The sequence below is a fragment of the Methanobrevibacter gottschalkii DSM 11977 genome (genome assembly GCF_003814835.1).
Taxonomy (GTDB): domain Archaea; phylum Methanobacteriota; class Methanobacteria; order Methanobacteriales; family Methanobacteriaceae; genus Methanocatella; species Methanocatella gottschalkii.
This window is the reverse complement of record NZ_RKRG01000003.1, coordinates 230,686-342,212: the sequence shown is the minus strand read 5'-3', so window position 1 is coordinate 342,212 and position 111,527 is coordinate 230,686. Positions and strand designations below refer to the sequence as shown.

Below are 111,527 nucleotides of genomic sequence, written 5' to 3'. Positions count from 1 at the left end.
ATCAGAATCATCATCAAACTCATCCAAATCAGAATCATCATCAAACTCATCCAAATCAGAATCATCATCAAACTCATCCAAATCAGAATCATCATCAAACTCATCCAAATCAGAATCATCATTTAAATCATCCAAATCAGAATCATCATTTAAATCATCCAAATCAGAATCAACTTCATCCAAATCAGAATCAACTTCATCCAAATCAGAATCAACTTCATCCAAATCAGATTCTTCACTAAATTTTGAATCATCAATGTTTTCTGATGCGAAAGCAACATTAGTACAAGCTATAAGAATCACAAAGAAAACAAATATGGAAAATATACTTTTTGCATTCATAAAATCACATCTTTAATATGTAATAATCAGATTATATGTATAATTTATATAAACATCATATATAATTATATCTGATTTTATAAGTATTAAAGAATAATTGATTAGAATACTTTTAAATAGAATAATGAATAGATTTTAGGTTAATGTCTTTTAATATTATTTCTATTTCATTAATTGCCGTTGCTCTTGCAATGGATGCATTTAGTGTATCTATGACAAAAGGTTTTACACAAAAAAATCTATCAAAGTCACAGATTTTATATTACGGTTTATTTTTTGGTGGTTTTCAAGCTTTGATGCCCGTTTTAGGATACTTCTGCGGTAATGCTATTGCATCAATTGTTGAAACCTTAGCATCAATTATTGGTTTTATCTTACTTTTAGGCATTGGATTAAATATGATTCGTGAAAGTTTATCATCAGATGATGAGGAGATTACTGATGTCTTTTCATTTAAAGAAGTAACATTACTTGCAATTGCAACAAGTATTGATGCATTTGCTGTGGGAATTGCAATTGCACTTTTAAAAGATCCGATTTTAATCTCATCAATAATTATTGGTGCAGTTGCATTCATATTCAGTGTTTCTGGAATATTTATTGGTAAAAAGATTGGTCATTTTGTTGGAGATAAATTTCAAATTCTTGGTGGCGTAATTCTCATACTAATTGGTATTAAAATTCTTTTAGGATTTTAAACCAACATTTTCATTTTTTATAAAACTATAACATTTCATAAACTCCATTATTGTTATATATTTTTATAATTTATAGTTTTTCAAATTCACTTTTTATTAATATTATCAAATTTTAAGTAAGTTACAAATAGTCTTGTTTTATGAAATTCATGAATAATGGGGAAAACCATTAAGTTTGAATAGTTACATATAGATGGAAGCATTATAATTTAGTACTTTTAAAAGTTTTATTAATCGTCATGAAATTTCTGAAAATCAATAAAATAAATTATTTTTATAAAATTTAATAAATTTTATTAATTTTTGAAAGCATATACATTTATATGAGTTAAAACAAATGAAATTATAATTATTAAGTTCAATTCATTTAAATAAAGCAATATTAATGAAAAAATAAGATATTTAGACATATTATCGAAAAATAACTTCATAGAATCATTATCTTTACTATGAATTCTGTTAGTGAAATATTTAATATGTCGGAAATGTATTTCCTTATAAAATACATAAATATATATTAATACATAATTATATAGATATACAATATTAGACATTAATTAAAATAATTGTATTAATACATATTATACCAATAATACATTTAATATATATTTTATCTTAATAATATTTATTATATAATATGTAATTGATGATTATATGGAAATTATATATATTACACATAATCTAAAAGATGTATTATATGTAAACTACATATAATACAACTAATACATATTTTATATATGAGAAAATGGGTAAAATCAACAGTTCCATATATATCAAGCTAATGAAATAGCATAGTTTATACAGTTTTTACTACTTTTTATTAAATTTCATTAAAAATTATTAATTTTAAATCAAAAAATAGAATTTTAAATTTCAAAAAAATAAAAAAGATAAGAAGTCAATTAATTATTAAATCTCATAGAATTGACTTTTAATTTTTGTTTCATTTGTTCACGATCAATATGAATATATTTATCTGTTGTTTGAGAATTAGAATGTCCAGCTATTGATTGAACCTCGGCAACTGTTAAAATCTCAGCATAATGAGATAAAGCTGTGTGTCTTAAAATGTGAACACTAACATTTTTGCCGTAATTTACAGGACAATCAATTCCTTCACTCTCAATTCTCTCATCACATTCACGTGCATGTTTTTTAATAATATCTTGAACTCCACGTTTACCAATACGATTACCTTTAATATTTGTGAACAGTTCTTCACGATTTACTTCTTCAGCAGCCTTATTTCTCTGAACAACAGGACGATAAACATTATGAGTATTTTTTCTAAGTTTTGTTATACGATTCATCATCATATCATTTAAACTAACAAGAGTATCATAGGTTATAAAAGTAGTACGATCTTTTAATTCACCTTTAGTGGTTTCCGCTCTTAGATAAACATCAATAAACTCATTGGTATCCTCTGGTAAAATGTAAAATCCATTATCATCTATCGGAACTTGAATATCATCCTTGTTTAGCAAAACTAATTCTTTTAACCTCATTCCAGAATCAATGAAAGTTCTGCAAATTGCATAATCTCTTATATTACCACTTTGTTTGATTGTATCGAGGAAAAAATTAGATTGTGGCCATGTTAGGGAAATTTTTTCAATTCTTTTTTTAGCGGTTTCAGGATCTTCTGCTTTAACTTCAATAATATCCTTCATTTTAATAGGATCATGTTGTATTTCCTCCTGAACATCTTCTGAATTGATAAATTCCAAGATATTCATCATATATGTTTTAACAGTTGTTCTTTTATTCCCACGTTGTTTTAAACAGTATCTACGATAATGTCGTAATTGTTTTTTAACATTACTGTTATTTAATTCATCAATTCCCTCATTTTCAAGATATTCAATAAATTTAGATATATTAAATGTTTGTTTCTTGATTGTTTCTTCAGTTAAGTTTTTTACCTCTTGTTTTTCTTCTAAGTATTCATCTAGGTAGTCCGTTAGCTCATTAACTTCAATCATAAGCTGTTTTGCCTCCTAAATTTTTATACCTAACCCTTGTTATACTATTGATTTTATGAATATATAAAGACTTCGTATCTTTTCTTTTTAACTGTATATTATTACATAAAATATACGTTATTTTTATATATAAAATTTGAATGATTTGCGAGTTTTTATTTTAATGTTGTATGTAAACCAATACATGTACATCATACGATGCAAAAATGGTGATTTTGAATGATTTTGGATTTTTTTACCCATCACGAAATTTTAAGAAGAAATGCCAAAATCTATTAAAAAAATCAAAAATCAAAATCGAGAAATTATATATAAAAAATTGAAAGGGGAATAATGAAATTCGATAATTCATTATTGCAATTTAAAACTATAAAAAAAATTTTATTCATCCAACAAATTAGGATTTTTTGCAGTTTTTTTACTTACCACTTTTTTACCGGTATTTGCCTCCAGTTCTCTTCGGGCATTACCTGCAATATCCCCACCATGTTTTGCCACCAGTTTACTTTCTTTAAAACCCTCAGGATTTTCGCTTTTACTAATTTCTGTAGTTGCCAGTTCGCCCAGCATATTAATAACCAATTCCTCATTGGTCATAGCTTTCCTTTTTCAATCCTTTGAATTGCCTGTGCTGCTTGGTGGTTAATCCAAATGAAGATTTACTAATTTCATCTGTAAGTATTGCATATTCCAATCATTTCTCAACGCCTGACCTATCCCATTCACCGGTTAAATCCTTTCTTATTTCAATACCTCTCATTCTAAGTGGCTATTGCCCTTTCAATCGCCAATTCGGGATCTGCTATCTCATTAATTCTTTCGCTTCCAACCTGTGCCAGCCACTGTTTGAATGGTTCAGCATTCGGTGAAGGTATTGATTGTATGATTCTGAATAACTGTTTGGAATTTGCAACATCGGTCTTGCGCAATTTACCATCTTTAGCGGGCATTTTCAACTGGCTACAAATTGTAGCCACTTCAACACCTTCACTGTTTAATCTTGTTTTAGGAACACTCCAATACTTACGGGGGTTTTTACTTTCACTGAGTACTCCTACAACATCAATCACCGAAAAATAATAATCTTCTTCTATTTCAGAATTCCATTTGGTTCTTATTTTCTTATTCTGAAATAATTTGACTTGATTTTCTTTAAAATCACGATTTTTCATTTAAATAATTCCTCCTTAAGGGTTATTTTAATATCCGTTATTTCTGTTGTAGGTGATGAATCTCTGTTTTTAAAACCAAACTCCGTTTAATAATATGGCATTATTATATATTTAAAAGTTTTTATTTAATTAAATTATACAATTTTCAATAAAATTTAATAAAACATAATCAATTCTACGATATTAAATTAAAAACATTATGTTTTAAACAAAGTTATTTAACCAAAATCAGGAGATATGGAAGTGTGTGAAATGAATACAGATGGTTGATAAAAATAGGAATCCCAGCAGCAATTAAAATTAAAGCATATCATCAATATAGTTTATTTCATGTATATGCTTGTAAGTTTTGATATAAAATTTAAAACAAACCGGGAAAAGATTGAAAGAGTTTTTGAGTGCCTGGGTCTTAGGAAAATTCAAAATGAATTATATATAGGAGAGATGGACAATAAGGAACAAAATAATTTGGTGGAAAAAATCAACGCAATAATCAAAGACTATGACAGTGTTTTAATAATGCCGATATGTCAAAATTGCTACTTGAAAAAAGAAACATGCGGTCGTGAAATAAAGTTCCAAAATGATCTATACAGGGTGTATTAATGAAAATAATAATAGATGGGTATAATAAATCAATACATAAAAAAGATAACATGATTATAATAGAGGAAAACTCACAAACTATTGATGCAATTAAGGCAAACATGATTACCGATATAACAATCACTGGAAAGGGATATGTGACGTTTGATGCCTTAAATTTAATGGCGCAGAACAATATCAAATTAATGGCCATTAATCCGAGAGGACAGCTAAACTATATTTTAGAATCACCAGATTGGCGAAATGTAAAGCTAAAAAAACAGCAGTATATGCTAAGTGAAAATACACTGGGTCTTGAATTATCAAAAGAGCTAATTAAAAGTAAAATGAAAAACCAAAAAGCAACATTAACAACACTAAATAAAAATAAACAACTAAAAAGGGTATTCAATCACAGGTTAAAAATTGATGAAATGATAGCTGAACTTGAAAAAATAAATTTAAATGGCGATAATGAAAAAATAAGGATGAAAATAATGGGCTTGGAAGGAAAGGCATCAAATGAATACTGGAGGGCAATAAAATATTTCATACCTGGAGAAATAGGATTTGATGGAAGAACCAAAAAACCAACAGACCTTTTAAATTCCATGCTGAATTACGGTTATGCAATCCTTGCAAGTGAAATAACAAAAAACATATTGTATGCCGGTTTAGATCCATATTGCGGATTCCTGCATTATGACATGGATAAACGAACAAGTTTAACGTTTGATTTAATAGAGCCATTTAGACAACAAATTGTTGATAAAACCGTGATAAGTTTAATCAATAAAAAACAGGTTACGAATAATGATTTGGATAAAAGGAACAATACAATAAAACTAGAAGCGAGAAAACTGATTGCAAATAAAATTCTTAAAAAACTGTTTTCCACAATCACATATAATGATGAAACTGTGACATATTCCGATCTAATTAGAAAACAGAGCGAAAATCTAGTCAGTGCATTATTGTATGGTGAAAAATTCATTGGATTTTATTTAAGATGGTGAGGAAATGTTGCTAAATTTTAAGTTAAAAATTAAAGTCCTCAAAATTAGGGAAAATAAGCTTTAATTTTCTAAAAAAATGAAGGATTTTGAGGAAACCTACACTAAAATATTATATGAAAATGAAGTCCTCACAATATTTTTAAAAGAAGAAATATAAAACATTAAAATGGGCATAAAAAGGAAAAATATGTAGTGTTAATATTGAATGTTTTAGGTTGAATTATTCAAAACCAATTAGAAGTTCAAGCTGTCTCTATGCAGAGGGAAATGGACGAACAGAAAGAGCAATATGAAAAAAAGATTCGTCATGTGGAAAGTGTCAATTCAGCTTTATCTTCTCAAGTATTGGATATTCAAAATCAATTAGATAATCTTGCCAATGCTAATGACTTAAAAAGAATACAGGAGTATATTTCTGGACACGAATTAGTTGAAAAATATAATTTGGCTTCTACTATTATTGGATATTATAAGGAAGATGTTAAAAAAGAAGATTTTACTGGTGTTACTGATTATTATATTGAAGATTTAATAACACAGGCATTCAATACAACATCAGCATTTCAATCTACAGCAATTAGAGATGAATATTATCGAACTGATGATAATTGGAAGCGAATTTATTCAGAAATTGGGCTCTATGAACATGATTATATTGAAAGTAATGGGTATGTATTATCTAAATCCCAAAGTAAAAAGATTACTGATGAACTGGAGAGTTATTCAATAAAATTATGGGAAGATAATGAAAAAGTAAAAAAATCTAAAGTACAATCAATAATTGATAATATTGTACTTAGACATTAATGCTTGTAAGAGGGTTGTTTAATCAAAAGATTAAATAATCTCTTTATCTTTTTTTAGTGGTTTGCCAATTATCTGATTTGTTAATTATGTGTGGTTCTGATTCTTATGTTTTTTTATTGTTCATGTCTATGTAACTAGTGATACTTTATCTTCATTTACAGGTCTATTATAAAATTAAATATTTAATTAATACTTTATTTGATAGCTTAATGAATTATACAAGAACTTTTTTATTTGGTGATGGTAATAGTATTCGATGTTGTTATTTTTTTAATTCTTCCAATAGCTGTAATCCTAATTCGGTATTTTGGTATAGTCTGCCTTTGATATTTTCCTCATTTAAACAGACTACTATTTTCTTTTCTTTTAGGTCGTGTAATGCATTTGATATTTGTGTTATTCGCATTCCTGTTGCATCAACAATTTCTTTTGGCATTTTATATTCAGTGCCGATACAAGTGATGCAATTTAAACGTGCTGGAGAAACTTTTATATATCCAATTAAAGACCAAAAATTTGGTTCTGATTCATTTTCACTCATATTTATTTGTTATATTCTTTATTAACTACTTTAATAGTTATTAAAAGATTCTTATTGATTCCTATTTATTATTTATAATTCTTATTGATTCGATTTATACACAACTTTTATATTATATTTAAAAGAGACATAATAATACAAAACTTAAATTTTGTAAAAAAATTTAATTGTTGGAGGTAATTTAATTGAGTAAAAAGATTTTTGCTATATTGATCGTTGTAATGGCTTTTGTCTCTTTAGCTAGTGTTTTTGCAGTTGAAACAACAACTCACGATTTCGATGGTTTGTTTAACATGAGTGTTCCCTCTGATGAGGAATTTGTAACTCTTGACTCTAATATCACAGGTGCTTCTGTATTTGGATATAATTTTAATTATGGAGACCCAATTGGTGATAATATAATAGTTTATTACTTTAATGAATCCATTGTTGATGATAATGATACTAATATAACTGAATATGTAATTAATATTTTAGATGAAAATTCTACTTTTAAACATCCTTCTGTTGAAGATGGTTTCACTGTATTATATAATCAGATGGTTCAACATGATGGAGGTTATATGTTAATTGCATCAAATGATAATGAAACTGAAGTAGTAGGTATTGTTGGGGATAATTTAGATGATTTAAAAACATATGCTAATTCTATAGAATTTTAACTAAAAAATCCTTGCTTAATTTTTTAGGTGATAATATATGAAAATTGGCGATTTTGAAATTGGTTTAAAGACAATTATTTTAGTAATAGTTGCTTTAATCGTTATTTTTGGGATAATCTCCTTTTTTAGTGGTGGTGATTCAGTAAATGTAACTGATGTTGGCATGACTGTAAATTATAATTACAAAACTAATGTGGCTTTTACAATTATACCAACTGATACAATAACTGAAGTTAATAATGTTCAGCTAAAGAACATTGAAGTTACTTACCATAATGGTAAAACACAACATTTAGAAGATGTTACATTTAACTCCAAAAATACTTATGTTAAAGATAATGAATATGGGTTTAAATTTGATTATACAATCTCTGATGATTGTATTGATGGTTTAGATGAATATGATTTTGGACATGCAACACACCATATTAAAGGAGATATTGTAATAAACACTGTCGGTGGAAATGAAAAAGTGGTTGGACATATTGATTATGATGTCCCTGCTTCGGCTACAGTATATAAATACTCTTCTGGAAGTGGTTCAGTAATATAATATTTTAATCATTAAGTTGTTAATTAAACAACTTTCTTTTATTTATTATATTGGCAGTATTAAAAATTTTAAGTAGGTGGATATATGGAAAAAGTGTATTGTACTGAGTGTGGAAATGAATTAGAAGGGGGCTCTAAATTTTGTCCAAAATGTGGCAATAAGGTAGATGATGAAACTTTTAGCATAGAGGTTTCTCCATCAAAATCTTACAAAAGTTATATTATTATTGGATATATTTTAGCTATTTTAGGCATTATTTTACCTATTTTAGCAATATTTGGTGCAATAGTGGGTTTTTATTTAATTTACAGAAACTATGGTGATTTACTTAGTGGTAAATTTAATAAAACTAATGTGAATGCATTACTAATCCTTATTTTCTCAATCTTTGCAATTGTTTTCATGTTTAATGTTGGATTTATACGTTAATATTGAATGTTTTAGGTTGAATTATTCAAAACAGCATAAATCCAAAATTTAACGGGATTAATTATAATTTTATTATAAACAAACTCATTCAACAACCCCACTGAAAATAATGTTGCTTGTAAAGTCAACATAGTCCCAGTTAAAACAATCATCTGACTATTCTTGTTATCAATTAATCCATTACGACGTTCTTCCTCATCATAATTACGAAAAAAAATTTTTAATAATAACTCATCGGTTCCAGACATAGTCATGCCACCTTTATAAAAAAAATAGTTTTTATTAAAAAAGGTCACATAACACAAAAATGGTAGTGACCTAGTTATACTAATGCAAATAAAAAAAATTAGAAAAAATATTTATTGGACAGACTCTTTACATAATTTTTTCGTTTATGATTTGCTTTGTTATATGATTTCTTAAGTTTATTTTGTTAATACTGAATTTTTCAAAGCAAACATTCAAAACTGAAATGGAGTTTGACTTGGATCAACATCTGAAGTTATTTCTAAACCACATCTATAATAATCTCCTAATTCTTTACATGTTTTAGGAATTTTATATTGGCTCTGTTTTTTCGCTGTGAAATTTGAATTAGAATTACAACCACTTCATTTAATAAATATTCTTTTAAAAGTAAATAAAAGTTTTATAGTAAAATTATAATGCTTCTTCTTTGAATGTTTGTATCATGAAGTACATTGGATATAATTGATTAGTAAATTGATATTCCCCTTGCTTTTTAGAACTTGCTAATTCAATAATACCTAATTTCTTAGCCCTACTAATAAAATCTTTAAATACTTTTGATTCATTATCATTTAATACATCAGAAAATGTTTTTTTAGTAAATGTGCTGTTTGGAGAAGCAGCTAATTCATTACCTATTTTTTTAAATAAAGATAAATAATTTTCACTTCTAATTTTTTGATCTAATAATGGTTGTAAATATTTTAAACCAATACGATTTCCCGCTTCAATAATGCCTTTAAATGCATCTTCCCTATCAATGAATCCATCAGTATCTGACCAAAAAGTTGCATCCCCAATTTCTTGCATCATAGTAGGCATACCCGAAGAATATTTAGTCATAGCTTCCAAAGCCATACCCTCTACATTAATATCATATATTAAGAAAATATCTGTATAAAAATTTTTAATTTCATCATCATCCAATCTATTTAATTCATGAACATGAAATATTCTATTTACTGAAGGATTTTGTTCATGTAATTTTATAAATTTTTCAGGGTATCCTGTTAACATTATACAAATTGGAGCATTATCCACCGATGTTGCTAAAGTATCAACAAAACTTTTATACCAATTTGCAAAATCAGGAGTTTCAGATAATCCATTAATATCATCAATGACAATAAACAATCCATCTTTATCTTTAAAATTATTTACTAAATCAGATAAATAAAATGCAAAGTTATCTTTAATATTTTTTAATTCTTGATTTGATGGTTTGAATTTAATATTCATTCCACCAAGACCAACTGATTCAATGTGATCTTCTAAAAATCCAAATATTTTTTCAGACCATTTTTCAGATTTAATTGAATTTAATATCCCTTCAATTATTTGCACTATTAATTCATCTATAGAGTGTACTCCATCATTCATTATATGTGCAGTAATCATAGAATAATTTTTATTAGCAAAATCAGATATGAAATTAGCTAAAGATGTTTTTCCCATTCCTCTTTTTCCAGTAATGAAGAAATGATGAGGGTTACCTGATTTTACTGAAGGAAAATATTTTAATATTTCTTCGATAATCTCTTCTCTTCCTTTGAATCTATCCGCACTTACTGGTTGTCCTGGTTGGAATAATGATTCTCTAGTTTCAATATTCATCATCAATTACACTCCTAAAATGGTCTTTTTTATAGTAAATACTTTTAGTTAAACTATATTCATAATTATAATTTGCAAACATATAAAATTTTCTTATTGATTAAATTGTCATAATATTAAATATTGGTTTGTTGAATGTATTTTATTGTATTTTTTGGAGGGAATTTTATTTAAAAAAATTACTATTTTTTAAATTAAAAATAGAAATCTTTATATGCTATATAGTACAATATAATAAACAAGGATGTGTAAAGAATTGATTGGTTAACATTAATAAATGCCATATTAACGCTAATAACAATATTAATATGGATAAAAGAACAGTTAGAAAAGAGGGATTAAAAAAATCCCTCCCATCAAATTAAGCTTTTATATTTTTTCATTATTAAATTTTATCAAAAGAGGTGAAAAATCATGTTAAGAATATTGCAGATAATCAACTTAATACTGTTAATAATACTAGCAATATTATTATACAAAAATCATGAATCAAAACCAGTAATTGCACTATTCATAATATGTGTAATAATATTTATTTGTGGGATGCTAATCCCATAAATAAATCATTAAAGGAGTGTTAAACAATGGCAGAATACACAAGCATAAGAATAAGAAAAGACCTTGCAGAACAAATGCAAATAATAAAAAAACAAAACAACTACAAAAGCATTAATGAATTATTAGAAAAAACACTAGACAAAACAGTAAACGAAAACATGGAAGTAATCCAAGAACAAGCATTATTCTATATTGGTGAAACACCAATAACATGGACAGAACTAAAACAAAGCACCAATGGTACAAGATGGAATCAAGGAAATGAAACAGTAACTATATTATTCAAAGATAATCAAGGCGCTTTCATCAGATTTGAATATGAAAATGAAGTGGAAGTAGAATACTACCATTTCATTTAAACTAATTTTTTTCAATAAGTATTTAACTCTTCAAGTGTTAATACTGAATGTTTACAAAGCAAACATTCAAAACGGAACAGTTTAAAATCCACAAAATGTTCCAGATGGAATTTAAAGTAGCGAAATGAGAATAAAAAATTTAAAAATCATTTTAGAATTAAAAAAAATTAGTCTATTAAAAAAGGTCGCTATATATTTTAATTCATTTCTATCTAAACTGACCAACTTTAAATTATAAAAATAACTCCAAATATTAAATGTTTTAATAAAAAACTTGCAGATATCTAAATCACACAATTTTTTGAAAGTGCCGTTTTTTATTTAGGTTATATTTATTAATACCTACTAAACATATATTTTAATAGGTGATTATATGGTTAATATAGGAACTACTAAAATATATAAAAATAATCAAATAACAATCCCCTCTAAAATAAGAAAAGAATTAAATATTTCTAAGGAATCTGTTATTATTTGGAGTTTAAATCCTGATAAAACAATCACTTTAAAAGTTGAAAATAAAAAGCCATCTGTTAAAGATTTGATAGGTTTAGGAAGTTCTAAAGAAGTTACTAATGCTGTTGACTTAAAAAGGAGTTTATATTTATGAAAATATTTTTAGATTCTTCTTTTTTAATTGCATTAATTAATGATAATGATTCTTTACATAAAAAAGCATTAGAATATGTAAAATTAACTGAAGACAACGAATGTTATATTAGCAATCTAATTATTAATGAAGTTATAACAATTATAGGAAATAAATTAGGATTAACTGTGGCAATTTCAAGTTATGATTTATTAACTTCTGTTTTTAACATTGTTAATGAATATAAATTAGCTGATTTTAATTCTAAGGTTATGTTAATTTATGAAGTTTATAACACTAAACTAAGTTTCACTGATTCAAGTATTATACATATAATGGAGAAAGAAAAAATAAATAATTTATTATCGTTTGATAAAGAATTTAAAAGAGTTGAAGATATTAATTTAATCAGTTTGTAATTATATTTATTAGATTAGGGTTTAATAGTTTTTTAGTTAAGTAACCATATATAAATAAACTTTAATATTACATATAAAATCATTATACAAATTGATGTTTTTTGTAATAAAAAATATGTTTTCTTTTTTATATAAACTTCCGAATATTATTTTTTAGAATTTCCTTTAATTATTATTTTGAAAGAGTTTCTCTTTTCTAAATCGTTTCTTATATATTGGATTTGTTTTAACCTCTTTTAATGCTCAAGCAATTGTTGGAAATTCATTTGTTAATACCAAATGTTTACAAAGCAAACATTCAAAACTTAAAAAATATGGCTCTTTCAAAAACTTGTGTGATAACTAATTTTTCGGTTAATCTGTTCATTTAAATTTTTCAAAATAACGGATTAATTAGCTTTAAATTATAAAAATAACTCCAAATATTAAGAAAATGTTTTAAATAAAAAACTTGCAGATATTTAAATCACACAAGTTTTTGAAAGGGTCAAAAATATTATCAAATAATATTTTAAATAAGAACATCATATATAAACATGACATATAAAATTTATATAAAATAATATTCAATGATTAATTTAAATAATATTATATTAAAAAATTTTCATTTGAAAAAGAAAAGAAAATATAAAAAGAAAACCAATTAGACAAATTATTCAATTTTCTTAGGAGGAATGATAATATTAAAGAATCGGCAAAAATTAATAAACCGGTTCTATGGCTGGCATTAATACCATTTATTTGCATAATGATTCTAGCAGTAGCATTTCCCGAATCCTTTAGACAAATAACTAATTCAATCAGGGATTTTCTAGGAATACACTTCGGATGGTTTTATCTGATGGTGGTATTCTTATGTGTAGTAATTAGTGTCATTGTTATATTTCATCCAATGGGTAAAATACGACTAGGGGATCCAAATTCAAAGCCTGAATATTCAACATTTTCATGGATAGCAATGTTATTCTCGGCAGGTATGGGAATAGGACTTGTATTTTATGGAGCAGCCGAGCCATTATCACATTATGCTGTAATGGCACCGGAAACAACAGTATTTACACAGCAGGCAATGCTTGATGCTTTGAAATACTCATTTTTCCATTATGGTATTTCAGCATGGGCCGTTTATGGAATGGTAGCATTGGCAATAGCCTACTTTAAATACAGAAAAAAGGAAGTTCCCAATATCTCATCAACATTAAAGCCAATATTCGGCAAGTATACTGAAGGAAATATAGGATATGTTGTGGATGCACTTACAATATTTGCAACAGTAGTGGGTGTTGCAACATCACTCGGATTGGGTGCAGTTCAAATAAACAGTGGATTAAACTATTTATTCGGAATAACACAGTCAATCAATGTACAGATTATAATCATAATCATAGCATCAATCCTATTTCTAACATCAGCAGTATCCGGAATAAATAAGGGTGTTAGAATACTGTCAAATACAAACATTCTTCTGGCAATACTTCTTATGCTAATAGCATTTGTGATTGGACCATCACTTGATATAGCAAACTTCTTCATAGAAAGTATAGGCGCATACATGAATGACTTTATCCGGATGAGTTTTAGAACGGCAGCATCAGGTACAGTAGCTCAGCAGGGATGGGTACAAAGCTGGACAATATACTACTGGGCATGGTGGATTTCATGGTCACCTTTTGTAGGAGTATTTATTGCAAACATCTCAAAAGGAAGAACAATAAGAGAATTTCTAACATACATTCTACTGGTTCCATCAATATTTTCATTTGTATGGTTTTCAATATTTGGAACATTGGCTATGAATGGGACAACACCTGGAAGTCCCATCATCAAGATGCCAATATCTAATATGCTGTTTGGAATATTCAACCAATATCCACTGGCAATAATATTATCCATATTGGCAATTATACTGATAATCATATACTTTATCACATCAGCAGATTCAGCTACAGTAGTACTGGCAATATTATCGGAAAACGGAAACGAAGAGACATCCAAGAAAATAAAAGTAATATGGGGCATAATACTATCAAGTACAGCAACAATACTTCTAATAAACGGAGGACTTGACGGATTACAGAACATACTGATAATTACTGCATTTCCATTTTCAATAATACTGATGCTTATAGTAGTTTCAGTATTTAAGGAACTGGTATATGAAAAAGATGAAATGAGACTGTTTGTAAAGGCAGAACGACATCCGACAGTAGACAGACCATTCAAATCATATGAAAATCAAAATAAGGAAGATGAAGAGTAACTTATATATTTTCATCTTTTACTCTTTTTGTTATAATTCAAATAAATCAATTTTAAAATATCAATTAAATACCAATCCAATAAATAGTTAATGCAGGATGTTTTCAAAGCAAACATTCAAAACTTAAAAAATAGATATATTAACTACTTTTTAGATTAGACTATTCAAAATAATCAAAATTACAATAAAAAATTAGAAAAAATATTTATTGGACAGTTTCACTATATGAAATTTTTTAGTAAACTTTATAAATGATAAAATATAATTGATAAATATGAATATGTACTTTTCATCTGTTGATGTTCAAGTCATATTCAAATTTATTGTATTGGTAATAGAATGTCTAAAATAATGACTTGTGGGAATTAGAATATAATTATCTGCAATAATAGGAGTACCATTTAGATTATCACTCAATACAATATCTCAAATAACTGGTATATATTTGGGGAATTACTACATTCCTGTTGTAGTTTGGCCAGAAAGTTTATTGTTGGTGTTTGAATGTTTCCGAAACAAACATTCAAACCTCCTAATTCATTTTTTGATTCTTTGTTTTGTAGTTAATCCAAATGAAGATTTACTAATTTCATATGTGAGTATTGCATATTCAAGCTTCTTCAACACAACCATATGCCATTCAGCAGTTAAGTCTTTTCTAGTTTCAATAGCCCACATTCTTTGAGTAATCCAATCTTCACTGTAACATTTTTTACAATAGGTACTTATTGCTCTTTCAATTGCTAATTCAGGGTCTGCTATTTCATCAAGCCTTTCACCACCTACTTGAGCTAACCATTGTTTAAATGGTTCTGCTTTTTTAGAAGGAATAGATTGTATGATACGAATAATTGTTTAGTATTTGCTACATCAGTTTCACATAATTTACCATCTTTAGCAGGCATTTTCAACCTGTTAGAAATTGTAACACTTTGACCATTTTTTATCATTAATACGACTTTTAAGTGTCCTCCAATATTGTGATGGATTTTACTTATTTCTAATGCATCAACAACATCGATCACTGAAAAATAGTAATCTCCTATTTTTGCATCCCATTTTGTCATTATTTTTCTTAATACTAAATGTTTACAAAGCAAACATTTAAAATTGAAATGTATTACTTTTTAAATTCGTAATTCTTTTTTATAACTCTGTTATTAAAGATATTGTATTTTTTATTATTACTTTTTAAACTTTCTTAAATCTTTTATTTATTTCAATTTTTAACAAATTTAAAACGGTTTTTAATAAAACAACCTATTATTCTGAATTATTTCTGGCAATTAAACTTTTTTTATCAAAATTTTATTATAATTCTTTTTCATTGTTCTTTTTTCAATAGTTCAGATAATGAAATAGTAATACTTTTTTATAATTTTTATTAATAGAATAATAATTATATTTATATATTTATTACTTCAATTTTTAAAATGTATTCAGTTAATGTTTACAAAGCAAACTTCAAAACTTATTAAAGAAAATGTATTTAACTAACAATTTCTATTAATTAAAAAGGAGATTAATTTTGATAAATAAGAGATTCATTTTAGTTTTTGTAATTATCATGATTTTACACTGCAGTGCGGTTAGTGCATATGAAAATTATGATGATTTTGTTTTTAATAATATTACAATAGATGATTCAGGTCATGATGATACTAAGTTAATTGATGAAAAATCATTTTATTATTATGAAGAGGATTCTGGTTATCTTTCTGATAATATTGTTGGTGGAAAGAATATTAAGAATACTACAGGAGTAGTGATGGCTGATGATGAGTATAGTTGTGGTGCAGCATCTTTTGCAACAGTTTTAAACAACTTAGGGAATAATATTACATTATATGAAGCTAAAATCGCAACTAATACTACTTTAAATGGAACGACAATGAAAGGAATAATTGATGCAACTAAAAAATATGATTTAATGGGAGTTGGTGTTAAATTAGAAACAGTTCAGCTTAAAGAAAATTATATTGTGAATATGAATATTTTGGGTATTACTCATTGGTCTGTAGTGAAAGAAATTAATGAGGAGTTTATTATTTTAGCAGATTCTAATTTGGGTAATTATAAATTTGATATAATGGAATTTAATCAATATTATACTAATCAAACAATAGTTATACTTAATAAACAACAATATAATAATCATATTTCTATTGTATCAAATAATACTAATTATATTTCTAATATTGATCAAAAATATATTTCGGGTAATGGATATGCATTTTATGTATCTAAATCTATGTCATATATTAATGCAAACCCTAAAGGTTATGCATTTAAATATACAATTATAGTACCAAAATGGGGAGGAAAAGTAGTTAAACTATCTACAAAAAAATTAACAAAACATAGAATAACAGTAAAAGTGATATATAAGATAAAAGTTTATTCTAAATCACATTTTAAAGGAAAAGTAGAGACTATTCATCAGCCAGCTATTTTTAATTTAGCTCATAAAGCGGGAACAAAATTTTCTGTCTCAAGACCTACATCCTTCCCAATACAATCAATAAAATATACTGTTTCATATTCTCACTTCCCATAATATTTGGAGGAATTTTCACATGTTTAATTCGAAGTTTTTAATATTAATTCTTGGTGTTTTAATTATTGGTTTAGCATTATTTGGTTATTTCGGTTTGTCAGATAATGCTCTTGAGTCTGATTCTAGTTTAAATGAATCACATGATGATGTAGTTTATCTCTGGATGTTGGATGATAATGATAATCTGAAGTTGATTCCAACGACTGAAACTTATTCTGAAGGGTCTGGAAGTAATTCGTAGCAAATGTATAATTTGATTAATAGTATTTTTTTTAAAATGATGGGTGTCTGCCAAAAATCTAAAACTAATTTTTGAAACTGATTAAAAATACTTCAATTCAAAAACAAAGAAAAATTTACATCAAGAAAATTACTTTTGGCTGACACTCCCCAATAAAAAAAGGTGGAAAAAAATTCCTTCATAAAAGAAACTCCACCACAAAATTACAAACAAGACAAATTCCTAACAACACAAACAAAATGTTCATGTACTTCTGATTATCTTTTGTGAAATAAATCCCTAAAACAAGGATTAATTCCAACAGCACAATCCACAACATAATTATCTTTCCCCTCTCTTAATGGAAGTGTTTAAATAATAGGACATAGTATATAATAGAATAAGGGTGAGGGAAAATTATTTTTCCCTCATGTTTTGCCAAGTCAACAACATAATGATCCATGTGATGATTTGGCATATTATTTCTATTATGTCCATTTATTTTCAGTTAATACTTAAGGTTTTCAAAGCAAACATTCAAAACTTAAAAAATAGATATATTAACTACTTTTTAGATTAGACTATTCAAAATAATCAAAATTACAATAAAAAACCAATAAAAAATTAGAAAAAAATATTTATTGGACAGTCTCACTATATGAAATTTTTTAGTAAACTTTATAAATTATAAAATATAATTGATAAATATGAATATGTACTTTTCATCTGTTGATGTTCAAGTCATATTCAAATCTATTGTATTGATAATAAAATGTCTAAAATAATGGCTTGTGGAAATTAAAATATAATTATCTGCAATCACAGAGATTTCATTTAGATTTTCACCTAATACAATATCCCAAATGATGAGTATATACTTGTATTTGGGGAATTACTACATCCTGTTGTAGTGATATGTTCAGTGTATGGAAAATATCTTCAATGCTATTTTTGTATTGAAGATTTTTATGTTATTATTTGCTAAATAAGTAGAATTAATACCATTATACTGAACAGAGAGTTTATTGTTGGTGTTTGAATGTTTCCGAAACAAACATTCAAACCTCCTAATTCATTTTTTGATTCTTTGTTTTGTAGTTAATCCAAATGAAGATTTACTAATTTCATATGTGAGTATTGCATATTCAAGCTTCTTCAACACCACATGGTATTCAGCAGTTAAATCTTTTCTTATTTCAATATTTCTCATTTTTTGAATGATCCATTCTTCAAAACGATATTGTTTACTTTTTTGTCAAATAATCTCATATTGGATATTTTCCATTGCAAGTATTAAAAACTAAAAGATACAAGAGATTAATGTAATGATTGCCAAACCGCCTTGCATAAAAATAATTTTCGGATTACTTGTAATCCCTCCATAAATAGCAACTAATATAATATATGCCATTAAAACAGATAAAGCGGTTTTACTAACAAATACAAAAAGAGCAAGTAAAATCATAACCGCCAATAAACCATTATAAACTCCCTGATTTTTAAATAAAGTATTGACTGATTCTCTTTCTAATTCACTTTTATCCATATCAAAAACTTTTGATGTCCTATCAGAATTTGTAGCAAATGTTTCAAGATACATTATATAAAAAAATTCTAATGCTACAAGTGTTCCTAATATAGTTGTTATAATCATCATTGAAATTACCTCATCATATAATTCTTACCATTTATTTTAATATATTGAATAAACATTATGTAATTATTAATAATATCATTACTTGAATATTCATATTATTATATTATTGAAAAAATTATATAAATTTATAGGGAGGACTCAGAAATGTTAGTTGTGTTTTTTTCAATCAGTATATTCTTTTTGAAGAGATAAATGTTATGAATTTATTTTTTTATACTCCAAGCACGGAAATATCAATATACTTTCCCTATGATTTAAAATATTATCTGAATATTTCACCGAAAACATTAATCATTGAGTTGAGTGTTAAATTGAACATATTAATTACTTATTTTAATATTTCAAATCAAATTTATATAAATATATTTAAATAATAGTTTTTTTATACTAATTATCATATTATAATAACTAATTGGTGAGTGAAATTATGAATAAAAAGGTTGTAGTTGCAATTGTGGTTGTTGTTATTGTTGCTATTCTGGCAATATTGATGTTCATTGGATCCTCTAATGTGACATTAATGGCAGGAGATAGTTGTATAACACTTCCTTCGGATTATATGTTAGATAATAAAGGGATTGCCTATAAAAATGATATTGGAATATTTTTTATTTCAGTATCAGGTAATAGTCCAAAAGATCAAAAAGAACTATTTGATGCCATCAAATCTAATGGAAAATCATCAGGATATAAAAATGTCACTAAAGACAAAGTTAATGGATTTAAACTTTATGAATACGAAGCAAATCCTGATAAACTTAAGAATGTATCATCGGATAGAAAAATAAGTGGTAGTTATGAAACTTGGAAAACCTATAGTCCGTATACTCCTTATGAAGATGTAAGTGATATGGATGTGACTAAATTCAGATATATCGCTTATGTAAATGAAAATACGGATGATATAAGTGAATTGTATATATTTACAAATAATACAAATGTCGATTTATATTCTGGAGAAATAACAAAAATTATTGATAGTATTGCAGTTGTAGAGGAGTAATCTTTTTACTCCTATATTTTTTCCTGAAATAATGGTGAGGCAATGTCAACTGGTTAGAGTATGAGATTCTTGAGGATTATTGGAAAGATAGTACATATTCTTTTAAAGATAATGTTCATGATTGGAGGGTTAAAAACTCATTTCAAGACCTTGAAATTACATTTGATGGTGTAGAATATCATTTCAAAGATTATAATGATGGATTATTAATGTATAATCGTGTAACTACAGAAGAGTACACCATCCAACCATAAAACCAATAGTATTTTACCAAATGTCTGTACCAGTTAAATATTCATTCACCCAATTTTCATAAAATGATTTTAAGCCGATTATTCTGTAGAATTCTTTTTTAAATATTTCCATCAGTTCGTTTAATGTTTAAGAAAAGACATTGCAGAACAAATGCAATTAATTACAAAAGACAATAATTACAGAAGAATTAATGAACTACTTGAAAAAATATTAGACAAAACAGTAAAACGAAAACATGGAATATCCCAAGAACAACCAATATTCATGGGGGATGACAAACCGATAACATGGACAGAACTAAAAGAAAGTGAAACTGGTACAACATGGAGTCAAGGAAACATTACATTAACAGCATTATTTAAATATAATCAAGGCGGTTTTCCAAGATTCATATGAAGATAAAGTTGAATATTTCCACTTCATCTAATCAATTCATTAATTTTATCCTAAATTGAAATGTTTTGATACATTCTGAGTACCAGTTCCAAATTTTCAAAACAGTAATTTTTTCAAAAAATATCCTATTTCGCATTTGAAAAGAGATCATTTAAACTTTCTGAAATTGTTGGATGTGTGAATATGAAATCTCCAATTGTCTCCGCTTTTAACTGGTGATCCATTGCTAATTTAATCAGATTGATTATCTCTGGAGATTCTGCGCAAAATAGCTCTGCACCTAAAATTGTCCCATCCTCTGCAATTATTGCCTTAAGCATTCCTTCAGTTTCTCGAAGAACTTTTGCTTTTGGAATTGAGTTTGCTGGAAGGTTAGTTACATGATATTCAATTTGTGCATCTTCAGCCTCTTTTTCACTCATCCCTACACGTGAAAATGGCGGGTCAATAAATACAGAATAAGAAAATGCACCCCTATTTTCTGTTGTCCTCTTACCGTTTCCATTCATGTCATCCAATATGATTCTACTATCATCAAGTGAAATATAGGTAAACATGAGATTTCCACAGACATCACCTGCAGCCCAGATATGATTTGCGGTGGTTCTTAAATGCTCATCAGTCACAACAGCACCTCTGGATGTAAGAGCAATCCCTGCATTTTCACATCCAAGTCCATCTGTATTTGGCATGCGTCCAGTTGCTAATAGTATTGCATCTCCTTTCAAAACATGGGATTCACCATTTGCATCATAATAAAGTGATCCGTCCTGAATCTTTGTTGTCTTTGCTCCGGTTATAATTTGTACTCCCTTTGCTTCCAATACTTCACGAATGGATTCGGAAATATCTTCATCTTCTTTTGGGAGAAATATGTTTCCGCGTTGAATGATTGTTACTCTGCTTCCAAAATTGGCATACATAGAAGCAAATTCAAGTCCAATATACCCTCCACCAACGACTGTAAGTGAAGAAGGCAACTCTTCCAGATCCATAATAGTTTCTGCCACATATACATTCTGGCTTTCAGTTAATCCATCTATTTTAGGAATAACTGGAGCAGATCCTGTATTGATGACAAACTGTTCTGCCTCAATACTCCTTATGCCATCATTTGTTTGAACACTGATATGATTTTCATTTGTAAATGATGCAATTCCATCTATAATATCTACGCCAGACTGTGCTAGTTTGTCATAATTAGCTTTACGAAGTGCTGCTGTTAATTTCCTTTTCTCATCAATTGCATTTCTGTAATATTCTGATTTCAAAGAAAACTCCCCTTTCGGAGCATTCAAAGAATCAGTTATTAGTCGTTTTGAAGGAATGCAACCTACATTTATGCAGGTTCCACCATACATATTTGCATCTTTTTCAATCAATGCAACATTTTTACCGTTTTTTCCAAGTTTTGCTGCAAGTGTCTTTCCAGCTTTTCCAAATCCAATGACAACTACATCATATTTTGTTTTCATACTTAGTCTCCTATATGCAATGTTTTATATTATCTAAATAAAATAGTAACCTTAAAAAAATTTTTATCTTGATTACAGGAACACTTTCATATTTTATTTAAATAATACCTTTTTAAAGTAATTTAATATCATTTTATTAATCGTTATATTTATAATTAATGATAGTAAATCCTGTTTTTTGCAGAAGTTTGTATGATATTATTGTTTACAGATGAAATATACAGGTTTTTGTTAAAAATATCAAATCCTTTAAAATATAAAGTCCTGAATTCAATTTACAATGCAATAATCATATAAACTTCAAATCACACAATTTTTTGAAATAAAACATTAAGGATAAACAGAATGTCTAAAACAATTATCATTATATCATAAATTCAATATAACATTCCAATCCATCATCTGAATCAATAATTGTAAAATCCCCATCAATTTGGCAAATACATGAATTTATAATAATTTTAATTAAACTAACATCAGTATTATCATATAAACCAACAGGGTTAAAATTTAATAAAAAATAGAAAAACTAATTTAAAATTTAACAAAAATTAAAACTCAATAATTTCTGCCAACACTCTCAATTTCAAAAAAAATATTTTTGTGTAATTTCTTACACAAAAATAAAAACAATAATTTTAAAGTTTATTTTTGATTTCTTCTTATTAACGGAATTGAAATAATAACAGATAACATCATTAAGAATATTGAATTACCTGTTTTTCTTATATTAATTGAAGAATCTTTTTTAATAATCTTGTCTTTTTCATTATCTGGTTTTTCTATTTTATGTGGATTAACCGGAGGGTTAACTGGAGGTTTAACAGGGGGATTAACAGGAGGTTTATAGACTTTAGTAGTATTATTTCCTGTTTTGTTATCGGTTACATTGGAACCTGCAACAACAACATTAGTCCAATTACCAGGACTGATTGTATCAAATACTATATCAAAGCTAGCAGACTCATTGACTTTTAAAACCTTACCATAAGTAAATTTGCCATTGCTGTATGACCAGTCGGTGCCTTTAAATGAGTTGTAAACAAGTCCCATTGGAGCTTTTTCAACAACAAAGACATCACCTAAATCACAATCACCAGTATTACGGACAACAATAGTAAATACAGTCTGATTACCAACATAAACAGTCCTATTCAAAGAAAGCTTCTCAACAGCCATATCCGGCTTATAAACCTTAGTAGTATTATTACCAGTTTTATTATCTGTTAAATTTGAACCTGCAACAACAACATTAGTCCAATTACCAGGACTAACAGCATCGAATACAATCTCAAAGCCAGCAGACTCATTGACTTTTAAAACCTTACCATAAGTAAATTTGCCATTGCTGTATGACCAGTCAGTGCCTTTAAATGAACTGTAAGCAAGACCTTCTGGAGCTTTTTCAACAACAAAAACCTCACCTAAATCACAATCACCAGTATTACGGACAACAATAGTAAAGACAGTCTGATTACCAACATAAACAGTCCTATTCAAAGAAAGTTTCACAACAGTCATATCCGGGTTAACAGGAGGTTCTATTGGAACATAAACAGTAGAATTGGCAGTTTTATTATCAACAAAAACTTTGTTAACTAACATGCCATATTTATTAACAGTGACATTAACATAAATAACAGCTTGACCACCTTTAGTAATGTTTATAGTCCAAATAATAGTGCGAGAAATAGGATCAAAAACACCACCACTGGAAGCTCCATTGAAAACTAAACCATCATCTAAAACATCCCTAACTACAAGATTCATTAAATCAACATTAGGATTACGATTAAAAACTGTAATAGTATAACAAATCGTATCATTGAAACTAGGTCTTGTAACATTCACAGCTTTTGTTACATCAGTATTTGGAACATTAACAGTAACATTTGCAGTTTTATTAAAAACATTAACTGTATTGTTAAGCTTGCCAAATTTTTCCACTGTTGCATTAACAAAAAGGTTAATTTCACTATCAGCAGGAATATTGAGAATCCAAGTAACTGTATTAGTTGTATTGTTATATACTCCATTATGGGAAGCACCATTATAAACTAATCCTTCACTTAAAGTATCAATAACTAAAGCATCAAAAACCATTGATGTTTTATTAGTGTTTTTTACAGTTATAACATAAGATACAACAGTATTAAAATCAGGATTTGTAGTGTTTGATTTTTTAGTTACATTAATTGGTGGATTAAGAGTTGTGTTTGATTCATTGAATGTGAACACAATCAAATCTTGATGATCTTCATTTGAGAATTGATAAAAATCGAATGTTAAATATTTTTTTGTTAACCAATTAATTGGACCTGTTGCATTTACATCTGGATATCTAACGCCTTTTTCATATTCATCTAAAGTTTCTTTAATTAATCTATGTGATAAATAATAAGAATCATTAAATGGAGAAGGTAGTGATGAACAGCCACTTGATATAAAACCCAACATGCTTTTAAAGGTATTTTCACTAATTTTCTTATCAAGAACTCTTTGATAATTTTGAACTATAAAAATTTTCAATAATTCACCAATAGGCTTCCCATTGAAATAGCCTCCAGAACCAAGTAATTTATTTGTGCCAGTTTCAATTATTGGAGATGAAGCAATATTTAGAATTCCAGGTTGCAAGCAATATGATACTGGTTTAGTTAAATTTTTAATACTAATTTTTTTACCATCAGTATTATTAATATTTTCAACAATATCCACTGAAGGAAATGTTATATCATTAAAAATATCAGGATATTCTTTGGCATGATTGTTTGAAAATGTAGAATTGATTATATTTACTTTTAAAAGAGGACAATATAATCCACCACCCACAGTTAGACCGGTTTCATTATAAGCAGAATTATTTGAAATAAGAGTATTTATAATACTAACTTTTTGATCTGACCAAATTGCACCCCCTCTTGACATTGCTTTATTTCCTTCAAGAACAGAATTCTTTAAAACTATTTCTCCACCATCTACTGCAGTAAAAGCTCCTCCAGAAGTCCCATAACCTCCAGAATCACCATTTTTATATGGGGCAGAATTATTTATAAATTCCACATGATCTCCATAATACGAACCTAAATCTTTATCACCTCTAATATAAATAGCACCACCAGAATAAAGTGCACCATTATTTATATATCTAGAACGATTATCATAAACTTTAGATACATCATTAAAGATTACTCCACCAGTATAACCGGCTTTATTGTTAATGAAAGTATTATTATAAAGATACATATTTGAAAGAGAAATGTATATAACTCCTCCTAAGTTTGTACCATGGTTTGAATCAAAAATAGTGTTATTTATATGTAAATAAGATCTATTTTTATATAACGTATTTTGAAAGTTTATTGCACTACCTTGACTACCAGTATTATTTCTAAATATTGAGTCTGTTATAATAGTAGTGCCTCCCCGCATATTTAGACACATATAGCTACTTTTTTCAAATAAACAATTTTTAATCATTATATTTGGATATGAATATGATTCAATAGCTGTGTTAAAATTTTTAAAATTTAAAGAATTTAAAACTAGGCTATTGTTGTTTTTAACCTTAAACACATAAGAAAATTTATTCTTTATATTAACAACATCATCACTATATGCACTAATATTTAAAGATTTATCAACTTCCTCAGATATGGAATAATTACCTGCCTTCATTTTAATAGAATCACCATCTTCAGAAATATTAATTGCCTTATGAAAACTACAAGGATTATTTAAATCTGTACCATTTAAATCATCTGAACCATCAGATGACACATATATTTCTTTAGCACTAACAGTAAATAAGCATAACAATGTTATCAACATAATAATACTTAATTTTAGTGCAATTTTATATATTTTAAATTTAATAATAACAGCATCCTATTTTTTATTTCAATTTCATCATTTATCCTAATATCCATTAAAATGGAGTAAATTGCATTCAATCTAATGACAACAACCTAATAAATGACGCATTCCATTAAATTTATCTATTAATCAAGTCAACCTTAATTAACAAAATAAATTAATAGTTTAATTTTCTTATAAAACTAATATATTATTAAATATAATAATATAAAAGTTTCATATAATTATATGTGATAAATGAACAATATAAATTTTCCTATTTTGAATCATTCCTAGAAACTTAAGATTTTTTGGATGAAATTTTTTATTAAATTTTTTTATTTAATAACATCTGTTATATTATTCTATGATTTGGATTGGATTTTCATAAGGTTTTTATATGAATTATGTTTTTCTGCATGATTTTTAATTGTTATTGAAAGAATGTAGACGAAAATATGCGTGTAAAAATCTTGTTCAATGATTTTTACAGACAATATGAACCATTTAAACTTAAATGAGCATCATCAACATTATTATTAAATTTAATATCAAAACCCCAATATCAGCACCTGTGACACTAATTCATTTCATAGTTATAATCATTAAGATAAATATTAAAATTAAAAATTTATTTGAAAATTTCATTTTACCACACAAATAATTTTAAGTATTAATTATACTTTTAATAAATTCAAATATATTAAGAAATTATCATAATGATAAATCTAAAAGTTTATATATAATTCTACTATTAATTTTTAATTAAAGAGGTGTAAATATGATATATAAATGTCTAATTTGCGGTCATATTCATAATGAAGAAGCAACAGGAGTATTATTAAAAGATTTAGATAAATGTCCCACTTGTAAACAGGATATATCAAATTTTGTTGAATTTGAAAATTCAGATTCAGATTATAAAATTCAAAATGAACCAACAGATTTATCATATCCAAAAGAATTCGCTAAAAGTGATAAGGATATTCGACACATGGATACAATACATCAAATAGCTATTTCTGGTGAATCAATAATATCTTCAATGTATACAGAGTTACCAATGCCTAATTGGGATGATATTCTAATTTTGGGATGTCAGCTAAATCCCCAACCTATTGAATCAAATATTGATGTTAACACAACCACCGTTATTGGAAAAAATGCTAAAATACCCTTAGTTATTGAAAGTCCAATTTATATCACTCACATGTCATTTGGAGCATTATCAAGAGAAAGTAAAATTGCACTTGCTAAAGGAAGTGCAAGTGTTAAAACTGCCCAATGCAGTGGAGAAGGTGGAATTCTACCTGAAGAAATGGAAAATGCTTATAAATATATTTTTGAGTATGTTCCAAATAAATATTCCGTGAATGATGAAAATTTAAAAAACAGTGATGCTATTGAAATAAAAATAGGACAGTCTACCAAACCAGGTTTAGGTGGACAATTACAAGGCGTGAAAGTAACTCCTGAAATTGCCAAAATTAGAAATAAACCAGTAGGTCAGGATATTCATTCACCTGCTACAATTCCAGAAGTTAACTCAAAACATGACCTGAAAGAATTGGTTTCATACTTAAGAAAAAAATCCCGAGGAAGGCCAATTGGATTGAAATTTGCAGCGGGGCGAATTGAAGAGGATTTGGAGTATGCTTGTTATGCTGAACCAGATTTTATAACTATTGATGGTAGAGGAGGATCTACAGGTGCAAGTCCAAAAATCATTCGGGATTCAACATCCGTACCTACAATTTATGCTTTGAGTAGGGCTAGAAAATACCTTGATGAACATGATAAAGATATTTCATTAATTATCACCGGAGGTTTACGCGTTTCATCTGATTTTGCTAAAGCTTTAGCTATGGGTGCTGATGCAATAGCTATTGGAACAGGAGCATTGATTGCCTCAGCATGCCAACAGTATAAAATTTGCCAAACTGGACATTGCCCAGTAGGTGTTGCTACACAAGATATGGAAAATCGTGAAAGATTTAAAATAGAATCTGCTGCAAAAAGAGTTGAAAACTATTTAAAAGTTTCAAATGAAGAGTTAAAACAATTTTCAAGAATTACTGGACATGATAATGTACATGATTTAAACATGAATGATTTATGCACAATAAACTCCGAAATATCTAATTACACAAATATTAAACATACATAACCCTCATGTAATCCAGTTTGCATTATGCATCCCTATATAATTTTAATTATTTTCTAAAATTACATGGTTGAATATCAAACATTTAATATGAATCATAACGGATTAAAAACCTATTTCTGATTGGAAAAATCTTTTCACTCATGGAATTTTTGGAATAATTCTTCTTTACTTTTTGCTCCAGTAATTTGGTATTTAATAGTTTTATATTAAAATTTGTAATTTCTTTTAATTTAATTAGAATGAAATATTTTTGATAAAAGATAATCAAAAATATACAATTTAAATAGTTATTTGGATAATTTTACTTTTTCAACTTCATTAAAGAAATTTAATTGACCGATTCTTTTTATTGTACTGGCTAATCTTTCTCTTTGTGGGTTTTTAGCATGTTTATTATAAACTTCAAATACTGCATCCAAGGTTTTATAAATTTCATCTTCACTGTCAACATACATTTCATGACCTAGAATAGTTTCACGTCCACCTTTTCCACCGATTGATAAACAATATCCTTTATATTTAATGTCTTTAGCATTATTAGGGCATGCAGGAATACATTTTCCACATGAAATGCATGAATCATAATCCGTTATAGCATTTTTTCCAGTGATTTCTATTGCATTTATTTTACAAACATCTTCACATCTTCCACAGCCGTTACAATTGTCATTAGTAAGAGGTGTTTTAACACCATGAATACCAAAGTCAGTTGTAGAAACAGATAAACATTTGTTAGGGCAACCAGTAATTCCTATTTTAAATTTATAATTAGCGGGTTTTTCCGCATATTTTTCTTCTATTTTTTCTGCAATTTCACTAGTGTTAATTAATCCAAGCAGACATCTCTCTTTTCCCGGACAAGACATTAAAGATCTGACTAATGGTCCTTCAGTTCCGTTAACTAACGGTAAATCTTTACAGTCATAAACTATATCTTCAACATCATCCAATTTTATTCCTTGAATTTCAATTTCCTCACGGGAAGTTAGTTTAATGATTCCACCATATTTTTTAGCAATAGCTGAAATTTCCATTAATAAATCAGCATCATAATATCCTCCAATAGTAGTTCTGAAACGGAGATAAGCTCTGCCTTTTTGACCCATTCCAACACCACCAAATCTCCAGAGATAATAATAAGAATTAGCTTTGCCACTCTCTTTTCTGTGTTTTATTTCTTTTTGGAAACGTTTTTCTTTGAAGTTCCTCATAAATTCAATTTCTTCAATATCCACATCATTGTTGAAATCAAAATAGTCTTTTATGATTTTTCCTTTTTCGGTTCTGATAACAACTGTTGAAAATCCTTTAGGTGAACCTTTTTCTCCAAAACTAATATCTGCAAGTTCAGCATCAAAATCACGGCACATTAAACATCCAGGGGATGGTTCCATCTCATTTAATTTAATTTCATAATCTTCTGTTTCTGTGGATATTAAAAAATTAGGTCCTTTAACATCAAATTTAACTATATCATCAACATTAATTCCAAGAGTATTGATTTTATCCAAAATTTTTGAGTATTCAAATTTTTCAGTGCAAAATAGTCCTAAAACATATTCAATTTTTGGAATTTTAGCAGGCCGACCATTCCATCCCCGTTCAGCATCATGTTTTGAATTGAACTGATGATATTGAATATTTCTCAATCCCGCTACCTGACATGGAAGTCCGACAACAGCAATTTTTTCAAAACCCATTTCTCCGGCTTCCATTATTGCATTAAGTGAAGAAATTGAGTATCTGCTTTTAGGTGTTGAATCAATGTCAATTTTATGTAAATTTAATAAATCTTGAGAGTTTGTAACTAGCATACTTGAAGGTTTCCAGTGACTACCACCAATCACAACTGCACCATCAATTTTTTTATCGTTTAACAGATATTCTAAAAATTTAGTTACAACTCCACCTGATTGGCCTTTTATATCTGATTTTCCATAATAATATTCTTCAAAAGAATTTAAACGTGTTCTAATTTCATATGACCCTGCATTTACTCTAGGACATACTTCTTGACACATCCCATTTCCTTTACGTAAACATTCTTTTACAATGAAAGGTTTTTCTTCAAATTCAACTATATGATTTGGACATACAATACTACAAGCTCCACATTTGGCGCATAAATCATTATCAACTATTGTATTTAAATACCACTCAAATTTAGGAGAATTGGATTCTTCTAAAGTAGTTCCTAAATTCCCAATGTTAGAAACAATGTTTTTAATTTCTTCTTCAGACAAATCAGTTTTATCTAAAGAATTAATAAAATCCCAGACTCTTAGCTTTAACTCCAAAGCATCAATGGATGTGTCAATTTGATTAATATATTTATTAATCATCATATCATAATACATATTCAACATTATAGCACCACTGTTTATTCTTAAATAATTATTTGTAAAAACATGTTATTAAAATTAAATTTTAAATTAGAGATATCCAAGACTCAATAATACAACCCATAGTAATACTAAAGCAATTTGAAATAATACTGCAAACTTTGACAAATAAGAAAAATTTATTTAAAATTATTATTTGAAACACTCTTTAAGTTAATTTATCCAAATTCCAATAATTTTATAAGAATAACTAGTTTAAATCACTATAGCAAACTTTAATAATATTTATAAAAAAATATAAAAATTGAAAACTTTATTAAGATTAAATTTAATCTTAAAAAATATTGTGTGTTATATTGAAGTTTTCATAGAGGTGTTTTATGTTAAATGAATTTTTCAAATTATCTGAAAACAACACCGACGTTAAGACTGAAGTTATTGCAGGACTCACTACATTCCTTGCTATGTCCTATATTTTAGGAGTAAACCCTGGAATGTTAGCTGAAGGAGGAATGCCTGCAACTGGAGTATTTTTCGCTACTGCTCTTGCGTCTGGTATTGCGTGTATTATCATGGGGCTTGTTTCTAAATATCCTGTTGGATTAGCTCCTGGTATGGGTATGAATGCATTATTTACTTATACTATTATTTTAGGTATGGGTAACACTTGGGAAGCTGCTCTTGCTGCAGTATTCATTTCAAGTATCATATTTTTATTAATAACTGTTTCTGGACTTAGGGAAGCTATTCTTAATGCAATCCCGCACAATTTAAAACTAGCTATTGGTGCAGGTATTGGTTTTTTCTTAGCATTCATTGGTTTAAAAGGTGCTGGAATTATCGTAGCTGATCCATCAACAATGGTTACTTTAGGATCATTGTTCTCTGCTCCTGCACTTTTAGCATTAATCGGTATTGCAGTTACTTTAATTTTATATGTTAGAAAAGTGCCTGCCGCAGTATTTATAGGTTTAGTAATTACTGCTATTTTAGGCATTATATTTACTGCTGCAGGATTTGGTGTTGGAGACATAGCTATGCCTTCAGTTCCAACTGAATTTGTATCTACAACAATTGATACATCTGTATTTGGTGCATTTGCATCTGGATTTAGCCAGTTATTCACAAATATCCCTAATTTAATTTTAATCTTATTCTCATTACTTTTTGTTACATTTTTCGATACAACTGGAACTTTAATTCCTTTAGCAAATCAATGCGGTTTCATTGATGAAGAAGGCAATGCTGATGGAATAGACAAAGCATTCCTTGGTGATGCAATTGGTGGTATTATTGGTGCTATTTTAGGTACAAGTACATTAACTGCATATGTAGAAAGTGCAACTGGTATTGGTCTTGGTGGTAGAACCGGTTTAACTGCTATAGTCACAGGCATTCTATTTTTAATTTCAATTATCTTTGCCCCAACAGTATTAGCTTTATTTACATCTTCTGTAACTGCTGCTGCATTAGTGATAGTGGGTATCTTAATGATGATTCAATTAAAAGATGTGGATTGGGATGATTTAGTTGTCGTTGCATCTGTATTCATGACCATTATCATGATGCTTTTAACCTACTCCATCTCATTAGGTATTGCATTCGGTTTTGTAACTTACGCAATTACCAGTATTGCTGCAGGTAAAGCAAAAGAACTGAATTGGTTAGTTTGGATAATGGTACTTGTATTTATCATATACTTATTCTTCGGATTATAGTGTTTAAGGAATTTAAACACTACTTTTTTATTTTTTTCATATGGCAATTATTGCAATTTAATATACTGCTGATGTTAGTAACCTGCAATTGTTAGCAATACTTTGTGATCTGTAGTTGCTTAGTGGAGCTATAAAAATCATTATTTATGTTACACTTAAAATTAAACCAACCCTGTCAGACCCATCATGAACTACTCTCCTATAAAAATAAGATAAAACATATACATGGGTTAAGTGAAGATTAATGGTACCAGCAGTAGATGTTTTAATTTTAAATAAATTAAGATTTAAAAGTCTATCCCTAGCAGTTTATTCTATTTAATTGTATCATGAATTGATATTAATGATAGAAGCAATGATGTTATATGAACATGCTCTTTATTTCATAAACTTTCCTGCCGCAATCACAAATGTGATTGAGTGATACCTAATTAGGTTGAAAATAAATTTGAACATAGACAGTGAAAACATGACAAGTGCCATATTTTATAAGGAAAAAAATAATTGAAATGGATTTGAAAAACCGATAACGCAATCGTTTCACCGACAAATATCATCTTTCAATTACATTTATTAAAACTAAATAGGCTCCAAGAACTCCGCTAAAAACAAATCCGATTAATCCAAGTATTGGAAAATCAAATAAATCCGGACCAACGTCAGTGATAAGAGCAAGAGATGAACCAATAATTAAAGATGATAAAATTAAAGATATGGATAATTGATTAATCAAATGACCGATTCCTTCATGCTTTAATTTTACTTCAATATTCCCTTCTTCCAATTTTGAAATAGTGCTATTTATTGTATCCGGTAAGTCTTTTGCTAGATGTTCCAATTGTAAAAGATAATTCAAACTGACTTTTGCCAATCTTTCAGGTTTATATTTATTAACTACAATCTTTCTAGATAATTTCTTCAATTCAGTAGCAGCATTAAAATTAGGATCGAGCTTTTTACCCGTATCTTCAATCAAAGCAATACCACGACCAATCATTACAAATTCGTTTGGAAGAACAACATTATTCTTAACCATAGCATTAAGTAAATCTTCCATTGCACCATCCATATTCTTTAATTCCGCACCATAATACAAATTCAATAAGTCATTAATATCCGCACGTAATTCCGGTGTATTTTGTGATGGGGAAATTATATTCATATAAATTAATTGTTTTATAATGTTGTCTGTATTTCCACTTATCAAAAGCAACATAAATTCAGCTAAATTTTCTTTAAAATCCTCACTTAAAATCCCCATCATACCCATGTCAATATAACACAATTTATTATCCCGTGTTACAATTAAATTTCCGGGGTGGGGATCAGCATGGAAATAACCATCAATCATAATTTGTTTAAAATAGGATTTAAGACCATAATTAGCAATTAATCTTTTATTAATATGAGGATAGTCCCCTTCAATTAATTCAGTGACTGTAATTCCTTTTATTAATTCCATAGTGATTATTTTTTCACTGCAATAATCAATATATACATTTGGAATTTTAATATAATTCACATTTTTGAAGTTTTTTGAAAGATTTTGCATATTCATTACTTCTTCTAAATAATTAATTTCTTTAAGAATAGATCTTTCAAATTCATTAACTATTGTGGGTAGATTAAAAGTTTTAGAACTTGAAATGTATTTATCAATCCTTTTTGCAAGGAATTTCATTATTTTAATATCAGATTCTATAATTTCACGGGAATTAGGTTTTTGAACTTTAATTGCTACTTCTTCACCATTTCTTTTAAGTTGGGCCTTAAAAACTTGCCCGATAGATGCAGATCCTAAGGGATTTTGGTCAATATCACTATAAATATCTTCCATAGGTTTGCCTAATTCTTCTTCAATGACTTCTTTTATTTCATCAAAAGGAGTTATAGGAGTATTATCTCTTAACTGTTGAAGTTCTTCTGCAATTTCCAAACCAACTAAATCAGGCCTTGTACTTAACATTTGCCCTAATTTAATATATGCTGGACCTAATTCTTCCAGTACTTTTCTAATTCTCAAAGGGACAGATTCATCGGAAAAATTATCTTCTTTTTCTATTTTATAGTTTCTTAAAAATGGAAATTTCCTAAAAAAAGTATTTTCTTCAATCAAATAACCAAAATCATTCTTTTTAAGAACCTTATAAATTTCATTTAATCTTTTGAGATCATCATTTCTAGTACTAGCAATAACTTTCATTAAATAAAAATTGTAAATAATAATATTTATTTTTTTAGAATAATAAAAAATGGTTGAAATTGAAAGATTGTTTCCTAGCTAAATTAAGATTTAAAATGTATAATAAAAAACAACCTTTCTTTAGATGGATTATCTTAAAGAAAACATTAAGTTCGGGAAAAAGATTGACATATAAAAGTGATAATACTTTAAGATAATCATCTAAATTATTAATATTTGTTCGGTAGTATATAAACTTTTCGTATATATACAAATAAATTTGTTTATAAATAACTATTTTGAAAGAATTAAACAATTAAACCTTCATTCAAAAAATTTTTAAAAATATAATCTACATTTTTCATATATCCAGTTTATCATAACCTGATTCAGTGAAAAAATAAAATGTAACCTAAATTATTAATAATACTGGCCTATCAAATAAATAACTTTTATATAATATAAAATAAGTAATAATAATTAAACATTTTAAAAGGAGAGATTAAATTGTCAAAACAAGAAGAACTAGAACAAAAAGGATACAAAACTTATTCAAATGATGAAATTAATGTTTTTTGGAATCCTAAATTGTGTCAACATGCAACTGAATGTATAAGGGGAAATAACAAAGTATTCGATGTATCAAGGAGACCTTGGGTAGATGTTTCACAAGCTCCTGCAAAAGAAATAGCTGAAATTATTGACAGATGTCCAACAGGAGCACTGTTATATGAACTCAAATAAAATTAAAATCGAATTTGAAAAAGAAGATAACAGCAGTATAGCATATGATGGCAATCGGCAAATTGGCCAATGCCACTTTGCAAGACTAAAACAAAATTGGATAATAACCTTGACTGATGTGGAAAAAGACTACCAGGGACAGGGAATCGGAAAAAAACTCGTAGAAAAAGTTATTAACGAAGCAAGAAAAGAAAAAGTAAAAATCGTTCCATCATGCTCATATGCAAAAAAATTAATGTTTGAAAATCCTAAAGAGTGCAAAGATGTGCTCTAAATTATTCTTTTTTTCCTAATTCTTCTAATGTATCTCCGCTAATTCTATATACAGTCCAATCTTCCATTGGTTCAGCTCCAAGAGATAAGTAAAACTCAATACTTGTTCGATTCCAATCCAGACACCACCATTCTAATCTTCCGCAACCCCTATCAACAGCAATTTCTGCTAATCTTTTAATTAAATTTTTACCATATCCTTTTCCACGATATTCAGGTTTTACATATAAATCTTCAAGATATATGCCTCCACGACCTAAGAATGTTGAAAAATTATGGAAAAATAATGCAAAACCAATTTCTTTATCATCCTCCATTGCAAATATAACTTCTGCAACTTTTTTATCAAAAATCCATTCATTCAATAATTCTTCACTAGCTATTACTTCATTCAACATTTTTTCATATTCTGCCAATTCTGTTATAAATTGCAAAACTAAAGAAACATCTTCTTTTTCTGCAAACCTAATTGAAAACTGAGACATAAAAACACCAAAATAAATTTTTAAGAAAAATATTACAATTGATAGTTAATATTAAGATAAAATATAAACTTTATGATTCTAAAAAAATAACCTAACTATCCAGTAACTGTTTTAAAAAAAGATAATCAATTAAAAGTACAACTGGAAAATATTTTAAAAAAAAGAAAGTATGGTAAATATTAAATCATATCTACCTGACTGTCAATATCACTTTTTTAGTTGCAGAATAATAGTATTTACTACCAGAATAACTAATAACTGCAAGGAATTTAGCTTTTTTATTCAAATTAGTAATTTTAAAAGTTGCTTTACCTAAACTATTTGTTTTTAAAGTATAGATTTTACCATTAACTTTTAAAGTAACTTTTGTATATTTCATTGCTTTATATTTGTCTGTTCTCAAAGTTACACTATATTTTTTGGCATTAACAGATTTTTTCAATTTTGCAGAATAAGCAGTTAATTTTGGAGTTGCTTTAACCGCAATAGTAACTTTTTTAGTTAATTTATTATAGTAACTAGTGCCTTTATATGTAATTAAAGCATCATATGTTCCTTTTTTAGTTAATTTACTAAGTTTGAAAGATGCTTTACCATAGCTATTAGTTGTAGCGGAATATGTTACACCATTAACTTTCAAATAGACTTTAATCTTTTTCATTACTTTATTCTTGTTGTTTTTTAAAGTAATGTAGTAATATTTGGTTTTTACTTTAACATTATAAGTTTTTGATGATGCGGTCAATTTAGCTTTGTACTTTGAAACTTTAAATTGAACAGTTGTATTTGCAGATTCATATTTAGAATCTCCAGTATAGCTAACCATCACATTATAAGTTCCGGCAGCCAAACCAGATTTGGTTAAAACAATGCTGCTAATGTTATCATTAACTGTTTTTTGTTCAACTCCATTAATAAAAATAGTTACAGAACCTGTTGCATCATCTGGAAGAGCTATATCTATAACTTCCTTACCTTTAACATATATGTTTTTAACATCAATATCAATGACCGGTATTGCTTTAGATACATTGAAATAAATTCCTTCAGTAGTATTCAAGTAGTTAGAATCACCACTATAATCAATTATCAAAACATGCTCTCCAATTGTTAAATCTTTAAATATTGCCTTACCCACACCATTTGTAACTTTAACATCTTGAGAGATATTGTCTATTCCAACAGTAACATTATTTTTTACATCACTAGGCAATGCAATATTTATAACTAAATCCTGACCAAGCTTATTGCCTGAAATATTAACATCAACTGTTGGTTTAGCTTTAGTAACATTGAAACTAATGATTTGAGTGCTTTTTAAGTATTTAGCATCACCATAATATATCACAGTTGCATTATAATTTCCCACATCCAAATCACTAAATTTAACAGTTCCAACACCATTTTCAAGATTAATATTTTGAGAGTTATAACCAAAAACAACATCTACTGTGTTGGTAACATCACCAGGCAATGTAATATTAATTATTACATCTTGACCATAACAAACATCAGTAACATTAACAGTAATGTTAAAAACATTTCTTGATACTTTAATGGATTTATTGGTTAATGAGGAATTATAATTATCATTTCCATTAAATACAGCAAGAACATTATAAGTTCCTTCGATTAAATTTGAAATAACAACATTTCCACTACCATTAACTATTACAATATCATCTGAATATTTAGTTCCATTTAAATAAACAGTAGCTGTTCCATCAATTTTAGGATCAACACTGACATTTAACACTCCGCCTATATTAATATCTGATGTATTGACAGTAGTTTGTGTACTAGCTTTATATATTTTAAAATCAACATATTTTGTTTCATTAAAGTAATTTTCATCACCGCCATAACTTACAATTGCAGTATAATTTCCAGCATTCATATCTTTAAATGTTACATTGCCGCTGCAATTAATACTTCTATTAATATCACCCAAACTTACAGTGACATTTGAAGTTAAGTTATCAGGTAATTTGAGGTTAATAACCAAATCATTACCATAAACAATATCTCCTACATTGATCAACATGTTTACTGTGTTTTTAGATATTTCAATAGTTTTGTTAGTTTCGGATGAATTATAACAATCATTTCCATCAAATGCTACTTTAATATCATACATTCCTTTGGATAATCCTTTAATAGTAACATTTCCATTTCCATCAATAATTTCAATTGTTTGATTTTTAATATTATCCACATAAATAGTGGCATTACCATTAATTTCAGAATCATAATTAATAGTAATATTTAACTCATCATCAACTTTAATACTGACAATATCAATTGCAGCTGTTGTGTTGGCTTTGGATATTGTGAATCTAGCCTTACCAGAGCTTCCATTATATTTATCATCCCCACTATAGGTAACATTAACTTCATAATTGCCAGGAGTCAAATTAGATAAAATCAATACCTCATTAATACTTGCATTATTTTCTGTGCCATTGATTTTTATAGTCACATTACCAGTAGCATCATCAGGTAACTTAACATCAATTCCAACATCATCACCATATACATATGACTCTTTATCAAAATCAATAGTTAAGTTTGTTTGAATAAGTTTTTTTATAACATTAACAGTTACATTCTGTTTAAAAATTTCTTCAATCCCTTCATTAGCTCTTAGTGTTAAGTTAATAACATAATCACCATTATTAATTCCACTATTATTTAATTTAACAGTGATGTTAGTAGATTTACTTGACTGCAAATCGCCTATATGCCAAGTATTATCTGATACATTATTAGAATCAATTAATGAAAATCCATCCGGTAATTCAAAATTAACTGTAACATTAGAAGCATTATTTTCCCCTATATTCTTAACAGTAATGTTCACATCAACATTATCGCCTTGAAGTACAGATACATTATTTATAGGATCTATAACCATATCAACATCATTATTTACATTTTCTTCACCATTAACATCAGCCAGCGCCCCATTAGAAACTTTATTAACCGCATATTCATCACTAACAACATTATTATCATCTACGCTAACAACATCTCGATTAGATGAATCAATAACAGAGTCATCAGTTGTATTATCTGATGCACTAACGGTAGCTACGGAAAATGTTAAAATAGCTATTAAAAGTAAAATTAATATTTTTTTATTCATTTTAACATCTCTTTTCAAATTACATTACAATAAAAATATTTAAAATAAATTATTAACATATTAAATATTCAACAATACTATTACTTATATACAAAACAAACATATAATCTTTTTTAAATAAACAAAAATACTCCATAATTTTAGAAAATCTAAATCATGCATCAAATATAAAAATAATAAAAAACAACAAAAGAAACTTTTTAAAACAACCTTAAAAATAGAGAATAGTGTTAAACACTATAATTTATAATGAATATTATGTAATTTATACAAGCATACGGAACTGCTTGATGGGAATGCATAAATCATCTCATCAAGATCTTTTAAGGTTATTTTTTTATTAATAATAAATGTAAACATATTTGCTACATTTTCTGCATCTGCCGCATATATTTCAGCACCGACAATATTTAAATCTTTATCAACAATTACTTTTGCCTCAGCAGTCCTATCATTTTTAAGTTCAAGTGAATAGGAATTACCATATCTTATAGTGTGAACATCATAATCATCACTTTCCTCTGCAATATATGCCGGAACACCAACTGTTGCAATTCTAGGAATAGTATATGCAACTGCCGGGATAACTGGATAAGTAATTTCATCTGCCTTACCCAATAACTCTTTTGCGAGATATTTGGAGTGATGTATTGCAACAGTTACAAGTTTAGCAATGCCTACATCTGCAACATCTCCTGAAGCATAGATATTGGAAACGGCTGTCTGTAAGTGACCATTTACTTTGATTCCTTTTTTAGTATATGTTAATCCCACATTTTCAAGACCAATATCCTCTACATTAGCTTCCCTTCCCATAGCTGCAATAACATAATCTCCAGTTATACTGCATCCACTATCAAGATTAACAGTAAAAGCATTTTCATATGCCTTGTTATTTATTTTTGCTTGAGGATCTCTCAGGAGCTCATCACTATTCATTGAGTTTTCAACATTTGAAACTTTACTTTCAGGATCATCAATTATGACATTATTATCTTTAATGATTTCTTTTACAGTTTGGTTGAAATGGAAACGAATATTCTTCTTTTTTAGAATTTCAATAACATTTTGAACATAAGGTTGGTGAAAATATTTTAAAGCCATATTTCCTCGAATAATTACATCTGCTTCAAGACCTGCTTCCGCAATTATTGATGCGAATTCCATGCCCACAAATCCTGCCCCTATGATAATAGTATGCTTTGGAAGTTCTGCAATATCCAAAAAATCAGTACTATCATGCAAATACTCTTTTCCCTTAATATCTGGAATAACAGGTTTTAAACCTGTGCAGATTACAATTTTATCTGTGGTGAATGTGTCATCACCTACCTTAACTGTATGTTCATCGACAAGTATTCCTTTTCCATGTGCAACATCCAAATCATATTCTTTAAATTTACCATCTAAAAATTTAGACATTCCAGAAATACGTTGTTGTTTGAATTTCATTAAATCCGGCCAATTTACTTCAAAATTACCAGATTTTCCAACTCCTTCAAAATTATCCGCCAATGCTTTAATTTCATATGGTGCATCAAGCAATGCTTTGGAGTTACAACCTCTGTTTGCACATGCTCCTCCAAATAAACTTTCTTCAATAATCAATATTTTAAGACCCGCTTTTCTTAAAAAACGGCCTCCTTGCCATGCCGCATTTCCACTTCCGATATAAATAACATCATAATCCATAAAATTAACCTCTAATTTAATTGTTTTTTAAAATCATATATTCAATTATCATAAGTATTTTCAATAATTAACTGGAATAAATCCTTTGTTTTGCCAGTTATAATAAATTCCATGACATTTTCTGGAACTTCATATACAAATGTTGGATAACCTGCTTCAGCAATCGGTTTTGAAACAAGCACAGCAGAAGTTGATTTGTATGTTTCATTACCGGTGACCGGATAATAATTAAAATCACTTGATTGATTTATATTCTCACCTATTTTAACAGATGCATTGTCCATTGCTGGAGTAGCTACATAAAATCCTTCACCATATTCAGGAATATGTGAATGACTAATAATAACAGCATCAGCATCAGAAGCAGTAACATTCGGATTTACATAATTATGAACAAGACTTTCACCATTTGCACGTCCTTTACTATAGTCCTGTGCATTTTTTGTAACAGTGACTTTATAATGAATTATTTTAACATCATCATTTGCAAATTGTTTTGCTGCATCAATTTCCGGATTAATAGCCAGTGTTTCCCTTGGATGAATTCCAGTAATTAATGCAATGCATTTTGTAGCATTTGCATTTCCATAAGTAGCCACTTCTACAGTACCTATATCAGTGTCTGCAATAGTTTCATAATGCGGTATGAAAAATCTATTTCCAACGAATAATATGCTTGCTATAATTAAAAAAATTGCAATAATTATTATTTTTGTCTTTCTATTCAATTTTACACCCAGAAGTTAAATAATGACTATTAAAATTTAAAAAAAAGAAAAGTTAGAATTTAAAGAAGTCTTTACCCCATTTAATTCTGTGTTTGATGTCTTGAACTTCCATTTCATAAGTTTTTTCAGAATCACCATAATTTTCTTCCAGGTTTTCAGTTTTATTATTAACATTAATATTTGAAACTTTATCTATCAAACCTGATTTTTCAATTTTCTCAATTTCAAATAATGCCTTCTCCTTTACTTCAAAAAGCATGTCAATAGCTTGTCCAACACTAATGTTCTGTGCTTCCAATTGTTTTACTTTTTCTAATTGTTCATCGGTTAATTCGATTTCAATTTTATTCATAAACCATACCTCATAAAACATTTTATAAATTAGTTATATATTTGACCATATTACTTTAAATTATTTTCTGGTAGGCAACATTATTGTTTCATTAACAACAGTTTCATTAGAAACATTTATATTGCTTTATTCGAATATAATAATTTAGGTGATAAAATATGGATAAAAGTCCGGATGTTTTTGATAATGCTCCAATAATTGGATGGATTCATAATATATCAAAAAATCAGTTAAAATACCTCAATTCACAAATCCAGGAACTTAATTTAGGTCGTGAAGTACGTTATATAATGCTGATTCATGATAATCCTAACTGTTCACAAGATGACTTAGTCAATATTTATGGTGAAAGTAAAGCAAATGTTGCTAAATCCCTTAAAAAACTTGAAAACAACGGATATATCACTAGAAATATGAATCCTGAAAACAGACGTAAATATATGTTAAAAACAACAAAAAAAGCTGATGAATTAATTCCAAAAATAAGAAAAATTTCACTTGATTGGGAAATTAAGGTTGGAATTGATGAAAATGATTATGAATTAAAAGAAAAAATTAGACAGATAGCAATTAATGGTATGAAACTTATTGACAATAACTAATAGAGGGTAAATTATGAAAATTGAATTTGAAACATATGTAATATTTGTATCATTTATAACTTCATTTTTTGCAGTGTTTTTATCAAATGGTATAATAATAGGCGTTCCAGCAATAGCACAGGATTTTGCTATGAATAACGTTATTCAAAATTGGGTGCCTACTATATTTTTCCTTGTTGTTGCTGTATTTACAGTTCCGGCAGGGCAAATTTCAGGAAAATTTGGTGTTAAAAAATCACTACTTGCAGGAATTACTGTATTCCTATTAGGTTCAATTGGAGCTTGTCTTGCATTTTCAACTGAATCATTCTTAATATTTAGAATCATTCAAGGTGCAGGAGTTGCATTTTTAAATGTATCTGCAATGGCAATGGTAGTTCATGCAGTTAAACCTCAGAACAGAGGAAAAGCTTTGGGTTTTACAGTGACTGGTGTTTATCTTGCAACATCACTTTCACCGGTTATTTGTGGGTTTTTAGTACATAACTTGGGTTGGAGAGCAATGTTTTACTTTGTAATTCCATTTTTAGTATTATGCATAATATTATTAATATTAAAAATACCACAAGAATGGAAGACATATCAGCATGATACAATTGATAAAGTTGGATCAATAATATATGCTATTGGAATTTTATTATTCATTTACGGATTCACTACTTTAATTACAACAAATGGTAAAATATTAACCGTTACTGGAATTATTTTATTAGTGATATTTGGAGCATATGAATTAAGACAGAAATCCCCAGTATTCAATATGAATTTATTTAAAAATAAAAAGTTCACATCATCCAATATTGCAGCATTATGCAGTTATCTTGCAATAATGGTCGTTACAACAATTCTAAATTACCATTTACAGTATGTAAGGGGTTGGGATGCACAAATGTCTGGAATGATACTGATTATCACACCAATCATTATGGCAATAATGGCTCCGAACGCCGGAAAACTATCAGATAAAATACATCCGCAAAAGCTGGCAGCAACTGGAATGGCAATTGCCACCATTGCACTTGGAATTTTAACATTCTTAAATGGGGAAACACCAATTTATTTCGTAATTATAGCTATGATTCTACAAGGTATTGGTATGGGGCTTTTCTCATCTCCAAATATGAATGCAATAATGAGCTCCGTTCCACCTAAAGATGCCCCAACTGCATCAGCTTCACAAGCCACAATGAGAACAATCGGCCAAACCATGAGTTTAGGTCTTTTAACTTTAGTATTTGCTTGGATAATGGGTAATTTAGAGTTATCTCCACAGTATACAACCATGATTATACAAGCTTCCCAAACTATTTGCGGAATCTGTACAGCAGCATGTATACTGGCTATTTTCGCATCACTCATTGGAATCAAATCTAGTGACAAATTTAATACAGGAAGATGAATTGATAGAAACTCTATCAATTTTTTACTTTTTTAGGTCAATTTTCAAATATTATAAGAAAATAAATATAATAATTGAGTTGAATTTACATGGAAATTACTGCAGATGAAATGAAAAAAACAATACGAAAAATATATGACCGTCTAGATAAAGTATCTCCCGTTGATTTTGACTGTGGAAAATTGTGTGGAGAAATATGCTGTGTCTATGATGCAGACGACTACCATAATGAAGATTTGGCCCTATATCTTCTACCCGGTGAAGAATTAATGTATGAAGATAGTGATAGTTACAAGTTATATTATATCGATTCATCTGAAATTAAATATCCTCATTCTTGGAAAGGTCAAATTTATCTTGTTAAATGTATTAACCCTCCAAAATGTGATCGCAGTATCCGACCAATACAATGCAGAACATTTCCATTAATACCGCACTTAAATAAAAAAGGGGAATTTCATTTAATATTTGATGAAAGTGAATTTCCATACAAATGCCCAATTGTCCAGAACCATATAAAATTAAATGATGATTTTATACAAGTGACTTATGAAATCTGGTCAATATTAATAGCTAATCCATTAGTTTATGATTTAGTAGATATGGATTCTAGAATGAGAGACAATAGAAAAACAGATTATGAAATTATAATTTAATTAAACGGCAATTTAATTTAAAATTAATAATCATGAAATGGAAATTGCTGATACTAAACGCATATTTGATGTAAAATATTTACAATTTCCAATTAATTTCATCAATATTATTTTCCTTTAAAAATTTATTAGCTAATTTAAAATGATTAGATCCTAAAAAACCTCTTCTTGCTGAAAATGGAGAAGGGTGAGATGTAATTAGAACTAAATGGTTTGGATTTGTTATTAATTCTTTTTTCTTTTCAGCCTGTTTTCCCCAAAGCAAAAATACAATAGGTCTTGTTTGGTTATTCAATATTCTAATTACATTATCTGTAAAAGTTTGCCAACCGCAATTACTGTGAGAATTTGCATTGCCCTTTTCAACTGTTAAAACAGTATTTAATAAAAATACACCCTGCTTTGCCCATTTTTCCAAACAGCCTGACTCTGGAATTGGATAAGAATACTCATTATTAATTTCTTTAAAAATATTTTTTAAGGATCTGGGAATTGGTCTGCCCTCCGGAGTTGAAAATGCAAGTCCATGAGCTTGACCTTCCTCATGATAAGGATCCTGGCCTAAAATAACAACTTTTGTATTACTCAATGGAGTTAATTTAAATGAATTAAATATATCCTCATAAGGAGGATAAATTGTTTTTGAGTTATATTCTTCACTGACAAAATCTTTAATTTTCAAAAAGTAATCTTTTTCAAATTCATCATTTAAAGCTAAATCCCAATCATTGTTAATCATGAAAAATACTTTGTACAATAATAATATTTTAACTTTTTCCAGAAAATTTACTTAAATTATAGAATTTTATCTAATTTCCTAACACTCATATATTACAAAGCATCGATTATTTCTCCCTTACTAATTTACCACTCATATGCTCAATGGTGATTTCATAAACCTCTGTCCTGTCCAATAATTTATTAATTTCATCAATTGTTTCTTCATGTGTTGGGAAAAACTTATCTCCAAGATATGTTAGTCTATCCCTTTTTTCATTATTGTTTGTTAAAATTTTAATTTTTCCAAAAACTATAACACTTTTAAATGTGTACCACCAGTTTTCTTTCTTTTTAACTCCTTTATCAATCACACAATAAGAAACTTTAGGATATTTTTTAGCAGCATCATTTTTATGTCCTTCTTGAGCCCCATGAAAATAAATTTTACCATCAGCATATACATGACTAATTGGAACTGTGTAAGGATATTCATTATCACCTAATAATGCTAATACTCCACGAGGTTCATTAGTTAATATTTCAATACATTCTTCCTGTGTAAGTTGCTGTTTTATTCGTCTCATCTGTCTAAACATGATTATAAATTTAAAACATGTTATAAATATTACTTTTCATGTAAAATTCATGGTGTATATTGCCCAAATAAACATCAGAAACTCTTTTTAAAACATGAATTTCTGTAAAAATTAGTTAAAATAGATTATATTTAAAAATTAGATTTAGTAGGTTATAAACCCACTATTTTAATAAATTTTCATTAGTTGTTTCAATCTTTTCAACAACTTTTTGACCTTCAGTAGCTAGGTCACTGAACATCACAATTGTTTCTTTCATTTTAGGAAGGGCCTGTTCTTTATATGTGCTTACATCTTCAATAGCTTGAATTGCTTCGGAAAATGAAACTTTTAGAACTTCAGGTGAAATCATAGTCTCAGCACTGTGCTTTTGTATTTCACTTCCTTGTTCTTTAAGCATATGTGAAGTAGATTCTATAATGTGTTCAGTTGTAGAATTAATGATATTAATTTTATCCATGACAATTTTTTGATCGTAAAGAGCACTAGCAACCATTACACCTGTTCTTAAAGCTGAAACAGTTACATTTTGCGCACGTTTAACACCACGAATCAATTCCTTATTATTTCTTCTAATTACATTAAGAGATACAATTCCTTGTTGATTTACAACAATCATTTGTTGCATATCCATGATTCTTTGTCTAAGAGGGAATAAAATCTCTTCACGAACAAATTTAATTTTTTCTTCATCAATCCCTTCAATTTCTGCAGTTTGAATTTGTGCTTCAATAGAGGCATCCATTTGTTTTGCAAGTTCAATATCTGCAAGAAGTTTATTAGTAACTTCCCTTAAATAATTTTCTTCATTTAAAAGAGTTGTATTATCATTCTGAAGGACTTTACTACTTTTGTCAAGTGACTGAACAATATCAGAAATAGCATTTTCAGCTTTTTCATATTTAGCAAAGTATTTTCTAACAGGATTCATTAAATTTCCGAGTAAACCTTTTTTTGCAAAATTTATTTTACTTGGATCCAAATCTTTTATTTCCCTATTTAATTCCATCAGATTTTCTCCAATATTATCCGATTCTTTACCTCCTTTTGTTAAATCAACAAATCTAGTAGCTAACATTTCATTATGAGCTGCAGATCTAGACATCTCATTTAAACCAAAATTATCTAATGGTTTCAATATCTTTTCCCTTGCTTGCGGATTATTTAAATCAGCGTCAAAAATTGCAACTGCATTGTCTTGAGCTTGATTTTTAATATTTGAATCTTCTAATTTCTTTTCTTCTTCTTTTAAAGTTGTTTCAACATTTTCTTTTATTTCATCAACATTTAATGAAAATTCTGTCATCATATCACCTTAATTCAATATTTGATGATTAATACATTAATTGAATAATAATATTTTGTTTATAATTTTTATATGTATGTATTTAAATTGTTATTATTCATCAGCTTCTTTTTCAAGTAGAATTGTTACAGGACCATTATTCAATAAATCTACTTTCATATATGCTCCAAATTCCCCAGTTTCGACATCAACTTCTTCAGAACATTTTGATGCAAAATAATCAAATAATTTAGTTGCAATGTCTGGAGTTAATGCTTTGTGAAAAGAAGGTCTATTCTTTTTATTTGAAGCATATAAAGTAAATTGAGGAATTAATAGTAATTTACCTCCAATATCTTTCACAGATTTATTCATACGACCATTTTCATCTTGAAAAATTCTTAATTTTACAAGTTTACGAGAAAGATAATCAGCCTCATTTTTAGTATCATTCACACCAAAACCAACTAACACCATTAACCCATTGCCAATTTCACCAACAACTTCATTATTAACTTCAACACTGGCATGAGTAACTCTTTGAACAACTAACTTCATTTATCCACCTTTTTTAAATCTACTATGAAAAGATTATCTGATTTGAATTATAACTTTTAAATAATTGAATAAGTAAATCTATTGGACATAAATACTAATATGCATTAATTTATGCCAATAAAAAGAAAACTTTCATTTAAAACCAATGAAAACCTAAATTAAAAGATATCTAAAATTTTACCAAAATACGCTGAAAATTAAATATTAAGATTCTCTTTAACTTTGTAAGTTGTATCACGAACTACATTAGCAGCTTCTATGAAACTTTCTTTTTCAACATCATTCATATGAATTGGAACAATCATTTCTATTCCATTTTTAGATGTAATAGCCGGAACACCTAAAGAAACGTTTCGAACACCTTCAACTTCACCTTCCAAGTAAAAACTAACCGTTAGAACTTTATGAGAATCAGTTATCATGGTTGAAATTAAGTTTGAAATTGCAAAAGCAGGACCATATTCAGTAGCTCCTTTTTTAGAAATAATTGTATTTCCAGCATTTTTAAGTTGTTCAACTAAAGCATCAACATCCAATTTAGCAAATTCGAAATATTTCAAAGGAATACCTCCAATGGATGTTGAACTTAAAAGTGGAACCATATGATTTCCATGTTCGCCTACAACCCTTGTGTGAACTTCAGAACTATTAATATTAATTTTTCTTGAGAAATAATTTTTCAATCTAAGAGAATCTAAGTGGTTTCCAACACCAATTACTTTCATTTTATTAAATCCTGATGCTTCAAGTGCAATTGTTGTCATAACATCAACAGGGTTGGTAGCAACCAGGATTATTGAATCTGGTGCATATTTAGCAATTTGTTTTGAATAATATCTTACAATTTTTGCATTTGGAATAGCTAATTCAAGCCTATTCATTCCGGGCTGACGATGAATTCCAGCAGCAATGAGTACAATTTCAGAACCTCTAATTTCATTAAAATCGCATGTGGGGATTAGCTTACAATCAATATCCCTTGCAGCAAGTGCATCATACATATCATAAGTCTCCCCTTTAACTTTATCAAGACTTTTAGGTCTTGAAACCATAACAATTTCATCAACTGTATCCATTCTTGCTAATGTAAATGCAACATTTTTACCTATTGTTCCAGTTGATCCAAAAATACTTACCTTTACCATATTATCATATTAAATTTCATTATAAAAATATCTTACTGGTTTAAAAATAAATTAAAATATTTTTATTTAAAATCAATTTAATTAAATATAGTTAATTATATTAGTCAAAATAATCTAAATTTGTTCATTTTTTATTAAACTAATAATGTTTATATGTTTTAAAATAATTATGATATAATCAAACAAGGAGATATTGCATGACAAATAATGAATTAAAACTAGAGACTAAATGTTACGATGCTAATGAATATGGTTATCTATATGGATTAAACAAAAAAATTCCAGATGAAGAATTTGAAAAAGTAAAACCCTTTTTTAAAGATTTTAGAAGAATGGACTTTGTAGAAGGCAATGTTCAAGTAACTGGAAGACCTGAAGGTTATAGATGTCTTGAAAAAGATGTAAGTAAAGTAGAAGAAATATTGGGAATTACCAATACTCTGGAAAAAAGACAAAATAAAGTAAAAGAAGCATTTGCAGACCCCGTTAAAAAAGCAAATCTTATTGATCAATCTTATGAATGGTTAAAAATATTATTTGACAAAGGTGGAACAAGACCCGAACAAGATTTGAGCCGGTTAGCCGTTCATTCAACAAAAATTTATGATCCGAAAGATAGCTTTAAAAGAGGTTGTGAAAAAGGTGAAGGAGAATTATTCATTTATACACCTCATGGAATGTGGTATATTATAAACAATTGTGGTGAATTTTCAGATAAATCTTTAAATAATGTACAAACTCCGCAAGGTGGTGCAGTAGGTTATAGATTAATGTATTATGATTTAATTGACAGATTAATTAGAATTTACAGTGAAGAGAATATATACTCAGGTAAACAATTATATTAATTTAAATTAATAAATAATAACATCCCTATCAGAACAGAAGGTTAATTATATGCAAAAAATTATAAACGCACATTGCCATATTTATCCAGAAAAAATAGCATCAAAGGCAGTTGTTGGAATTAAAGATTTTTATGATTTAGATATGTCTTTAAATGGAAAAGTAAGTGGTTTAATAGAAGATGGTAACAAAGTTGGTGTTACTCATTATTTAATCCATTCAGTTGCAACAACTCCAAAACAAGTAAAATCCATTAATGAATTTATTGCTGAATCTGTAAATACTCATCCAGATATATTTACAGGATTTGGAACTCTACACCCGGATAGTGAAGATATTCAAGGTGATTTTGATTATTTAATTGAACTTGGCCTTAAAGGAGTTAAAATACATCCTGATTTTCAGCAATTTGCGATGAATGAAGAACGCGCATTTAAGATTGGAGACGTTGTGAATAAAGGTAATGTACCTCTGATGGTTCATTGTGGAGATTTCAGATATAATTATTCCAATCCTGATCAAATAAAACCATTTTTGGATAAATTCCCTAATATAACATTTATTGGTGCTCATTTTGCAGGTTGGAGTGTATGGGAAGAAGCTACTGAAAAATTAGCTGGAACTCCAAATTTATATGTTGATTTAAGTTCCAGTTTATATGATTTAACTCCTGAAACTGCAGTAAATCTAATTCATGCATATGGTGCGGATAAAGTGTTATGGGGAACTGATTATCCTATGTGGGAATCTGTCAGTGAAATGGAGTATTTTAATAAACTTGATTTAACTGAAAAAGAAAAATCTCAAATTTTATATGAGAATGCCGCAAAAATACTAGGTTTGATTTAAAAATAAAAAAGAAGTTAATCCTTACTAAAGGCCATGATTGCTGCAGGTGTTAATAATTCACCAGCAATCATTTCATCTATTTCATTCCAGCTAAACCATCCAAAATCATCATGTTCTCCGCTTATTTTAACTTCATCATTATCACATGATACTTTCATTATTAATTGAATTGATTTGACATCTTCTTTTGTCTTGCAGGCAGTATAATCATTTCGAACTACATTATAAAGTTCCTGAACATCAATTTCCAAACCAGTTTCTTCAAGATATTCTCTTTTTAATGCATCATCAAAAAATTCGCATTTTTTAACTTTACCACCGGGAATTTCCCATTTCTCAGCATCATGAGCCGAATTAGATCTAATTTTCAAAAGTAAAATTTTATCATTGAACTGGCAAATTCCTCTTGCAGTTAAACCCCATAAAGTGGACATATTAATTCTCCAAAAAAATATAGTTAGGGAATAATTCCCCTTTTTATTGTTTCATTGCTTTTTCAACAGCTACTGCAACTGCAACAGATGCACCAACCATTGGGTTGTTACCCATACCTATTAATCCCATCATTTCCACATGAGCGGGAACTGATGAAGAACCTGCAAACTGAGCATCAGAATGCATCCTTCCAAGTGTATCAGTCATACCATATGAAGCAGGACCCGCTGCCATATTGTCTGGGTGTAAAGTCCTACCTGTTCCTCCACCAGATGCAACAGAAAAGTATTTTTTACCCTGTAAAATGCATTCTTTTTTATATGTTCCGGCTACGGGATGTTGAAAACGTGTCGGATTGGTTGAGTTACCTGTAATCGATACATCAACTCCTTCCAAATGCATAATAGCTACACCCTCACGCACATCATCAGCACCATAACATCTTACTTTTGCCCTTTCACCATCGGAATATGCTTTTTCTTTAACTATTTTTACTTCACCAGTGAAATAATCAAATTCTGTTTCAACATGAGTAAAACCATTAATTCTAGAAATAATTAATGCAGCATCTTTTCCAAGACCGTTCAAAATAACTCTTAAAGGTTTTTTGCGTACTTCATTTGCAGAGTTTGCAATACCAATAGCTCCTTCAGCAGCTGCAAAACTTTCATGACCTGCAAGAAATGCGAAACATTCACTTTCATCACTCAAAAGCATTGATGCTAAATTACCATGACCCAATCCTACTTGTCGGTCATCTGCAACACTTCCAGGAATACAAAATGCCTGTAAACCTTCACCAATTGCCTTTGCAGCATCAGAAGCTTTCACACAGCCTTGTTTAATGGCAATTGCAGCTCCAAGAGTATATGCCCAACATGCATTCTCAAAACAAATCGGTTGAACATTTTTTACAATATCATATGGATTAAAACCTTTGTCAAGACATATCTGTTTTGCTTCTTCAAGGTCTTTAATCCCATATTTCTCTAAAACCGGAGTGATTTGATTAATTCTTCTTTCATAACTTTCAAACAGACTCATACTTATTCACTCCTAGGATCTATTTTTTTAACTGCATCATCAAATCTTCCGTATTGACCAGTAGCTTTTTTTATAGCTTCCAATGGGTCAATACCCTCTTTAATAAAATCCAGCATGACTCCAAGATTGATATATTTATAACCTATTATTTCATTATCTCCATCAAGCCCGATTTCAGTAATATAACCTTCAGTTAATTCCAAATATCTTGGGCCTTTTTCTTTTGTTGAGTAAATTGTTCCGACTTGGCTTCTGTGACCTTTTCCTAAATCTTCAAGTCCAGCGCCAATTTGAAGACCTCCTTCTGAAAATGCAGATTGAGTTCTCCCATAAACAATTTGTAAGAATAATTCACGCATTGCAGTGTTAATAGCATCACAAACAAGATCAGTGTTTAATGCTTCAAGAATAGTTTTTCCAACTAAAATTTCACCAGCCATAGCTGCTGAGTGAGTCATTCCTGAACATCCTAAAGTTTCAATTAATGCTTCTTCAATAATTCCATCTTTAACATTTAATGTTAATTTACAACAACCTTGTTGCGGTGCACACCAACCAATACCATGTGTAAAACCAGAAATATCACTTATTTCTTTTGCTTTAACCCATTTACCCTCTTCAGGGATTGGAGCAGGGTCATGATTTGCACCTTTGCGAACAAGACACATATTTTCAATTTCTGTTGAATATATCATCTTCTTTCTCCAATATTTTACTAGACTAATATATTTCTTTTTTTATTAATGTATTTTATGAAAATTAATTAAAATAATTTAAGTAATATAAAAACAATACTAAAAATTGGTGTTTAAATATGGATTTTTTACTTGTTTTAGCAAAAATTCAACCTAAGGAAGGTTGTCAAGACAGTATCTTAGAACTTGCAGAAGAATTAATTTATGAATCTTTACTTGAAGAAGGTAATATTGATTACCAATTATTGAAATCCAGTGAAGATGATTCATTGACTTTTGTTGAAAAATGGGAAAGTCCGGAATATCTTAAAAAACACATGGCTTCACCGCACTTTTTAAATTTTAATGCAGACTGTGAAGAATTTATTGAAAGCAATGATATTCAACTTATTGAAGCTAATAAAATAGAAATATAATGTATATGCTAACTTCAAAATAATGAGATTTCTTATTATATTTTTAGTATTTTGAAAAAATAATTAGTTATATTACTTTGTTCGATAAAAGCTATAAAAATAATTTATGATGTATTTACTATAATGTGATGAATGTAAATATTAAAAATTAGTTAACAGTTATACAATCATTAGGACAAATTGCCATGCATATTTTGCAATTTTTACAGACTTGAGAATCACGTACTTTAGAAACATTATCAACCATCATAAAAACATTATTTGGACATGCAATACCACATTTTTCACATCCATCACAATCATCCGTATTGATGTCAATGTGACATTCAACAATTTCTTCGTTTTTGGCATCTTTTTTTACTCTTTTAAAAAATGAACTTAATCCCATAAAGTAATATTTATTAAAAATAGTAATTAAAATTTATCTAAACAGTTTTTTTATAAACAAGCCGATTTAGAAATAATTGAAACAAATGATAAAAATCATATAAAAAGATAACATTATTAAAAAAAAAGAAAAAATAAGGTTTAAAATTTTAAACCAAGCTCGTATGCTTCTTTTAATTTATCTTTTTGTTCTTCGGCAACAATACCTGCTGGACCTGCATTACCTGCATCCACATGTCCAATTACATCATAACCCATAAATTCAAATGGAGATGCTTTTGTAAGCTCAATGTAACTATCATAAGTATGTTCTGGTTGGTTTTCAGTGAAAATCAATGCTGCTTTACCAGATAAACTTTTATTAGGGTTTTGGCCAATACTGTAAAAACGATCAATAATTAATTTACCTTGAGCAGACATTTGACCATAGTAAACTGGAGTTGCAAATATTACTCCATCAGCTTCAATCATTTCATCCAATATTTTGTTTCCATCGTCTGCACGTACACATTCCGGATTTTCAGCACAGTATAAACAGGCTTTACATGGTGCAATTTCCTGATTTTCCAAATAATATTTAGTTACTTTTCCACCATTCTCTTCAATACCTCTAATCATTTCATCCATTAATACATCACAATTTCCATCTTTACGAGGACTTGCTTGAAGTGCTACAATTTTCATAAAATTACTCCCCAAATTTATTTAACTAGTTGAATTTATACTAATTGCATCTATAATACCTTTACAGTGATTTATAAAGTAATCACTATCTGAAGATAAAATATTATCTCCACTAATACAATAATTTTGACCATTTTTATTAAAGAAAATATCAGCATTATATGAATCACTTCCACTGCTGTATGCCAAATAAGTTGTTACACCATTTTGATCAATAGTCTGAGTTGAACTAATATCATTACTGCTTACAAAATTATTGAAGATATCACTAATTGATTGGGAATTATCAATTTCTGAAACTAGAATTGTCATATTTTTATTTGAATCAACTAAACTAATAGTTGTATCATTTAAAGTATTGTCTGTAAAGTTTTCAATTTCGGGCAAACTACTTGCTCCTACAGTTATCATACTTTCATTAACATCATTGGCATCATTAGTTCCATTATCATTGAAAATCAAACTGAATGAATTAATCCCAATATAAATAACAATCAATATAATAAGTAAGGCGTATAATCTTTTCATTATAATTTCACCTACTTTATATTATTATAATTTAAAGTATTTAAAATAATAATAATTTATTTAAAAAAGTTTTAATAAAACTGTACCTATGAAATTATCAAAATCAAAAGTTAATACATATTTAAAATGTCCGCTTGAGTTTAAATTTCAATATATTGATGAAGTTGAAGTTCCGCAAAACAAATATATGGCTCTTGGAAGTGATGTTCATTTAATCGCTGAAAAATTTGCTAAAAAGTTTGGTGATAACCTAGATAATATTGATATTGATAATGAACTTTTAAAAATAGTTCATGAAGAGGATATCGGATATGATTTAACACCGCATGTTGATAATCTAAGTTCTTTTTTTGAAGAAGTGTTTGTTGAAAATGATTTTAAACTCTATTCACAGGAAGAATATTTACTTGATGAAGAAAATCGTTTTTCTGGAATCTGTGATATTATTTTAGAAGATGAAAATGGTGAATTAGTTGTTATTGATTATAAGACTTCCAATTCAAGTTCTTTTTCAAAATATCGTCGTGAACTTTGTTATTATAAGTTGCTTGTTGAAAATGTTTGCAGAAAACCGGTTTCACGTGTGGGAGTTTTCTTTACTAAAAATGGTCGTTTAAGGTTACTTGATATTTGTGATGAAGAAAATAAACGTAAATATTTAAATTATAAAGAAATCGATGAAGCAATCAAAACACTTCATGAAGTCAGAAATAACATCAATAATGAAAAGTTCCCAGCTAAAAAACAATTTTTATGCAAATATTGCACTTATAAACATCTTTGTGATGCATATTTTTAGGAAAACCTGAATTTTATTAAAAATTAAAAAAATAATGAAGCTATGAGGATGATTCCTCAACTTCATCAAAATCTACTTTTTGACCTAAAATTTTAAGTCCAACATACATTACAACAACACCAATAGGAATTGAAATGAACCAAGGGATTCCTAAACCTGCTGGGATGTAACCGATGAAGATAGCAACAGATGCAACGAATATTGCATAATAAATTTGTGTCTGAACATGATCAATATGATTACAACTAGTTCCCATAGATGATAAAATTGTTGTATCTGAAATAGGAGAACAGTGATCACCAAAGATAGCTCCAGTCAATACACCACTAGTACAGACAATAGTAAATGACATGTCACCACTACCTACTGCCCAAGCCAATGGAATTGCCAAAGGCATTAAAATACTCATAGTACCATATGCAGTACCTGTCGCAAATGAAATTAAAGCACCTAAAATAAAGATTAATGCAGGAACAATAAATTGAGGCAATGTATTCTTAAGAACACCCACCAAATAATTAGCAGTTCCAACATCACCAATTACTCCACCTAAAGACCAAGCAAGAAGCAATATTACACCAGTAATAACAATAGTTTTCATACCTCCAATCCATTCAGAGATTGCATCTTCAATAGTGAGTATTCTCTCACCAACAGCCATCACTATAGCCACAATAGAAGCAAGAAGTGCAGCTTGGAAAAGAGCAACGGAAGCATCAGATTGTGATAAAGCAGTAAAAACACCATTAAATGATAATGGAGATGATTTCATTATAGCAATGAGAGCTTGATCCTCTCCACCTAAAATAGTGGTGTATCCACTCCAATAGAATGCAATAAGAGCACCTATAATTAAAGTACCAATAGGTATAATTGCATTCCATATAGATAATTTAATTCCTTCAACTGGTTTAACCTCATCAAAACCAGGAGCATTTGGAACAATGATTTCTTCATTTTCTTTTCTTTTACGTGCAGTTTGTTCCGCTTTTTTCATTGGCCCAAATTCATATAAAGTTATTGATGAAATAACTATGAAAAGTAAAATGAAAATGTTGTAGAACCTGTATGGGATAGTTTGTAAAAATATACCGAAACCTGTGACATTAGTTACACCAACAGATTCAAATCCAGCAGCGATTAAACTGATTTCCAAACCAATCCAAGTAGAAATAATAGCAATACCTGCAACAGGAGCTGCAGTTGCATCTACAATGAATGCTAATTTTTCCCTAGATACTTTAAGTTTGTCCATAACTGGTCTCATAATAGGACCAACAATCAAAGAGTTTGCGTAATCATCAAAGAATACACATAATCCCAAAAACCAAGTGAATAATTGAGCTTTTCTTGGAGTATCCGCTCTCCTAGCAAATGTATCTGCAAGAGCTTTTGCTCCACCCATTTTTGTTACAAGTTGAATTATACCTCCAATAAGTAAACATTGAAGAATAATACCTGCATTCCAAGGATCAGCCATACATGAGATGATTTGAGAACCCATTTGTAAAAATGCATTAATTGCTGTGGAAACAATATTTAAATCATTTACACACAACATAAATTCCCCCACAAATACACCCATAAATAATGACAAGATTGTTTCTTTAGTAATAAACGCCAAACCAATAGCTACTAAAGGCGGCAATAATGTTAAAATACCAAAACGAATAGAATTATCATCATTAGCAGGTGTTTGGGAAATCCATAAAGATAAAACAAAAAGAGCTATAATAGATATAGCTGCAATTAGACCCAACTTCATATTATTATTAATATTCATTATCACACCATTTTCCTTACATTTATTAAAATAAACCGTTCAATTGTATTAATCTAATTTAATTGAATAAATTAGCTATTAATGTACAATCGTTAAAATTAACTTATAATGTACACAATTATTTTAGTTCTAATAATATAAAAGATTTAACATTTAAAATTTATGAATTAACTAAAAATTATATAAATATATTGAATTTTAAGATAAATTTTAAAATTTTTAAATTCAAAATTCAGATATTTTGAATCACATGAAAAAATTCAAAAAAATAATCATTAAAATTATAACGGCACATATAATTCATAAAAACATAGAACATCTTCTACCTGAACCATTTTTACACTTATAAACATTATTCATCAAACCACCCAGTATATTCAAAGGAAAATAAAAATTGACTAATTAAAAAGAAAATTTATAAAATATTATGAAAAAAACAATAATGATGTTAATACAAATAAACTTATATATCCCTTAATAAAAGCTACTGAAAGCTAATTTTGAACCTTAAACTTTATATAGGTTGAAAATAAAAATATTATTGTTCATATTGTTATATACTATTTTTTTATAATATGAACAATGGTGATGGTTGAAATGAGCATTCGTTTGCATTCCTTTAGTGGTGTTTAGGAAGAGAATGTTCATTTGTTTTAAAAAAAAAACTTATTTTAATGATTATTACACATACGGTGATATAATGAGCGAACTTAAAGAATTAGTTAAAAAATTTATTGAAATTGATGATGATTTAAACGAAAAGATTGAAGCGGCATTAAGCGAATCAGAAGAACTTGATGACACATTTGAAGAAGAGCACAAAGAACAAATCGAACAATTAGGTAACATTTATCATGATATTGAACACATTGTTTTCAGCGAAGAATTCATTATTGTATCTAATGCTAAAAGTGAACAAAAAGAAATTGTTGCATTAATTATAAGTGAAGAAGATGAAGAAGTAGAGGAATTTGTTATTCCTGTTTTTACTGATGAAGAAGAAGCAAATAAAGCTATTGAACTTTTCAAAGAACAATTTGAAGAAAATGAATTTGTTTGTGATAAAAAAACTGGTAATGAAATTGTTTCTGAATATGCTGAAGATGAAGAATTCATTGGACTTGCCATTAATGCACCACAATGGGATTTTGTAATCGGTGGTGAAGATGTTCACGAATGTTGTGAATAAATATGAATATTAAAGATTACGAAGATTACCAAAAAAATAATGTGAAAGCTTCAAAAAGCCAATTAAAGGAATATATTCAAATATATGCAGATATGGCCAAAAAACTCAAGAGCGAAAATGCTCTTGAGCTTGAAGTTATCAAAAAAAATATTAAAAACACATTTCCTAACGAGATTTATTTTACATTAGTGGATGAGAGTGGAAAACCTGTTAAATTAACTTTAACTGAAAAAAGCAAAAAATATATTATTCCAATTTTTACAGATATTAGAGAATATGCTATTGGAAGTGCAAAAATATCCAAATTATTCTTAGATAAATTAGAGATGAATGTCCTCAGTCCAGAAGACATATCTAAACTAGCTGATGAAGATGAATATTTTCAAGGATTTGTAATTAATCCACATTCACAGAACTTTAATATGGATAGAAATGCGAGTTTTTAGGTGTTTAAAATGAACTTTATTTGCCCTACAATAGGTGAAGGTCATGAAAAAGATTTTCTTGTTACTGGAAGTCTTGATGATTTTAAAATAATTGTATTTTCAAACATGGAAGAATACAAAAAGGGTTTTGAATACTTAAAATTAGCTGATTATATACCTTATGAAGTTTCAATTGAATTATTTAAAAAGCTTGCAAATAACGATGATGAATTTTCCGGCATTATTTTAGACATACATTCTAAAAATAAAATTATTTTAAAAGAAGAATTATTAAAATAACTATTTTTATGTATAAAGTTTAAACTGAACTTTATTACATTCAATTTTTCATTAAAAAATTATATGCAAATGTTATTTAACTGTGCATTTAACCTTTTTACCTCTATATATTTTCCATATTTTTATTTCGGCAATTTCAGAAAAAACTCTAAATATTCCTCAATTTTATTATCAAATTTCCATAAAAATATGCCATAACTCATTATGTATAAACTTTCGGTAAAAAACTCTAAAATAAAAAATAAGAACTTTTATATCAATTTTAACCAAAATTTCTTTCAACAACTTTTTTAACTAAAAATTCGACCATCTGAAATATTAGTAATTGTTCAAAAAAAGAAAAAAGGAGAATAAAAATTCTCCAACTCCAAATAGTAAAATTTTTACATGTTTAATAGTCTTTTCTACGTTTTAATGATATAACCAAAATAACAATTGAAATTAATAAAACTAATAATGGATTACCAGTATTTTTAATAATCCCTTTATTACATTTATCAGTAAAATCATTGTTATCTGTATGATTAGTTTTGTTTTGTTTATTATCAATTACTTTGATAAATCCAGTATTATTAGATCCAAAGTATTTTGAACTACCAGCAAATGATACGAAAATACTAAATATAGTATTATTCTTAGCATTTTTAGGAATAGTCCATTTAAACTTAGCAATACCATTAGTTACATGAACAATAATTTTTTTACCATCGAGTAAAATAACATCAACATCACCATTAAACGGAACATTATCTCCAGTACTAACTTTAATAGTTATAACAACTACATCACCAGGATGCCCTGTAACATTAGATACACTGATACTAGTATTTAATTTTGAAATACTGAAATCAACCAAACTACTATTATCAAGAACATCATTTACTGTAGCTTTAGCATCATTAGTGAAACTACCAGCTTTAACTGCACTAGACTTAATAATCAAAGTAGCACTAGCGCCTGCACTTAAATCACCATAACTCCAAGAAGAGCCACCATCATAAGTCCAAAGCCCAAAACCACTATTAATAAGCACAACACCATTAGGAAGAACATCACTAACAACTAAATTGTATAAAGTACCATTACAATCATTATAAACAGTAATATTAAATATTATCTCATCACCAATGAAAAATTCATTACCTTTTACAATAGTTTTTTCAACATGGAATTTGACTGGTAAAACCTTAATCCAACCAAAACCTTTAGATCCAATATAAGTATCATTACCATCATAACTAGCATTAATACCAATTACATAGCCATTAACAAGATTTTTATCAACTGTAACCTTAAAACTACCAGTACCATCAACAATAGTAACCACTTTAGTAGTGTTTGCAGTATCATTTAAAGCAACATTAACATTACCATTAAATAATGAACCGTTTTGAGTAGTAACAGTAACAATAACAGTAACATCATCACCAGGATAAACAGTATTATTAAAAACGATAATATAAGTTTTAAGCTGATTAACAGCAACAGTAACATTGGCCTTATTATTACCAGTATTATTATCATACTCAGCACCACTAACATTCACAAAATTCTGAATATTACCAGTACCACCAACACGCACAACAACAATCAAAGTAGCACTATCACCTTTAGCCAAACTACCAACAGTCCACAAACCAGCAACATGATCATAACTACCAACACTAGCATCATCACTAACATAAACCAAACCCACAGGCAAAGTCTCATTAACAACAACACCAGTAGCATCATCAGGACCAGCATTAGAAACAACTACAGTATACTTAATAAAATCACCGTAATTAGGATTAGAAACATTAACAACCTTACTAACACCCAAATCAGCACTAGCATTAACAGCAACAGTAACATTGGCCTTATTATTACCAGTATTATTATCATACTCAGCACCACTAACATTCACAAAATTCTGAATATTACCAGTACCACCAACACGCACAACAACAATCAAAGTAGCACTATCACCTTTAGCCAAACTACCAACAGTCCACAAACCAGCAACATGATCATAACTACCAACACTAGCATCATCACTAACATAAACCAAACCCACAGGCAAAGTCTCATTAACAACAACACCAGTAGCATCATCAGGACCAGCATTAGAAACAACTACAGTATACTTAATAAAATCACCGTAATTAGGATTAGAAACATTAACAACCTTACTAACACCCAAATCAGCAGTTAAATTAACTGCAAAAGTAATGTTAGCACTTTTATTTTTAAAACCATCAAGAAAACTACAATTAACAATATTAGTTAAATTACCAGTTTTAAGTACTTTAAAAGTAACAAATAATGATGAATTTCCATAATTAACTAGATTATCTAATGTCCATACATTATTACCTTCATAATTCCAATTGGAAGGTAAAGTAGAAACATAACTTAATCCTTCAGTATTTAAATCAATTAATTTTAATCCATATAACGTAGTATTAACTTCATTAAATACAGTTATATTAAAAGTAACATTATCATTTATCTGGATAACCATACCCTCAATATATGGAATACCATTAACATGAGAAATAGTTTTATTAAGACTCCAGATATATGGAAGAACTTCTAAAATACCTTCAGTTGATACAGTTTTATTAGATATGGATTGAGTAGTTTCATTATAATATGCATATGTACATTCTGCAATAATAGTATAATTGCCGGGATTTAATGTTTTAAATACAGCACTTTCATTAAGAATCAATACTGCATTCTTACTAGTATTACCACTACCAAGAAGAATCTTATTACCATTAACCATGACATAAATCATGATTGGACCTTCATTTGGTATAGGATTAGCATCATCATCAGCTAAAACAATATATATTGTTTGAGGAGTTGAATTACCCTCATACATAGTTACATCAGTAATAGTCAAACCAGGATTAATATTAATACCCGTAATATTAGTAATTTCTTTATAATAAGTATCCTCTAAATGAGTCATACTAACTATAAACCATAAATGTGTATCTTGAGGAATATCATAACAAACATTACCTGCTAAATCAGTAACTGCAGTTTCATTAAATACTAAATTACCATGCCTATCCCAAACAAGAGTTACAATAGTTTGATTAAACTCACGGTTATCTTGATACATTATTGTACCATTTTGAGAGTTTTCCCATCCCAAAACAGGATTTACGCCATCAATGAAAATATGTAAGTTACTTCCATTATTGTAAATAGCATTTAATATATTATTTCCACCAGTTAAATTAGATTCAATAGTTTTAGTTACATCATTATAGAAAATAGGTAACCAATAACTCCAAGCTTGATTTTCAGTGAAATTACAGTTATAAATATAATTATTTGCTATAGAACTTGTCGGATCTATATAAATAGCAGAACCATTACGAGCAGTATTATAAGTAAAATTACTATCCTCAATATAACTATTACTACCAGCAATAAAAATAGCTCCACCAAGACCATCATCCAAAGCTTCTTCATCAGGAATAGCATTGTTTAACACAAAGTTAACATTGGAGATAGTAGCATCCCTACCATTTATATAAGCTCCACCACCATTAACAGTAGCATTATTATTATAAATAGTAGAGTCTTTTATAGTAGCATAACTTCCATCAATATAAACTCCTGCACCATTTTGGTCTGCAGTATTGTTAGCGACAATAGAATCGGATATAGTTACTCTTCTTCCTTGAATATAAGCACCCGCACCATTCACAGCAGTGTTATTAGCAATGACTGAATTGGAAACAAATGTATTATCACCAGCAACAATAGCTAAAGCACCTCCATTAGCAGCAGCAGAATTATTTCTAAAAATAGTATTTGAAATTTGAGTATTACTACCTTCAACATGAATTCCACCACCATCAGTATTAATAGCCTTATTATTAATTAAACTGTTATTATCAATAACAGTGTTAGAACCTTGAACACGGATAGCGCCACCATAACCGGCAGTATTGTTTTCAAAATTACAGTTCAATATTTTAGCATTACTACCACTGCCATTTACATCAATGGCACCACCATATTTACCGGCAAAGTTATTGGAAAAACTAGAATTAGAAATAATAACACCATCACTAGTACTATAAACTAACGCAATAGCTCCACCATAACCTTCTTCAGAAGAACCAGTACCATAAGCACTATTATTTATAAAAGTACAATTATCGATATGTGATCCGCCAACATGAAAATGAATACCTCCAGATGAAGGAGCAGAGTTATTTATAAAAGTACAATTTGCAAATGTCACATCTGTACTAAATAAACATGCTACACCACCATGTTCAGTAGCAGTATTATTAATAAATGTAGTATTAATTATATTAATATTACTAGAATATCTTTCAGAACGGAATGCTCCACCTACCTCAGCACTATTATTAACAAATAAAGAGTTTGTAATATCTATATTAGAAATACGATTTGTTATACTTGAATCAATATGGACTGCACCTCCCCAAAGATTTCTAGCTTCATTATTAATAAAAGAACAATTATCTATAGATACAGTTCCTTTCCTAATATTTATAGCAACACCAGCACCAGATGTTCCACCACTACCATAATTATAAGCATTCATAAATGTCAATCCAGTAATATGAACATTTCTAGAATTAATAGTTAAAATGCTTGGAGATCTTTCTGCATTTAATATTACCACATCACCATCATTTGCAGTTCTAATATCCAAGTAACCAAAATTAGGGTTCCACCAAGTAGTAGGCTCAATAACTAAATTTTTATTACCATATCCAGTATATGTACCTTCATGTATAATAATTTGATAATTATATCCGCCTCTCCTACATTGATCTAATGCGTCTTGTATATTTGAATATTGTTGTCCAGTACCAACATGGAAAACTCCATCAAATGTAATGCCGCTAGGAACAACAGACCTGAGTATAGGACTATCCAAACTAGTAGGTTCTGCAACAGATTCAATAGAATCAACCACATCAGACATATTTGACTTATCATTTGTATTACTATTTGAAGAAAATTTTTGAGAAATAACATCTTTATTATCCATTAAATCATATGAAATAGCATCTCCATCATTTAAACTAGAAGAACTTTTCAATACATTGGATAAATTAGAATTAACATTATTTATATCCGTAATATTATTATCAGTAGCACTAACTGAATTAACAGCAAGAACTAAAACGAATAATATTAATAATACAGATATAAAATTATTGTTAAATAATTTCATAAATTACCTCCAAATTACAATAGAAAAAAAGTATAAATTCATACTATTTTTCTTTATTAAATTTTATTATTCATAATATAAATACTCTAGGCACTTTGGGCTCTTGACTCTTTCAAAAACTTGTGTAATTTTTTGTTTTTAATTTTTTATGTTTAAGTAATTTAGTTTTAGCATGAAAATTTTTTAAAAATACGGAGCCAATATTATCATTTTTATTATTGTTGATTTAATATTCGTATTTTTGACGGGTTTTGTTATATGTTTGGATGATTAATTTTCAAAAAAATTTTGTTTGTAAACTGATTTTTGAATGATTTTTACATATTGGTTCATTTCAGAGATTTTATACATATATCCTTAACAGACCAACAGTCTCCTGAAAATAAAATCTACCACAAAACGAGCAAAATTAAACAAATCACAATTGATACTAATCAAAAACACTTATAACTCCTAATTAAACAGAGCAGCATATGCCAAAAATACCTGAAAAATTAAGCACAACACCTATTTAAACAAAAAATACATGATAAACAAACAACAATTTAAGCAAAACCACACTAAAAAACAAGTAAAAATATCTAAAAAGTGAAATTTAAGTATAAAACTAATTTTGAAATTCCATCAACCCTGTCCAAAAACGAAAAAAATCTTTTTTGAAAAAAGCTATTCAAAAATCAAATTATTGGACAGATTCATTATTAATAATACTCAAAACAACCAGACCCTTTTCAGTAAGTCTATACAATCTGCCACAATGCATTTCAGGATTAATCAACTCTATTAAATCATGTTCGTATAATTGTCTTAATGTTCTGCTAATATGATTATTTAACACGGAACTATCTTTTGCAATTTGGGAGGGTGTTTTTACATCATGACCGATTGCCTGAAGAACACGAACACGATAAGACGATTTTAAAATATACTTAACTGAATTATCCAACAAAACACCCTAATTTAATTTACTACATTACACATAAATCTTAAACCAATAAAATAATGATTTTTAAATGAAATATTTAAGTGTATTATGAATTTGCTATTAATGTACTATTTATGTTAAATATTATATATATCCATGCCTTTAAAGTAAAACAAAAGTATAGCATATGTGTAGAGATAAAAAACTATTAGAAAAAATAGCATATGTTCAAGGATCAGAACACAGGAAAAATATAATATTATATATGGAATATAATTTATATACTCCAAAAGAATTGGGAGATGCTATTGGCGTTCGCACAAATCATATTAGTAATCTATTATCACAATTAAAAAAACAGAATATTGTTTATTGCGCAACACCGAATATTCACAAAGGAAAATTATATTCCCTAACAGATGAAGGGAAACACATTTTTGAATATCTTAAATCAAAAGAAGAAGATAAAATAAATCGTATAAACAACAGCATTTAATAATCCGGCAAATTCTTTAACTAGATTGAATTAATTACTTATTTTATTTTTAAAAAAAGTTGAAACAAAAGAACTAATCAGATTTCTCATCTGATTCTTCAGTTTCTTCTACAATATCCCTATTGTAATATTTATATCTATAAGACATTTTAAATCCATCAAGAACTTCACGTTTAGGCCTTCTTTTAGGTTTTATATTAGGACCGTTCATATCTTTAAACTTATTTTGATGAATTTTAACAAGGCTTTTATTTTCCCGATGATATGTGGCATTTTTATGACGGGCATGTGGTGATTTATACATTCTTTTTCTAAGTAAACGTCTGCCACTTGTTACACGTCTTATCACAAGAATCACTTATCTATTTCTGTTTAAATTTTTAGTTGCAGACTTATCTAATGTAGCTTGAATTTCGTCAATTCTTTCAACAACGACTTTTATAGCCTGCTCTCCTTGACGGGTAGGATTAATACCCTGTTCAACGAGCAATGCATCTCTGATATCCCTCAATCTATCAATTGAATCAATTTTCATTATTGTACTATAAAACATAGAATTTCCTCCAATTTTATTTAATAATTATAGATTACATAATAAAAATATTTTATGTTTGAAAATAAAATTATATATTATGTTTGCAAATCAAAAAGTTATTTACTTGGCTGGGGGATGCTTTTGGGGTGTCGAGGCATTCATTTCCAGATTAAAAGGAGTTAATCAAACTGAGGTTGGATATGCCAATGGTAGAGATTTAGCACCAACATATGAAAAAGTTTGTAGCGGAAAAACTGGGCATGCAGAAACTGTTAAAGTAACATACAATCCTAAAATAATTACATTAGAAGAAATTTTAGAAAATTATTACAAAATAATTGATCCATTTAGTGAAAATCGCCAGGGAAATGATATTGGAACCCAGTACAGAACAGGAATTTACTGGCAGGAAAATCCGCAAAAGAATATTATTTTAAAATTTATAAAAGATAAACAAAAATTAGAATCAAATAGAATATCTATTGAATTATCTCCAATTAACTGTTTTTATGCTGCTGAGGAGTATCATCAAAAATATCTTGAGAAAAATCCTCAAGGATACTGTCATGTTGATTTAAATCTAATAAACAATGAAGAATTTAACCACTTAACTAAAGAGGAGTATGAAATAACACAGCTATCCATGACAGAAGCGCCATTTAGTGGCAAATATACAAACTTTTTTGAAGATGGTGTATATGTAGATGTTGTTAGCGGTGAAGTTTTATTTTCTTCACAGGACAAATTCGACTCAGGATGCGGTTGGCCATCATTTTCAAAACCGATTAATAAAGAAGCAGTTATAAAAAATAGAGATTATTCCCATGGAACCACACGTATAGAAATTAGAAGCGCTAAATCTAACTCCCATTTAGGGCACCTATTCTATGATGGTCCCGGAGGAAGTCCCAGATACTGCATAAATTCATCTGCTTTAAGATTCATACCAAAAGATGAAATTGAATAAACTATTTAATTATAAAAAATAAAATATGATATGATGAAATTAAAAGAAATTAAACATCCTGAATTGAAAAATCATATTAATATGATTTATATGCATGGTGAAAACCAAAATAAAACTGCAATTAATAAAACAGAAGAAGAAATTAAAGGTTATATCAGAAATAAAGAATTTATAATATCTATTGAAAATGGAAAACCTGTGAGGATTCCTTATGCAAATGACGGAGAGTATTTAGTTCCAATTTATACAGATGAAAAAGAGTACATTATCGCAATGGATTATTTTTCACTAAATGATATGGCTGAAAATAAGGAATATATAATTGAAAAATTAGATTACTTTAAAAAATTAAAAAAGGATCCTAATTTCTTAGGATATATTGTAAATATTGCAAGAGTAAGTTATATTATTAACCCTACTCTTTTATAAACTCTTTTTGAATATCTTTAACAATTTCAACAAATCTTTTTGAAACTTCATCATTAGGATCAATTACAGAAATTGCCCCTTCATTATTTGGTGCATCAGAAACTTTTTCTTCAATCGGCAAATCGCCTAAGTAAGTGATTTCCATTTCTTCTGCAAATGCTTCACCATTACCTTCACCAAATATGTAAAGTTTTTCATCACAATGTGGGCAAATATAGTAAGCCATGTTTTCAATAAGACCAATTTGTTTGATATTCATCATTTCAACCATTTTTACACATTTTAAAACATCCTCTTGAGATACAACATTAGGAGTAGTTACCATAATAACTGCATCTGCATCAGGAATAGTCTGTAAAACGGTCAATGGTTCATCTCCAGTTCCTGGCGGGTTATCAATGATTAAATAATCAAGTGAACCCCAATGAGCATCTGAAATTAATTGTTTAATAGCACCTGTTTTTTGAGGTCCTCTCCAAATAATAGGTCTGTCAATACCATCCAACAAGAATGCCATAGACATTACTTTAAGACCACTTGGAGCTACTACTGGAAACATGGAATGTTTATATTCTTCTTTTTTAGCTTCAATGAATGCTAATTTTTCTTCATCATTTTTGAAGTCCTTATCTGCCATTCCAGATTCAGTAATTTCTTTAAATACCTTGAATTGGTATTCATTGAATTGTTCACCATATAAATCCACACCCAACATTTTAGGAATATTCGGACCGTGAATATCTGCATCTAAAATACCTGTTTTAAAACCTAATTTTTGTAAAGTTTCAGCAATATTTGCTGCAACAGTGGATTTTCCTACTCCACCCTTCCCACTCATAACAACAATTTTATGTTTGATTTGGCCTAAATTTTTAGCCAGTCTTAAATCTTGTTCTATCATTTGTTTTTGCTGTTCAGGTGTCATTTGGCCTCCGTGACCATGATGACCATGTCCATGTGCCGCCATTTTATCATCTCCAAAATTTTTATTTAACTGAATTTTTTACTTACTTCTTCAACAGCAAGTATTAATGGGTCTGTAACCATTGAAACAGGTGGTGCATAAGCAAATTCCATATTACTTAAATCAAAACATGTTAAACCTTCAGTAATAGCTAAAGTCATAGTGTCAATTCTTTCAGCTACTCTTTCTTCCGCTATGATTTGACAACCAATAATAGTTCCGTTCCCATCACAGATAACTTTAATATCCATTGGTTTAGCATTAGGATAATAACGAGCTCTTGTAAGTGCTTGTACCTTTTGTACAACAGGCATGATTCTATTTTGTTGTGCAAAACTAGTAGTATATCCAACTGCACCAAATTCCAGATCCCCAACTTTTGAAACCATTGAGTTTAAAACCGGATTAAATTTAGATTTTTTACCACAAATAGTACGAGCTAATGTTTTAGATTCACGAACTGCAGTAGTGCCTAATTGAGAAATAGTATTTGAACCTAAAATTAAATCTTTAGATTCCACACAATCTCCAACAGCATAAACATCTTCTACTGAAGTTTCCATTCTGTCATTGACAAGAATTGCCCATCTTCCAATTTCACAGCCGGCCATTTCAGCTAAATCCAATTCAGCTCTAACACCAGTGGCCATGATAACCATGTCTGCATCATAGATATCTTCATCTCCAAAGCATGCCTTTTCAACTTTTCCATCACCAATTAATTTAGTAATAGGTTTTCCTAAAACAACTTGGATTCCTTCCATTTCAAGATATTTCACCAGAATATCAGACATATCTTTATCAAGAGACCTTGGAACTATTTGAGGTAACATTTCGCTTAAAATAACATTTAAACCTCTTTTTTTAAGTGCAAATGCAATTTCAATACCAATTAAGCCTGCACCAGTGACAATTGCACATTTAGCATCTTTTAAAGCTTCCTGAACTTTCATACCATCATCAATATTGCGAATTCTGAATACACCATCCAAATCAACACCCTGCATTGGAGGGATAAAAGGATTACCGCCAGTTGCAAGAACTAATTTATCATAATCCATGACAGTTTCTTTACCATTTTTTTGATAGGTAACTGTTTTTTTATTAGAATCCACAGCTGTAACTTCTGCTTCAATAATAACATCAATATTTTTATTTTTATAATCTTCAGGAGTTCTCATTACAATATCATCAAAAGATTCGATTGTACCGGACAATACATAAGGAATAGCACATGGGGAATATGCTACTTTATTATCTCTTGTGATGACTGTAATTTCAATATTTTCATCAAGTTTACGAATATTTGAAGCTGTAGATATACCCCCAGCTCCACCACCTACAATAATAACTTTCATCTTATCAAAACCACATATGATTTATACATTATAATATATATAAAAAAATAATATAAAAAGATTAAGGTTATACAATGAAAGAAATCAAATTCAATTTAGATGAAAATCCGTTTATTAATTTTCTATCAGCAAGATACTCAATGAGTGCTAAAATAAACGTTGAAAAATTATGGAAGTGGTGTCATGAAAACAATAAATCATTTTTTATCATGAGTCTTGGCTGTTTAATGAATGCTGTAAATTCAGTTCCAGAACTTAAAAGAAGAATAATTAATGGAAAAGCTATTGAACATGATTATCTTGATGGCGTAAGTCCAATAATGGATGAAGGAAATAAAATTTATAGAGAAATGAGAGTCAAAACACCACAGGAGTTTAATGACATTTTAAAATGGCATGATTATATAAAAGATTACTCAAAAAATATTTTAAGTGGAAAAGAAGAAGGATTTACTATTGAAATGGAAAAAAGAGATTTGGAAAATATTGCAAACTTTTCATGCATTCCTTGGGTTGACTTTGATATGATTACAAACTGTGTTTTATCCGGAAACCAAATTCAGCCATTAATTACTTGGGGAAAAGTTAATGAAAAGTATGAAATGAGCATATCCATTACGGTAAGCCATATTTTTGTTAATGGACGTGAATTAGGATATTTTTATGAAAATGCTCAAAAAGAGTTTGATAAATTTTAGATTTATGCTGACACTCTTTATAGAATATCCAATATCTGCAAGTTTGAATTAGATAATAGATTTTTTGCCACAATACTTGCAGAATATTTTAAAAAAACAATCAAAAAAAGTTGATGATTCATTTAAGGAAACATCAATATTATCTAACTATTGATGCCTTAAATAAATCAGCATTAATCAGTTATTCCTTATCAAGAGCAGGAATTCCTGTAATTCTTAAACCACCGTAATGGGATTTGTATTTAATGTTTAATCCTATTAACAATGGAGTGATTTTTTCGATAATACGTGCTTTTTCTAAAATGCCACAGTCAATTGTTTTGACTCCAGGTATTTTATCAATAATTTCAGCTGCAATTTCTTTAGATTCCTTATCATCACCTGCAATTAAACAGTCACAGTCAATTTCCTCTGGAATGTTTGCAAGATGTGAGTTTGAAATATTACAAAATGCACATATTACTTTTGCACCAGTTCCTTTTAATATAGAAGCTGTCCTTTCAGCAGCAGACCCTTCCATCAAATCAACGAATCTAAATGGTTTTCCACCAATAGCTGTTTCTAAAGGTACAGTTGCATCCATAACAATCTTATCATTACAGAATTCTTTGATTCCCTCAAGAGTCGGTTTTTGAGCAGCTAATGGGACGGTGATAATCAATACATCGCCTGCTTTTGCAGCATCTTCATTTGCCATACCAGTCATGTTCAAGTCATAGTCAGCAAATTCTTCTTTAGCTTTTGCAACTATGTCTAATGCTTTTTCTTCTTTTCTTGAACCAACAATTACTTCTAATCCAGCAATAGCTAGTCTTTCTGCGATTCCAAGGCCTTGTGGTCCAGTTCCACCTATAACACTTACAATCATTTTATCACCTTCTATTTTTTATCATACAGCAATCCACCAACAAATATTAAATATTCAGGCAGTTTACCATTATGAGCATAAAGTATCTTATATCCAAATAAGTCCTCAATAGTTTTATCCACATCTGCACCTAATCCTTCAAATGCATACCTCATTTTAACTGGCATTTTACAAGGCATTCCAAATTCCCTTGTACATCTCATGCAGAGATTGCATTTGCCCATATATAATCCCATTGAATCTTCATTTTCAAGCATATAAACATCATTCATTAATCTGCCTTTTATACGCTCAAATCTTTTTAAAACAAATTCCAGTTCTTTCTCTTCAAAGGTATGGTCCAATTCTTCTTTTGAAAAATCAATTTTAAAAGCAATAATTTTAAGTTTGTTATATGATTTCCATAATTCTTCTACATCAAAATCAAAGGGAGGATAGTTCCAATTATACCCTAACTCTTCCTGTTCTTCAATGCAAAGTTTTGAAAATTTTTCAAAATCAACATACTTTTCAAAATATTCCCCGACATCAACATCTGCAGTTAACTTTTTAATCTCAGACATAATTAATAATTTGGATAATTTATATAATAAAAGTTTCTAAATTAATTGAAATAATTACGATGTTTGTTCAGATAATAATTGATATATAAGTATCCTATTATAGAACCTACTGCCATTCCACAAACAATACTAATATGAGCCTAAAAACTGCAGACATCATTCAGGTAAAAAACTGAAAACATGCATGCAAATTATTAAGCATTTTAAAATAAGTTACTGATAATGATAGGTAAAGTAACCTATTAATTGCTTTTTTGAAGAATTTACAATTAAAACTATTTCAGTTTATTATCATGCATAGAATCATCTAATTATATGTTGTCCTGGATGGATAAAATCATCCAAGAACTCCTCACTAGAAATTTCATCAAGATCAATGAATTCATAAGTGTTAATAATGCTCTTTTTAAGGTTTTTACCAACTTTAATAAGACCAATGTGTTCAGAAGTAAAAATATGTTCGATTAATTTTAAAGCATTATTAAAATCCCTTTTTTGTGTGTGAACTAAGAAATCCTCTTGAATATAACAATTTTCACGACCGTATTTTTTAACAAAATTTTCACATGCTTTATTAAAGAATATTTTAGGTCCTACATTAACTTTAATATCATTTAAGTTTGATGATGCCATTTCAAGTAAAATTACACAAGAAAACAATTCATCACTCCAATAATCTGCCTTAAAAACATTGAATTCCTCATCATTTAACTTACGTTCAAGAGCTTCCGTTGTTTTTTTAAGCTGGGGATGAAGAGTATCAATAGGAATATTCGGAACATTGAATTTAATAGCAATAATATCACTATTTCTAGTATTAAACTCCTTAATTAATTCATTTTTGTTTAAATTTCGTTTTATTGGATAAAAATAGTTTTTTTTATTATCCGAGAATATATAATTACGAGCAGATTGAATAAATTCAGATAATTTATTAATTCTAAGTGCAGCTCCAACATTGCGATTCATATCAGTTGGATCAATAACAATTAAAGGATCATTGAATAATCTGGAAGTTCCATAATTTTCCAAATCAATGACATGGCCATATTGCCAGTTAATAGCTGATTTTAATGTATTTTCAAAAGTTCCATAATGAATAATTAATAATTCACACAAATAACCTGCAAATCCACCAACTTTAAATTCAGAACCATATGTTCCAGTCATTGCCATGAAACGCTTTAATAGTAAAACTTCATCTTCCTGTCCTTCAACCAAATTAGATTTAACAAAACGAGTGTGCAATATTGTTCTATCCACTGCAGATTTTAGCTGGCTTCCGTCTTCAATTGCATAGCATGGGACAATATCCACCTCATAACCTTCAATATCTGCAGTTACATAAGGGTGTGATGCAAAATGATGTTCTGGAACGCTTTTAAATTCCCTGCAACATTTATGAGCTAAATCAAGACCAGTTTCCTTTAAATACAATTTATCAGTATCTAATGGAAATGCTATAAAAATATCAATGTCGGATTTGCCTTTAAGAGCCGTGTTTTTAGCGACAGAACCAACTAGATTAACTTTAGCATTTATGTTATTTTCATCACACAAAACTTGTAAAAAATTAATTATTCTTGATGAAACTTCATTAATTTCTTTTGTTTCATCAGTTGTTGGTTTTATATCATTTAATATTAAACTATAATCCATGAAATCACAATTCAAATACTTTTAAATCTTCATAAATTGGTCCGGAAGGAGTTAGAGTAGATTTTTTTAAAGTAATACTGTTTACTGTCATCTCACCAATTTCAATATCACTAAATTCCCCGATAGTTGATCTGACTTGAACTTTATTTTTAGCTGATTTCATACGTCCAATAGTCAGATGTGTTGAAAAGTTTTTATCTTTACCGAAACCTAATTTAACAAATTCCCCATCAAGGTTATCATGCAATTCTTTGATAATTGAATCTTCATCAATTCCAATCCAAATCACTTTTATATGACTATAATTTGGAAATGCGCCACATCCTTTAATTTTTATATTAAAAGGTTTGAATTCAGATACAACATCTGCTATTTTATTTTCCAACAATTCCAAACCATCAGTGTCAATTTCTCCAAAGAATTTTAAGGTTAAATGCATATTATTTAATTCTACATACCTTATTTTTGCATCAATTTGTTTAAACTGTTTAATAATTTTATTAATTTTTGGTTTTAACCCGTCATCCAAATCTATAGCTAAAAATGCCCGTAGCTGTGACATGCCATAACCTCATTGTTCAATGATTGTCTCATCAATAGCAATTCCAAAATGACGTGCATTAGTTTCTATATAAACTTTAACTTTATCTCCCGGTTTAACATCAGCCACTGACAATGGATTGTTATTTTCATCAACTATTCTAATGGTTTCTGCATTTTGCAGGAGTGTTCTGATAGTTTTACCTTCATATTTTGCTTCAAGCAATAATAAAGGCCTTCTTTCAATTTTACTTCTTCCAACATATGCAGTTCTAGTTTCACCTTCGGTATTAACGATTAATATTTCATCTCCGGCAACAAGTTCAGATAAGTATCTTGTCTTATTTCCAGGAACCATCACATATGCTTGAACAGGGCCAGCATTTACTCTGAATGGTCTTGAAGCAACATATTCACTTTCAAGTGATTCTGAATGCACTAAAAACATGGATTTTGAATAGGAACCGATTAACATCCCTTCTCCAGGTTTCATCATGTCAGTTGTATCAACACATACCCTATCGCCTGAACCTAAGGGTTTTACTTTAGTTACAGTAGCTAGTTTTAATTCATATTTTACTTGTGATGCTTCAATAACATTTTGGGCGATTTTTTTAATATTATTGAAGTCATTTGCTTCAAATATTATGCCATCAGTTCCATGCTCTAAAGTTTCAAGGGCAACACGAGCACCATCCACATCACGAACAGCTGCAATAATCTTTACATCCAACTTCTGTAAATCGGCAATAATATTTTCAAGTGGGATAATTGTCCAGTCGGTACCAATTAAAATAATATAATCAACAATTGAACCTAATCTTACAGCTAATTGCTCATGGGCTTTATCAGTTATTTTTATATAGGCGCATACAGTTTTTCCTTCGCTTTTTGCTTTTTTTGCATTAGCAATATCAATTGAATCAGTGAAATCATCATTTAATTCAACAAAGCCATCTCCTTCACCATTAATACCTACCAAATAGATATCTGCATCATCAGTATTTGCAATGATTTTCACATTGCCAAGTTTCCTAATCTCTTCAATATCATCAAAATCCAAAACATAGTCAATACCTGATTCTAATGCAGTAGTGATCATCTCTTTCTTATCATCCCATAATTCATCAGGAGTACTTATCCAAGCGAATTTATTTTGCATTTAACCACCTATTTTAAGAATTCTAAAGCTTCTTCAACATCCAAATCATGGTGAACAACTTCAGATATTGCTCTTGTAATCTTACCCGGATTTTCAGCTTGGAATAAATTACGTCCGAATGCAACACCTGCCCCGCCAACATCAAGAGAATCTCTAACCATCTGCAATAACTCTTCATCAGTTTCTACTTTTGGACCGCCGGCAATAACTACTGGTACAATAGCACCTTCAACAACTTCCTTGAATGTATCAGGATCTCCGGTGTAGTTGGTCTTTACAATATCCACTCCAAGTTCTGAACCTACACGTGCAGCGTGTTTTACAAATTCCACATCATGTTCATTTTCCACTTTTTGCCCCCTTGGGTACATCATTGCAAGAAGAGGCATACCCCAGTAATCACAAGTTTCTGCAACTTGACCTAATTCCTGCAACATCAAGCTTTCTGTTTCACTTCCGAGATTGACATGAATAGATACCGCATCAGCTCCAAGTTGAATTGCTTTTTCAACACTTGTTACAGTTACTTTATCATTTGGATCCGGTGCAAGAGAAGTACTTGCAGATAAATGTACAATTAATCCAATATCTTTACCATAACCACGGTGTCCCTGTTGCACAATACCTTTATGCATTAATATTGCATCAGCTCCTCCCTGAGCGATTTCTTCAACAGTCTCATCCATATTTATTATACCCGGAATTGGACCGCTTGATACACCATGATCCATTGGTGCAATAACAGTTCTGCCAGTATTTCTATTTATGATTCTTTCTAAACGAATCTTTTTACCTATCATAATATAACCTTTTCATGTTTATGAATAATATATATGTTTATTAAAGTATATAAATTTTAATTGTACAATAATATACAATTTAATGTCTCTTTTGAATAAAATATTAAAGTTGATTTATAAAAATTGAATAAAAATAAATATTTACATGATGAATTATTGAAAAATAGGATTTAATTAAATTTAAGTGTAAAGTTTATAATTTCAATATTTCCCAAGATTCGGTGTCCATAATTCAAATTCTTTAATTTGTGGGGGAATTCCCGAATCATGATAAGAATCGAGAAATCCCTCACATGATTCATAATCCTCATCACTGCTCCCCGCCGAATTAAAAAATTCTAAAATACCCCTATTTCTAATTAATGTATGTTTTGGTTTAAATGTTGAGGACCAAATATAAAATACTTTAAAAACCGTATCGGGATGATATCCTCCACCTAAATCAATGGATAAAATATCACACTTTTGAATTCTTTTAAATACCTCAAGCAATGTTTCATGAAGACGTACATCAGCATTAATAAATTCCAAATTATCACACAAAATTTCATTCATTTTTATTGTTGCTTCAGGAGAATTATCAAGTGCCATTATCTTTGAATCTCTAAAATTATCCAATAGAATTTTTGTCGTATTGCCCACATGACAACCCAATTCTATTATCGTATCTCCATTTTGAGTTAAATCTAAGATTTGCTTTCTATAATTCTTTATATCATAGCTAAGTTTAATCATAAACAATACCATTATTATTTAATTTATCTATATGTAACTCTTCAATGTTTAATTTTTTAAATGTATCTTCATTATATGACAATGCAAATACTGTATTTCCAAGCATTGCCATTGAACTGCCTAATACATCATCAATAGATTCGAAATATTCAATCTGTTTTTTCACTTCAGGAGACATTAATCCAGTCTCACAGGAAAATTTTTTCGAAAAGATTAAAAAATTATCCAAACTAGGTTTTTCTTCAAATAATTCCAGATACTTTAAACCTACTTCTGAAATAATCTTTTTATAATTGGCATCCGTGATAATCTCTGATGTTTCAATTGGTCCAAAAGTTTTGTATGCAATATAAACATCCTGATTGAATGATTTGATTTCTCCAATACCAGGTGCACCGGATTTTGTTCTTAAAACTAAACCACTGCCTGTTTGAGCTATTACATCACCTAAACCCGCACCTAAATTAACTTCAGCCATATGTGCAATTTGACCGCATAATTCTTTTGAATAACCCAGATTAAGAAAATCATTTAAAGCCAGTGTTAAACTTAAAGCTGAAGCAGCAGATGTTCCAAATCCTGCCCCGATTGGAAGCTGAATATCCTGAATAATTTTAAAATTACTGTTATCCAAATTCAAAATTCTTAAGACTTCACAGACAATAGTGTCATCACCAAGATTAACTTCAAATTCAAAGTTATCTGATTCAATAACAGTTGTCATAACACCTTTTGTTAGTAAAAATCCAACTCCACAAGATCCATTTTTTAATTTGGACTCATGATTTTCAATATTAAAAAAACCGGTTACATGACCCGGAACAAAAACACTCATAATTATTAATTGTTAATCAAAATAATTAAAATTTATTATTTTTTAAATTTCCTTAAATCCAGTTTCCAATTTTTATAAGCAAGTTCCCTGTCAGTTTCTACCCAATCGAGGTTTTCGCTTAAAACTTTTTTCTTTAACACTTCAAGACTATGGGATTTCAAATCAGTTCCCCTATAGTGCCAGAAACCCTCTTTTTTATAAACATTTAAAAAACCAGTGACATTGTTTTTATCTATTTCAAGAGACTTTTCAACCAGATTTTTATCCAGTACACCCCATTTTAAACCATAAAGACCAACAAGAACTTCTAATTCTTTTAATGTTTGAGCTTTAAGTGATTTGCCTCCAAACTGATATTCCCAACTCATGTCATCTAATTGGTAAACATTCATGAATCCTGAAAATTTCATGATTATAACTATAGTTTAAAAGAATATAAATATTTAGTTTAGCAATATTGAATAAATATCTTCAATTTCATCCATATCCATTTTTAAACTCCTCATTGCATGCATTTTACCATTTAAGGATTTGATATAAAGTTCATCAACTTTAAAATGATTATTGAATATTTCATTGAAAGTACTTAAGGCATTTTCATATAAACCAATTTCATTAAAAATTAATCCTTTTTCCAGTAATTGATTTTTTTTAACATTGTTTGCATGAGATAGGCTTTCAGAAGCACCATCTAACTTCAATTCATATTGGCATACGCCACAGCCATAATATGCATAATCACTAATCTTTGCATTTAAAGACTCTTTAAAACATGCCAATGCATTTTCAAAATCGTTTAATTTAAGTAATGTTGTAGCTTTTTTATTGAGTAACTTAAAAAGTATTTTATCTTTAAATAGAGATGGATTAGCTAAAGCACCATCATATCTTTCAAGTGCTTTTTTATATTCTCCTTTTGCAAATAGTTCATCCCCAGAATAAATATTTAATTTTAATTTTGAAAAATTACTTCTTTCCTTATTGGAACAACTTAAAAGCAATTTATGATATTCAACATCTTTCAAATCATTATTCACTTTAATGGCACGTTTATAATATCTTAAAGATTTAACAAAATGTTTCTGACCAAAAAGAGCATATGATTTATTAATTAAAGCTTCTGCATACCCTTCATCATAAAACAGCACTTCATCAAAAGATTCTATTGCATTAACATATTTTTGTGAATTTAAAAAGTCAATACCTTCATCCAAAATGTTTTTAATTTCAATTTCTTTTAGAATATGTTCTTTTAAGAAAACTTTATTCAAACTAGATTTTTGAATTCTTTCAATGAATGGATCATTTTCATCCATCCAATTAGTTGAAACACCATCAAATTCAAATTTTATAATATTGTTCAAAGTTTCATAGTTAATTTTATCTGAAATATTATCTAAAAAAGTCATTATATAAACTTATGAAACTGATTTAATAAAAAGATTATGAAAATAGTTACTCGTAAAAAATTTGGGGTCTGGCAAATTTAATTTTTTGACTTTTCATCAGAAAATTTTTGACTTAATTTTTATATTTTTTAATAATTCATTTTAAAATATAATGAAAAATGCCAAAATATAAATTGTTGAAGGATAATTTGGAATATTGAAAGAATAATTTCAAATAGAAAAAGAATTAGTCATTGAAATAGTATGAACAAAAAAAAGTATACTTAAATGAATTATCATACAATTTAATCAGACTATACAATATTATTCATGAAATAAATAATTCAACAGAAGATTTAAAAAATTTATGAGAACTAAATCAATAATTCAGCAATTAAAACTCAGTAAGTTCTGCCAACACTTAAAAAAAGAAGAAAAAAATTAAGGAGTTTTATAATAATGAATCCTTAATTTTTATATTTATTTTTTGAATTTTCTAACAGAAGTCACACTAATCATTAAAAGAACCATGAGTAATGCTAGTAACGGATTACCAGTTGCTCTTGAAGTATCAACCTTATGAACATTAACCTCTTTGGTTTCATTATTAACTGTTTTATTAATACCATTAGTATTATTGTTAGTGTGATTTTCTATTACTTTGGTTTTGTTTTCAGTAGTGGTATTGTTAGTAACATTGGAACCGGCAGTAACAATATTTGTGAAATTTCCAGGTTTTAAAGTAGTAAATAAAATTACAAATGATGCTGACTCACCAGGATTTAAAACACCCTGATAATAGAAAGTATCACCTTTCTGTTTCCACATATCACCCCTGAAACTATGGAACCTTAAACCTTCATAACTATCTTCATGAACAAAAACATCACCAAGTTTACAATCACCAGTATTAGTCACTATAATTTCAAAAGATGTAATCTCACCAACAGACACAACAGGATCCAAAGTGATTTTTTCAACCTTCAAACCAGGATTATAAACCTTAGTAGTATTATTACCAGTTTTATTACCTGTTAAATTTGAACCTGCAACAACAACATTAGTCCAATTACCAGAACTAACAGCATCGAATACAATCTCAAAACTAACAGACTCACCAACCTTTAAAGTTTTACCATAAGTAAATTTGCCATTGTTGTATGACCAGTCGGTGCCTTTAAATGAACTGTAAGCAAGACCTTCTGGAGCTTTTTCAACGACAAAAACCTCACCTAAATCACAATCACCGGTATTACGGACAACAATAGTAAAGACAGTCTGATTACCAACATAAACAGTTCTATTCAAAGAAAGCTTCTCAACAGTTAGATTAGGAGTGTAAACAGTAGTGGTATTGTTAGTGGTTTTATTTGTAGTTTCATTGGATGATGAAATTATGATATTTGTGAAATTACCGGATTTTATTGTTTTAAATACAACAGTAAATTCTGCAGATTCATTAATGTTTAATTGTTTTTTGTAAATCCATTTACCATTGTTATAATTCCAATTATTTCCTTCATCAATATATGAATCATAAACTAAACCATCATACTCTTTTTCAAATACAGTAACACCATGGAGAATTGTATCACCAATGTTTGTTACTCTAATTATGAATTTTGTTTTATTTCCATTAATTACAGATTTGTTTAATGTAATTTTTTCAACTTTCATGTCATAATTGTTTCCCATATATGTAATATTAAATAGGAATAAATTTTGAGTTGTTGAACTTCCAGCACTATAAAAATCAAATAATACTTGAGTACCATTATCCAATATTAAACTAGCATTAGAATCAGGTACACGGAATCCAGAATTATATAATGCAATTACTTTTTTAGTTAAATTGTTATTACTATTTCTAAAATCACTGTCTGTAAAGTCCCATAAACTGTAAGTTATATTGTCTTTTTTATCTGAGAAATAATATTTATAAATTAAAATCTTTAAGTATTCACTAACATCTTCACCAGTTAATTGGTTATGTGCTAAACTAAGATTATTTAATAAATATACATAATCAGGGAAATTTAATGTTCTTTGTAAACAATATCCTTTTAACCCATCTTCTAAATCAACCAAATAAGTAGTACCATTAATAGTATTCACTTTTACTGTATTAGCATTAATATTTTCTATTTGATTAGGGCTTAAAGTATTATTGCTTTGACTTAATTCATTTAATACATAGATTTCTTTATCTTCTAATGCATCATTATCTATAAATTTATTATTTTCAATAGTTGCATTTTCAGCATATACAATTCCATAACCTCTAGATGTGTTATTTTCTAAATTGTTATTATTTAAATGTAAATTTCCACTAATAATTGCAGATCCATCATAAGCATTATTATTAATGAAATTAGAATTATTAACACTAGAATTTCCAGTGCTGAATAATCCTCCACCATTCACTGCAGTATTTGAATCAAAATTTGACCCATTAATATTAGCATTAGAGAATACATAAGCTCCTCCACCATTATATTCTGCAGTATTATTAACAAAATTATCTCTATTAGAATTCAACACATTAGCATAAACTCCACCACCATAATATTTTGCATTATTGTTGGTGAAATTAGAATTATTAACAGTAAGTTCATTATAAGCACTTATTGCCCCACCAAGTTCACCTGCATAATTATTTATAAAATTGGAATTATCTACTTCAACATCTTCTACAGAGAATATTGCTCCACCATCACTTTCAATAGCAGAGTTGTTGATAAAAGTTAAATTATTAACAACAATTTTTCCATTAGAATATATTGCTCCACCCTCATTGTTAGCAACATTGTTGGTAAAATTTGAATTAGTAATATTAACTTCTGATTGAGCACGTACTGCTCCACCAGCACCAGCATAATTTTTATTGAAGCTAGAATTATCAATTTCAATACTCTCTCTAGCATATGCTGCTCCACCACTTTTTTTAGCAGAGTTATTGGTAAAATTAGAATTGTTTATATTGCCAGTACGATATGATGAAACTGCTCCACCATCACCATCAATAGCAGAGTTATTAACGAATACAGAATTATTAATTAAATATTCATTGCTGGAGTATATTGCCCCTCCACCATTTAATGAAGTATTATTAACAAAAATTGAATTATTTATGTCAACATTTGGAGTATATAAAGCTCCACCTTGACCATTTATAGAAGTATTATTAGTAAAAATAGAATCAACAATTGTTAAATTATCATAAGCTCTTATAGCTCCACCAGAACCATCTGCAGTATTATTAATGAAATCAGAATGAGTAATACTAATGGTGTCTGCTATTGCTGCTCCACCAACATCAGCTGAATTATTTACGAAAGTTGTATTGACTATGGTTAACTTTCCATCTCTAAGATATATTGCTCCACCATAAGAACTTGCAGTATTATTAATAAATCTACAATTAATTACAGTTAGGGCTCCTGAATTAAATGAAATTGCTCCACCATTTCCAGTAGATTTCCCATTTATAAATGTTAAACCATTTATGGTTATATTTCTATTATTATTAATAGAAAAGACATTACCAGCTCTATTTGCATTTATTATTGCATTTCCTTCATTAAAAGCTTTTAAAACTAAATCTTTATTTAAATTTACATTTACAAGATTATAAGTTCCATCAAGGAAAGAAATTGTATCGCCTGATTGAGCATTAATGTATCCATTAGCCCAGTTTGTTGGATTATTACTAGTCAAACCATCCCCAGTACCATCAGAACTAATATAAATTATATTACCTGCTCTTAATGAACCGGAATTTAATTTAAAATTATTTTTAACATTATTCTCTTTAGTGGAAAGAATGGAATTATTAGAATTAGTAATACTAATAGTTTTTTCCTCAATATTTGTGTCTTTTCCTGCATCAGCATCTATATTTGTATCGAACGTTTTATCAATATTAATACTATTGAATTCGCCATTGGAAATATCAAAATTAACATCCATTGAATTCAAATTAGTATCTTCTATTGTCGCATTATCATCCACGTTTAATGCAGATACTGAAGAAATAGTTAAAAATAATGAAAATATTAATAGAAATACTAAATAATTATTTTTCCTCATTTTTTTAACTCCTTATTTTATTAGACAAAACCAATTTATTTAACTCCATTTAATATAAATATGGTCTATTTAACAGATTTATATCCAAAATAGCTAATAAATACCCTGTCTAATATTTTATTCAGATTGCAAATGAAATATAACACTTTAAATAGAGAATATTTCAATTTATAATAAACCAATACTAAATATCAATCTATCATAACTAGATTTAAACAAAAGATTTTATTTAAATCATTTTATTATATATATATATATATATATATTTGCATGAATATCAAATATTTAGTTGATTTTTTTATCCAATTTATAATGTGCATAGTAGTTGACACTAAAAATTATAAATAATGATTATACCATATTTAGTCAAAAATTAATTGAAAAATATTTGGAATTATTTGAGATTCAAAAGGAAATTAAGAAGTTAAAAAACCACACGAGTTTAAATATATGCAATTCTAGATATTTTATAGGATAAATACATAACACCATAAATAAACATGGAATTAATCAAGGAACAGCATATAATTGAATAAAATAATGAAATGAATGGATAATGAAAGTATTAAAAAGAAAAAAAGGTTCTAAAGATCAATCCAAATTAATAGACGAACAATTCATAATTTTAGACAAAGCAAATCAAGAAATAATTTAAAACTACACAATAAGTTAAACATACGATGAAAATATTATTCAATGCTGATTATAGTTTTCGAAGTATATACCATAATGAAAAAAATTAGACTATACTTACACAAAATCATGCCAAATTTACGCTAAAATGCCAAAAAATCTGAAGAACAATTAAAAAAACACATGACATTAAGATTTAGAAAAGTAAAACATTTGAAAAAAAATATATTTTAAAGACTTTTAAAAAAATCCTTTAAATTTCAAAATAACTCAAATCCATGCTAAAAAATCTTCAAAAATCAATGATATTACCCTATTTTTTGATAAAAACTTACAAAATCAATTAATAATAAAAAAAGTAATTATAAGGAAAGTTATAACTCTCCTCTCTGGCGCCTTTCATCTAATAATCTAAGACCTAAATCTCCCAATTTATATTTTTGTATTTTACCACTGGTGGTGAGTGGAAATTCATCAACAAAGAACACATATTTAGGCACTTTATATCTTGCAATAGATCCAATGCAGAAATCACGAATGTCTGCTTCAGTAACATCATCAAAACCATCCTCTTTAATAATAAATGCCCCAACGATTTCACCATATTTTTCATCAGGAATCCCTGCCACTTGAACATCTTGCACACATTCATTAGTGAATAAATATTCTTCAATTTCACGCGGGTAAATGTTTTCCCCACCCCTAATAATCATGTCTTTAATACGACCGACAATTGAATAATATCCGTCTTCATCTACTGTTGCAAGGTCTCCGGAGTGTAACCATCCATCAGGTTCTATTGTTTCTGCTGTTTTTTCAGGCATGTTATAATATCCTTTCATAACATTGAACCCTCTGCACATTATCTCACCTGTTTCTCCAACGCCCACTTCTTCACCAGTCTCAGGATCAACTATTTTTACTTCAATATTTGGAAATTTACGTCCCACAGTATTGATTTTTTTCTCAAATGAATCGGCAGCATTTGTTTGTGTGAAACCCGGTGCCGCTTCAGTAAGTCCATATACACTAGTAATTTCTTTCATGTTCATTTTTTCTATTGCATCTTTCATTGTTTCAACAGGACAAGTTGATCCTGCCATAATACCTGTACGTAATGAAGACATGTCGAACATATCGAACATTGGATGGTTCATCATACCAATAAACATTGTAGGTACACCATAAATAGCTGTACATTTTTCTTTTTGAATGGAGGATATGGCAAGCAGCGGATCATACTCTTCAAGTACAACCATAGTGGAACCATGAGTAATAACCGCCATTACACCAAGTACAGTTCCAAAACAATGGAAAAGAGGCACTTGTAAAAGTAATTTGTCATTAGATGTATAATTCATATTTTCCCCTATGTAATAACCATCGTTTACAATATTACGGCTGGTTAACATTACACCTTTCGGAAAACCTTCAGTTCCAGATGTATACTGCATATTGATTACATCATTTTGTGAAACTGAATCTTTAATTTCCTGATATTTTTCTCCATCATAACTCATGCCCAGTAATAATAACTCATTAGTATTATACATTCCACGATGTTTTTCCTGACCTACATGGAACACGAATTTTAAGTGAGGAAATTTTTCAGATACCAAATGACCTCTTGCACAAGTTTTAAGTTCAGGTACAAGCTCACTTATAATATCAAAATAGTTAATATCCCTAAATGCATCAGTCATAGCTAATGCTCTCATATCAGATTGGCCAAGCACATATTCCAATTCATGAGACTGATAAGCAGTATTAACAGTAACAATTGTTGCACCAATTTTTGCAGTTGCAAACATGTAAGTTAACCATTCAGGTACATTTTTAGCCCATATGCCAACATGATCTCCTTTTTCAATTCCAATAGCTAACATTCCTTTTGCTAAATTGTCAACTCTTTCATCAAATTCTTTATATGTAAATCTTAAGTTCCTATCCGGATAAATGATAAATTCATGATCAGGCTGCTTTTCAACCATTGATTCGAAAAACTTCCCTAACGGCAGTTCAGTAAATAATTCACTCATTGGAAAACCTCCATTTTTTTAATTTCAACATTATTCATACTTGTAAAATATTCTTGCAAACACAACAACAAAGAATGCAAATCCAAAATACTTGTGAAAAATCTGATTAAACCATTGCTAATTTTTTGTTGTTTTAATTCTATCTCAAACATTTTATCAAGCCCTCTATCTAATTTAATATGGAGTGTATAATACTGCGAGTATTTTTGCTTTATTTTCGCCACTTGCGTGAAGATGGTGTGGCACTACTGAATCATAAAAGATGGTATCTCCTTTTCCAATAGTAAATGAATCTTTTCCATAAATTACTTCAATTTCACCTTCTAAAACATAAATAAATTCTTCACCTTCGTGAGAAGATAATTCTTTTTCACCTTCTTCAAATTCAATATCAATTATGAAAGGATCTATGTTTCTATCAATTTTACCTGCACCTAATGAGTGGAATTCTAAATTAGTTGCATTAGTTACATCTTCCCTACCTGAGAAGTAAAGAGAATTTTCAGTTTTTCCGTTTCTTGTAACTACTGGACCAAGTTCCGGAGTATCATCTAAAAATGTGCCTAAACGTACACCTAGTGCCCTTGCCATTTTTGTTAATGGAGTGAGTGATGGAATAACCTCTCCAGATTCCATAGCTTTTAAAACTTCAAGTTTTACCCCACTTCTCTCAGCAAGATCTTCAATAGTCATGTTCTGTCTAGCTCTTATGTCTTTAATTTTTTTTGCAAAATTTTCATTTGTCATATTTTTCACATCTTAAATTTTGGATTTACTTAAAAAAATCTAAGTATTTATAACTTTATTCAATTAAATATATAAAACTATCTCAAAATTAAACAAATAATTAATTTTTAAGGGTAAAACTAAAATAAGTATTCAATTTTTAAGAAAAAATTATTGCTTCAAAACTTCATCAATTCCGTTATGAAATTTTTATTTTCTACGGAGGTGTCCGCCAAAACTAATTTTTTTTATTTTGAATTTTTTATAACTGCGTTATAATTTTCTTATTTTGTTAATTTTTTTCATTAAATTAATTAGAATTTAATTTTAATTATTTATTATTCATAATTTTTAATATGGATTATAATGATTTATTTATATTTGATTTTAGTCATTTTTAGAATAGTAATATTTATATACTATGATGTACATATTTTATATTAGATATGAGTTATTATGTGTTGGTTATTTATGGTTAGTAAGAAAGTTATTAAGAATCAGGCTGAATTAGGCATTAGGACTTATGATTTTAATGTTCCAGAGAATCATATTTCTCGTTTTGTGGTTGATTTTATTGAAGAATTTTATCCGATTTTGGGAATTAAAGAGAATAAGAAAAAAGGCGGTAGGCCTTCATATCCTCCATGTTCCATGTTAAAATTACTTGTTTATGCAAAAATAGACCATATTGAAAGTGCTAGAGTCATTGCAGAAATGACAAAGTACCATGACATATATAAATTCGTTTGTTAGAATTAAACCCTCTGAACGTTCAATTCAAAGGTATCGTGATGAATTTGGACGTTATTATGAAGTATTGCTTCAAATGACATTAAAAATGGCCGTAAAAAAAGGATTCACTGAATTTAATCATGTTGTAGTCGATGGGACCATCAAAAAAGCATTCAATTCTAACCAAAATATGATCAGCAAAAAAGAAACCAATTTGCTGATCCAGTTCTACAAAGGACTGGAAGTTGACTCTAAAAAGCTTGAAAAACTCAATAAACCAGCTCAAAAAATACTAAATGACAAGGAAATGTCCAATGATGAAAAATTAGAAATATTATATGACATCAGAACTCAATTCAAAATCACAGGACAGGATAAAATACCAATGAATGATATTGAAGCACGCATGATGAAAGGCAAAAAAGGAAACTTCCTGGTTGCTTATAATATCCAATCTGCAGTCGATTACGACACCAAACTAATCTGCGCATTAAACGTCACACAAAACCCTACAGACCATTACCAACTACCAGAAGTAGCTGACAAAGCAATAAAAAACATAGGAAAAGTACCAAAACACATGAGTGAAGATACAATATATTTAAATTAAATAAGCCTATCATACTTTGTAAACAAAGGAATAGATGGATTAATACCAACAAGAAAACAATCCAAAGAAAAAATAGGCAAATTAAATCCAAACCAATTCCATAAAGACCACTTTTACTACATATCCGACCTAGACTTATTTATGTGCCCAACAGGACAACCAATGTACTTCTACAAAAAATAAACACAACCAAGCGAAGAACCAGACAAACCTGACAAAATAAAAAGACTCTACAACAATTATACTGCATGTAAATACTGCATTCACAGAAAATCCTGCTTAACAGACAAACAAACACATAAAACCATCACAGAAAACAGTGGCAGATTAGAAAGAGCAATGTTCTTCAAAATGGAAAAAGAAGAATATAAAGAAGAATTCAAAAAAAGACCAAGTGTAGAAGGACCATTCGGAATATTCAAAGAACAATACCATGTAGAACAAGAAATAGTAATCGGAATGGTAAAAACCGGAGAAAGACTCAACCTAGATGCACTAGCATACAATATAAAAAGATTATATAATCTTATTCAAGGAGAACAAAATAATAAAGAAGATATTGTTGATTTTTGTGAAAGTATATCCACTACACACCAATTAAAGCTTGATGTGACCATTTACTAGAATCCACACTCAAAAATCATTTTTGGCGGACACCCACGGAAATATAAAAATATTTCTTTAGCGAATAGATAATCTAAAAAAACAATAATATTTTTCCATTTATTAAAAGTGATTTAAAATCATTCAATGAATAAATATATTAATAATTGTACTTTAAAACAAGAAAAAATAATTATATTATATTATTCAATTAATTAATGTGGAGATTTCATCATCTCTGCAAAAAATCATGGAAAATGATATTAGTCTTTGAGAAATAAGGTCAGTGCTCATCTGACCTTATATATTATCCCTAAAATTATTAATCATAAACATCAAATAATAGCATAACAGGTGATTAAATGGAACTTGAAGAATATCTGGAATATGTAAATAGCGGAAAAAGAATTTATGCCGGCTCCACACAACATTTATTTATGCATGAATCCTTGAATAATGCATTGAAAATTACTCATAAAATCAATAGTGAATATCATACTCCTGAAGAAATTCAAAAATTATTTGCTGAATTAACAAATAAACCTATAAATAAAACATTAGGGTTAATTCCTCCTTTCAATACTGATTTCGGTAAAAATATCCATATTGGAGAAAATGTTTTTATAAATTCAGGATGCAAAATGCAGGATCAAGGTGGGATATTCATTGATGATGAGGTTTTAATAGGTCATAATGTATGTCTTTTAACATTAAATCATGCAAAAGAACCTGAAAACAGAGCAGACATGTATCCTTCCCCCATACACATTGAAGATAAAGTTTGGATTGGTTCAAATGTAACTATTCTTCCAGGAGTGACTATCGGTAAAGGAGCCATTGTTGCAGCAGGAGCAGTTGTAACTAAAAATGTTGAACCAGAAACTATTGTTGGAGGAGTTCCGGTAAAATTTATAAAAAATGTTAGTGATGATTAGTCACTAACAAAAACATCAAAATAATCAAAAAAAGTATCTCTAAAATTAATTTTAAAATAAGAATTATAGCAATTGTTTAAATTATTTTTTAAAAAAATATACATTAACATAAAACAAATCATTCCTGCTTTTAATTTTAACTTATTAATTTAAACATTTATATTTAAGTAAAAACATAGATTTAATTAATTTAATAAAGGACTGTTATTATGCTAACCATTAATCAATGTTATTTAGATTTTGTGGATAAAATCTTAAAACAAGGAAAAGAAACTTATAAAGACTCTAATCATCATTTAATAGAAAGTTTAGGGAATTTTTATATAATTGATGATCCGTTAGATTTGAAATTCAGAGCTAAATATCAACATTACACTACAAAAATGATGTTAGATGACATTAAATCTGGAAAATTTGACATAGAAGGTTGTCCTATTAAAAGCGATGCACTTTATGAATATGTAAAATCCGCAGAAAATCCGGATGATCAGGGATTTGTATACACTTATCCAAATCGTATCTTTGCACATTTTGATGTTGATCAGTTTAACACAATGAAAAAAAGAATATTGACAGCAACCGGTTCAAATCGTGCAGTAGCCGTTACAATAGACCCTGAACTTGACGCTGATAGAGAAGATATACCATGTCTCCAATTTTTACAATGTATTGTCCGTGACAATGAACTAACCATTCACTGCATATTCAGAAGTAATGATATTTTCGGTGCATTCTACTCCAATATGTTTTTCATTGCATATTTAGGCCTTAAAATGAAAGAAGAAGTAAACAAAGAAATTGTTGGTGAAAAGCTGAACTTCGGTGGAGTTCACTACCATTCAACCTCAGGCCATATTTACAATACTGATTTAAAGGCAGCCCGTAAACTGATAAAAACAAATAAATAAGGTTATTATTAACCTTATCTTTTAATTTTAATGGTATTCTTTATTTTTTCACTACGATAACTAGTAATTATTGAATATCTGGTAATTTTATATTTTTTAGCAATCTTTAAAGTAGCTATTCCATATTTATTGGTTTTAACTTTGTAGGTTTTGCCTCTGAATTTGAAATTGATTGTTTTATATTTTAAAATCTTGCCTTTGTTATTCAATAATTTGGCTGTGAATTTGCCTGTTTTTCCTTTTTTGACTGCAATACTTTTAGTTATGATTGTTGGTTTAACACGAATTTTATTGGATACTTTATATCCTTTATAATTGGCAGTTATAGTGTATTTTCCAGGTTTTAAAGAAATTTTTAGATATGCATAACCTTTTTCATTAGTATATCTATAATATGTCTTGCCATTCACTCTAAAAGATATTTTAAGATTTTTCTTAACTTTTCCATAATCATCTGCAACTTTAACTTTATAATTTCTACCAGCACCATAATACATTGAAAAATCTTTATTTTGAGTTATTCTTGAGACAACTTTAATTTTTTGGGTAGATTTCTCACCTGTTTTTGTATTGATAACTGTTATAGTGTGTTTTCCCGGTTTTAAATTAATATTGTATTTAAAAGCACCATTAGAATCAGTATGTGCATAATTTGTTATGCCATTAATAACAAGTTTGAATTTACAATTGGATAATGGATTTCCATTATTGTTTAACAATTTAATTGGATATTTTGAATTATAGGTATAAACGGTATTTTCTGGAATGGAAATTGTAGATTTGATAGTGATTTTTTTAGTAACATTATAATTATCAAAATTGATAGAATTAAACCCAATTATAACATCATAAACATTAGGATATAAGTTAAATGTAATTGCGGCAATACCATTTTCATTAGTTATTGCAACATATTCCAGATTATTGATTTTAAATTTAACTTCCTTATCTGCAACCGGTTTTGAGTATATGTCAAGCAAAGTTATGGAATAAGAATTTTTATTATAATATGAAACCATGTCACTTGCTTTAATTGAAACCTGCTCTGGACAAAAAGTTATATCTGAGAAAGATTCGATAAATCCGGCACCGCTAAAAGAAGCAATGATTAGTTTATTTTCATTTCCATTAAAAATATGAATCAATTTTGCAAATCCATTATTAATTTTAGCAATGTAATCTTTTCCTTCAATATTAAAAGTGACTTTACCCGTTTTAATAGGATTTCCATACTGGTTTAAAACTTTAGCAGTTATTTCAACTGGATTATTCTCATCTGTAATTGTTAGGACAATAGTGGAGTTAATTTTATTCAATACCGTGAATGCTTTAATACAAGCTACTTGCGAATCATTATATGTATGGCCAGGATATGTCCATCTTACATCAAATAAATCAATCCATTTTTTCCCATCATAACTAACATATGAAATATTTTCACCATAAAACAGATTATTAAGAGAAGCTATTTCTGATATCGGAACCCCTGCATCACCATCAACAGTTATTTTAAATTCAATTTCAAAAATGTCACCTTTTTTAAGAATTATGAATCGGTTTAATTCAATTGTTGAGTAGCTTGCACTAGAATTACCTGATTGAGTTAACATCAGTTTATTATTTACATAGATTGACAAATCCCATGAAGTTTCTTTTTGGAAGTATGTAGAAACAGCGGTTAAATATTCATCGTCAGTCGCTGTAAACTTATTTTTATACCAGACACGATCCGATGAATTCAATAGATAATCAGTCATTCCTGGGATATCATATTGATAATTTTTATCATATTTAATCGAATCTGCTAAAACAAATGTGTAAGTAACAGATGAAGTATTTATTGGTGCTAAACGTGCATCATAATAAGAAACATAATAATATCCGCCATCACCACTACCAGTACCCCAACTGTTTTTAATTATCCATGCTCCATCTCCTGGAGCCTTTTTAATAAAATTATTTTTAGAATAATTATCATCCCATCCGACAATAACTACTGCATGATTAGAACCCGAAGCATATTCATAATTATAGTAATTTTCACCATTAGCATATTTCTCTACTTTCCAAAATACACTTGTTGAAACAGCACCATGTTCAATGATAGCTCTTTTTATTTCATCATTATCAGTATAACTATTTCTTTTTAAAAATAGAATATTTTGAACATGAATAAAACTGTCAAGTACTGGTGATAATGCAGATGACTCATAATATGAATCATCACTTTCATTTATAGCTCCTAACCAGGAAGTAAGATATCCAATGCCCATTGAAGTATAGCCCCCATCATTAGGAGAAACTTTCCATCCATAATTGGAGTATAATGTCATTAGATTTTTCATGTTTTCTTCAGAAAGGTTATATGCATTTCCTGTAGCTTTTAAAATACAGGATTCCAAACTAGCTATTGCTGCAAATGCCCAACAATTACCCCCAGATCCCTGATTTTTTACAGAAGTTGTCTGATTTAATTCTCTTAAATCATAACTGCTTGGAAGATTACCTATATGGGATCCATTATAATTAATTAAAACATAATTATTATTTCCAATAGTTAAATTAGACAACATAGTTTTATAAAAATCATTATTAAAACTTGCAGAGTTATTTAAAAATAAATTATCAGGAATGAAATAATTTTTATTAGAAATTATATAAACAGCTCCACCAATATTTAAAGCGTTGTTTTTAATGAATTTGTTTGATGAAACATTCACTGAATGTGGTGAGTCAATAAATAACGCACCTCCATCAGATGCTGTGTTATTTTCAAATGTGGAGTTCATAACAATATAATAACCATAAACTGAATAAATAACCCCGCCACGATATTTTGCTTTATTATTCCAAGCATTGAAATTAGTTAAATTCAAATTTGTATTGAGTGCAGTTATTGCACCACCGAAAGTGGATGAAGAATTTGAAATACTTAAATAATTGGCAAGAATATCTGAATCCATACCATATATTGCTCCTCCAGCATCATTTTTTGCATGATTATTTGTGAAATCAGTATTTATAATTGTTAACTTTGAATTTTTCTCACAATAAATAGCTCCACCATAATAATTAGCATAATTTCCAACAAAACTTGAGTTACAGATATTTAAATTAGAATTATTTGAATAAATAACTCCAGCATACCTATTTGCATGATTATTTAAAAATGTACAATTAGTTATAGTTACAAAAGTATTTGGGTTTGACTTTAAAACTCCTCCAATGAATGATGAAGAATCTTTAAAAATTGAATTAACCAATGTTATATTTGCATTATTGGTTATTTTAGAATTAATCAGAGTTACATTTTGAATTATCAAAGAACCTTTAATATCAAATTGAATATTTTTTATAATAGTTTTTTCACTATTTTTACCGATTACAGTTAAATTACTAAATTCTTTATTAAATCCATAATATATTCCATCATTTAAATAGATTGTAGAATTATCTATAACTCTGTTACTCTTTAACTGTTTATAAGGAAAATCCAATGATCCATTCCCCAAATCATCATCAACATTAGCATCAAAATAATATGAATCAGATAACATTACATCATTACTGTTTAAACCTAAATTTGTTTGATTATCCGCAGCATATGCAGTTGGAATAAAAACAATTAATAATATTAAACATATGATAATAGCTTTTCTAATTTTGTGCAATTATATTTTCCTCCTTTTTAAATAATTTAATCGCAAAGCGATATAAAATTATATTACCATATTATTATTTTAAACTACATCTTATAAATAATCTAGTAAATTTTAGAAAAAATAGTAAAAATTAAAAAAATTAATGAAATTGGTTTGCTATTCATACAACAATTTACTCTCTTCCAATAACTTCTATCTTCAATAGTATCAGCTTACAATAATTATTATATTACAAAAAATTTGAATAATTTAACGTTTTTGATTTTATATCTGCAAATGTATCTTCAATTAGCAATTTTCCATTTTTAAATACAGTTCTGAGACAATCATCACCATATCCATCAATTGATATTGTTTTAAATGAATTATTTTCATTAATTAATTTAAACCTACCTGTTTTAGATTTTTTACTGGAATCCAATGGATTTTTATAAATATCAAACCACTTGCCATCACGTAATTGTGCTGAACATTTAAATGCATTTCTCTGAGTATCACGATTTACATAGGTGTGAAGGCCTCCACCCATACCAAAGATAATGTTTTCAGCCGCCCAGCCATTAGATTTCATTGCAAATAATATATCCCTAATTTTATGATAGTCTAAACCATCACCCCATAAAAGACCAATATTTGAATCAAATACCTTATAACCTTTGTCAGTTAGATAAGATCCGAAACCTTTTCCCAGGATATTCAAACAGTCAATTGTTGTTGATACAGGTTCACCACTATCCGGTCTAAATACAACTTTATTTCCTTCAACTGCTAAAAAATCATTTATAGCTTTATTTAATTGGCTATCTGATTTTCCAGCTTCGGTTAAAAAATTTTTATAATCATATGAATCTATAACCATAGACAATATTCCATTTTTAGCATTATCAATTACATTCAAAATTTGATCAAATTCACCTTTAGGACCTAATGAAGTCATTACACTGTGTTCCGTTGCTTGAACTGAAAATCCATATAAATTTGAATCATTATAATAATTTTTAGGAATTAATAGAGCAGGAATAGTGTCAGTTCCGGAAAAACTGAGTAAATGAGCTGAACCAGCTAACATTGATGATTCTGTTGAACTAGCTCCGCGATATCCGAAATCATGCAACATGAAATCTAAATTGTCTTTTGAAGAACCAGTAACTTCAAGGTAAAATTTTGATAATTTTCTTACCTCTGCAGATAATGTTGCAACAGTCGAAGGATACCAGACTTGCAATAATAAAGATTCCAAGTAATTAACTAACCAGAATGATTTTTTATCAGTATTTTCTACGCTCATCAATACATTACTAACATTAACAGGTGTTCCTTCAGGTACTGCTTTTATTTCAATTGGAAGATAACCATCATAGTTGTCTAAAATATAATACCAGCCATCCTTATTGAATATATCTTCACCAATGTGATTGGAAATAAGTTTATCAGCTTCTTCAATTTTTTGCTGATTTACGACAGAACCTTCTAAATATTTTTTAATAATATATTGGAGTCCATAAAAAATAGTTTTATTAAATTCAGAACCTAATCTGCTTTCAAGGTATGAATAGATTTTTTCTGTTCCTTTAGGGTAAAAATAATGATGTGTTACTTTATAGCTATCTGTTAATAAACATATATTATTTTCAATCATAATATCAAATTACTAATTACTAAATTGCTATTATAAAAAGAGAGGAGTTATAAAAACTCCAGTTTTCAATTAGATATAACTAGTATCTTGTTTTCTGAAATGAGCTTGTGGGTGATCACATAATGGACATACTTCAGGAGCTTCCTTTCCATAATGGATGTATCCGCAGTTGTTACATTTCCATGCGATTTCTTCATCCTTTTTAAATACTTTACCTGCTTTAATCTTATCTGATAAAGCATTATACCTGTCTTCATGAGCTTTTTCAGTAGCGGCTGCAGCATCAAATAAGTCTGCAATATCATCTAAACCTTCTTCACGTGCAGTTGCAGCAAATCCTTTGTACATTGAAGTCCATTCTTCATGTTCACCAGCAGCTGCATCTGCAAGGTTAATTTTGGTATCAGGTACTTTACCACCATTTAAAAGTTTAAACCATATTTTTGCATGTTCTTTTTCATTATCAGATGATTCTTGGAAAATCTCTTTGATTTCCACATAACCGTCTTTTTTAGCTTGGGATGCGTAAAATTCATATTTTACACGTGCTTGAGATTCACCAGCGAGTGCTGCTTTTAAATTTTCTTCAGTTTTAGTGCCTTTTAAATCTGCCATGTTTTCATCTCCGTAAAATAAAATATAAAATTATGAATATTTAATATTAAGTTACTAACTAAAAATTAAAAAAATAAAAAGTAGAAAGATTATTTGAAGTTAGTAGCTCTTTCTTCAAAGTGTGCTTTTGGAAGTCCGCAAACTGGACATTTTTCAGGAGCATTAGGACCTGAAAATATAAATCCGCAGTTTTCACATTTCCATTCAATATCTTCAGCTTTGTTGAATACAGTTTCTTTTTCAACATTATCGAGTAATGTTCTGTATCTTGCTTCATGTTCTTTTTCAATTGCACCTACTTTTTCAAATAGGAATGCAATCATTGGGAAACCTTCTTCCTTAGCGGTTTCAGCGAATTCTTTGTACATGGAAGTCCATTCTTCGTTTTCACCGTCAGCAGCAGCATTGAGATTAGCTATTGTATCAGGAATAGCTTCATCATTTAATAATTTAAACCAGATTTTAGCATGTTCTCTTTCATTTTTAGAAGTTTCCATGAAAATATCATGGATTTGGACATAACCTTCTTCTTTAGCTTTAGCTGCGAAGTATTGATATTTAGTATGTGCTTGAGACTCACCAGCAAATGCTGCTTTTAAATTTTCTTCAGTTTTAGTACCTTTTAAATCAGACATAATATACATCTCCTAATAATACAAGTTATAAGTTTCATTGAATAAAAACTTTTCTAATTAAATAAAAATCAACAAAAAAAAGTGAAAAAAAAGGAAAATAAAAATTACTTTCCTTATGCAATATCAGAATATAATAACCCATATGCCCTTTGTGTAAAGAATACGAAGTAAGGAGTTATTATAATTGAAATAATTGATAATTGTGGGATTTGACCATAAATATATCCTAAAATTCCTTGAATAACCATTATAACTATAAACACTAAAAGAATAACAGCAATTACCTTACCTACACCAATTCTTGAAATGTCTTTTGCTGCTTCAACAATATTAAGTCCATTGCCAAGACTACCCGTATTTGCTAATCTTGCCTGACCCATAGTTTGAATGAATGCAAATATTATGAATAAAACAAATGCAATAATAGCGGTAATAGCTAATGAAGTTCCTAATGCTGCCCAACTAGCACTTGATACAGCAGGCATTGCGGATGCAGTAGAGTTAACAGCAGCAGTTGCATTTATACTTGTAGAATATTCCTGAATGATTTGCACTAAATTGCCCGGAACATTAGTAATTAATGCTACAATTCCAACAATAATGGCAGGAATAATAAAGTATACAATACCAAGAACTATTACTTTAATACCATTTATTCCATCATTCTTCCAGTCAAATGCAGGAGCCTCTTCATCCTGGTCAATACCAGATTTCATGATTTTAAGTTGATAACCTGATATTATCAATGCTAAAATTATTGCAGCAATACATAATATTAAACCAACAATTAAAAGAGCACTAGACTGACTACTGAATACGAAAGAAAATATTCCCCCAACAACTAACATTCCCATTACAAATGTTAAAACTATATAAATTGCAAGTTTTTCTAAATTATTTGATGGGAAAATAAATGCTTCTTTAATAATATCTATTATTTCCATATTAAACACCTTCATAGATTAAACACTCATAAAGAGTAGTTAGTATTACTTTTAAAAATAATAATATTTAAAATTAAGTGAAGACAATAAGTTAAGAATAATTAAATAAATATAAAAAAGAAAAAAGATGAATAAAATTATTCATCTAATCCGAAGGATTTTTTAAGCAACTCCACATTAACAAATCCTTCTTTGTAAATTTTACCGGTAGTTAAGTCATTGATTACAACTTCAGCAGGAGCGAACATTCCCTTATCAATTTTGTAGAAATCGAATTCAGCTTCTTTAAATACATCAAAGAATGGTTTGCCATATCCGTCAGCAGCAGAAGATGGCAATTTAGCTGCAACATCAGAAATATCATCGTTTTCATCAGATTCCACATAGTAATAAGTTCTTCCACCAAACAATACTGCGTCGTTAGTTTTGCCCATCGCCTTAAGTCCATCCGGGTCAATTGGTGCAATAGGTGCAATACCCGCTGCATGTTTTACTTTGGTTACATCAAATTTGATAGCTTCCAACATTTTGTAAGTTCCGTTTTCAACTACTCTACCAGATATTTGAATAGATCCAACGAGAGATGAAGTAGGAGCTACGAGTAAGTATACATTTTTAACATCAACTTTGCATTCATCAGCAATATATTGAGCAACTTCTTCACCAGGCAATACATCAGCTTCTAAAGTTAAAATAGCTAAATCAGCTTCACTATCAACATAATCAATTTCCTCATAAGTTTCAGCTGGCTTTAATGCAATTGCTCTTGCAGGACCAGAACCAAGTGCAAAGAAATCTCCAACAGATACGGACCATCCTGCTTTTTGAGAACCTAATGTTGAGATGGATGGTGAGTCTGTTTTAATTTTTACTGAAGGAAGAGCGAATTTTTCAGACAAATCTCCTGGAATAGAAATTCCAACATCTGCAAGTCCGCCGAGACAAACTTTAGTATAAAGTTCACCTGCTTTAAAACTTCCATCAACATTTACACCACAATCTAAAACAGTAGCACCATTTTTTAAGGTTTCTACAGCGATGTTTAATGCATCTGCTTTTTCAATCATTACATCTACGGTTTTTTTTGCTTCAATGTTTACACTTACCATAGTTTAACCTCTATAAAAAATATCAACTTATAACTTTTAAGTTATTAAATAAAATATTATTGCTATTCTTATTTATATTTGCCTAAATAATTCTAAGATAATTAATTCAAAACTAAAAGAGTTTTAAAAAAATAAATTATATGCAGATAAAAAACCATCCGCATATTCTAGATTATTTTTTCCAACGTGAAATTGGAGTAATGACTATAATAAATAACACTACAACTAAAACCACAACAGGAAGTCCTGTGTTTTTTAATTTAATCCCCGTTATGTTTGTATTATTCTTTTTAACAGATTTATTTTCTTTTTTTATTACCTGTTTTTCTTTATCATTATTATTATAAGTTGTATTTTTTGCTTGGGAAATATTTTCTGTTTGATTTTCATCTTTAGCATCATTTTGATCAACAGTATGATTGGAATCATCAATAATACCATTAACATCATCTGATGAATTATCTGTAGAATTTTCATCAACAATCATATCATCACTGCCGTTATTTGGAGCTTGCTTAATAGTGTTTGTAATTACAAAACCATTATCCATATCGCCAGTTAAAGAAATCGAATATGAAGAAAGATCACCTGTCTCTTCAACGTCATAATTTCCATTATCAAGTATTTTAAAAGTACCATTCCAAAAATTACTTTCATTTAATATTACTGAATCAACAACACTCCCATTATTTAAAAGCCTTACAGTAACTGAATCAGGACGATTATTTGTTTGGCCATCATCATTCCAGATAACTTTTACATTAATGATTCGTGAAGTACTCTCCCCACCCGTATCTTGAACAGCATCAGATTCAGCAAAAACAGCACTAACTGAAAACATCAAAAAGACCATGACAATTAATATTGAAAATATCCTTTTATACATGAAGCCACCTCTAAAAATGAATATAATTTTAATAATATATAAAACACCATTAAAAAAATCAGTATTTTAGAAAAATTGCTTAATATTTATCAAAATGAACTTTAGATTCATCATATCTAATTTTTATTTCACTTTCATGGGCAGGATATCCAACACAAATTACTGAAAATGGAATACAATGATCCGGAATATTCAAATATTCTTTTAATTTTAGTGTTCTATCTTCGATTGGATGGAAACCTAACCATACAGCACCAAGACCCTCATGAGTAGCCTGAAGTAAAATGTTTTCATTACAAGCCCCTAAGTCCTGTTCGATCATCCTAATGACTTTTGCTTCATTAAGATTTCCTACAGTAATTATCAAATGAGATGCATTGGCAGCCGGTTTTGCAAATTGATGCATTTGAGAAATGGCTAATTTATCTTCCTTTTTTGATACAACAATGAATTCCCAGGGTTGAGAATTGCATGACGAAGGTGCTTGCATACCTGCTTTTAATAGATTAGTTATTACCTCCTCACTAACTTTTTCATCCTTAAATTTACGAACACTTTTTCTTTTAAAAATTAAACTCATCTAACCACCAAACAACTCTTCAATTTCCTCGCGAACAAATGGATAATCATTAACATCAGCTAAAATATGAATCTGATCACTATATTTAATTTTAAAATCCTCTGTCGGAATTACATATTTACCATTACGGATAACAGAAACTACAATAGCATTTTTTGGAAATGGAATATCTTTAACTTTGAAATTTATATAATTACAGTCAAGTGGAACTAAATATTCGGATAAAACATGCTTTGAAGGTTTTTTAACAAATTCCCTGTTTTTCTTTAAAAGCAGCCTATCATATAATGATTCATAAATCGGTTCATTACCCAAAAGTGTAGGAACAACATAGGCTATTAAAGAAACGATGATCATTGCAATTAATGATTCGGTTGAACCACACATCTCAGCAATTAAAACAACACCTGTAATCGGAGATCTTACTGTTGCGGCGAAAAATCCTGCCATTGAAATGACCACAAATTTATATATTAATGTATGTTCCAATCCAAATACAGAAACGATTACAACCCCAAATACTGCACCAATATATGCTCCCAATACTAAAATCGGTAAAAATATACCTCCAGGCGCACCTGACGAGAATGAGAACAAAGAGAACAAGTATTTTAAAACTAGCAGAAATACTAAAACACCCAGCGATGGCATAGCCACATCCAACATGTCCATCATAAAGTGTCCGCCATCACTTATTTCAGGTATTAACAATGCTACAACACCAGAAACCATAAAAACCAATACAAATTTAAGCCAAGACGGGATTTTAAGCTGATTTACGAAATCACTTGATTTTATCATACCAATATTATAAACATAACCCAATAATCCGATTAAAACACCTAAAACAAGAAGTAACCAATAATTTCCTAATGGAATATTATGAATTGGAAATGTTAAAGCAGTGGATTGACCAAAGATAACTTTTGATATAAAATCAGATACAATAGCCGATACCAGTGCAATAAATACTAATGTTTTATCAAATCCATGATTGATTTCTTCTAAAACAAATAATACTCCTGCCAATGGCGCATTAAATGCGGCTGTAATACCTACAGCAGAACCAACTAAGATTAATCTTAATTCATCTGTTTTGGATCCTTTAAATAAACGGGCAACACCCTTTCCTGCCATACCCCCAATTTGAACTGAAGGGCCTTCAGGACCAAGAGACAACCCACCAAGAGCTGTTAAAACACCTGATACCATTTTAGAAAAAAGAATTTTAACCCAGTTAGCTTCCATATGCCCTTTTACCTCAGCATAAACTTGGGGTATTCCACTTCCAGCCGAATCAACTTCCCATTTGATTAACCAATCGACTAAAAGTCCCATTATAGCCAATGCAATGAAAAATAAAATAATATATAATATATTTCCATGTATAATATTTAAATAATCTCTTAAAATATGTTCCGAACCATAAAGTAAAAATCGATATAAACATACCATCAAACCAGCGAATATACCAACCATTAATCCTTGAACTGTTAAACGGAAAATATATTTTGGATTTTCAGTCACTGATTTTAATGTTTTTTCAAGATTCTTCATAGAGATAATATTTTATTTTTAAATCATATATAATTTTTACAAAAAATTACATGAAAAAATACCTTATCATTAAAAGTTCCCAAAATATAGTTCATTGCTTTATTTCTAATTATTAAGATAAAATATGAATGAATATTCAAATAAAAACAATATTTTCCATGAATATAATTAATAATTTAAAATTAAATAAACGAAATCAATAATATAAATAAAATATTAAAAGATATAATTTAATATTTTTAGTTCATTGATTTGAATCAGAACCGTATTCTGAACTTGTTTTCATTTTTACAAGCCGAATACCTAAAAGATAAAAATTAACATGATAAAAAAAAAGATGAAGAAAGAAAAGCATTACATCAAATTGGCAAACAGCTGAAAATGAAATAAAATACTATAATTTAAAATTATAGTATTAATTATTTAGCTATTCTAAAATAACAGCAGGTTTAATTAAATCACGTGGTTTATCCCTCATTAAAATCATAGCTTCATATAAATCATCGAAGTTAGTAAATCTGTGAGTAATTAATTTACTTGAATCGAAACGACCATATTCAACTAGTTTAACAAGCTGCTCCATTCTAGCACGTCCACCAGGACACACACCACCACGGATTGTTTTATCAGCAAGTCCCGCACCCCATGCAAGTGCAGGTAATGGGATAGATTCAACACCATCATAATGGTTTACATTACCAAGGATACCTCCAACTTTCAGAACTGATAAAGCTTCACCAACAGTATTTGCGTTTCCTCCGGCTACAACTACTTTATCTACACCTTCACCATCAGTCAGATCCATTATTTGTTCTACAGTATCACCTTCATGATAGTCAACAATTTCAGTTGCACCATATTCTTTTGCTACTTTAACTGATACAGGCCTGCTTCCAACAGCAAGGATTCTTGATGCCCCCATGAAATGTGCACCGGCTACACCCATGAGTCCTACAGGACCAATACCAAATACCGCAACTGTTTCACCTGGTTTAATTTCAGCAAGTTCTGCACCATAAAAACCGGTAGTCATCATGTCTGATATCATAACCGCCTGGTCAAGAGAAACATTGTCAGGTAAGTGTGCCAAGTTACCATCTGCATGATTTACATTAAAGTACTCGGCAAATGTTCCATCTTTAAATGTAATAAATGTCATTCCAGTACCCATTCCATCACAGTGTTGTCCGAAACCTTTTTGTGAAGGAACTCTGTTCCAATTTGGAGTAATTGCTGGGACAATAACACGATCTCCAGGTTTGAAATCAGTGACAAAATCCCCCACTTCTTCAACAACACCAGTTGATTCATGCCCAAGGATACGATTAGGTGCATCACTCATGTATGCATTACCCCAAACAATATGTACATCAGAAGTACAAGGTGCAAGAGCAATTGGTCTTACAATTGCATCATATGGCCCACATTTTGGTTTGTCTTTTTCAACCCAATCCATTACATCTTGATCTATTCTTGCTAAACCTTTCATTTTTTTGATATCCTCCTATAAATTATTTGAAAGTTGATTGAATTTCAATAATTAATCGAAATAAACAACTTGTGATTAAAACTATGTTTTAAAATTATTTAAATATTTCTAATTTTAATTGAAAAATGTTTAATAATTTAAAACATGAAAAATAATTTTATGAAAAAATACCATCAAGTTAAAAATCAAATTCACTTTTAATATTACATAGCTATTATATATACATACATCCCAATTATTATTTATATACTCATTAGAAATAGGAGGTCATTTCTTTGACAAGAAGTAATAAAACATTAGAAGATATTTTGGATGTTATTTTTTATGACAAACCATCCACTCAAGAAGAGATTGCTGAAACATTAGGAATAAGCCGCAGATATGTTACCCAATTACTTAAACCATTAATTGAAGAGGATATTGTAAAAAGATCATATGTCATTGATTTAAATAAATACGATGAAATTTATGGTTCTTCAAATCCAATTTTTAATTCAAAACAGCATTCAGCTTACTTTTTAATTGAAAATATGTTAAAAAATATGGCAGAACATGTTAAAAAGGAAGTTCAAATGTCTTTTGATGCTATTTTGAATAATGATGAAAAAATGGCCGAAGAAGCTTTGGAACTGGATTTCACCACAAACAACATGTTTGAAAAAGTTCGTTCTTCTGTTGAAACAGTTGTTAATATAGATCCTCATTCAAAACTTTCTAAAATTTTACTATTTAACGAAGCAGCATATAATTATGAACGTATTGGAGACTATTCCGGTCACATTGCTAAATTTGTCATAAATGAAAAAACCCCTGTTGATGAAGAACTCTTAGACATATTAAAAAAAATGCACAAATATGCTCAAAAATCTATTTCATATGCAACTGATGCATTTGTTAGTGAAAAATTAGAATTACGTGGCGATTTAATGGATATTGAAGAAAAAATGCATGAAAAGCAACATGATGCTTTAAATTTAGTTGCTAGTCAAATGGCTGAGAATTCATTTGAGGATATTGAAAAATATAATTATTATATTTATATTTCAAGAGTTGTTAAATCATTTGAACGGATGGGTGATATTGCAGTTGAAATAATTGAATTAGCTGCAGAATTTCATAAAGATATACCAAGACCAACAACTCCTCGCTCATTTAGAAAATAGTTTTTATGGATCTGAATTTTTTCAGTGCCAATATTAATTTATTTTATTTTTCTTATTTTGAAGATTAGACACAATTATTTAATGTTTAATAATACCATCAAATAATAAAAAATATTTAAATTTAGAGTTTAAATTTAAAAAATATGGTTTTGGACAAAAAATATTTATATTAAATGTGACTAAAATAGTAATATGAGTAGAAATGCTTATATTAATAAAGATATTCCACTTTCTAAAATTCATGAAGTTAAAGCTGATTTAAAGCATTATATAGAAGTTTATGAGAAAATAACATTCATTGAAGATATATATGCTGGTGAAACAGTAAAATATGCTATAGAAAAACGTGGAAAAACAATTCCAACTGGCCATACATGGTTAAAATCTTGGAATGAGGAAGGATTTGATGGATTACTCAGAAAAGAAGGATCTGGACGAAAAACAAAATTAACTGAAAATCAGTTCAAACAACTAAAAGAAAACATCATAAAAAAACAATTAACAAGTGTTCGTGAAGTAAAACATGAAATATTCGAAGAATTTAGTGTAAGTTATAGTGATAGACAAATTCGACGCATTATGAAAAAATTAGGCTTTGGATATGGAAAACCTTATGTCATACCTGCAGAAGCTCCAAAAAATGCCTCAGAACAGTTAAAAAAAAACACAGAAAAAATAGATTTAAAAAAAGACATTTTAATATTCACTGATCAAACAGCAGTTCAAAATAAAGACAATACAAACAGAATATACTACGAATTAGGAACAAAAAATAGACAGACAAAAATAACTACAAGAATAAAATTAAATGCAAATGGCTATCAAGCAGTAAACGGCAATTCATTAATACTATTTCAACAAAATACCCATACATTTGAGGAAATAAAATCATTAATCAATCTTAGAATTGTTAATTGCATAAATAAAGAGTTAAAATCAGAACTTAAAAATATTTTGACCGATGATGAACTAGATGAAAATAAGATTTACAATAAATTAAAAGATGAAAATACATTAGAAACATTAAAAAATGAATTTAATGAATTCATATCAAACAGTAATAGTTCTGAAAAGCAATTTTTGGTAAAAATAAAGAATAAAGCAAATAAATTAAACCCTAAAAAACACACAAACATAGAAAATATTCAAAAAGAAATAATCATTAAATTACTAAATAAAGACAATATAATCAATAATTTACAAAATGAAAGAAAACTTGTAGTGGTATTGGATAATTACTCAGTTCATAAAGCTAATTTAGTGATTCAAGCATGTGAAATATTAAATATAAAATTAATTCATTTACCTCCCCATTCTCCCCACTTAAATCCAATAGAACAAGTCTGGAAATCAATAAAAAAGTATATGGCATATTATTTATTTGATACAATAAAATTTATGGAAGAATTATTCGAAAAAGAATTTTATAGAATCGTAAATAGAGATTCCTACTATAAAAATTGGATCAGTAAATTCATCATGGTTAACTAAAAAATTTTTTGTCCTAAACTATATATAAATTAATATTTAAAAATTAGACAAAAATTTTAATTTTATGGTTGTGTTGTATCCTCATTTTCATACTAATTTTTTATATCATAATTCCATACAAATAAATATTTATATTAATAAAAGAAATTCCAATTTCTAAAATTTATGAAATTAAAGATGAATTAAAGCGTTATATTGAGTTTCATGAAAAACTTACATTCATTGAAGACTTATATCTGGTGAAACGGTGAAATATACTATAAAACGTGGAAAAACAATTAAAACTAGTCATACATGGTTAAAAGCTTGGAATAAAGAGGATTTAATGGACTACTTAGAAAAAGAATTATCTGTATGAAAAACAAAACTATAAGAAAAACAATTTAAAAAAAAACTAAAAAAATAACATGAAAAAGAATTAACAAGCGTTTGTGAAATAAAACATGAAATAAACAAATAAGAATTTGATGTTATTCATAGTGATAGACAACTAAGAAGAATAATGAAGAAATTAAGATTGGATATGGAAAATCATGCTTGATACCTGTAGAAGTACTAAAAGATACTTCAAAACAACTAAAAAAACATCAAAAAAATAAATTTAAAAAAAACATCTTAATCAGATTGCTGTACAAAATAAAGACAATACAAGCAGAATATACTACTAATTAGGAAAAAATATATAGACAAAAAAATAACCACAATAATAAAATCAAACGCAAATGGATCCTGAAAAACACACCAACATGGAAAAATATTCAAAATGAAATAATTATTGAATTACAAAACAAAGACAATATAATCAAAACATTTTTGTTCAAAAACTATATTTAAAAATTAAAAAATTGAAAAAAATTCAAACTAATAAATAGAAAAATAGAATATTTCTAAATCAATCAAATAAAGACTTAACATAAACCATACATTATTATCACAAGAGAATCAGTAGAAATTATATATTGACTATATAATAGAACTGATTATTATACTAATTTCACTCAAAAGATGTAATAAAATAATAAAAATTATTATTTTATTCTATATCTGGCCTTTTAAAATCCATTACAAAGAAAATTCTTGAACCAATATTAACAGTTTTATCTGCAATTCTTTCAAAGTGCCTTGCAATTGAAATAATCTCAATTAAAATCTTTCTATCTTCAATCATATCAATAGAATCGTTTAAAATAAACTCATACAATTCATCAATTTCATCATCATCATGAGATAATTCTTTAGCTTTTTGTGTATCCTTATTTAAAAATGCAAAAATGGATTTTTTCAACATGACTTCAATATAATCACCCATATAACATAATTTTTTTATTATTAATTCTGGAATCTCAACATCTTTAATATTTTTAATTGATTGAGCAATTTTTAAAAATAAACGACCAATTCTCTTAATATGGCTTATAACTCTAATTACAGATTCCATGAAAATTAAATCATGCGCAACAGGTTGTTCTGTTGCCATAAATTTAATACATTCCCTTTCTAAATCAATTGTTTTAATATCCATTTCATTAGAACGATTCAAAATATCAAAATATAAATTTTCATTAAATTCTTCAAATAATTTAACAACATCCATGTTAGATTTAATAGCTAAATCATTTAGCTCTTCTATATCACTTTCAATTTTTTTAAATCTATTTTTAAATGAAATACTTGGGTATTCTTTATCCATATTAATTACCTCTTTATCCGAATCTTCCTGTAATATATTCTTCTGTTTTTTCTTCTTTTGGATTAACAAATATCTGTTCTGTTTTTCCACTTTCAATTATTTCACCATTTAAGAAAAATGAAGTATAATCTGAAACTCTTGAAGCTTGTTGCATATTATGTGTAACAATAATAATTGAATAATCTTTTTTGAGTTCATGCATTAAATCTTCGATTTTGAGAGTTGAAATAGGATCTAAAGCAGAACAAGGTTCATCCATTAAAATAACTTCTGGATTATTAGCAATAGTTCTAGCAATACATAATCTTTGTTGTTGACCTCCAGATAAACCCATTGCAGATTGATCAAGTTTATCTTTAACTTCATCCCAAATAGCAGAAGCTTTAAGAGACTCGATTACTCTTTCTTTTATAAAATCTTCATCATCATAACCATGAATTCTTAAACCATAAGCAACATTTTCAAATATTGATTTTGGAAAAGGATTTGGTTTTTGGAAAACCATCCCTACTTTTTTTCTTAATTCAACAACATCCACATCAGAATCGTAAATATCTTTATTATCAATATAAATATAACCATCATGATGAAATGTGGAAATTAAATCATTCATCCTATTAATGGACCTTAAAAAAGTTGATTTACCACAACCAGAAGGTCCAATCAATGCAGTTACATTATTTTCTGGAAATGTAACATTAATATTTCTAAGAATATGAGAATTACCAAAATAGGTATTCAAATCCTTAACTATAATTCTATCCATAATTTTAACCTCTTTTAATTACCCATTATTTTCTTTTGATATCTATTTACAATATAATTTGTAAAAAATGTAATTATTAATACAATAATAACTAAAACTGCTGCAGTTCCATATGCATTAGGCAAAGAAACCCCCTCTGTTGCTAAAACATATAAATGCAATGGTAATGGCCTACCTGGATCAAACATAGATATTGGTATTGTAGTGGCAGAACCTACTGCATACATAACAGCTGCTGCTTCAGATATAGAACGAGTTAATCCCAAAATAATTCCAGTAACAATACCTGGAATAGCTGCAGGTAAAATAACATGACAAATTGTTTGCCATTTAGTGGCTCCTAGACCAAAACTTCCTTCTTTATATGAACTTGGAACTGATGATAAAGAAACTTCTGTAACTTGAAAAATTGTTGGAATTGCCATTATTGCAAGTACAAGCCCACCTGATAGAATTGACCATCCTAAATTTAAAAAAACTACAAAAAATGTCAATCCAAATAATCCAAATACAATTGAAGGAATCGAAGCTAAAGTTTCAGCACCAAAACGGATTAATCTTATTAATAATCCATTTTTAGAATATTCTGTAACATAAATAGCTGCACCTACACCTAAAGGAGTAGCTATTAAAATTGAAATAAATGTAACATATAAACTGGATACAATCATTGGGGAAATTCCACCAGATTTACCTGCGTCAATAACTTGACCAAAGATAAAATCAAAACTTAATATAGGAACAGCATTAATCAAAATGTAACCTAAAATAATAATTAAAATAGATAATGTAAGAACTCCTGAAAATATAAATATTCCATTCATTATTTTTTGAGATCTCTTAGGAGAAATATAATTAAATTTCATAAAGTGCCACCTCCAACATCCATTTTATATTTACGTTGAATATAATTAGCAATTACCAGTAACAATAAAATAATTACAAATAATATGGTTGCAGTGGCAAATAATGCATTGTGATGTAATCCTGTTGCATAACTCATTTCCAAAGCAATATTTGAAGTTAAAGTTCTTACTGGAGAAAATATTGAATTAGGAATTCCAGGTACATTACCTGCAACCATAATTACAGCTAATGTTTCTCCAATCGCTCTACCCATACCTAAAATAATTGCAGTCACAATACCTGGCAATGATGCTGGAAATATTACCTTATTAATAGTTTGCCAATTTGTAGCACCTAAACCAAGAGATGCTTCCTTATATTCATTTGGTACAGCACATAAAGAGTCAAATGACACTGAAATAATAGTGGGTAAAATCATAACAGATAAAATAATGCCTGCTGTAAAAATACTAAAACCAGTACCTCCAAAATAGAATCTTACTATTGGAACAAGAACAATAAGCCCAAAAAATCCATAAACTACTGAAGGAATTCCTGATAAAGTTTGAATAACAGGTTTTAAAAAATTTTTAATATTTTCATTTGCAACCTCTGCCATAAATATAGAACATAAAATTGATAATGGAACTGCAATAATTAAAGCAAATATAGTAACACAAATGGATCCTATAATCATTGAAAATAGACCATATTGCCCTTCATTAGGAGACCAAGTTTGTCCGAATAAAAATTGAATGAAACCATAATCTTGAAAAGCAGGTAATCCTTCAATTATAATAAATCCTAAAATAATCAATATGATAAAAATTGAGAACATTGCAGTTATTAATAAACCTTTCTCAATAAACTGTTCTGACATGTTAGATTTTTCCATTTTAAACCCCATAATTTTTAATTCAAAAAAAGTAATAAATTAACTTTCAGATAGTTTACCTGAAAGTATATAAATTAGCTAATTTGTTGATTTAATAATTTTTTCTTCATTTAGAACTTTTTGACCTTCAGAACTATTTACCCAGTCAATAAATTCTTTTAAATCACCTGATGGAGTTCCTTTAACAAGGAATAAAAATGGTCTTTGTAATTCATATGATCCATCTGCAATAGTATCAGTACTTGGGCTTACACCACCAATAGATAATGCCTTTACATCATTTGACATGTGAGCAAATGATACAAAACCTATTGCATTTGAATCTTGTTTTACAGATTGTTTCACAGCTTCTGTAGAACTTTGCACAACTGCATCACTTCTAATTTTAGTATCTTTGCCCATTACAATATTTTCAAATGCATCTAAAGTACCAGAACCCTCTTCACGAGTGATAATATTGATTTCACCATCTTGACCTCCAACTTGATTCCAATTGGTGATTTTTCCTGAGAATATATCTTTTAATTGATCTTTTGATAAATCATTTACAGTATTTTCATTATTAACAGCTATTACAATACCATCCTGACCAATATTATATTCAGTTAATCCTTGTTTTTCATCTTCTTTTAACTCCTTGGAACTGGTTCCAATATCTGCACTACCATCTTGTGCACTTTTAATTCCTACACTAGAACCTCCTCCTTGAACATTAAT

Annotated in this window: 106 protein-coding genes (1 of these 106 running past the window's edge); 40 read left to right on the top strand and 66 right to left on the bottom strand. The window is 28.6% G+C overall.

Annotated elements, in window-relative coordinates:
- Nucleotides 1–342, bottom strand: a 342-nt coding sequence (locus EDC42_RS08325; protein WP_211327353.1) for a hypothetical protein, incomplete at its 3' end; no start/stop codon positions are given.
- A 143-nt stretch (nt 343–485) separates the two neighbouring features.
- Here EDC42_RS08325 and EDC42_RS08320 point away from each other — a divergent pair.
- Nucleotides 486–1,040 carry a manganese efflux pump MntP gene (locus EDC42_RS08320; RefSeq protein WP_091699785.1) on the top strand — a complete coding sequence of 185 codons (555 nt, stop codon included), beginning with the start codon at nt 486–488 and terminating at the stop codon, nt 1,038–1,040.
- Nucleotides 1,041–1,942: 902 nt separating this feature from the next.
- Here the strand turns inward: EDC42_RS08320 and EDC42_RS08315 are convergent.
- From EDC42_RS08315 to EDC42_RS09670, 3 genes are all read right to left on the bottom strand, one after another.
- Nucleotides 1,943–3,025 carry a tyrosine-type recombinase/integrase gene (locus EDC42_RS08315; protein ID WP_069575435.1) on the bottom strand — a complete coding sequence of 361 codons (1,083 nt, stop codon included), beginning with the start codon at nt 3,023–3,025 and terminating at the stop codon, nt 1,943–1,945.
- A 381-nt stretch (nt 3,026–3,406) separates the two neighbouring features.
- Nucleotides 3,407–3,622 (bottom strand): hypothetical protein, encoded by a 216-nt coding sequence (locus EDC42_RS09675; protein ID WP_233144904.1) that lies wholly within the window; start codon nt 3,620–3,622, stop codon nt 3,407–3,409.
- A gap of 164 nt (nt 3,623–3,786) precedes the next feature.
- On the bottom strand, nt 3,787–4,197 hold the full coding sequence (locus EDC42_RS09670) for a BRO-N domain-containing protein (RefSeq protein WP_233144905.1): 411 nt from the start codon (nt 4,195–4,197) through the stop codon (nt 3,787–3,789).
- A 330-nt stretch (nt 4,198–4,527) separates the two neighbouring features.
- Here EDC42_RS09670 and cas2 point away from each other — a divergent pair, with 330 nt between their 5' ends.
- The 3 genes from cas2 to EDC42_RS08295 all read left to right on the top strand — a co-directional run bounded on the left by cas2 (nt 4,528) and on the right by EDC42_RS08295 (nt 6,605).
- Nucleotides 4,528–4,803: a CRISPR-associated endonuclease Cas2 gene (cas2, locus tag EDC42_RS08305; protein ID WP_069575436.1), complete on the top strand. Its 276-nt coding sequence runs from the start codon at nt 4,528–4,530 to the stop codon at nt 4,801–4,803.
- On the top strand, nt 4,803–5,798 hold the full coding sequence (cas1, locus tag EDC42_RS08300) for a CRISPR-associated endonuclease Cas1 (RefSeq protein ID WP_069575437.1): 996 nt from the start codon (nt 4,803–4,805) through the stop codon (nt 5,796–5,798). The genes cas2 and cas1 overlap by 1 nt, the downstream gene beginning before the upstream one ends.
- A gap of 255 nt (nt 5,799–6,053) precedes the next feature.
- Complete coding sequence (locus EDC42_RS08295) at nt 6,054–6,605, top strand: hypothetical protein (RefSeq protein ID WP_069575438.1); 552 nt, start codon at nt 6,054–6,056, stop codon at nt 6,603–6,605.
- A 262-nt stretch (nt 6,606–6,867) separates the two neighbouring features.
- On the opposite strand, the gene EDC42_RS08290 is transcribed toward EDC42_RS08295, so the two are convergent.
- Nucleotides 6,868–7,146 (bottom strand): transcriptional regulator, encoded by a 279-nt coding sequence (locus tag EDC42_RS08290; RefSeq protein ID WP_069575439.1) that lies wholly within the window; start codon nt 7,144–7,146, stop codon nt 6,868–6,870.
- 185 nt (nt 7,147–7,331) lie between these two features.
- Here EDC42_RS08290 and EDC42_RS08285 point away from each other — a divergent pair, with 185 nt between their 5' ends.
- From EDC42_RS08285 to EDC42_RS08275, 3 genes are all read left to right on the top strand, one after another.
- Nucleotides 7,332–7,808 (top strand): hypothetical protein, encoded by a 477-nt coding sequence (locus EDC42_RS08285; RefSeq protein WP_069575440.1) that lies wholly within the window; start codon nt 7,332–7,334, stop codon nt 7,806–7,808.
- A 37-nt stretch (nt 7,809–7,845) separates the two neighbouring features.
- The gene (locus EDC42_RS08280; RefSeq protein ID WP_069575441.1) at nt 7,846–8,361 is read left to right on the top strand and encodes a hypothetical protein; all 516 of its coding nucleotides are present in this window, start codon (nt 7,846–7,848) and stop codon (nt 8,359–8,361) included.
- 84 nt (nt 8,362–8,445) lie between these two features.
- A complete protein-coding gene (locus EDC42_RS08275; RefSeq protein WP_069575442.1) occupies nt 8,446–8,790 on the top strand; it encodes a zinc-ribbon domain-containing protein in 345 nt (114 codons plus the stop codon).
- 11 nt (nt 8,791–8,801) lie between these two features.
- On the opposite strand, the gene EDC42_RS08270 is transcribed toward EDC42_RS08275, so the two are convergent.
- Nucleotides 8,802–9,038 (bottom strand): hypothetical protein, encoded by a 237-nt coding sequence (locus EDC42_RS08270; protein ID WP_069575443.1) that lies wholly within the window; start codon nt 9,036–9,038, stop codon nt 8,802–8,804.
- A 412-nt stretch (nt 9,039–9,450) separates the two neighbouring features.
- Nucleotides 9,451–10,656, bottom strand: a complete 1,206-nt coding sequence (locus tag EDC42_RS08265; protein WP_083234894.1) for an ATP-binding protein — start codon at nt 10,654–10,656, stop codon at nt 9,451–9,453.
- Nucleotides 10,657–11,237: 581 nt separating this feature from the next.
- Between EDC42_RS08265 and EDC42_RS08260 the strand changes: the two genes are divergently transcribed.
- From EDC42_RS08260 to EDC42_RS08245, 4 genes are all read left to right on the top strand, one after another.
- Entirely contained in the window at nt 11,238–11,570 is a 333-nt protein-coding gene (locus EDC42_RS08260) for a hypothetical protein (RefSeq protein WP_091699609.1), read from the top strand.
- Between the two features lie 373 nt (nt 11,571–11,943).
- Complete coding sequence (locus tag EDC42_RS08255; protein WP_069575633.1) at nt 11,944–12,180, top strand: AbrB/MazE/SpoVT family DNA-binding domain-containing protein; 237 nt, start codon at nt 11,944–11,946, stop codon at nt 12,178–12,180.
- Nucleotides 12,177–12,578, top strand: coding sequence for a type II toxin-antitoxin system VapC family toxin (locus EDC42_RS08250; protein ID WP_069575634.1), 402 nt, complete (start codon nt 12,177–12,179; stop codon nt 12,576–12,578). The genes EDC42_RS08255 and EDC42_RS08250 overlap by 4 nt, the downstream gene beginning before the upstream one ends.
- Before the next feature lie 682 nt (nt 12,579–13,260).
- The gene (locus tag EDC42_RS08245; RefSeq protein WP_069575635.1) at nt 13,261–14,838 is read left to right on the top strand and encodes a BCCT family transporter; all 1,578 of its coding nucleotides are present in this window, start codon (nt 13,261–13,263) and stop codon (nt 14,836–14,838) included.
- A gap of 537 nt (nt 14,839–15,375) precedes the next feature.
- On the opposite strand, the gene EDC42_RS09500 is transcribed toward EDC42_RS08245, so the two are convergent.
- Together EDC42_RS09500 and EDC42_RS08240 are read right to left on the bottom strand one after the other, a co-directional pair.
- On the bottom strand, nt 15,376–15,516 hold the full coding sequence (locus tag EDC42_RS09500; RefSeq protein ID WP_170151652.1) for a hypothetical protein: 141 nt from the start codon (nt 15,514–15,516) through the stop codon (nt 15,376–15,378).
- A 113-nt stretch (nt 15,517–15,629) separates the two neighbouring features.
- Entirely contained in the window at nt 15,630–15,905 is a 276-nt protein-coding gene (locus tag EDC42_RS08240; RefSeq protein WP_069572991.1) for a hypothetical protein, read from the bottom strand.
- 461 nt (nt 15,906–16,366) lie between these two features.
- Here EDC42_RS08240 and EDC42_RS08235 point away from each other — a divergent pair, with 461 nt between their 5' ends.
- Both EDC42_RS08235 and EDC42_RS08230 read left to right on the top strand, forming a co-directional pair.
- Nucleotides 16,367–17,395 (top strand): cysteine peptidase family C39 domain-containing protein, encoded by a 1,029-nt coding sequence (locus EDC42_RS08235; protein WP_069572989.1) that lies wholly within the window; start codon nt 16,367–16,369, stop codon nt 17,393–17,395.
- A gap of 19 nt (nt 17,396–17,414) precedes the next feature.
- Complete coding sequence (locus tag EDC42_RS08230) at nt 17,415–17,636, top strand: hypothetical protein (protein ID WP_069572986.1); 222 nt, start codon at nt 17,415–17,417, stop codon at nt 17,634–17,636.
- A 1,051-nt stretch (nt 17,637–18,687) separates the two neighbouring features.
- Here the strand turns inward: EDC42_RS08230 and EDC42_RS09495 are convergent.
- Together EDC42_RS09495 and EDC42_RS08225 are read right to left on the bottom strand one after the other, a co-directional pair.
- The gene (locus EDC42_RS09495) at nt 18,688–18,825 is read right to left on the bottom strand and encodes a hypothetical protein (protein WP_170151655.1); all 138 of its coding nucleotides are present in this window, start codon (nt 18,823–18,825) and stop codon (nt 18,688–18,690) included.
- A 90-nt stretch (nt 18,826–18,915) separates the two neighbouring features.
- Nucleotides 18,916–19,272 carry a DUF1304 domain-containing protein gene (locus EDC42_RS08225; protein WP_069575494.1) on the bottom strand — a complete coding sequence of 119 codons (357 nt, stop codon included), beginning with the start codon at nt 19,270–19,272 and terminating at the stop codon, nt 18,916–18,918.
- Nucleotides 19,273–19,699: 427 nt separating this feature from the next.
- Here EDC42_RS08225 and EDC42_RS08220 point away from each other — a divergent pair, with 427 nt between their 5' ends.
- A complete protein-coding gene (locus EDC42_RS08220) occupies nt 19,700–20,275 on the top strand; it encodes a hypothetical protein (RefSeq protein WP_069575493.1) in 576 nt (191 codons plus the stop codon).
- A gap of 405 nt (nt 20,276–20,680) precedes the next feature.
- The gene (locus EDC42_RS08215; RefSeq protein WP_083234902.1) at nt 20,681–20,926 is read left to right on the top strand and encodes a hypothetical protein; all 246 of its coding nucleotides are present in this window, start codon (nt 20,681–20,683) and stop codon (nt 20,924–20,926) included.
- Nucleotides 20,927–21,051: 125 nt separating this feature from the next.
- Here EDC42_RS08215 and EDC42_RS08210 read toward each other — a convergent pair whose 3' ends face one another.
- Together EDC42_RS08210 and EDC42_RS08205 are read right to left on the bottom strand one after the other, a co-directional pair.
- Entirely contained in the window at nt 21,052–22,401 is a 1,350-nt protein-coding gene (locus EDC42_RS08210; protein ID WP_069575492.1) for an FAD-dependent oxidoreductase, read from the bottom strand.
- Nucleotides 22,402–23,046: 645 nt separating this feature from the next.
- Nucleotides 23,047–26,232 (bottom strand): DUF11 domain-containing protein, encoded by a 3,186-nt coding sequence (locus EDC42_RS08205; RefSeq protein WP_083234901.1) that lies wholly within the window; start codon nt 26,230–26,232, stop codon nt 23,047–23,049.
- Between the two features lie 805 nt (nt 26,233–27,037).
- Here EDC42_RS08205 and EDC42_RS08200 point away from each other — a divergent pair.
- Nucleotides 27,038–28,423, top strand: coding sequence for a glutamate synthase-related protein (locus EDC42_RS08200; protein WP_069572864.1), 1,386 nt, complete (start codon nt 27,038–27,040; stop codon nt 28,421–28,423).
- Nucleotides 28,424–28,710: 287 nt separating this feature from the next.
- Here EDC42_RS08200 and EDC42_RS08195 read toward each other — a convergent pair whose 3' ends face one another.
- On the bottom strand, nt 28,711–30,789 hold the full coding sequence (locus EDC42_RS08195; RefSeq protein ID WP_198923023.1) for a Coenzyme F420 hydrogenase/dehydrogenase, beta subunit C-terminal domain: 2,079 nt from the start codon (nt 30,787–30,789) through the stop codon (nt 28,711–28,713).
- Between the two features lie 356 nt (nt 30,790–31,145).
- Here EDC42_RS08195 and EDC42_RS08190 point away from each other — a divergent pair, with 356 nt between their 5' ends.
- Nucleotides 31,146–32,483 carry an NCS2 family permease gene (locus tag EDC42_RS08190; RefSeq protein WP_069572862.1) on the top strand — a complete coding sequence of 446 codons (1,338 nt, stop codon included), beginning with the start codon at nt 31,146–31,148 and terminating at the stop codon, nt 32,481–32,483.
- Between the two features lie 553 nt (nt 32,484–33,036).
- Here EDC42_RS08190 and EDC42_RS08185 read toward each other — a convergent pair.
- The gene (locus EDC42_RS08185) at nt 33,037–34,686 is read right to left on the bottom strand and encodes an ABC1 kinase family protein (protein WP_069572860.1); all 1,650 of its coding nucleotides are present in this window, start codon (nt 34,684–34,686) and stop codon (nt 33,037–33,039) included.
- A gap of 486 nt (nt 34,687–35,172) precedes the next feature.
- Here EDC42_RS08185 and EDC42_RS08180 point away from each other — a divergent pair, with 486 nt between their 5' ends.
- A complete protein-coding gene (locus EDC42_RS08180; RefSeq protein ID WP_069572857.1) occupies nt 35,173–35,409 on the top strand; it encodes a (4Fe-4S)-binding protein in 237 nt (78 codons plus the stop codon).
- Complete coding sequence (locus EDC42_RS08175; protein ID WP_069572855.1) at nt 35,396–35,683, top strand: GNAT family N-acetyltransferase; 288 nt, start codon at nt 35,396–35,398, stop codon at nt 35,681–35,683. The genes EDC42_RS08180 and EDC42_RS08175 overlap by 14 nt, the downstream gene beginning before the upstream one ends.
- A gap of 1 nt (nt 35,684) precedes the next feature.
- Here the strand turns inward: EDC42_RS08175 and EDC42_RS08170 are convergent, their stop codons facing one another.
- From EDC42_RS08170 to EDC42_RS08150, 5 genes are all read right to left on the bottom strand, one after another.
- Complete coding sequence (locus EDC42_RS08170) at nt 35,685–36,167, bottom strand: GNAT family N-acetyltransferase (RefSeq protein ID WP_069572853.1); 483 nt, start codon at nt 36,165–36,167, stop codon at nt 35,685–35,687.
- Nucleotides 36,168–36,357: 190 nt separating this feature from the next.
- Nucleotides 36,358–39,312, bottom strand: coding sequence for an Ig-like domain repeat protein (locus tag EDC42_RS08165; protein WP_069572850.1), 2,955 nt, complete (start codon nt 39,310–39,312; stop codon nt 36,358–36,360).
- Between the two features lie 237 nt (nt 39,313–39,549).
- Nucleotides 39,550–41,004 carry a dihydrolipoyl dehydrogenase family protein gene (locus EDC42_RS08160; protein ID WP_069572847.1) on the bottom strand — a complete coding sequence of 485 codons (1,455 nt, stop codon included), beginning with the start codon at nt 41,002–41,004 and terminating at the stop codon, nt 39,550–39,552.
- Nucleotides 41,005–41,045: 41 nt separating this feature from the next.
- Nucleotides 41,046–41,732: a hypothetical protein gene (locus EDC42_RS08155; protein WP_069572845.1), complete on the bottom strand. Its 687-nt coding sequence runs from the start codon at nt 41,730–41,732 to the stop codon at nt 41,046–41,048.
- 52 nt (nt 41,733–41,784) lie between these two features.
- Entirely contained in the window at nt 41,785–42,084 is a 300-nt protein-coding gene (locus EDC42_RS08150; protein ID WP_069572843.1) for a hypothetical protein, read from the bottom strand.
- 158 nt (nt 42,085–42,242) lie between these two features.
- On the opposite strand from EDC42_RS08150, the gene EDC42_RS08145 reads away from it, so the two are divergent.
- From EDC42_RS08145 to EDC42_RS08135, 3 genes are all read left to right on the top strand, one after another.
- Complete coding sequence (locus EDC42_RS08145; RefSeq protein WP_083234807.1) at nt 42,243–42,686, top strand: MarR family winged helix-turn-helix transcriptional regulator; 444 nt, start codon at nt 42,243–42,245, stop codon at nt 42,684–42,686.
- A gap of 13 nt (nt 42,687–42,699) precedes the next feature.
- Nucleotides 42,700–44,085 carry an MFS transporter gene (locus tag EDC42_RS08140; RefSeq protein WP_069572841.1) on the top strand — a complete coding sequence of 462 codons (1,386 nt, stop codon included), beginning with the start codon at nt 42,700–42,702 and terminating at the stop codon, nt 44,083–44,085.
- 89 nt (nt 44,086–44,174) lie between these two features.
- Nucleotides 44,175–44,741, top strand: a complete 567-nt coding sequence (locus tag EDC42_RS08135; protein WP_069572839.1) for a hypothetical protein — start codon at nt 44,175–44,177, stop codon at nt 44,739–44,741.
- A gap of 79 nt (nt 44,742–44,820) precedes the next feature.
- On the opposite strand, the gene EDC42_RS08130 is transcribed toward EDC42_RS08135, so the two are convergent.
- The 5 genes from EDC42_RS08130 to EDC42_RS08110 all read right to left on the bottom strand — a co-directional run bounded on the left by EDC42_RS08130 (nt 44,821) and on the right by EDC42_RS08110 (nt 49,045).
- A complete protein-coding gene (locus tag EDC42_RS08130) occupies nt 44,821–45,480 on the bottom strand; it encodes a uracil-DNA glycosylase (protein ID WP_069572836.1) in 660 nt (219 codons plus the stop codon).
- Nucleotides 45,481–45,586: 106 nt separating this feature from the next.
- Entirely contained in the window at nt 45,587–46,057 is a 471-nt protein-coding gene (locus tag EDC42_RS08125; protein WP_069572830.1) for a pyridoxamine 5'-phosphate oxidase family protein, read from the bottom strand.
- A 163-nt stretch (nt 46,058–46,220) separates the two neighbouring features.
- On the bottom strand, nt 46,221–47,363 hold the full coding sequence (locus EDC42_RS08120; RefSeq protein ID WP_069572826.1) for a toxic anion resistance protein: 1,143 nt from the start codon (nt 47,361–47,363) through the stop codon (nt 46,221–46,223).
- Between the two features lie 93 nt (nt 47,364–47,456).
- On the bottom strand, nt 47,457–47,900 hold the full coding sequence (gene dtd, locus EDC42_RS08115; protein ID WP_069572824.1) for a D-aminoacyl-tRNA deacylase: 444 nt from the start codon (nt 47,898–47,900) through the stop codon (nt 47,457–47,459).
- A gap of 197 nt (nt 47,901–48,097) precedes the next feature.
- Nucleotides 48,098–49,045 carry a malate dehydrogenase gene (locus tag EDC42_RS08110; protein ID WP_069572821.1) on the bottom strand — a complete coding sequence of 316 codons (948 nt, stop codon included), beginning with the start codon at nt 49,043–49,045 and terminating at the stop codon, nt 48,098–48,100.
- Between the two features lie 197 nt (nt 49,046–49,242).
- Between EDC42_RS08110 and EDC42_RS08105 the strand changes: the two genes are divergently transcribed.
- On the top strand, nt 49,243–49,893 hold the full coding sequence (locus EDC42_RS08105) for a hypothetical protein (RefSeq protein ID WP_069572819.1): 651 nt from the start codon (nt 49,243–49,245) through the stop codon (nt 49,891–49,893).
- 49 nt (nt 49,894–49,942) lie between these two features.
- Nucleotides 49,943–50,740, top strand: a complete 798-nt coding sequence (locus EDC42_RS08100; RefSeq protein WP_069572817.1) for an amidohydrolase family protein — start codon at nt 49,943–49,945, stop codon at nt 50,738–50,740.
- Between the two features lie 14 nt (nt 50,741–50,754).
- Here the strand turns inward: EDC42_RS08100 and EDC42_RS08095 are convergent, their stop codons facing one another.
- Genes EDC42_RS08095 through EDC42_RS08085 form a run of 3 tightly spaced genes read right to left on the bottom strand, consistent with a single transcriptional unit; the run spans nt 50,755 to nt 52,914 of the window.
- The gene (locus EDC42_RS08095; RefSeq protein ID WP_069572815.1) at nt 50,755–51,174 is read right to left on the bottom strand and encodes an NUDIX domain-containing protein; all 420 of its coding nucleotides are present in this window, start codon (nt 51,172–51,174) and stop codon (nt 50,755–50,757) included.
- A gap of 43 nt (nt 51,175–51,217) precedes the next feature.
- Nucleotides 51,218–52,219 (bottom strand): GGGtGRT protein, encoded by a 1,002-nt coding sequence (locus EDC42_RS08090; RefSeq protein WP_069572813.1) that lies wholly within the window; start codon nt 52,217–52,219, stop codon nt 51,218–51,220.
- Nucleotides 52,220–52,221: 2 nt separating this feature from the next.
- On the bottom strand, nt 52,222–52,914 hold the full coding sequence (locus EDC42_RS08085) for an iron-sulfur cluster assembly scaffold protein (protein ID WP_069572811.1): 693 nt from the start codon (nt 52,912–52,914) through the stop codon (nt 52,222–52,224).
- A 119-nt stretch (nt 52,915–53,033) separates the two neighbouring features.
- On the opposite strand from EDC42_RS08085, the gene EDC42_RS08080 reads away from it, so the two are divergent.
- On the top strand, nt 53,034–53,330 hold the full coding sequence (locus EDC42_RS08080; protein ID WP_069572809.1) for a putative quinol monooxygenase: 297 nt from the start codon (nt 53,034–53,036) through the stop codon (nt 53,328–53,330).
- Between the two features lie 148 nt (nt 53,331–53,478).
- Here EDC42_RS08080 and EDC42_RS08075 read toward each other — a convergent pair whose 3' ends face one another.
- From EDC42_RS08075 to EDC42_RS08065, 3 genes are all read right to left on the bottom strand, one after another.
- On the bottom strand, nt 53,479–53,718 hold the full coding sequence (locus EDC42_RS08075) for a 4Fe-4S dicluster domain-containing protein (protein WP_069572807.1): 240 nt from the start codon (nt 53,716–53,718) through the stop codon (nt 53,479–53,481).
- Between the two features lie 140 nt (nt 53,719–53,858).
- On the bottom strand, nt 53,859–54,401 hold the full coding sequence (locus tag EDC42_RS08070) for a flavodoxin family protein (RefSeq protein ID WP_069572805.1): 543 nt from the start codon (nt 54,399–54,401) through the stop codon (nt 53,859–53,861).
- Nucleotides 54,402–54,422: 21 nt separating this feature from the next.
- The gene (locus EDC42_RS08065; protein ID WP_069572800.1) at nt 54,423–54,929 is read right to left on the bottom strand and encodes a hypothetical protein; all 507 of its coding nucleotides are present in this window, start codon (nt 54,927–54,929) and stop codon (nt 54,423–54,425) included.
- Nucleotides 54,930–55,017: 88 nt separating this feature from the next.
- Between EDC42_RS08065 and EDC42_RS08060 the strand changes: the two genes are divergently transcribed.
- Nucleotides 55,018–55,728, top strand: a complete 711-nt coding sequence (locus EDC42_RS08060) for a RecB family exonuclease (protein ID WP_069572798.1) — start codon at nt 55,018–55,020, stop codon at nt 55,726–55,728.
- A 40-nt stretch (nt 55,729–55,768) separates the two neighbouring features.
- Here EDC42_RS08060 and EDC42_RS08055 read toward each other — a convergent pair whose 3' ends face one another.
- Nucleotides 55,769–57,511: a Na+/H+ antiporter NhaC family protein gene (locus tag EDC42_RS08055; protein WP_069572796.1), complete on the bottom strand. Its 1,743-nt coding sequence runs from the start codon at nt 57,509–57,511 to the stop codon at nt 55,769–55,771.
- Between the two features lie 700 nt (nt 57,512–58,211).
- Here EDC42_RS08055 and EDC42_RS08050 point away from each other — a divergent pair.
- The 3 genes from EDC42_RS08050 to EDC42_RS08040 are packed head-to-tail and all read left to right on the top strand — an operon-like array spanning nt 58,212 to nt 59,425.
- On the top strand, nt 58,212–58,700 hold the full coding sequence (locus EDC42_RS08050) for a hypothetical protein (RefSeq protein WP_091699586.1): 489 nt from the start codon (nt 58,212–58,214) through the stop codon (nt 58,698–58,700).
- Nucleotides 58,701–58,702: 2 nt separating this feature from the next.
- The gene (locus EDC42_RS08045) at nt 58,703–59,146 is read left to right on the top strand and encodes a hypothetical protein (RefSeq protein ID WP_069572791.1); all 444 of its coding nucleotides are present in this window, start codon (nt 58,703–58,705) and stop codon (nt 59,144–59,146) included.
- 9 nt (nt 59,147–59,155) lie between these two features.
- Nucleotides 59,156–59,425, top strand: a complete 270-nt coding sequence (locus EDC42_RS08040; RefSeq protein ID WP_069572789.1) for a hypothetical protein — start codon at nt 59,156–59,158, stop codon at nt 59,423–59,425.
- Nucleotides 59,426–59,816: 391 nt separating this feature from the next.
- Here the strand turns inward: EDC42_RS08040 and EDC42_RS08035 are convergent, their stop codons facing one another.
- Together EDC42_RS08035 and EDC42_RS08030 are read right to left on the bottom strand one after the other, a co-directional pair.
- On the bottom strand, nt 59,817–64,646 hold the full coding sequence (locus tag EDC42_RS08035; RefSeq protein ID WP_123833447.1) for a DUF11 domain-containing protein: 4,830 nt from the start codon (nt 64,644–64,646) through the stop codon (nt 59,817–59,819).
- Between the two features lie 682 nt (nt 64,647–65,328).
- Entirely contained in the window at nt 65,329–65,592 is a 264-nt protein-coding gene (locus EDC42_RS08030) for a helix-turn-helix domain-containing protein (protein ID WP_083234858.1), read from the bottom strand.
- Nucleotides 65,593–65,758: 166 nt separating this feature from the next.
- On the opposite strand from EDC42_RS08030, the gene EDC42_RS08025 reads away from it, so the two are divergent.
- Nucleotides 65,759–66,067, top strand: coding sequence for a hypothetical protein (locus EDC42_RS08025; protein ID WP_069574738.1), 309 nt, complete (start codon nt 65,759–65,761; stop codon nt 66,065–66,067).
- 73 nt (nt 66,068–66,140) lie between these two features.
- On the opposite strand, the gene EDC42_RS08020 is transcribed toward EDC42_RS08025, so the two are convergent.
- Both EDC42_RS08020 and EDC42_RS08015 read right to left on the bottom strand, forming a co-directional pair.
- A complete protein-coding gene (locus EDC42_RS08020; protein ID WP_069574739.1) occupies nt 66,141–66,416 on the bottom strand; it encodes a hypothetical protein in 276 nt (91 codons plus the stop codon).
- A gap of 9 nt (nt 66,417–66,425) precedes the next feature.
- Nucleotides 66,426–66,620: a hypothetical protein gene (locus EDC42_RS08015; RefSeq protein ID WP_069574740.1), complete on the bottom strand. Its 195-nt coding sequence runs from the start codon at nt 66,618–66,620 to the stop codon at nt 66,426–66,428.
- 79 nt (nt 66,621–66,699) lie between these two features.
- On the opposite strand from EDC42_RS08015, the gene msrA reads away from it, so the two are divergent.
- The gene (gene msrA, locus EDC42_RS08010) at nt 66,700–67,569 is read left to right on the top strand and encodes a peptide-methionine (S)-S-oxide reductase MsrA (protein ID WP_069574741.1); all 870 of its coding nucleotides are present in this window, start codon (nt 66,700–66,702) and stop codon (nt 67,567–67,569) included.
- 33 nt (nt 67,570–67,602) lie between these two features.
- Nucleotides 67,603–67,998, top strand: coding sequence for a hypothetical protein (locus EDC42_RS08005; protein ID WP_069574742.1), 396 nt, complete (start codon nt 67,603–67,605; stop codon nt 67,996–67,998).
- Here EDC42_RS08005 and EDC42_RS08000 read toward each other — a convergent pair.
- The gene (locus EDC42_RS08000; RefSeq protein ID WP_069574743.1) at nt 67,985–68,965 is read right to left on the bottom strand and encodes an Mrp/NBP35 family ATP-binding protein; all 981 of its coding nucleotides are present in this window, start codon (nt 68,963–68,965) and stop codon (nt 67,985–67,987) included. The genes EDC42_RS08005 and EDC42_RS08000 overlap by 14 nt on opposite strands.
- Before the next feature lie 23 nt (nt 68,966–68,988).
- On the bottom strand, nt 68,989–70,320 hold the full coding sequence (locus EDC42_RS07995; RefSeq protein ID WP_069574744.1) for an FAD-dependent oxidoreductase: 1,332 nt from the start codon (nt 70,318–70,320) through the stop codon (nt 68,989–68,991).
- Nucleotides 70,321–70,394: 74 nt separating this feature from the next.
- Here EDC42_RS07995 and EDC42_RS07990 point away from each other — a divergent pair, with 74 nt between their 5' ends.
- Nucleotides 70,395–71,018 (top strand): CatA-like O-acetyltransferase, encoded by a 624-nt coding sequence (locus EDC42_RS07990; protein ID WP_069574745.1) that lies wholly within the window; start codon nt 70,395–70,397, stop codon nt 71,016–71,018.
- Between the two features lie 181 nt (nt 71,019–71,199).
- Here the strand turns inward: EDC42_RS07990 and npdG are convergent, their stop codons facing one another.
- The 13 genes from npdG to EDC42_RS07925 all read right to left on the bottom strand — a co-directional run bounded on the left by npdG (nt 71,200) and on the right by EDC42_RS07925 (nt 87,076).
- The gene (gene npdG / locus EDC42_RS07985; protein WP_069574746.1) at nt 71,200–71,886 is read right to left on the bottom strand and encodes an NADPH-dependent F420 reductase; all 687 of its coding nucleotides are present in this window, start codon (nt 71,884–71,886) and stop codon (nt 71,200–71,202) included.
- A gap of 11 nt (nt 71,887–71,897) precedes the next feature.
- Nucleotides 71,898–72,449: a DUF2284 domain-containing protein gene (locus EDC42_RS07980; protein ID WP_069574747.1), complete on the bottom strand. Its 552-nt coding sequence runs from the start codon at nt 72,447–72,449 to the stop codon at nt 71,898–71,900.
- A 303-nt stretch (nt 72,450–72,752) separates the two neighbouring features.
- Nucleotides 72,753–74,108 (bottom strand): CCA tRNA nucleotidyltransferase, encoded by a 1,356-nt coding sequence (cca, locus tag EDC42_RS07975; protein ID WP_069574748.1) that lies wholly within the window; start codon nt 74,106–74,108, stop codon nt 72,753–72,755.
- A 4-nt stretch (nt 74,109–74,112) separates the two neighbouring features.
- Nucleotides 74,113–74,670, bottom strand: coding sequence for an RNA 2',3'-cyclic phosphodiesterase (thpR, locus tag EDC42_RS07970; protein WP_069574749.1), 558 nt, complete (start codon nt 74,668–74,670; stop codon nt 74,113–74,115).
- Nucleotides 74,671–74,679: 9 nt separating this feature from the next.
- Complete coding sequence (locus tag EDC42_RS07965; RefSeq protein ID WP_069574750.1) at nt 74,680–75,810, bottom strand: 3-dehydroquinate synthase II; 1,131 nt, start codon at nt 75,808–75,810, stop codon at nt 74,680–74,682.
- A gap of 8 nt (nt 75,811–75,818) precedes the next feature.
- Nucleotides 75,819–76,613 (bottom strand): 2-amino-3,7-dideoxy-D-threo-hept-6-ulosonate synthase, encoded by a 795-nt coding sequence (locus tag EDC42_RS07960; RefSeq protein ID WP_180365875.1) that lies wholly within the window; start codon nt 76,611–76,613, stop codon nt 75,819–75,821.
- Nucleotides 76,614–76,811: 198 nt separating this feature from the next.
- Entirely contained in the window at nt 76,812–77,345 is a 534-nt protein-coding gene (locus tag EDC42_RS07955) for a class I SAM-dependent methyltransferase (protein WP_069574752.1), read from the bottom strand.
- Nucleotides 77,338–78,180, bottom strand: a complete 843-nt coding sequence (locus EDC42_RS07950) for a pantoate kinase (protein WP_233144880.1) — start codon at nt 78,178–78,180, stop codon at nt 77,338–77,340. Before EDC42_RS07950 ends, EDC42_RS07955 begins: the two co-directional genes overlap by 8 nt.
- 35 nt (nt 78,181–78,215) lie before the next feature.
- Nucleotides 78,216–78,590, bottom strand: coding sequence for a hypothetical protein (locus tag EDC42_RS07945; protein WP_069574754.1), 375 nt, complete (start codon nt 78,588–78,590; stop codon nt 78,216–78,218).
- Nucleotides 78,591–78,623: 33 nt separating this feature from the next.
- Complete coding sequence (locus tag EDC42_RS07940; RefSeq protein WP_069574755.1) at nt 78,624–79,589, bottom strand: tetratricopeptide repeat protein; 966 nt, start codon at nt 79,587–79,589, stop codon at nt 78,624–78,626.
- Between the two features lie 459 nt (nt 79,590–80,048).
- A complete protein-coding gene (locus EDC42_RS07935; RefSeq protein ID WP_123833446.1) occupies nt 80,049–83,657 on the bottom strand; it encodes a DUF11 domain-containing protein in 3,609 nt (1,202 codons plus the stop codon).
- A gap of 1,007 nt (nt 83,658–84,664) precedes the next feature.
- Nucleotides 84,665–86,329 carry an AMP-binding protein gene (locus EDC42_RS07930; RefSeq protein ID WP_069575219.1) on the bottom strand — a complete coding sequence of 555 codons (1,665 nt, stop codon included), beginning with the start codon at nt 86,327–86,329 and terminating at the stop codon, nt 84,665–84,667.
- A gap of 174 nt (nt 86,330–86,503) precedes the next feature.
- Nucleotides 86,504–87,076, bottom strand: a complete 573-nt coding sequence (locus EDC42_RS07925; protein ID WP_069575217.1) for a helix-turn-helix domain-containing protein — start codon at nt 87,074–87,076, stop codon at nt 86,504–86,506.
- Nucleotides 87,077–87,526: 450 nt separating this feature from the next.
- On the opposite strand from EDC42_RS07925, the gene EDC42_RS09665 reads away from it, so the two are divergent.
- The 5 genes from EDC42_RS09665 to EDC42_RS07910 all read left to right on the top strand — a co-directional run bounded on the left by EDC42_RS09665 (nt 87,527) and on the right by EDC42_RS07910 (nt 90,843).
- On the top strand, nt 87,527–87,808 hold the full coding sequence (locus EDC42_RS09665) for a transposase (RefSeq protein ID WP_233144899.1): 282 nt from the start codon (nt 87,527–87,529) through the stop codon (nt 87,806–87,808).
- The gene (locus EDC42_RS09660) at nt 87,783–88,397 is read left to right on the top strand and encodes a hypothetical protein (protein WP_233144898.1); all 615 of its coding nucleotides are present in this window, start codon (nt 87,783–87,785) and stop codon (nt 88,395–88,397) included. Before EDC42_RS09665 ends, EDC42_RS09660 begins: the two co-directional genes overlap by 26 nt.
- Before the next feature lie 219 nt (nt 88,398–88,616).
- Complete coding sequence (locus EDC42_RS09655) at nt 88,617–89,021, top strand: transposase (protein ID WP_342773156.1); 405 nt, start codon at nt 88,617–88,619, stop codon at nt 89,019–89,021.
- A gap of 341 nt (nt 89,022–89,362) precedes the next feature.
- Nucleotides 89,363–89,935, top strand: coding sequence for a DapH/DapD/GlmU-related protein (locus EDC42_RS07915; RefSeq protein ID WP_069575215.1), 573 nt, complete (start codon nt 89,363–89,365; stop codon nt 89,933–89,935).
- A 209-nt stretch (nt 89,936–90,144) separates the two neighbouring features.
- Nucleotides 90,145–90,843 carry a thymidylate synthase gene (locus EDC42_RS07910; protein ID WP_069575214.1) on the top strand — a complete coding sequence of 233 codons (699 nt, stop codon included), beginning with the start codon at nt 90,145–90,147 and terminating at the stop codon, nt 90,841–90,843.
- A gap of 14 nt (nt 90,844–90,857) precedes the next feature.
- Here the strand turns inward: EDC42_RS07910 and EDC42_RS07905 are convergent, their stop codons facing one another.
- The 10 genes from EDC42_RS07905 to EDC42_RS07860 all read right to left on the bottom strand — a co-directional run bounded on the left by EDC42_RS07905 (nt 90,858) and on the right by EDC42_RS07860 (nt 103,959).
- Nucleotides 90,858–94,514 (bottom strand): C1 family peptidase, encoded by a 3,657-nt coding sequence (locus tag EDC42_RS07905; RefSeq protein WP_069575213.1) that lies wholly within the window; start codon nt 94,512–94,514, stop codon nt 90,858–90,860.
- Nucleotides 94,515–94,734: 220 nt separating this feature from the next.
- Nucleotides 94,735–96,144, bottom strand: a complete 1,410-nt coding sequence (locus tag EDC42_RS07900) for a nicotinate phosphoribosyltransferase (RefSeq protein WP_069575211.1) — start codon at nt 96,142–96,144, stop codon at nt 94,735–94,737.
- Between the two features lie 69 nt (nt 96,145–96,213).
- Nucleotides 96,214–96,759, bottom strand: a complete 546-nt coding sequence (rbr, locus tag EDC42_RS07895; RefSeq protein WP_069575210.1) for a rubrerythrin — start codon at nt 96,757–96,759, stop codon at nt 96,214–96,216.
- A gap of 89 nt (nt 96,760–96,848) precedes the next feature.
- On the bottom strand, nt 96,849–97,394 hold the full coding sequence (rbr, locus tag EDC42_RS07890) for a rubrerythrin (protein ID WP_069575208.1): 546 nt from the start codon (nt 97,392–97,394) through the stop codon (nt 96,849–96,851).
- Nucleotides 97,395–97,507: 113 nt separating this feature from the next.
- Nucleotides 97,508–98,338, bottom strand: a complete 831-nt coding sequence (locus EDC42_RS07885; protein WP_069575206.1) for a DUF4013 domain-containing protein — start codon at nt 98,336–98,338, stop codon at nt 97,508–97,510.
- 137 nt (nt 98,339–98,475) lie between these two features.
- The gene (gene mch, locus EDC42_RS07880) at nt 98,476–99,447 is read right to left on the bottom strand and encodes a methenyltetrahydromethanopterin cyclohydrolase (RefSeq protein ID WP_069575205.1); all 972 of its coding nucleotides are present in this window, start codon (nt 99,445–99,447) and stop codon (nt 98,476–98,478) included.
- A 172-nt stretch (nt 99,448–99,619) separates the two neighbouring features.
- A complete protein-coding gene (locus EDC42_RS07875; RefSeq protein WP_069575203.1) occupies nt 99,620–100,333 on the bottom strand; it encodes a Cna B-type domain-containing protein in 714 nt (237 codons plus the stop codon).
- A gap of 79 nt (nt 100,334–100,412) precedes the next feature.
- A complete protein-coding gene (locus tag EDC42_RS07870) occupies nt 100,413–100,913 on the bottom strand; it encodes a nitroreductase family protein (protein ID WP_069575200.1) in 501 nt (166 codons plus the stop codon).
- Complete coding sequence (locus EDC42_RS07865) at nt 100,914–102,470, bottom strand: ClC family H(+)/Cl(-) exchange transporter (protein ID WP_069575197.1); 1,557 nt, start codon at nt 102,468–102,470, stop codon at nt 100,914–100,916. It lies immediately after the preceding gene.
- A 427-nt stretch (nt 102,471–102,897) separates the two neighbouring features.
- A complete protein-coding gene (locus EDC42_RS07860) occupies nt 102,898–103,959 on the bottom strand; it encodes an NAD(P)-dependent alcohol dehydrogenase (protein WP_069575196.1) in 1,062 nt (353 codons plus the stop codon).
- Nucleotides 103,960–104,234: 275 nt separating this feature from the next.
- Between EDC42_RS07860 and EDC42_RS07855 the strand changes: the two genes are divergently transcribed.
- Nucleotides 104,235–105,122, top strand: coding sequence for a phosphate signaling complex PhoU family protein (locus EDC42_RS07855; protein WP_069575195.1), 888 nt, complete (start codon nt 104,235–104,237; stop codon nt 105,120–105,122).
- A gap of 192 nt (nt 105,123–105,314) precedes the next feature.
- Nucleotides 105,315–106,613, top strand: a complete 1,299-nt coding sequence (locus EDC42_RS07850) for an IS630 family transposase (RefSeq protein WP_123833445.1) — start codon at nt 105,315–105,317, stop codon at nt 106,611–106,613.
- Between the two features lie 1,033 nt (nt 106,614–107,646).
- Here the strand turns inward: EDC42_RS07850 and EDC42_RS07845 are convergent.
- From EDC42_RS07845 to EDC42_RS07825, 5 genes are all read right to left on the bottom strand, one after another.
- A complete protein-coding gene (locus EDC42_RS07845; RefSeq protein WP_069575326.1) occupies nt 107,647–108,303 on the bottom strand; it encodes a phosphate signaling complex PhoU family protein in 657 nt (218 codons plus the stop codon).
- Between the two features lie 13 nt (nt 108,304–108,316).
- Nucleotides 108,317–109,069 carry a phosphate ABC transporter ATP-binding protein PstB gene (pstB, locus tag EDC42_RS07840; protein ID WP_069575328.1) on the bottom strand — a complete coding sequence of 251 codons (753 nt, stop codon included), beginning with the start codon at nt 109,067–109,069 and terminating at the stop codon, nt 108,317–108,319.
- 14 nt (nt 109,070–109,083) lie between these two features.
- On the bottom strand, nt 109,084–109,935 hold the full coding sequence (gene pstA, locus EDC42_RS07835) for a phosphate ABC transporter permease PstA (RefSeq protein ID WP_069575329.1): 852 nt from the start codon (nt 109,933–109,935) through the stop codon (nt 109,084–109,086).
- Entirely contained in the window at nt 109,932–110,810 is an 879-nt protein-coding gene (gene pstC / locus EDC42_RS07830; protein WP_069575331.1) for a phosphate ABC transporter permease subunit PstC, read from the bottom strand. Before pstC ends, pstA begins: the two co-directional genes overlap by 4 nt.
- A gap of 78 nt (nt 110,811–110,888) precedes the next feature.
- On the bottom strand, nt 110,889–111,527 hold the 3' portion of the coding sequence (locus EDC42_RS07825) for a phosphate ABC transporter substrate-binding protein (protein WP_069575333.1). 177 nt of this gene lie beyond the right edge of the window; the window shows 639 of its 816 coding nt (coding positions 178–816); the start codon falls outside the window, past its right edge — the gene reads right to left on this strand; its stop codon occupies nt 110,889–110,891.

Bases quoted from the DNA above. Each gene is read 5' to 3' on its own strand.
- EDC42_RS07945 (WP_069574754.1), bottom strand. From the start codon at position 78,590: ATGAAATTTTCAGGATTCATGAATGTTTACCAATTAGATGACATGAGT.
- EDC42_RS08135 (WP_069572839.1), top strand. From the start codon at position 44,175: ATGGAAATTACTGCAGATGAAATGAAAAAAACAATACGAAAAATATAT.
- EDC42_RS08260 (WP_091699609.1), top strand. From the start codon at position 11,238: ATGGCAGAATACACAAGCATAAGAATAAGAAAAGACCTTGCAGAACAA.
- EDC42_RS08170 (WP_069572853.1), bottom strand. From the start codon at position 36,167: ATGTCTCAGTTTTCAATTAGGTTTGCAGAAAAAGAAGATGTTTCTTTA.
- cas1 (WP_069575437.1), top strand. From the start codon at position 4,803: ATGAAAATAATAATAGATGGGTATAATAAATCAATACATAAAAAAGAT.
- EDC42_RS08145 (WP_083234807.1), top strand. From the start codon at position 42,243: ATGGATAAAAGTCCGGATGTTTTTGATAATGCTCCAATAATTGGATGG.
- EDC42_RS08315 (WP_069575435.1), bottom strand. From the start codon at position 3,025: ATGATTGAAGTTAATGAGCTAACGGACTACCTAGATGAATACTTAGAA.
- EDC42_RS07955 (WP_069574752.1), bottom strand. From the start codon at position 77,345: ATGATTAAACTTAGCTATGATATAAAGAATTATAGAAAGCAAATCTTA.
- EDC42_RS08185 (WP_069572860.1), bottom strand. From the start codon at position 34,686: ATGAAAGTTATTGCTAGTACTAGAAATGATGATCTCAAAAGATTAAAT.
- EDC42_RS08200 (WP_069572864.1), top strand. From the start codon at position 27,038: ATGATATATAAATGTCTAATTTGCGGTCATATTCATAATGAAGAAGCA.
- EDC42_RS08255 (WP_069575633.1), top strand. From the start codon at position 11,944: ATGGTTAATATAGGAACTACTAAAATATATAAAAATAATCAAATAACA.
- EDC42_RS08210 (WP_069575492.1), bottom strand. From the start codon at position 22,401: ATGAAAACAAAATATGATGTAGTTGTCATTGGATTTGGAAAAGCTGGA.
- EDC42_RS08220 (WP_069575493.1), top strand. From the start codon at position 19,700: ATGAATAAAAAGGTTGTAGTTGCAATTGTGGTTGTTGTTATTGTTGCT.
- EDC42_RS08055 (WP_069572796.1), bottom strand. From the start codon at position 57,511: ATGAATATTAATAATAATATGAAGTTGGGTCTAATTGCAGCTATATCT.
- npdG (WP_069574746.1), bottom strand. From the start codon at position 71,886: ATGATTGTAAGTGTTATAGGTGGAACTGGACCACAAGGCCTTGGAATC.
- EDC42_RS08060 (WP_069572798.1), top strand. From the start codon at position 55,018: ATGAAATTATCAAAATCAAAAGTTAATACATATTTAAAATGTCCGCTT.
- EDC42_RS08195 (WP_198923023.1), bottom strand. From the start codon at position 30,789: ATGTTGAATATGTATTATGATATGATGATTAATAAATATATTAATCAA.
- EDC42_RS08045 (WP_069572791.1), top strand. From the start codon at position 58,703: ATGAATATTAAAGATTACGAAGATTACCAAAAAAATAATGTGAAAGCT.
- EDC42_RS08070 (WP_069572805.1), bottom strand. From the start codon at position 54,401: ATGAAAATTGTAGCACTTCAAGCAAGTCCTCGTAAAGATGGAAATTGT.
- EDC42_RS07935 (WP_123833446.1), bottom strand. From the start codon at position 83,657: ATGAGGAAAAATAATTATTTAGTATTTCTATTAATATTTTCATTATTT.
- EDC42_RS08150 (WP_069572843.1), bottom strand. From the start codon at position 42,084: ATGAATAAAATTGAAATCGAATTAACCGATGAACAATTAGAAAAAGTA.
- EDC42_RS07950 (WP_233144880.1), bottom strand. From the start codon at position 78,180: ATGAGTGTTTTTGTTCCGGGTCATGTAACCGGTTTTTTTAATATTGAA.
- EDC42_RS07900 (WP_069575211.1), bottom strand. From the start codon at position 96,144: ATGATTGAAAATAATATATGTTTATTAACAGATAGCTATAAAGTAACA.
- EDC42_RS08205 (WP_083234901.1), bottom strand. From the start codon at position 26,232: ATGTTGATAACATTGTTATGCTTATTTACTGTTAGTGCTAAAGAAATA.
- EDC42_RS08275 (WP_069575442.1), top strand. From the start codon at position 8,446: ATGGAAAAAGTGTATTGTACTGAGTGTGGAAATGAATTAGAAGGGGGC.
- EDC42_RS08215 (WP_083234902.1), top strand. From the start codon at position 20,681: ATGCAATTAATTACAAAAGACAATAATTACAGAAGAATTAATGAACTA.
- EDC42_RS08250 (WP_069575634.1), top strand. From the start codon at position 12,177: ATGAAAATATTTTTAGATTCTTCTTTTTTAATTGCATTAATTAATGAT.
- EDC42_RS08025 (WP_069574738.1), top strand. From the start codon at position 65,759: ATGTGTAGAGATAAAAAACTATTAGAAAAAATAGCATATGTTCAAGGA.
- EDC42_RS08125 (WP_069572830.1), bottom strand. From the start codon at position 46,057: ATGTTTAGACAGATGAGACGAATAAAACAGCAACTTACACAGGAAGAA.
- EDC42_RS07860 (WP_069575196.1), bottom strand. From the start codon at position 103,959: ATGAAAGGTTTAGCAAGAATAGATCAAGATGTAATGGATTGGGTTGAA.
- EDC42_RS07885 (WP_069575206.1), bottom strand. From the start codon at position 98,338: ATGGAAATAATAGATATTATTAAAGAAGCATTTATTTTCCCATCAAAT.
- pstC (WP_069575331.1), bottom strand. From the start codon at position 110,810: ATGGAAAAATCTAACATGTCAGAACAGTTTATTGAGAAAGGTTTATTA.
- EDC42_RS08065 (WP_069572800.1), bottom strand. From the start codon at position 54,929: ATGAAAAGATTATACGCCTTACTTATTATATTGATTGTTATTTATATT.
- EDC42_RS07875 (WP_069575203.1), bottom strand. From the start codon at position 100,333: ATGTATAAAAGGATATTTTCAATATTAATTGTCATGGTCTTTTTGATG.
- mch (WP_069575205.1), bottom strand. From the start codon at position 99,447: ATGGTAAGTGTAAACATTGAAGCAAAAAAAACCGTAGATGTAATGATT.
- cca (WP_069574748.1), bottom strand. From the start codon at position 74,108: ATGGATTATAGTTTAATATTAAATGATATAAAACCAACAACTGATGAA.
- EDC42_RS08280 (WP_069575441.1), top strand. From the start codon at position 7,846: ATGAAAATTGGCGATTTTGAAATTGGTTTAAAGACAATTATTTTAGTA.
- EDC42_RS08035 (WP_123833447.1), bottom strand. From the start codon at position 64,646: ATGAAATTATTTAACAATAATTTTATATCTGTATTATTAATATTATTC.
- EDC42_RS07940 (WP_069574755.1), bottom strand. From the start codon at position 79,589: ATGACTTTTTTAGATAATATTTCAGATAAAATTAACTATGAAACTTTG.
- thpR (WP_069574749.1), bottom strand. From the start codon at position 74,670: ATGTCACAGCTACGGGCATTTTTAGCTATAGATTTGGATGACGGGTTA.
- EDC42_RS08075 (WP_069572807.1), bottom strand. From the start codon at position 53,718: ATGGGATTAAGTTCATTTTTTAAAAGAGTAAAAAAAGATGCCAAAAAC.
- rbr (WP_069575210.1), bottom strand. From the start codon at position 96,759: ATGGCAGATTTAAAAGGCACTAAAACTGAAGAAAATTTAAAAGCAGCA.
- EDC42_RS09495 (WP_170151655.1), bottom strand. From the start codon at position 18,825: ATGAGAAATATTGAAATAAGAAAAGATTTAACTGCTGAATACCATGTG.
- EDC42_RS08100 (WP_069572817.1), top strand. From the start codon at position 49,943: ATGCAAAAAATTATAAACGCACATTGCCATATTTATCCAGAAAAAATA.
- EDC42_RS08050 (WP_091699586.1), top strand. From the start codon at position 58,212: ATGAGCGAACTTAAAGAATTAGTTAAAAAATTTATTGAAATTGATGAT.
- cas2 (WP_069575436.1), top strand. From the start codon at position 4,528: ATGTATATGCTTGTAAGTTTTGATATAAAATTTAAAACAAACCGGGAA.
- EDC42_RS08320 (WP_091699785.1), top strand. From the start codon at position 486: ATGTCTTTTAATATTATTTCTATTTCATTAATTGCCGTTGCTCTTGCA.
- EDC42_RS07980 (WP_069574747.1), bottom strand. From the start codon at position 72,449: ATGTCTGAGATTAAAAAGTTAACTGCAGATGTTGATGTCGGGGAATAT.
- EDC42_RS08085 (WP_069572811.1), bottom strand. From the start codon at position 52,914: ATGATATATTCAACAGAAATTGAAAATATGTGTCTTGTTCGCAAAGGT.
- msrA (WP_069574741.1), top strand. From the start codon at position 66,700: ATGTTTGCAAATCAAAAAGTTATTTACTTGGCTGGGGGATGCTTTTGG.
- EDC42_RS08160 (WP_069572847.1), bottom strand. From the start codon at position 41,004: ATGGATTATGATGTTATTTATATCGGAAGTGGAAATGCGGCATGGCAA.
- EDC42_RS08270 (WP_069575443.1), bottom strand. From the start codon at position 9,038: ATGTCTGGAACCGATGAGTTATTATTAAAAATTTTTTTTCGTAATTAT.
- EDC42_RS08230 (WP_069572986.1), top strand. From the start codon at position 17,415: ATGTTTAATTCGAAGTTTTTAATATTAATTCTTGGTGTTTTAATTATT.
- EDC42_RS09500 (WP_170151652.1), bottom strand. From the start codon at position 15,516: ATGTGGGCTATTGAAACTAGAAAAGACTTAACTGCTGAATGGCATATG.
- EDC42_RS08090 (WP_069572813.1), bottom strand. From the start codon at position 52,219: ATGAGTCTGTTTGAAAGTTATGAAAGAAGAATTAATCAAATCACTCCG.
- EDC42_RS07865 (WP_069575197.1), bottom strand. From the start codon at position 102,470: ATGAAGAATCTTGAAAAAACATTAAAATCAGTGACTGAAAATCCAAAA.
- EDC42_RS07870 (WP_069575200.1), bottom strand. From the start codon at position 100,913: ATGAGTTTAATTTTTAAAAGAAAAAGTGTTCGTAAATTTAAGGATGAA.
- EDC42_RS08265 (WP_083234894.1), bottom strand. From the start codon at position 10,656: ATGATGAATATTGAAACTAGAGAATCATTATTCCAACCAGGACAACCA.
- EDC42_RS09670 (WP_233144905.1), bottom strand. From the start codon at position 4,197: ATGAAAAATCGTGATTTTAAAGAAAATCAAGTCAAATTATTTCAGAAT.
- EDC42_RS08080 (WP_069572809.1), top strand. From the start codon at position 53,034: ATGGATTTTTTACTTGTTTTAGCAAAAATTCAACCTAAGGAAGGTTGT.
- EDC42_RS09675 (WP_233144904.1), bottom strand. From the start codon at position 3,622: ATGACCAATGAGGAATTGGTTATTAATATGCTGGGCGAACTGGCAACT.
- EDC42_RS07930 (WP_069575219.1), bottom strand. From the start codon at position 86,329: ATGAGTGAATTATTTACTGAACTGCCGTTAGGGAAGTTTTTCGAATCA.
- pstA (WP_069575329.1), bottom strand. From the start codon at position 109,935: ATGAAATTTAATTATATTTCTCCTAAGAGATCTCAAAAAATAATGAAT.
- EDC42_RS08005 (WP_069574742.1), top strand. From the start codon at position 67,603: ATGAAATTAAAAGAAATTAAACATCCTGAATTGAAAAATCATATTAAT.
- EDC42_RS07995 (WP_069574744.1), bottom strand. From the start codon at position 70,320: ATGAAAGTTATTATTGTAGGTGGTGGAGCTGGGGGTATATCTACAGCT.
- EDC42_RS09660 (WP_233144898.1), top strand. From the start codon at position 87,783: ATGACATATATAAATTCGTTTGTTAGAATTAAACCCTCTGAACGTTCA.
- EDC42_RS08175 (WP_069572855.1), top strand. From the start codon at position 35,396: ATGAACTCAAATAAAATTAAAATCGAATTTGAAAAAGAAGATAACAGC.
- EDC42_RS08120 (WP_069572826.1), bottom strand. From the start codon at position 47,363: ATGACAGAATTTTCATTAAATGTTGATGAAATAAAAGAAAATGTTGAA.
- EDC42_RS07850 (WP_123833445.1), top strand. From the start codon at position 105,315: ATGAGTAGAAATGCTTATATTAATAAAGATATTCCACTTTCTAAAATT.
- EDC42_RS08110 (WP_069572821.1), bottom strand. From the start codon at position 49,045: ATGGTAAAGGTAAGTATTTTTGGATCAACTGGAACAATAGGTAAAAAT.
- EDC42_RS08095 (WP_069572815.1), bottom strand. From the start codon at position 51,174: ATGTCCACTTTATGGGGTTTAACTGCAAGAGGAATTTGCCAGTTCAAT.
- EDC42_RS08295 (WP_069575438.1), top strand. From the start codon at position 6,054: ATGCAGAGGGAAATGGACGAACAGAAAGAGCAATATGAAAAAAAGATT.
- EDC42_RS08015 (WP_069574740.1), bottom strand. From the start codon at position 66,620: ATGTTTTATAGTACAATAATGAAAATTGATTCAATTGATAGATTGAGG.
- EDC42_RS07915 (WP_069575215.1), top strand. From the start codon at position 89,363: ATGGAACTTGAAGAATATCTGGAATATGTAAATAGCGGAAAAAGAATT.
- EDC42_RS08000 (WP_069574743.1), bottom strand. From the start codon at position 68,965: ATGGCGGCACATGGACATGGTCATCATGGTCACGGAGGCCAAATGACA.
- pstB (WP_069575328.1), bottom strand. From the start codon at position 109,069: ATGGATAGAATTATAGTTAAGGATTTGAATACCTATTTTGGTAATTCT.
- EDC42_RS08130 (WP_069572836.1), bottom strand. From the start codon at position 45,480: ATGATTAACAATGATTGGGATTTAGCTTTAAATGATGAATTTGAAAAA.
- EDC42_RS08105 (WP_069572819.1), top strand. From the start codon at position 49,243: ATGACAAATAATGAATTAAAACTAGAGACTAAATGTTACGATGCTAAT.
- EDC42_RS08225 (WP_069575494.1), bottom strand. From the start codon at position 19,272: ATGATGATTATAACAACTATATTAGGAACACTTGTAGCATTAGAATTT.
- dtd (WP_069572824.1), bottom strand. From the start codon at position 47,900: ATGAAGTTAGTTGTTCAAAGAGTTACTCATGCCAGTGTTGAAGTTAAT.
- EDC42_RS08190 (WP_069572862.1), top strand. From the start codon at position 31,146: ATGTTAAATGAATTTTTCAAATTATCTGAAAACAACACCGACGTTAAG.
- EDC42_RS07845 (WP_069575326.1), bottom strand. From the start codon at position 108,303: ATGGATAAAGAATACCCAAGTATTTCATTTAAAAATAGATTTAAAAAA.
- rbr (WP_069575208.1), bottom strand. From the start codon at position 97,394: ATGTCTGATTTAAAAGGTACTAAAACTGAAGAAAATTTAAAAGCAGCA.
- EDC42_RS08165 (WP_069572850.1), bottom strand. From the start codon at position 39,312: ATGAATAAAAAAATATTAATTTTACTTTTAATAGCTATTTTAACATTT.
- EDC42_RS08040 (WP_069572789.1), top strand. From the start codon at position 59,156: ATGAACTTTATTTGCCCTACAATAGGTGAAGGTCATGAAAAAGATTTT.
- EDC42_RS07925 (WP_069575217.1), bottom strand. From the start codon at position 87,076: ATGACAAATGAAAATTTTGCAAAAAAAATTAAAGACATAAGAGCTAGA.
- EDC42_RS07990 (WP_069574745.1), top strand. From the start codon at position 70,395: ATGAAAGAAATCAAATTCAATTTAGATGAAAATCCGTTTATTAATTTT.
- EDC42_RS08240 (WP_069572991.1), bottom strand. From the start codon at position 15,905: ATGACAAAATGGGATGCAAAAATAGGAGATTACTATTTTTCAGTGATC.
- EDC42_RS07910 (WP_069575214.1), top strand. From the start codon at position 90,145: ATGCTAACCATTAATCAATGTTATTTAGATTTTGTGGATAAAATCTTA.
- EDC42_RS08140 (WP_069572841.1), top strand. From the start codon at position 42,700: ATGAAAATTGAATTTGAAACATATGTAATATTTGTATCATTTATAACT.
- EDC42_RS07965 (WP_069574750.1), bottom strand. From the start codon at position 75,810: ATGCAAAATAAATTCGCTTGGATAAGTACTCCTGATGAATTATGGGAT.
- EDC42_RS08290 (WP_069575439.1), bottom strand. From the start codon at position 7,146: ATGAGTGAAAATGAATCAGAACCAAATTTTTGGTCTTTAATTGGATAT.
- EDC42_RS09665 (WP_233144899.1), top strand. From the start codon at position 87,527: ATGGTTAGTAAGAAAGTTATTAAGAATCAGGCTGAATTAGGCATTAGG.